Origin of the sequence: Parasphingomonas zepuensis (assembly GCF_036663735.1) — a bacterium.
In the GTDB taxonomy this organism is placed as follows: domain Bacteria; phylum Pseudomonadota; class Alphaproteobacteria; order Sphingomonadales; family Sphingomonadaceae; genus Sphingomonas.
Map to the genome: position 1 here is coordinate 850,371 of NZ_JAXOJO010000001.1, position 113,496 is coordinate 963,866.

Annotated in this window: 108 protein-coding genes and 4 tRNA genes (2 of these 112 running past the window's edge); 55 read left to right on the forward strand and 57 right to left on the reverse strand. The window is 66.5% G+C overall.

All coding sequences use genetic code 11. From position 1 onward, the window contains the following. Positions 1–89 carry the end of a maleylacetoacetate isomerase gene (gene maiA / locus U1769_RS04100; protein ID WP_332712316.1) on the forward strand. The gene continues 541 nt to the left of window position 1, outside the view, so the window shows 89 of its 630 coding nt (coding positions 542–630); its start codon lies beyond the left edge, outside the window; the stop codon is at positions 87–89. Here the strand turns inward: maiA and U1769_RS04105 are convergent. Further along, positions 86–1,177, reverse strand: coding sequence for a glycosyltransferase (locus tag U1769_RS04105; RefSeq protein ID WP_332712319.1), 1,092 nt, complete (start codon positions 1,175–1,177; stop codon positions 86–88). The genes maiA and U1769_RS04105 overlap by 4 nt on opposite strands. A gap of 201 nt (positions 1,178–1,378) precedes the next feature. Here U1769_RS04105 and U1769_RS04110 point away from each other — a divergent pair, with 201 nt between their 5' ends. Genes U1769_RS04110 through U1769_RS04120 form a run of 3 tightly spaced genes read left to right on the forward strand, consistent with a single transcriptional unit; the run spans position 1,379 to position 4,025 of the window. Next, entirely contained in the window at positions 1,379–2,284 is a 906-nt protein-coding gene (locus U1769_RS04110) for a hypothetical protein (RefSeq protein WP_332713651.1), read from the forward strand. Next, positions 2,271–2,810: a DUF2141 domain-containing protein gene (locus U1769_RS04115; protein ID WP_443030170.1), complete on the forward strand. Its 540-nt coding sequence runs from the start codon at positions 2,271–2,273 to the stop codon at positions 2,808–2,810. Before U1769_RS04110 ends, U1769_RS04115 begins: the two co-directional genes overlap by 14 nt. Before the next feature lie 6 nt (positions 2,811–2,816). After that, positions 2,817–4,025, forward strand: coding sequence for a glycosyltransferase (locus tag U1769_RS04120; protein ID WP_332712322.1), 1,209 nt, complete (start codon positions 2,817–2,819; stop codon positions 4,023–4,025). 35 nt (positions 4,026–4,060) lie between these two features. On the opposite strand, the gene U1769_RS04125 is transcribed toward U1769_RS04120, so the two are convergent. Then, positions 4,061–5,527, reverse strand: a complete 1,467-nt coding sequence (locus U1769_RS04125) for an ArnT family glycosyltransferase (RefSeq protein WP_332712324.1) — start codon at positions 5,525–5,527, stop codon at positions 4,061–4,063. Between the two features lie 93 nt (positions 5,528–5,620). Between U1769_RS04125 and U1769_RS04130 the strand changes: the two genes are divergently transcribed. Together U1769_RS04130 and U1769_RS04135 are read left to right on the forward strand one after the other, a co-directional pair. Then, positions 5,621–7,246 (forward strand): alkaline phosphatase D family protein, encoded by a 1,626-nt coding sequence (locus U1769_RS04130; protein ID WP_332712327.1) that lies wholly within the window; start codon positions 5,621–5,623, stop codon positions 7,244–7,246. Positions 7,247–7,292: 46 nt separating this feature from the next. Further along, positions 7,293–9,308 carry an acyltransferase family protein gene (locus tag U1769_RS04135; protein WP_332712330.1) on the forward strand — a complete coding sequence of 672 codons (2,016 nt, stop codon included), beginning with the start codon at positions 7,293–7,295 and terminating at the stop codon, positions 9,306–9,308. On the opposite strand, the gene U1769_RS04140 is transcribed toward U1769_RS04135, so the two are convergent. The 14 genes from U1769_RS04140 to U1769_RS04205 form a co-directional block, all read right to left on the reverse strand. Further along, positions 9,274–10,611 (reverse strand): HlyD family type I secretion periplasmic adaptor subunit, encoded by a 1,338-nt coding sequence (locus U1769_RS04140; RefSeq protein ID WP_332712334.1) that lies wholly within the window; start codon positions 10,609–10,611, stop codon positions 9,274–9,276. The two genes, U1769_RS04135 and U1769_RS04140, sit on opposite strands and share 35 nt — an antisense overlap. Next, entirely contained in the window at positions 10,608–12,284 is a 1,677-nt protein-coding gene (locus U1769_RS04145; protein WP_332712337.1) for a type I secretion system permease/ATPase, read from the reverse strand. The genes U1769_RS04140 and U1769_RS04145 overlap by 4 nt, the downstream gene beginning before the upstream one ends. Positions 12,285–12,426: 142 nt before the next feature. Then, positions 12,427–13,155 carry an SDR family oxidoreductase gene (locus U1769_RS04150; protein WP_332712340.1) on the reverse strand — a complete coding sequence of 243 codons (729 nt, stop codon included), beginning with the start codon at positions 13,153–13,155 and terminating at the stop codon, positions 12,427–12,429. Further along, the gene (locus U1769_RS04155; RefSeq protein ID WP_332712342.1) at positions 13,155–13,613 is read right to left on the reverse strand and encodes a nuclear transport factor 2 family protein; all 459 of its coding nucleotides are present in this window, start codon (positions 13,611–13,613) and stop codon (positions 13,155–13,157) included. The genes U1769_RS04150 and U1769_RS04155 overlap by 1 nt, the downstream gene beginning before the upstream one ends. Then, positions 13,610–14,926, reverse strand: a complete 1,317-nt coding sequence (locus U1769_RS04160) for an MFS transporter (RefSeq protein WP_332712344.1) — start codon at positions 14,924–14,926, stop codon at positions 13,610–13,612. The genes U1769_RS04155 and U1769_RS04160 overlap by 4 nt, the downstream gene beginning before the upstream one ends. Then, positions 14,926–16,083: an iron-containing alcohol dehydrogenase gene (locus U1769_RS04165; RefSeq protein ID WP_332712346.1), complete on the reverse strand. Its 1,158-nt coding sequence runs from the start codon at positions 16,081–16,083 to the stop codon at positions 14,926–14,928. Before U1769_RS04165 ends, U1769_RS04160 begins: the two co-directional genes overlap by 1 nt. After that, positions 16,070–19,090, reverse strand: a complete 3,021-nt coding sequence (locus U1769_RS04170; protein WP_332712349.1) for a TonB-dependent receptor plug domain-containing protein — start codon at positions 19,088–19,090, stop codon at positions 16,070–16,072. The genes U1769_RS04165 and U1769_RS04170 overlap by 14 nt, the downstream gene beginning before the upstream one ends. A 245-nt stretch (positions 19,091–19,335) precedes the next feature. Continuing rightward, complete coding sequence (locus U1769_RS04175) at positions 19,336–20,289, reverse strand: AraC-like ligand-binding domain-containing protein (RefSeq protein ID WP_332712351.1); 954 nt, start codon at positions 20,287–20,289, stop codon at positions 19,336–19,338. A gap of 115 nt (positions 20,290–20,404) precedes the next feature. Beyond that, complete coding sequence (locus tag U1769_RS04180) at positions 20,405–21,265, reverse strand: amidohydrolase family protein (protein ID WP_332712354.1); 861 nt, start codon at positions 21,263–21,265, stop codon at positions 20,405–20,407. Then, positions 21,258–22,178 (reverse strand): cupin domain-containing protein, encoded by a 921-nt coding sequence (locus U1769_RS04185; protein WP_332712356.1) that lies wholly within the window; start codon positions 22,176–22,178, stop codon positions 21,258–21,260. The genes U1769_RS04180 and U1769_RS04185 overlap by 8 nt, the downstream gene beginning before the upstream one ends. 18 nt (positions 22,179–22,196) lie before the next feature. Next, positions 22,197–24,071 carry a nuclear transport factor 2 family protein gene (locus tag U1769_RS04190; protein WP_332712358.1) on the reverse strand — a complete coding sequence of 625 codons (1,875 nt, stop codon included), beginning with the start codon at positions 24,069–24,071 and terminating at the stop codon, positions 22,197–22,199. Further along, entirely contained in the window at positions 24,068–25,072 is a 1,005-nt protein-coding gene (locus tag U1769_RS04195; protein ID WP_332712362.1) for an ABC transporter substrate-binding protein, read from the reverse strand. The genes U1769_RS04190 and U1769_RS04195 overlap by 4 nt, the downstream gene beginning before the upstream one ends. Positions 25,073–25,215: 143 nt before the next feature. Further along, positions 25,216–25,977, reverse strand: a complete 762-nt coding sequence (locus U1769_RS04200; RefSeq protein WP_332712365.1) for an HpcH/HpaI aldolase family protein — start codon at positions 25,975–25,977, stop codon at positions 25,216–25,218. 122 nt (positions 25,978–26,099) lie between these two features. Continuing rightward, positions 26,100–26,192 (reverse strand) — tRNA-Ser (locus tag U1769_RS04205). Positions 26,193–26,356: 164 nt separating this feature from the next. Between U1769_RS04205 and U1769_RS04210 the strand changes: the two genes are divergently transcribed. Further along, complete coding sequence (locus U1769_RS04210; RefSeq protein WP_332712367.1) at positions 26,357–27,178, forward strand: DUF1134 domain-containing protein; 822 nt, start codon at positions 26,357–26,359, stop codon at positions 27,176–27,178. A gap of 28 nt (positions 27,179–27,206) precedes the next feature. Here the strand turns inward: U1769_RS04210 and U1769_RS04215 are convergent, their stop codons facing one another. Then, on the reverse strand, positions 27,207–27,371 hold the full coding sequence (locus U1769_RS04215) for a hypothetical protein (protein WP_332712369.1): 165 nt from the start codon (positions 27,369–27,371) through the stop codon (positions 27,207–27,209). Between the two features lie 95 nt (positions 27,372–27,466). After that, positions 27,467–28,795, reverse strand: a complete 1,329-nt coding sequence (locus U1769_RS04220) for a dihydroorotase (RefSeq protein WP_332712372.1) — start codon at positions 28,793–28,795, stop codon at positions 27,467–27,469. Positions 28,796–28,845: 50 nt separating this feature from the next. On the opposite strand from U1769_RS04220, the gene ygfZ reads away from it, so the two are divergent. Then, positions 28,846–29,577 (forward strand): CAF17-like 4Fe-4S cluster assembly/insertion protein YgfZ, encoded by a 732-nt coding sequence (gene ygfZ, locus U1769_RS04225; RefSeq protein WP_332712375.1) that lies wholly within the window; start codon positions 28,846–28,848, stop codon positions 29,575–29,577. A gap of 28 nt (positions 29,578–29,605) precedes the next feature. Here the strand turns inward: ygfZ and U1769_RS04230 are convergent, their stop codons facing one another. The 7 genes from U1769_RS04230 to dapF form a co-directional block, all read right to left on the reverse strand. Then, positions 29,606–30,907, reverse strand: coding sequence for a UDP-glucose dehydrogenase family protein (locus U1769_RS04230; RefSeq protein WP_332712378.1), 1,302 nt, complete (start codon positions 30,905–30,907; stop codon positions 29,606–29,608). A 251-nt stretch (positions 30,908–31,158) separates the two neighbouring features. Beyond that, a complete protein-coding gene (locus tag U1769_RS04235; RefSeq protein ID WP_332712381.1) occupies positions 31,159–32,283 on the reverse strand; it encodes an OmpA family protein in 1,125 nt (374 codons plus the stop codon). Between the two features lie 331 nt (positions 32,284–32,614). Continuing rightward, the gene (locus U1769_RS04240; RefSeq protein ID WP_332712383.1) at positions 32,615–32,821 is read right to left on the reverse strand and encodes a cold-shock protein; all 207 of its coding nucleotides are present in this window, start codon (positions 32,819–32,821) and stop codon (positions 32,615–32,617) included. Positions 32,822–32,932: 111 nt separating this feature from the next. Continuing rightward, on the reverse strand, positions 32,933–33,601 hold the full coding sequence (locus U1769_RS04245) for a spermidine synthase (RefSeq protein ID WP_332712386.1): 669 nt from the start codon (positions 33,599–33,601) through the stop codon (positions 32,933–32,935). A 137-nt stretch (positions 33,602–33,738) separates the two neighbouring features. Then, entirely contained in the window at positions 33,739–34,287 is a 549-nt protein-coding gene (locus tag U1769_RS04250) for a glycine zipper 2TM domain-containing protein (RefSeq protein ID WP_332712389.1), read from the reverse strand. Between the two features lie 100 nt (positions 34,288–34,387). After that, a complete protein-coding gene (locus tag U1769_RS04255) occupies positions 34,388–34,696 on the reverse strand; it encodes a hypothetical protein (RefSeq protein ID WP_332712391.1) in 309 nt (102 codons plus the stop codon). 127 nt (positions 34,697–34,823) lie between these two features. Beyond that, positions 34,824–35,765: a diaminopimelate epimerase gene (gene dapF / locus U1769_RS04260; RefSeq protein ID WP_332712394.1), complete on the reverse strand. Its 942-nt coding sequence runs from the start codon at positions 35,763–35,765 to the stop codon at positions 34,824–34,826. Between the two features lie 162 nt (positions 35,766–35,927). Between dapF and U1769_RS04265 the strand changes: the two genes are divergently transcribed. Then, the gene (locus U1769_RS04265) at positions 35,928–38,810 is read left to right on the forward strand and encodes a DUF2339 domain-containing protein (protein WP_332712397.1); all 2,883 of its coding nucleotides are present in this window, start codon (positions 35,928–35,930) and stop codon (positions 38,808–38,810) included. Here the strand turns inward: U1769_RS04265 and U1769_RS04270 are convergent. Next, positions 38,792–39,883, reverse strand: a complete 1,092-nt coding sequence (locus U1769_RS04270; RefSeq protein WP_332712399.1) for a DUF2855 family protein — start codon at positions 39,881–39,883, stop codon at positions 38,792–38,794. The genes U1769_RS04265 and U1769_RS04270 overlap by 19 nt on opposite strands. 156 nt (positions 39,884–40,039) lie before the next feature. On the opposite strand from U1769_RS04270, the gene U1769_RS04275 reads away from it, so the two are divergent. Further along, positions 40,040–40,603: a helix-turn-helix domain-containing protein gene (locus tag U1769_RS04275; RefSeq protein WP_332712402.1), complete on the forward strand. Its 564-nt coding sequence runs from the start codon at positions 40,040–40,042 to the stop codon at positions 40,601–40,603. Between the two features lie 91 nt (positions 40,604–40,694). Here U1769_RS04275 and U1769_RS04280 read toward each other — a convergent pair whose 3' ends face one another. The 8 genes from U1769_RS04280 to U1769_RS04315 all read right to left on the reverse strand — a co-directional run bounded on the left by U1769_RS04280 (position 40,695) and on the right by U1769_RS04315 (position 46,881). Next, positions 40,695–41,936 carry a dicarboxylate/amino acid:cation symporter gene (locus U1769_RS04280; protein WP_332712405.1) on the reverse strand — a complete coding sequence of 414 codons (1,242 nt, stop codon included), beginning with the start codon at positions 41,934–41,936 and terminating at the stop codon, positions 40,695–40,697. A gap of 185 nt (positions 41,937–42,121) precedes the next feature. After that, positions 42,122–42,197, reverse strand: a tRNA-Val gene (locus U1769_RS04285). 95 nt (positions 42,198–42,292) lie between these two features. After that, the gene (locus tag U1769_RS04290) at positions 42,293–43,234 is read right to left on the reverse strand and encodes a hypothetical protein (RefSeq protein WP_332712407.1); all 942 of its coding nucleotides are present in this window, start codon (positions 43,232–43,234) and stop codon (positions 42,293–42,295) included. Between the two features lie 189 nt (positions 43,235–43,423). Then, positions 43,424–44,887 carry an NAD(P)(+) transhydrogenase (Re/Si-specific) subunit beta gene (locus tag U1769_RS04295; RefSeq protein ID WP_332712410.1) on the reverse strand — a complete coding sequence of 488 codons (1,464 nt, stop codon included), beginning with the start codon at positions 44,885–44,887 and terminating at the stop codon, positions 43,424–43,426. A gap of 26 nt (positions 44,888–44,913) precedes the next feature. Continuing rightward, positions 44,914–45,213, reverse strand: coding sequence for an NAD(P) transhydrogenase subunit alpha part 2 (locus U1769_RS04300; protein ID WP_332712413.1), 300 nt, complete (start codon positions 45,211–45,213; stop codon positions 44,914–44,916). 1 nt (position 45,214) lies between these two features. Beyond that, positions 45,215–45,628, reverse strand: coding sequence for a hypothetical protein (locus U1769_RS04305; RefSeq protein ID WP_332712415.1), 414 nt, complete (start codon positions 45,626–45,628; stop codon positions 45,215–45,217). After that, complete coding sequence (locus tag U1769_RS04310; protein WP_332712418.1) at positions 45,625–46,746, reverse strand: NAD(P) transhydrogenase subunit alpha; 1,122 nt, start codon at positions 46,744–46,746, stop codon at positions 45,625–45,627. Before U1769_RS04310 ends, U1769_RS04305 begins: the two co-directional genes overlap by 4 nt. A 9-nt stretch (positions 46,747–46,755) precedes the next feature. Then, positions 46,756–46,881: an aa3-type cytochrome c oxidase subunit IV gene (locus U1769_RS04315; RefSeq protein ID WP_332712420.1), complete on the reverse strand. Its 126-nt coding sequence runs from the start codon at positions 46,879–46,881 to the stop codon at positions 46,756–46,758. A gap of 143 nt (positions 46,882–47,024) precedes the next feature. Between U1769_RS04315 and U1769_RS04320 the strand changes: the two genes are divergently transcribed. Then, entirely contained in the window at positions 47,025–48,446 is a 1,422-nt protein-coding gene (locus U1769_RS04320; RefSeq protein ID WP_332712422.1) for a sigma-54-dependent transcriptional regulator, read from the forward strand. Between the two features lie 131 nt (positions 48,447–48,577). Further along, a complete protein-coding gene (locus tag U1769_RS04325) occupies positions 48,578–49,798 on the forward strand; it encodes a Gfo/Idh/MocA family protein (protein ID WP_332712425.1) in 1,221 nt (406 codons plus the stop codon). A gap of 7 nt (positions 49,799–49,805) precedes the next feature. Here U1769_RS04325 and folP read toward each other — a convergent pair whose 3' ends face one another. The 6 genes from folP to glmM form a co-directional block, all read right to left on the reverse strand. Next, positions 49,806–50,873: a dihydropteroate synthase gene (folP, locus tag U1769_RS04330; RefSeq protein ID WP_332712427.1), complete on the reverse strand. Its 1,068-nt coding sequence runs from the start codon at positions 50,871–50,873 to the stop codon at positions 49,806–49,808. Positions 50,874–50,910: 37 nt separating this feature from the next. Further along, complete coding sequence (locus tag U1769_RS04335) at positions 50,911–52,047, reverse strand: site-specific DNA-methyltransferase (RefSeq protein WP_332712430.1); 1,137 nt, start codon at positions 52,045–52,047, stop codon at positions 50,911–50,913. A gap of 283 nt (positions 52,048–52,330) precedes the next feature. Continuing rightward, entirely contained in the window at positions 52,331–52,975 is a 645-nt protein-coding gene (rnhB, locus tag U1769_RS04340) for a ribonuclease HII (protein WP_443030171.1), read from the reverse strand. Continuing rightward, positions 52,972–54,102, reverse strand: coding sequence for a bifunctional hydroxymethylpyrimidine kinase/phosphomethylpyrimidine kinase (gene thiD / locus U1769_RS04345; protein ID WP_332712436.1), 1,131 nt, complete (start codon positions 54,100–54,102; stop codon positions 52,972–52,974). Before thiD ends, rnhB begins: the two co-directional genes overlap by 4 nt. A gap of 31 nt (positions 54,103–54,133) precedes the next feature. Beyond that, a complete protein-coding gene (locus U1769_RS04350; protein WP_332712439.1) occupies positions 54,134–54,364 on the reverse strand; it encodes a DUF1272 domain-containing protein in 231 nt (76 codons plus the stop codon). 30 nt (positions 54,365–54,394) lie between these two features. Continuing rightward, positions 54,395–55,732, reverse strand: a complete 1,338-nt coding sequence (gene glmM, locus U1769_RS04355; protein ID WP_332712441.1) for a phosphoglucosamine mutase — start codon at positions 55,730–55,732, stop codon at positions 54,395–54,397. A 76-nt stretch (positions 55,733–55,808) separates the two neighbouring features. Between glmM and U1769_RS04360 the strand changes: the two genes are divergently transcribed. Beyond that, positions 55,809–57,083: a dicarboxylate/amino acid:cation symporter gene (locus tag U1769_RS04360; RefSeq protein WP_332712444.1), complete on the forward strand. Its 1,275-nt coding sequence runs from the start codon at positions 55,809–55,811 to the stop codon at positions 57,081–57,083. Positions 57,084–57,278: 195 nt separating this feature from the next. Here U1769_RS04360 and U1769_RS04365 read toward each other — a convergent pair whose 3' ends face one another. Then, entirely contained in the window at positions 57,279–57,491 is a 213-nt protein-coding gene (locus U1769_RS04365; protein ID WP_332712447.1) for a hypothetical protein, read from the reverse strand. Here U1769_RS04365 and U1769_RS04370 point away from each other — a divergent pair. The 4 genes from U1769_RS04370 to U1769_RS04385 are packed head-to-tail and all read left to right on the forward strand — an operon-like array spanning position 57,475 to position 61,404. Further along, positions 57,475–58,092: a hypothetical protein gene (locus tag U1769_RS04370; RefSeq protein ID WP_332712450.1), complete on the forward strand. Its 618-nt coding sequence runs from the start codon at positions 57,475–57,477 to the stop codon at positions 58,090–58,092. The genes U1769_RS04365 and U1769_RS04370 overlap by 17 nt on opposite strands. Further along, positions 58,089–59,336, forward strand: a complete 1,248-nt coding sequence (locus U1769_RS04375) for a hypothetical protein (RefSeq protein ID WP_332712453.1) — start codon at positions 58,089–58,091, stop codon at positions 59,334–59,336. Before U1769_RS04370 ends, U1769_RS04375 begins: the two co-directional genes overlap by 4 nt. Beyond that, positions 59,333–60,238 carry a glycosyltransferase family 2 protein gene (locus U1769_RS04380; RefSeq protein ID WP_332712456.1) on the forward strand — a complete coding sequence of 302 codons (906 nt, stop codon included), beginning with the start codon at positions 59,333–59,335 and terminating at the stop codon, positions 60,236–60,238. The genes U1769_RS04375 and U1769_RS04380 overlap by 4 nt, the downstream gene beginning before the upstream one ends. Beyond that, positions 60,235–61,404 (forward strand): phenylacetate--CoA ligase family protein, encoded by a 1,170-nt coding sequence (locus U1769_RS04385; RefSeq protein ID WP_332712459.1) that lies wholly within the window; start codon positions 60,235–60,237, stop codon positions 61,402–61,404. The genes U1769_RS04380 and U1769_RS04385 overlap by 4 nt, the downstream gene beginning before the upstream one ends. An 84-nt stretch (positions 61,405–61,488) precedes the next feature. Here U1769_RS04385 and U1769_RS04390 read toward each other — a convergent pair whose 3' ends face one another. The 5 genes from U1769_RS04390 to U1769_RS04410 all read right to left on the reverse strand — a co-directional run bounded on the left by U1769_RS04390 (position 61,489) and on the right by U1769_RS04410 (position 65,876). Next, the gene (locus U1769_RS04390) at positions 61,489–61,944 is read right to left on the reverse strand and encodes a hypothetical protein (RefSeq protein WP_332712461.1); all 456 of its coding nucleotides are present in this window, start codon (positions 61,942–61,944) and stop codon (positions 61,489–61,491) included. Between the two features lie 430 nt (positions 61,945–62,374). Beyond that, complete coding sequence (locus U1769_RS04395) at positions 62,375–63,028, reverse strand: class I SAM-dependent methyltransferase (protein WP_332712464.1); 654 nt, start codon at positions 63,026–63,028, stop codon at positions 62,375–62,377. A gap of 1 nt (position 63,029) precedes the next feature. Next, entirely contained in the window at positions 63,030–64,265 is a 1,236-nt protein-coding gene (locus U1769_RS04400; protein WP_332712467.1) for a BtaA family protein, read from the reverse strand. Between the two features lie 292 nt (positions 64,266–64,557). Then, complete coding sequence (locus U1769_RS04405; protein WP_332712470.1) at positions 64,558–65,298, reverse strand: anti-sigma factor; 741 nt, start codon at positions 65,296–65,298, stop codon at positions 64,558–64,560. Further along, positions 65,295–65,876, reverse strand: coding sequence for a sigma-70 family RNA polymerase sigma factor (locus U1769_RS04410; RefSeq protein ID WP_332712473.1), 582 nt, complete (start codon positions 65,874–65,876; stop codon positions 65,295–65,297). The genes U1769_RS04405 and U1769_RS04410 overlap by 4 nt, the downstream gene beginning before the upstream one ends. 160 nt (positions 65,877–66,036) lie before the next feature. Between U1769_RS04410 and rpiB the strand changes: the two genes are divergently transcribed. The 6 genes from rpiB (at position 66,037) to rpsD (ending at position 70,185) form a co-directional block, all read left to right on the forward strand. Beyond that, positions 66,037–66,489 (forward strand): ribose 5-phosphate isomerase B, encoded by a 453-nt coding sequence (rpiB, locus tag U1769_RS04415; protein ID WP_332712476.1) that lies wholly within the window; start codon positions 66,037–66,039, stop codon positions 66,487–66,489. After that, the gene (glyA, locus tag U1769_RS04420; RefSeq protein ID WP_332712479.1) at positions 66,486–67,802 is read left to right on the forward strand and encodes a serine hydroxymethyltransferase; all 1,317 of its coding nucleotides are present in this window, start codon (positions 66,486–66,488) and stop codon (positions 67,800–67,802) included. The genes rpiB and glyA overlap by 4 nt, the downstream gene beginning before the upstream one ends. Position 67,803: 1 nt before the next feature. Continuing rightward, positions 67,804–68,265 (forward strand): transcriptional regulator NrdR, encoded by a 462-nt coding sequence (gene nrdR, locus U1769_RS04425; RefSeq protein ID WP_332712482.1) that lies wholly within the window; start codon positions 67,804–67,806, stop codon positions 68,263–68,265. Continuing rightward, positions 68,262–69,020 (forward strand): RNA methyltransferase, encoded by a 759-nt coding sequence (locus U1769_RS04430; protein WP_332712485.1) that lies wholly within the window; start codon positions 68,262–68,264, stop codon positions 69,018–69,020. Before nrdR ends, U1769_RS04430 begins: the two co-directional genes overlap by 4 nt. 127 nt (positions 69,021–69,147) lie before the next feature. Then, positions 69,148–69,399 (forward strand): hypothetical protein, encoded by a 252-nt coding sequence (locus U1769_RS04435; RefSeq protein ID WP_332712488.1) that lies wholly within the window; start codon positions 69,148–69,150, stop codon positions 69,397–69,399. 171 nt (positions 69,400–69,570) lie between these two features. Beyond that, a complete protein-coding gene (gene rpsD / locus U1769_RS04440) occupies positions 69,571–70,185 on the forward strand; it encodes a 30S ribosomal protein S4 (protein ID WP_272623438.1) in 615 nt (204 codons plus the stop codon). Between the two features lie 57 nt (positions 70,186–70,242). Here the strand turns inward: rpsD and U1769_RS04445 are convergent, their stop codons facing one another. Next, positions 70,243–72,255, reverse strand: coding sequence for an alpha/beta hydrolase family protein (locus U1769_RS04445; RefSeq protein ID WP_332712503.1), 2,013 nt, complete (start codon positions 72,253–72,255; stop codon positions 70,243–70,245). Positions 72,256–72,381: 126 nt separating this feature from the next. On the opposite strand from U1769_RS04445, the gene U1769_RS04450 reads away from it, so the two are divergent. From U1769_RS04450 to U1769_RS04465, 4 genes are all read left to right on the forward strand, one after another. Next, the gene (locus U1769_RS04450) at positions 72,382–74,010 is read left to right on the forward strand and encodes a M28 family peptidase (RefSeq protein WP_443030172.1); all 1,629 of its coding nucleotides are present in this window, start codon (positions 72,382–72,384) and stop codon (positions 74,008–74,010) included. 1 nt (position 74,011) lies between these two features. Continuing rightward, complete coding sequence (locus tag U1769_RS04455) at positions 74,012–74,983, forward strand: agmatine deiminase family protein (RefSeq protein WP_332712505.1); 972 nt, start codon at positions 74,012–74,014, stop codon at positions 74,981–74,983. Between the two features lie 184 nt (positions 74,984–75,167). Then, positions 75,168–76,016, forward strand: a complete 849-nt coding sequence (aguB, locus tag U1769_RS04460; protein WP_332712508.1) for an N-carbamoylputrescine amidase — start codon at positions 75,168–75,170, stop codon at positions 76,014–76,016. A gap of 62 nt (positions 76,017–76,078) precedes the next feature. Continuing rightward, positions 76,079–76,351: a hypothetical protein gene (locus tag U1769_RS04465; protein WP_332712511.1), complete on the forward strand. Its 273-nt coding sequence runs from the start codon at positions 76,079–76,081 to the stop codon at positions 76,349–76,351. On the opposite strand, the gene U1769_RS04470 is transcribed toward U1769_RS04465, so the two are convergent. After that, entirely contained in the window at positions 76,348–77,004 is a 657-nt protein-coding gene (locus tag U1769_RS04470) for a uracil-DNA glycosylase (protein WP_332712513.1), read from the reverse strand. The genes U1769_RS04465 and U1769_RS04470 overlap by 4 nt on opposite strands. A 23-nt stretch (positions 77,005–77,027) precedes the next feature. Here U1769_RS04470 and folK point away from each other — a divergent pair, with 23 nt between their 5' ends. Together folK and U1769_RS04480 are read left to right on the forward strand one after the other, a co-directional pair. Continuing rightward, positions 77,028–77,513: a 2-amino-4-hydroxy-6-hydroxymethyldihydropteridine diphosphokinase gene (gene folK / locus U1769_RS04475; RefSeq protein WP_332712516.1), complete on the forward strand. Its 486-nt coding sequence runs from the start codon at positions 77,028–77,030 to the stop codon at positions 77,511–77,513. Positions 77,514–77,529: 16 nt separating this feature from the next. After that, positions 77,530–77,605, forward strand: a tRNA-Lys gene (locus tag U1769_RS04480). Positions 77,606–77,614: 9 nt separating this feature from the next. Here U1769_RS04480 and U1769_RS04485 read toward each other — a convergent pair. After that, positions 77,615–78,292, reverse strand: coding sequence for a LysR family substrate-binding domain-containing protein (locus tag U1769_RS04485; protein WP_332712519.1), 678 nt, complete (start codon positions 78,290–78,292; stop codon positions 77,615–77,617). Between the two features lie 162 nt (positions 78,293–78,454). Here U1769_RS04485 and U1769_RS04490 point away from each other — a divergent pair, with 162 nt between their 5' ends. The 6 genes from U1769_RS04490 to U1769_RS04515 all read left to right on the forward strand — a co-directional run bounded on the left by U1769_RS04490 (position 78,455) and on the right by U1769_RS04515 (position 87,723). Next, positions 78,455–82,477, forward strand: a complete 4,023-nt coding sequence (locus U1769_RS04490; protein WP_332712522.1) for a GAF domain-containing protein — start codon at positions 78,455–78,457, stop codon at positions 82,475–82,477. Then, complete coding sequence (locus tag U1769_RS04495; RefSeq protein ID WP_332712525.1) at positions 82,474–83,289, forward strand: response regulator; 816 nt, start codon at positions 82,474–82,476, stop codon at positions 83,287–83,289. Before U1769_RS04490 ends, U1769_RS04495 begins: the two co-directional genes overlap by 4 nt. Positions 83,290–83,706: 417 nt before the next feature. Continuing rightward, positions 83,707–84,309, forward strand: a complete 603-nt coding sequence (locus U1769_RS04500) for an outer membrane protein (protein ID WP_332712528.1) — start codon at positions 83,707–83,709, stop codon at positions 84,307–84,309. A gap of 317 nt (positions 84,310–84,626) precedes the next feature. Continuing rightward, positions 84,627–85,523: a sugar phosphate isomerase/epimerase family protein gene (locus U1769_RS04505; protein ID WP_332712531.1), complete on the forward strand. Its 897-nt coding sequence runs from the start codon at positions 84,627–84,629 to the stop codon at positions 85,521–85,523. After that, positions 85,523–86,674, forward strand: a complete 1,152-nt coding sequence (locus U1769_RS04510) for a Gfo/Idh/MocA family protein (protein ID WP_332712533.1) — start codon at positions 85,523–85,525, stop codon at positions 86,672–86,674. The genes U1769_RS04505 and U1769_RS04510 overlap by 1 nt, the downstream gene beginning before the upstream one ends. Then, positions 86,671–87,723: a sugar phosphate isomerase/epimerase family protein gene (locus tag U1769_RS04515; RefSeq protein ID WP_332712538.1), complete on the forward strand. Its 1,053-nt coding sequence runs from the start codon at positions 86,671–86,673 to the stop codon at positions 87,721–87,723. Before U1769_RS04510 ends, U1769_RS04515 begins: the two co-directional genes overlap by 4 nt. Positions 87,724–87,729: 6 nt before the next feature. Here the strand turns inward: U1769_RS04515 and U1769_RS04520 are convergent, their stop codons facing one another. After that, positions 87,730–88,476 carry a ThuA domain-containing protein gene (locus U1769_RS04520; RefSeq protein WP_332712541.1) on the reverse strand — a complete coding sequence of 249 codons (747 nt, stop codon included), beginning with the start codon at positions 88,474–88,476 and terminating at the stop codon, positions 87,730–87,732. A 142-nt stretch (positions 88,477–88,618) separates the two neighbouring features. Here U1769_RS04520 and U1769_RS04525 point away from each other — a divergent pair, with 142 nt between their 5' ends. Both U1769_RS04525 and U1769_RS04530 read left to right on the forward strand, forming a co-directional pair. Continuing rightward, positions 88,619–89,182: a gluconate 2-dehydrogenase subunit 3 family protein gene (locus U1769_RS04525; RefSeq protein WP_332712544.1), complete on the forward strand. Its 564-nt coding sequence runs from the start codon at positions 88,619–88,621 to the stop codon at positions 89,180–89,182. A gap of 16 nt (positions 89,183–89,198) precedes the next feature. Then, on the forward strand, positions 89,199–90,887 hold the full coding sequence (locus U1769_RS04530) for a GMC oxidoreductase (RefSeq protein ID WP_332712546.1): 1,689 nt from the start codon (positions 89,199–89,201) through the stop codon (positions 90,885–90,887). Positions 90,888–90,890: 3 nt separating this feature from the next. On the opposite strand, the gene mnmA is transcribed toward U1769_RS04530, so the two are convergent. Next, a complete protein-coding gene (gene mnmA, locus U1769_RS04535; protein ID WP_332712549.1) occupies positions 90,891–91,997 on the reverse strand; it encodes a tRNA 2-thiouridine(34) synthase MnmA in 1,107 nt (368 codons plus the stop codon). Between the two features lie 29 nt (positions 91,998–92,026). Here mnmA and U1769_RS04540 point away from each other — a divergent pair, with 29 nt between their 5' ends. The 3 genes from U1769_RS04540 (at position 92,027) to U1769_RS04550 (ending at position 93,216) form a co-directional block, all read left to right on the forward strand. Beyond that, complete coding sequence (locus U1769_RS04540) at positions 92,027–92,425, forward strand: hypothetical protein (protein WP_332712551.1); 399 nt, start codon at positions 92,027–92,029, stop codon at positions 92,423–92,425. 77 nt (positions 92,426–92,502) lie between these two features. Next, a complete protein-coding gene (gene sciP / locus U1769_RS04545) occupies positions 92,503–92,802 on the forward strand; it encodes a CtrA inhibitor SciP (RefSeq protein ID WP_299854972.1) in 300 nt (99 codons plus the stop codon). Between the two features lie 162 nt (positions 92,803–92,964). After that, a complete protein-coding gene (locus tag U1769_RS04550; RefSeq protein WP_332713659.1) occupies positions 92,965–93,216 on the forward strand; it encodes a GlsB/YeaQ/YmgE family stress response membrane protein in 252 nt (83 codons plus the stop codon). Positions 93,217–93,273: 57 nt separating this feature from the next. On the opposite strand, the gene U1769_RS04555 is transcribed toward U1769_RS04550, so the two are convergent. Together U1769_RS04555 and U1769_RS04560 are read right to left on the reverse strand one after the other, a co-directional pair. Next, positions 93,274–93,996, reverse strand: coding sequence for an SIMPL domain-containing protein (locus U1769_RS04555; RefSeq protein ID WP_332712560.1), 723 nt, complete (start codon positions 93,994–93,996; stop codon positions 93,274–93,276). A gap of 87 nt (positions 93,997–94,083) precedes the next feature. Then, positions 94,084–94,347, reverse strand: coding sequence for a GlsB/YeaQ/YmgE family stress response membrane protein (locus U1769_RS04560; RefSeq protein ID WP_332712563.1), 264 nt, complete (start codon positions 94,345–94,347; stop codon positions 94,084–94,086). Between the two features lie 236 nt (positions 94,348–94,583). Here U1769_RS04560 and U1769_RS04565 point away from each other — a divergent pair, with 236 nt between their 5' ends. Genes U1769_RS04565 through U1769_RS04575 form a run of 3 tightly spaced genes read left to right on the forward strand, consistent with a single transcriptional unit; the run spans position 94,584 to position 100,267 of the window. Continuing rightward, positions 94,584–95,771 (forward strand): efflux RND transporter periplasmic adaptor subunit, encoded by a 1,188-nt coding sequence (locus tag U1769_RS04565; protein ID WP_332713662.1) that lies wholly within the window; start codon positions 94,584–94,586, stop codon positions 95,769–95,771. A 5-nt stretch (positions 95,772–95,776) separates the two neighbouring features. Beyond that, entirely contained in the window at positions 95,777–98,947 is a 3,171-nt protein-coding gene (locus U1769_RS04570) for an efflux RND transporter permease subunit (RefSeq protein WP_332712565.1), read from the forward strand. A gap of 54 nt (positions 98,948–99,001) precedes the next feature. Then, positions 99,002–100,267: a DUF445 domain-containing protein gene (locus U1769_RS04575; protein WP_332712568.1), complete on the forward strand. Its 1,266-nt coding sequence runs from the start codon at positions 99,002–99,004 to the stop codon at positions 100,265–100,267. 4 nt (positions 100,268–100,271) lie between these two features. Here U1769_RS04575 and U1769_RS04580 read toward each other — a convergent pair whose 3' ends face one another. Then, positions 100,272–100,958: an HAD family hydrolase gene (locus U1769_RS04580; protein WP_332712570.1), complete on the reverse strand. Its 687-nt coding sequence runs from the start codon at positions 100,956–100,958 to the stop codon at positions 100,272–100,274. A gap of 62 nt (positions 100,959–101,020) precedes the next feature. Here U1769_RS04580 and U1769_RS04585 point away from each other — a divergent pair, with 62 nt between their 5' ends. From U1769_RS04585 to U1769_RS04600, 4 genes are read left to right on the forward strand one after another with little or no spacing between them, the layout of a single operon-like run. Beyond that, positions 101,021–102,127 (forward strand): ABC transporter permease, encoded by a 1,107-nt coding sequence (locus U1769_RS04585; protein ID WP_332712572.1) that lies wholly within the window; start codon positions 101,021–101,023, stop codon positions 102,125–102,127. Further along, positions 102,124–102,981, forward strand: a complete 858-nt coding sequence (locus U1769_RS04590) for an ABC transporter ATP-binding protein (protein ID WP_332712575.1) — start codon at positions 102,124–102,126, stop codon at positions 102,979–102,981. The genes U1769_RS04585 and U1769_RS04590 overlap by 4 nt, the downstream gene beginning before the upstream one ends. After that, positions 102,981–103,952, forward strand: coding sequence for an MlaD family protein (locus tag U1769_RS04595; protein WP_332712577.1), 972 nt, complete (start codon positions 102,981–102,983; stop codon positions 103,950–103,952). Before U1769_RS04590 ends, U1769_RS04595 begins: the two co-directional genes overlap by 1 nt. 8 nt (positions 103,953–103,960) lie before the next feature. Next, positions 103,961–104,557, forward strand: coding sequence for an ABC-type transport auxiliary lipoprotein family protein (locus U1769_RS04600; RefSeq protein ID WP_332712579.1), 597 nt, complete (start codon positions 103,961–103,963; stop codon positions 104,555–104,557). A 15-nt stretch (positions 104,558–104,572) separates the two neighbouring features. On the opposite strand, the gene U1769_RS04605 is transcribed toward U1769_RS04600, so the two are convergent. Further along, the gene (locus U1769_RS04605) at positions 104,573–105,436 is read right to left on the reverse strand and encodes a peptidylprolyl isomerase (protein ID WP_332712580.1); all 864 of its coding nucleotides are present in this window, start codon (positions 105,434–105,436) and stop codon (positions 104,573–104,575) included. A 99-nt stretch (positions 105,437–105,535) separates the two neighbouring features. On the opposite strand from U1769_RS04605, the gene U1769_RS04610 reads away from it, so the two are divergent. Further along, positions 105,536–105,626 (forward strand) — tRNA-Ser (locus U1769_RS04610). A 164-nt stretch (positions 105,627–105,790) separates the two neighbouring features. Then, positions 105,791–107,200: an acetamidase/formamidase family protein gene (locus tag U1769_RS04615; RefSeq protein ID WP_332712583.1), complete on the forward strand. Its 1,410-nt coding sequence runs from the start codon at positions 105,791–105,793 to the stop codon at positions 107,198–107,200. On the opposite strand, the gene U1769_RS04620 is transcribed toward U1769_RS04615, so the two are convergent. Continuing rightward, positions 107,187–107,999 (reverse strand): alpha/beta fold hydrolase, encoded by an 813-nt coding sequence (locus U1769_RS04620; RefSeq protein WP_332712585.1) that lies wholly within the window; start codon positions 107,997–107,999, stop codon positions 107,187–107,189. The two genes, U1769_RS04615 and U1769_RS04620, sit on opposite strands and share 14 nt — an antisense overlap. Positions 108,000–108,183: 184 nt before the next feature. Between U1769_RS04620 and U1769_RS04625 the strand changes: the two genes are divergently transcribed. The 3 genes from U1769_RS04625 to U1769_RS04635 all read left to right on the forward strand — a co-directional run bounded on the left by U1769_RS04625 (position 108,184) and on the right by U1769_RS04635 (position 110,880). Next, the gene (locus U1769_RS04625; protein WP_332712588.1) at positions 108,184–108,801 is read left to right on the forward strand and encodes a response regulator transcription factor; all 618 of its coding nucleotides are present in this window, start codon (positions 108,184–108,186) and stop codon (positions 108,799–108,801) included. Positions 108,802–108,907: 106 nt separating this feature from the next. After that, positions 108,908–109,276 carry a response regulator transcription factor gene (locus U1769_RS04630; RefSeq protein ID WP_332712590.1) on the forward strand — a complete coding sequence of 123 codons (369 nt, stop codon included), beginning with the start codon at positions 108,908–108,910 and terminating at the stop codon, positions 109,274–109,276. 50 nt (positions 109,277–109,326) lie between these two features. After that, the gene (locus U1769_RS04635) at positions 109,327–110,880 is read left to right on the forward strand and encodes a PAS domain-containing sensor histidine kinase (RefSeq protein WP_332712593.1); all 1,554 of its coding nucleotides are present in this window, start codon (positions 109,327–109,329) and stop codon (positions 110,878–110,880) included. A 60-nt stretch (positions 110,881–110,940) separates the two neighbouring features. On the opposite strand, the gene U1769_RS04640 is transcribed toward U1769_RS04635, so the two are convergent. Next, complete coding sequence (locus tag U1769_RS04640; protein ID WP_332712596.1) at positions 110,941–111,606, reverse strand: HAD-IA family hydrolase; 666 nt, start codon at positions 111,604–111,606, stop codon at positions 110,941–110,943. Between the two features lie 126 nt (positions 111,607–111,732). On the opposite strand from U1769_RS04640, the gene U1769_RS04645 reads away from it, so the two are divergent. The 3 genes in view from U1769_RS04645 to U1769_RS04655 are tightly spaced (each overlapping or abutting the next) and all read left to right on the forward strand, a layout consistent with a single transcriptional unit that may run on beyond the window. Next, entirely contained in the window at positions 111,733–112,857 is a 1,125-nt protein-coding gene (locus tag U1769_RS04645) for an 8-amino-7-oxononanoate synthase (RefSeq protein WP_332712599.1), read from the forward strand. After that, a complete protein-coding gene (bioD, locus tag U1769_RS04650; RefSeq protein ID WP_332712602.1) occupies positions 112,854–113,483 on the forward strand; it encodes a dethiobiotin synthase in 630 nt (209 codons plus the stop codon). The genes U1769_RS04645 and bioD overlap by 4 nt, the downstream gene beginning before the upstream one ends. After that, positions 113,480–113,496: the 5' portion of an adenosylmethionine--8-amino-7-oxononanoate transaminase gene (locus tag U1769_RS04655; protein WP_332712605.1), read on the forward strand. It continues 1,228 nt past the right edge of the window; 17 of the gene's 1,245 nt are visible here — the first part of the coding sequence; its start codon is at positions 113,480–113,482; the stop codon falls past the right edge of the window. Before bioD ends, U1769_RS04655 begins: the two co-directional genes overlap by 4 nt.

The following is a 113,496-nucleotide window of genomic DNA, read 5'->3' on the forward strand; positions in this document are numbered from 1 at the left end:
TTCCGAAACTGGTGGCGGCCGACGCAGCGGCGGCCGCAATCCCGGAGATCGCCGCCGCCCATCCCGACCGGGTGCGCCCGGCGCGCTAAGGCCGGCGGTGCGCCGCGACGACGGCGTCGAACAGGTCGAGATAGCGGCTCGCCGAATCGGCACCCGGCTCGGGCACTGCTGCGGGGCGAGCCCGACCGGGCGCGAGCCACTGATCGAGCGCGCTGACCAGCGCCCGCGAATCGTCGAGCGGCACCACGCTGCCTAGCGCCGGTGTCGAGACGATCTCGCTGACCGCAACGCTCGAATCGGTCGCCACCACCGGCGTGCCTTCGGCCAGCGCCTCGCGCAGCACGCCGGGTACCCCTTCGAAATCGGACGTGAGCACCACCACCGCCGCGCGGGCCAGCGCCGGGCCTGGATCGGCATGGTAGCCGGGCAGGTGGACTCGGCCCTGCAGGCCCAGCGCGGCGATCTGCCCCTCGAGTGCTGCGCGCTCGGCGCCCTCACCCAGGATCACGAGCTGCGTGTCGGGATGGGCCAGCCGGGGCAGCGCAGCGATCAGCCGGTCCCAGCGCTTCTGCGGCGCAAGCCGGCCGACGCCGAGCAGGAACCGCCCGTGTGGCAACCACGCCGGCGCGATGCCCGGCACCCTGACGGCCCGCGGGTTGGGAATGACGCTGACTCGCTCCGGCGCGATGCGCAGCGCGGCGATCGTCTCCTCACGCATCGCTGGCGTCATGGCGACGAGATGCTGAAGGAAATGCGGATGCCGGCTCAGCCAGGCGCGATAGCCGATGGCAACGGCGCGCCCCTGATCGGTCCGGGCGAGCCGGTTCGACACCTTCGCGACGATCGGCGGGCAATGGCGGCCGAGCCTGAGCCGGAGATAGGCAGCGACTCCGGTATAATGATTGCCGGGGCAGAAAATCACGTCCGGCCCGACCCTGCGCGCGATTCCGGCGACCGCGCGCATCGCCCGATAGGAAGAGTCGCCAAGGATGCGCAGGTCGGCGTTCGCGGGCACTTCGCCAGCCAGCGGGCCGCGCGCATCGCCGATCACCAGCGTGACGCGGCGCCCGTTTTCGCTCCAGCCGCGCGCGAGGCGCAACAGCGCCCGCTCGACACCGCCGCCGTCAAGTGTCTGGGCATAGGCCAGAATATGGGCAGCTGGCAGGGGAGTCGGCATCTGATTGAGCCCTATAGCCGATTGCAGCAAAATTTTCGCGACGCAGCACAAAACCGACATGTTCCCGGGCTATGGCGAAAATTGCGGCTTCAGGGCAATCGGACTAAAGGCGCAGCCCGGCGCAGACCGGTACGAGAATAACGGGTCGTAAACGTGTACGGATCGGGATCGAAAATTCCTATCATCGACAATGCCGCCCCCCTGGTGACCGTGCCTGACCTGGCCGGACTCGAACCGGTGAAGACGTTGAAGCGCCGCTGGCCGATGGTGCTCGGCGCGATCGTCACCATCGCCATGGTCGCCGGCCTGGCGCGCGAACTGCTCGGATCGGGCCTGGCGGGGCTGAGCCGTGCCGTGCCGCACAACCCACTTTTCTACCTGGCCTTCGCTTTGCTGTATCTCGCACCGCCCGTCGGGGATTTCGTCATCTTTCGCCGGTTGTGGGGCATTCCGTTGTCCGGGCTCGTCGCGCTGCTGAAGAAGCGCATCGCGAACGACGTGGTGCTCGGCTATTCGGGCGAGGCCTATTTCTACGCCTGGGCGCGGCAACGGTCGCACATGGTGGCGGCGCCGTTCGGTGCCGTGAAGGATGTCACCATTCTTTCGGCGATCGCCGGCAACACAGTGACGCTGGCGATGATCGCGATTGCGCTGCCGCTGGGTGCGGGACTGCTGACGCCCGCACAACTCTACACCGTGGAGACATCGGCGGCGATCATCTTCGCGATGTCGCTGCCGTTCCTGATCTTTTCGAGACGCGTCTTCGCGCTGCCCCGCCGGACCCTGTGGTGGGTCTTCATGGTCCACTGCATCCGGCTCGTCTCTGGCACGGTATTCCTCGCCTTTGCCTGGCATTTCGCGCTGCCGACGGTCTCGATCGGCATGTGGCTGATCTTGGGCGCTGCACGCCTGCTCGTTTCACGGCTCCCGCTGGTGCCGAACAAGGACCTGTTGTTCGCCAATTTCGCGATCATCCTGATCGGCCAGGATGCCGCTCTTTCGGAATTGATCGCAATGACCGCTGCCCTGGTGTTGCTGGTGCACATGATCCTGATCGGTTCCTTCAGTCTCCATGGCTTGCTGAAGGCGAGAAATGGCGTCGCCTAGAGTGCTGGCAGGCGTTGTGCTGGCCGGGGCGCTGATGGCGCCGCTCACGACGCAGGCTCAGGCCGGCGCGCTCGGCGGGGACGGCCCAGCGTGCAACGAGGGCGCCGGCCCCGCCATCCGCGTGAAGGTGTCGGGGCTGAAGGACCGAATCGGCGAGCTCAAGCTTGAGCTCTATCCGGCCACCGAAGCCGATTTCCTGAAAGACGACCGCGACCTCGCCAGGGAAGGGAAATTCTTCCGGCGGATCCGGGTGCCCACGCCACGATCGGGGCCGATCACCCTGTGCATCAAGGTGCCGGCGCCGGGCCGTTACGCGTTGCTGTTCACCCATAATCGCGACGGCCGGAACAAGTTCGATTTCTGGTCCGACGGTGCCGGCTTTCCGAGCAACGTGAAGCTGGGACGCACGCGGCCGCAGCTGGCCATGGCGGTAATCGATGTCGGCCCCGGCGTGACGACGACGGAAATCAGGGCACAATATCTGCGTGGGCTGGGGGGCTTCGGCCCGATCAAGAGCGAGGATTGATCGCCGATGCGAATCGTCGACGTCAACGAATTCTATTCGCCCACTGGCGGCGGCGTGCGCACCTATATCGATCGCAAGATGGGCATCATGGCCGAACTGGGCCATGAACTGATCGTCATCGCGCCCGGCCAGGAGGACAGGATCGAGGAACGCCCGGGCGGCGGCAGGATCATCTACGTCAAGGCATCGCGCCTCATCTTCGACCGGAATTACGGGCTGTTCTGGGATGCCGCGCCAGTCACCGATCTGCTCGATGCGCTTGATCCCGATCTGGTCGAGGCATCGTCGCCGTGGCGCCCGGCCTGGATCGTCGGGCAATGGCAGCCAAGGCGGGGGCAGCGGGATACTGCCAAGGTGTTCTTCATGCACAACGACAATGTCGCGGCCTATGCCATGCGCTGGTTCGAGGGCCTTGCCGCACCCGACCGGATCGAGCGCGCCTTCGCCTGGTACAGCCGCTACATGAGCCGCTTCCTCGACAATTACGATGCCGTGGTGACCAACGGCCCCGCACTGGAAAAGCGCCTCAAGGCGCGCGGCGTGCGGATCGACGCGGCGATGCCGCTGGGCATCGAGCGCGGCCATTTCTCACCCGGCCTGCGCGACGAGGCGCTGCGCGCCGCGTTGCTGGCGCAGTGCGATCTGCCGCCCGGCGGCCATCTTCTGCTCGGCCTGGGGCGCCATCATCCGGAGAAGCGTTGGCCGCTGGTGATCGACGCCGTCGAGCGCGCCGGCTCGTCGCTGCCGGTCGGCCTGATCCTGCTCGGCGCCGGCATCGACAGTCGGGCGATCGAACGACGGATCGCGGGCAGCCCGCATATCCGCATGTTCCGGCCAGTCTATCATCGCGAGCGCCTCGCCCGGATCGTGGCCAGCTGCGACGCGCTGATCCACGGATCGGAGGCCGAGCCCTTCGGCCTGGTCGCGTCCGAGGCGATGGCCGCGGGGCTCCCACTGATCGCCCCCGATACCGGCGGCTGCGCCGAGATCGCCGATCCGCTGTGTTCCGAACTCTATACCGCGCGCGATGCCCAGTCCGCTGCGCAGGCGATCCATCGTCTGTTTGCGCGCGATCCCGCGATCCTGCGCCGCGCCGCGAACGTTGCGGCGGGGAAGGTCCGCAGCGATCGCGAACACACGGTCGAGCTGATGGATTATTATGCCCGGCTGGTCGCGGCGCGGCGCGCACCCTATCCGAACAGTGCGGCCGCCTGACAGTCTTGCCCGGATGACGGCTTCGGCGCGCCACGCTAGCGCCGGGCGAAAATCTCGATGGCCTGGTTGCCCAGCGGTTTGACCGCCCGCAAGCGATAGGTCCGCCGCATTTCGTCCTGCACCAGCGCGCGCGCATCCGGGCGTTCGCCGCGATAGGCCGGGCGCACGACGACGATGGCCGGCTTCAGGGCGAGAATGCGCCTGATTTCTGTAAGCTGGTCGACGCCGGTCGCCCCCTCCTCGCGCATCCGGCCGAGATGGCTCGGGAAGATATGGCGGCTCAGCGCGCAACGGCCAGTGGCGGGATAGAGGCCGGTTTCGCCCGAATAGACATAAAGGCATCCCGCCCCGTGCCCGATCGTATCGGCGATCGCATAAAACTGCGCCGGTGTGCCGCGCTTGGCGCGCTTTGTCAGCAGCGTCGCCTGTCCACCCACAAGGGCGATCAGCAGCACCGGCAATGCCACGCGCCGACCGGTGCGATGATCGCCGAGGAAGCCCGCCGCGCAGGCTGTCAGCGGCACCATCAGCGGCAGCGCATAATGGTCGAACCAGGATCGGAACACGAGTACCCCCAGCGCAGCGGCGGCGGCCCAGGCAAACAGCCAGAGCCGCACCGCGCATGTCTCGGATGTCTTGATCCCGTCCGACCGTACCGCGAGCAGCGTCGCCGCGAGCAGCGGTGAGGTGATCAGCAGGATCTTCGCCAGATTGCCGAGCTGCTCGAGGAGCGGGTCGGGGTTCCGCGCGAGGATCGAGGTGAAATTGGCATAGAGCCACGCGTCGCCCGCCCCGATCGACACGAAGGCAAGCCATGCCAGGATCGTCGGCAACAGCGCGACCGCCGCCAGCCCGGCTGCATAGGGAAGGATCAGCCAGCGGCGCCCGGCGCGCCATTCGCTCCACATCAGCCACAGGCCGAAGAACATGCCCTCGAACACGACCGAATATTTGATCTGCAGCGCGCACCCGACCAGCGCCATCGCGGCAAACCCGGAGCGGCGGGAGACTTCCCGGCCGGCGCGTGGCACGATCAGGGTAGCTGCGCCCGCCATCAGCAGATTGTAGAAAATCGGCGCCTGCCCGCCCTGTCCGTCGACGAAATCGACCCACAGGACATAAGCGAGCGCGCCCGCCAGCGCGCCCCTCCCCCAGCCGGCACGGTCGGCGAGGCGTGCGATCAGCAGGGCCGTCCCGACCAGGCTCGCCAGCGCCAGCGCCTGATAGGCCCAGGTGCCGAGCGGCAGGCCAAGAGCCGCCGCCGGCACATAGATCAGGAACAGCCCGACCGGCTTCCTGTCCCACACATCGACATAAGGCAGCGCACCGTGAATCCAGGCGCGGGCCGCGACGAAATAGAATTCCTCGTCGACATGGACGATCGGGTTGCCGAAGGTGAGCGCCCGCGCCACGATCGCGACCAGCACGATGATCGTCAATCGTCGGGCGAAAGCCGACGGCTTGGTCAGCCGTTCGGCGGCCAGGGCATGGAAGGAAAGCATTGCGCCGCCCTTAGAAGGCACGACAACCACTGTCACGGACACGCCACGTAGCGGGTGCAGGGACGCGCGCACGAAGACTTGCGAGGAATAGCCATGAACCACCGGATCGATCGCCGCTCTCTGCTCCTCACCGGGTCGCTCGGCCTGGGGGCGTTCGCGATTCCCGGCTTTGCGCAGACCGTGGCGACTGCCCGGCCGAACGGCTTCACCCATTCGGTCGCGAGCGGCGAACCGTCGGTGGATTCGATTCTGTTGTGGACGCGCTACATCCCCGTCGATGGCGGCGCGGTCGAGCTGAAGGCCGAGCTGTCGGAAAGCGCGGATTTCGCGAAGATCGTCGCGGGCGGCGTGCAGGTCACCGGGCCATGGCGGGACCATACGGCGAAGATCACGGTCGGTGGCCTTGCGCCGGGCAGGACCTATCATTTCCGCTTCGTCGCGCCGGACGGCAGCTTTTCGCCGACCGGCCGCACGAAAACCCTGCCGGAGGGGCCGGTGGCGCGTTTCCGCGCCGCGATCTTCTCCTGCTCCAACCTGCCTTTCGGCTATTTCAACGCTTACGCCCATGCCGCCGCGCGCGACGACATCGATCTCGCCATCCATCTGGGCGACTATCTCTACGAATATGAGGTCGGCACCTATCCGTCGGCGCAGGAGACCGTGCCGGGTCGCCGGATCGAGCCGGCGAGCGAAATGATCCACCTCGCCGATTTCCGGCTGCGCTATGCCGGCTATCGCAGCGACCCCGATCTGCAGAAGCTGCACAGCCTGGTGCCGATGATCGTGCAATGGGACGATCACGAATCGGCCAATGACAGCTGGGAAGGCGGCGCGGAGAATCACCAAGCCGGCGAGGGCGACTGGAATGCCCGGCGGGCGGCGTCGATTCAGGTCTATCGCGAATGGATGCCGGTCTCGGACGAGCCGTGGAAAGCCTATGACATCGGCACGCTCGCCACATTGTTCCGCACCGAGACGCGGCTGCTCGGGCGCACGCTGCAACCCGATATCACGCCCCTGTTCAAGCAGGCCGATCCGCTCGCCGCGCTGAAACGGTTCCGAGACGGCGCCTGGGCCGATCCTGCCGCATCGATGATGGGCTCTCAGCAGGAAGACTGGCTGAACCACGCGATGCGCGCTTCGGTCAAAGCCGGGCAGCGCTGGCAGGTGGTCGGCTTCGGCACGATCATGGGCCAGACGGTGATGCCGGCCGCGGCCACCGGCTGGCTGGCCCCCGACGCGAGTGCGCGGACTCGCGGCTATATCTCCGCGGGGATCGCCGCGGCGCAGCTCGGCCTGCCGTTCAATTACGACAATTGGGGCGGCTATCCCGCTGCCCGCGCGCGCTTCCTGCGATCCGCGCAGACGCTCGGCGCGAACCTGGTCGTCATCTCCGGCGACAGCCACAATGCCTGGGCCTATGACCTTGCCCAGGACGGCCGCCCGGCCGGTGTCGAGTTCGCCGGCCACGGCGTCACGTCGCCCGGCTATGAGGCGGGGCTGAGCCTCGCCCCGAAGATCGTCGCGGCGGCGCTGGTCGGCGCCAACCCCGAGCTCAAATGGTGCGACACGAGCCGGCGCGGCTATATGGCGCTGACCCTGACGCCCGATCGGGTCGTCAACGACTGGATCATGGTCGACACGGTCAGGACGCCGTCGGCCAGGGCGAGCGTGGGCCACAGCGCGAGCATCGCCCGCGGCCGCAACGTCATGGCATAGGCGCCCGCCCCGCCGCTTGACTCGCCCGGCGGAATGCCGTGCTGGCATGGCGGAAAAGGGGAGCAGGCTGCTGATCGGGAAGGGCAGGCAAGACGCGGCGCCGCATCACGCCGCCTATCGGCGCGAGATCGACGGGCTGCGCGCGATCGCCGTGCTGGCGGTGGTGCTGTTCCACGCGCGCATCCGCGGTTTCCCCGGCGGATTCGTCGGCGTCGACGTCTTCCTGGTCATCTCCGGCTATCTCATCACGCAACTGATCCTGCGCGAGAGCGCCGAGGGCCGCTTCACGCTGATCGGCTTCTACGAGCGCCGCGTCCGGCGGATTCTGCCGGCCCTGCTGGCGATGCTCGCTGCTTCCGGGATTGCCGCCTGGATCCTGCTGCCCGCCGATTTCCGCGACTTCGGCGAGAGCCTCGCCGCGATCGCGCTGTTCGGCTCCAACCTGCTGTTCTGGGGCCAGGAAGGCTATTTCCGCCTCACCACCGAAGCGACGCCTTTGCTCCACACCTGGTCGCTGGCGGTCGAAGAGCAGTTCTACATCCTGTTCCCCGCTCTGCTCCTGCTGGTGCGGCGCTGGCCGGGGCGGCTGCGCCTGACGCTCTTCGCGACGGCCCTCGCCTCCTTCGCCTACAGCCTCTGGGCAGTGCAGGCCGATCCCGGCGCGGCCTTCTACTCCCCCCTCTCGCGTGCCTGGGAATTCCTGGCCGGCGCGCTGCTGGCGACCGAATGGCTGCCGCCGCCACGCCGCCGCGCCCTGGGCGACACGATCGCGCTCCTAGGCCTCGCCGCGATCGGCCACGCGATCTGGACCCTTTCCGAGCGCGCGATCTTCCCGGGCCTCAACGCGGTCGAACCCGTGCTGGGCGCCGCCGCGATCCTGTACGGCACGCAGGCGCCGGGATCGCGTATCGCCGGCCTGCTGAGCGCGCGGCCGCTGGTTGGGATCGGCCTGATCTCCTATTCGCTCTACCTCTGGCACTGGCCTCTGATCGTGTTCGGCAATTATTATCTGCTCGGCCCCTATCGCTATGTCCGGCTGGCAATGGTGCTGCTGGCCTTTCCGCTCGCCTGGCTCTCCTGGCGCTACATCGAGCGACCGTTCCGCGCGCCGCGCCTGTTGCTGTCGCGGCGACGCCTGTTCCTCTGCGCCGCCGCCGCGAGTGGCACGCTCGCACTCTACGGTCTCGCCATCGCGCTGGCCAACGGCGTGCCGGGCCGCTTCGACCCGGTCGTGCAGCGCCTCGGCGAACCGGGCGTGCAGCCCGATTACGCCTGTGCCGGCCAGCCGATCGCGACCGTGCGCACCCGCACGGACTGCCGGATCGGCGCTGCGGCACTGCGGCCGAGCTTCGTCCTTTGGGGCGATTCGCATGCGGCGGTCTATCTGCCGGCGCTAGACGCGTTGGCCCGGCGCCACGGCATCGCGGGCTATGATCTCACCTCGCTCGGTTGCCCGCCCTTCCTGCCGATCCGGGCGCGCGAGGAGAAGCCCAATCAATGGATGTTCCGCGCCGCCCGCAAGCGCGAATGCGCCAAGCGCAACGCGCAGGTCCTGCGCTTCCTCGCCGAGACGCGGCCGCGCGTGATCCTGCTCGCGGCGCATTGGAGCGTCTATGGCGGCGGGCTGCACCCGGACGCCGAAACGCCGGGCGGCGACCGTCGCGCCTTCGAAGCGGGCGTGGCGGCGCTCCGCGCGCTCGGCAGCCAGGTCCATGTCGTCCTCGACGTGCCCGACGCCCCCTTTGCCGAGCCGCGCCGGCTGGCCAAGGCGCAGCTGCTCGGCGTGATGCGCCGGATCGAGCCGCGCCGGGCCGAGTATCTCCGCCGCGACCATGATTTCCGCGCCATCGCCGCCGAGCTGGAGCAACGCGGCCTGATCGGCGTGATCGACCCCGCGCAAAAGCTCTGCGGCCCGCTGACCTGCCGCATCACCGACCAGGGCTATCCGCTCTATTTCGACGGCAACCATCTCAGTGGACACGGCGCCGCGCTGGTCGCGCCGCTGTTCGATCCGGCGCTGCGCCCGCCTATTCCCGCATCGCCTCGAACGTCACGCGATTGATCGGCTCGAGCAGATAGCCGAACAAGGTCCGCTCGCCGGTCCGCACCAGCACGGAAGCCGGCAGGCCCGGCTGGACCAGCGACGCTGGCACGCCCGCCCCCGGGCTGATCTCGACGATCATCGTGAAATAGCGCTCACCGCTCCGCTGGTCGGTCAGCGCGTCGGCCGAGATCGTGCGCACCACGCCCTCCACCACCGGCGCCGTGCGCGATCCGCCCGCCTCGAACCGCACGAACGATCGCTGCCCCGGCCGCACGTCATCGGCATGCGCCGGCGTCAGCTGCGCCTCGATCACCATCCGCGGCGAGGACGGCACGATGTCGAGCAGCGGCTCGCCCGGCCGCACCACGCCGCCCACGGTCGTCACCACCAGCCCCACCACCGTGCCGTCGACCGGCGCGACGATCCGCTTGCGCGCCAGGACTTCGCGGGCGTTGCCCAGCTTCTCGGTCACCTCGACCAGTTCGGACTGCACCGCCCGCAGCGCCTCGGCCGCCGTCACGCCGCCTTCGCGCCCGACCTGCCGGCGCGCGATATGCGCCTCGGCCATCTGCGCCCGCCCGCGCGCGGCCTGCGCATCCATCGCGCGCTGCTCGCCGCGCAGCTGCGCCGCCGCCCGCTGCAACGCCAGCAGCCGCGGCCGCGTCGCATAGCCCTTGTCGACCAGCGCGCTGGTATCCCGTATCTCCCGCTCGAGCAGCGCAAGCTGCTCGGCCCCGGCGGTCGACTGCGCGGAAGATCCCTGCACGTCCTGCCCGAACTGGACGAGCTTCTGGTCGATCTCGGTTTCCTGTCCGCCACGCCCGGCCTTGCGCGCCGCAAAGGCCGCGCGCTGAGTCGCGATCGCCGCCTGCACCGAAGGCTGGTCGGCCCGCGCGAGCAGGTCCGGCGGAAAGGCTATCGTTGAGCGCCCGGCCAGCTCGGCTTCGCGCACGGCCTGCTCCGCCAGCAGCGAATCGACGCGCGCCTGCAGCACCTGGACCTGCAACCCGGCATCGCCGTCGCTCAGCCGGATCAGCAACTGGCCGCGCTTCACGCGCGTGCCGTCGCGCACCGCGATTTCCTTGACGATCCCGCCGTCGAGATGCTGCACGGTCTTGCGCTTGCTCTCGACCGCGACCCGACCCTGCGCGACGACGCCGCTCATGATCGGCACCAGCGTGCCCCAGGCGATGATCACCACCATGATCACGCCCAGCCCGATCGCCAGCCGCCGGATCACCGGCGCGATCGACACCGTCAGCGTCTCTGCGAGCTGCTCGCGCTGCTCGGCGGTGCGCGGCACCGGGATCATCGCGCTCATGCCCGCGCCGCCGTGCCGACATTCGGCAACAGCTGGGGCAGCAATTCGCTGGCCGGGCCGAAGCGCGCCACCGTCCCGCCCTTGAGCACCAGGATCTTGTCCAGCCCATGCACCAGCGCCGGGCGATGCGCGATCACCGCGATCGTCGCGCCGCGCCGCCGGACCTCGACGATCGCCGCTTTCAGCGCGGCTTCGCCTTCCCCGTCCAGCCCGGTCTCCGGCTCGTCGAGCACGATCAGCATCGGATCGCCGTAGAGCGCCCGGGCAAGGCCGATGCGCTGGCGCTGCCCCCCGGACAGGCCGAAACCCGCCGCCGCCACCGGCGTGTCATAGCCCTTGGGCAGGCCGAGGATCATGTCATGCGCATTGGCCGCCCGCGCCGCCGCGACGATCGCCTGGTCGTCCCGCTCAGTCAGCCGCCCGATATTGTCGGCCACCGTGCCGGGCAGCAGCGTCACCTGCTGCGGCAGATAGCCGATATGCTGCCCCAGATCCTCGGGATCATATTGGCTCATATCCGCGCCATCGATCCGCACCGATCCGCGCGTGGCGGGCCAGGCGCCGACCATCAGCCGCGCAAGCGTCGACTTGCCGGAGCCGGACGGCCCGATGATCCCGACCGATTCGCCGGCCGCGAGCGCGAAGGACACCCCCTTCAGGATCGGCACGGTGCCGGCCGGTGCCGCCGCGATCACATTGTCGAAAACCACGACGCCCCTGGGCGCGGGCAGGCGCAGCGTCACCGGCGGTGCGGACTGGTCGCCAAGCTCGGTCAGCCGCGCCCAGGCGCTGCGCACGGTGAAAACCTGCCGCCACGATCCAAGGATCTGGTCGACCGGGCCGAGCGCCTTGGAGAAGATGATCGAACAGGCGATGATCGATCCCATGCTCACCGAGCCCTGGACCGCGAGCCAGGTCGCCAGCCCGAGGATCAGCGTCTGGCTGGCCGAACGGATGCCGCGCACGACCGAAGCAACGCCGCTGGTGGAAACGGTCGCGGCGATCTGCGCGGTCAGCGCCAGCCGGTTGAGCTCGGCCGCGCGACCTTCCGCCCGCCCGGCATAGCCCATCGCCGTCGCGCTCTCGGCCGAAGCGAGATGCGCTTCGAGTGCGTCCCCCGCCTCGCGCTGGCGGGCGACCATCTCGTCCGCGGTGCGCGCCATCGCGCGCCGGCTGGCCCAGGCGGCGATCATCAGCGCGACCGCGCAGGCGACGCTGAGCAGCCCGATCGTGACATGGACGATGAACAGCACGATCACAAACAGCGGCACGAACAACAGGTCGATCAGCGCAGCGGGAATCGGCCCGGTGACGAATCCGCGCACCTGTTCCAGGTCCTCGAACGCCCGCGCCCGCCGGCCCGGCGCGCCGGCCAGAGCGGCCTTGCGCGACACGGCGAGCACATCGGCCTCCATCTCGGCATAGAGCGCGGCGCCGGTACGGGCGAAGACCAGCCCGCGCAGCATTTCGAACAGCGCGCTCAGCACGACGGCGACCAGCGTGATCCCGGTGATCGCGATCAGCGTGATGCCGCTGCGCGACGGGATCACCCGGTCATAAAGCTGAGTCAGATAGAGCGGCGACGCCAGCGTCAGCAGGTTGATCGCGAGACTCGCGCCCAGCGCAGTCGTCAACGGCCGGCGAATATAGGGCAAGTCCAGAAAGCGCTTCATATCCCCCCGGATCGTCAAAAGCGCGGATTACGGCAAAGTCCCCCGATGAACGATTCCCGCCGTTCCGCCGTCCCTGGCTACCACGTAACGATAGCAGCCAAAAGGCTCTCGCAACGATACCGCGTGGCCGCCCGGCGCGGCGTCAGGCGCCGCCGGAGACGTCGAGGATCGCGCCGGTGGTGAAGGCGGATTTGTCCGAGGCTAGGAACAGGATCGCGGCGGCGACTTCCTCGGGCGTTCCCGCCCGGCCCATCAGCGATTTGCGGATGCCTTCCTCCAGCCGTCCGGGGCGGTGCATGTCGGTGGCGATCGGCCCCGGCGCGACCGCGTTGACGCGGATGCCCTCGCGCGCGACCTCGCGGGCAAGGCCGATGGTCAGGCTGTCGATCGCCCCCTTGGAGGCGGCATACCAGACGAACTCGCCCGCCGCGCCGTAGGCTGAGGCGCGCGAGGAAACGAACACGATCGATCCGCCCGCGCCGCCGCGCTCGGTCGACATGCGGCGGACGCTCGCCCGCGCGCAGATCAGCGCGCCGCGCACATTCACGTCGAGCACTTCGGCGAAGGTCTCGGTGGCGGCATCGGCCAGCGTCGAATGCGTGCCGGTGATGCCGGCATTATAGACCATCGCGCCGATCGGCCCGAACGCGTCGACCTCGGCGAACATCCGGTCGATCTCGGCCTCCACGCCCATGTCGGCACGGATCGTCAGCGCGCGGCGGCCCGCCGCGCGGACGTCGTCCGCCACGGCCTCGGCCGCCGCTTCATTGGACGCATAGCTCAGCGCCACGTCATAACCCGCCGCCGCGGCTTCGCGCGCGACGGCCGCGCCGATCCCGCGGCTGCCGCCGGTGACGAGCAACACGCTCATTATTCGTCGTCCAGATTGGGGTTGGTCGGCGGCGTGCCCCCCAGGAAGATCGATTCGAACTTGCGCGAGGAGCACAGCCATTCCCCGCTCGGCTGGCGCTCCATATGATCGGTCACCAGCGCGATGTTGATCGGCGGATGAGTCGGCAGCACGGGCACGCCGTCGGCGGCATAGAGCAGCATGAACCAGGTCGAGACCGCCCTGGTGTCGCTCTCGAAGCTGGTGCGGTAATTGGTGAAGGCGTGGACCGAGGCGCGGGGACCCCGCGCGACGCGCCAGGAATAGAATTGCTGGATCTTGGCGCGGCCGTGATAGATCGCCTCGCCGCCGTCGAACACGGCGTCCTCGGTATAATAGCGGCCGGCATCCTTGCCCCAGTTGGTGTCGACTTCGTGCCAGTAATCGGCAAGCTGCGATTCCAGCTTCACCTTTTCGAGCAGGATTTCAATCTCGGTCAATGTGCGCTCCCTTGTTGGTCGAGTTCGGCGAGATCGCGGCCGGCGGTCTCGGGCAATAACAATGTTGCCACCACGGTGCAGACGACGCCGACGAAACCCATCAGCATCATGCCGGTGCTGAGCGCCATCACGGTCGACAGCAACGCCACGCCCTGGATGAAAATGCCGCTGCTCGCGCGCCCGAAATTATAGGCGAAGGCCTGGCCGTTGGCGCGGATATCGGTGGGGAACAATTCGGTGAAATAGGGCCCGAACGACGCATAGATGCCGAACTGGAAGAACCCGTAGATCAGCCCCGCCGGCATCAGCGTGAACACCGAATTGCCGAGCGGCGCGTAGAGATAAAAGGCCGAGGTCACCACGAAGCCGAGCCCGAACAACCGGAAGATCGTCGCGCGGCCGAAGCGGTCGCCGAGATAGGCGTTGACCAGGAAGCCGAAGAATCCGCCGACGCTGTTGACCAGCACGAACAGCCCGGCGACCGAAGCGGTCAGCCCGCGCTCGGCGGTGAGGAAAGTGGTGAGATAATTGCTCACCGCGAAACCCGAGCCCTGCGCACCCACCGCCAGCAACGCGGCGAGCAGGGTGATCTTCAGGTAGCGCGGGCGGAAGATCGTCCAGGGCGAAACCGTGCGGCGCTCCAGCACGGCGCGGGCGCGCGCAGCGATGAACAGGTCGGAATCATCGTCGTTGCGGCGCAGGAAGAACACCAGGATCGCCGGCAGCAAGCCGACCCAGAAGACCACGCGCCAGCCATATTCGGGCGGGAACATCATCACCACCGGCCCGGCGAGCAAGGCAGCCAGCCCCGATCCGATCGCCGCGCCCGAATGCACGACGCCAAGCGCCTTGCCGCGATGTTTCGGCGCGATCATCTCGCCCAGCAGCACCGCGCCGACGGCCCATTCGGCGCCGAAGCCGAGCCCCTGCAGCACGCGGATCGCAAGCAGCTGTTCGTAATTCTGCGCAAAGCCGGAAAGGAAGGAAAAGAAGGAGAACCACAGGATCGTGAACTGCAGCACGCGCACCCGCCCGAAACGGTCGGCGAGCCACCCGCCGATCCAGCCGCCGATCGCGGAGGCGAAATAATTGGCGCTGGCGATCGATCCGGCCTGCGCCAGCGACATGCCGAACACCGCGATCAGGACGGGGATCAGATATTGATAGACCAGCGCGTCCATCGCATCGAGCGCCCAGGCGCCCGAGCAGGTCCAGAACACGCGGCGCACGCGCTTGTCCGACTGGCTGTACCAGGCAGCGATGCCATCCGGCTCGGCCGGCACGCCGGGTACGTCAATCGGCGCAGTCGACATCAATAAGCCTCTTCATAGATACGGCAGGCATCGTCCCAGGTGACGGGGCGCACATTGCGTTCGAGCAGCCTGGTGACGGTCATCGCGCCATCGGTCATGCGCGGGATCGCGTCCCGGGTCACGCCGTGGAGCGACAGGCGCAGCGGAATGCCGCAATCCTCGCTCAGAGTGCGGACATGGTCGAGCCCGCGCCGCGCCACGGCTTCGCGGCTGCCCGATCCGTCGCAGCTCAGCGCCTCGGCGACCCTGGCATAGCGCTCGGTCGCGGACGGCAGGTTGAAAGCAAGCACATGCGGCAGCAGCAGCGCGTTGGAAATGCCGTGGGCGATGTGGAACTCGCCCCCCAGCGGATAGGCCAGCGCATGGACCGCGGCCGTGTTGACCGGGCCAAGGCACAGGCCGCCATAGAGGCTGCCACGCGCCATGTCGGTGCGGGCGGCGAGATCGTCCCCCGTACGGACCGCGCGGAGCAGGCTGCCGGAGATCAGGCGGATGCCCTCCAGCGCGAAGGTATCGACCATCGGATGGGCGAAACGGTTGGCATAGGCCTCGATGCAATGAGTCAGCGCATCAAGCCCAGTCGCGGCGGTCACCGCCGCCGGCACGGTCAGGGTCAACTCGGGATCGACATAGGCCGCGTCGGGCACCAGGAACGGGCTGACCACGCCCTTTTTGAGCAGCGCGTCCTCGTCCAGCAGGATCGCGATCGGCGAAACCTCGCTGCCGGTGCCGGCCGTGGTGGGGATGCAGGCGAGCCAGGCCGATCGGCCCTTGAGCAGGCCCACCCCCTGCACCTCCATGATGTCCTGCCGGCCGTCGATCAGCGCCGCGACCAGCTTGGCCAGGTCCATCGCGCTGCCGCCGCCCAGGCCGATCACCGCATCGGCGCCGGCCTGTCGGGCGACCGCGAGCACTTTCTCGAAATCGGCCCGGCCCGGCTCCTGCAGGCAATCGTCCCACACCACCGCCCGGGCACCGTACCGCCTTATGTCGGCGGCGATCCGCTCGGCATGGCCCCGCGTCGGCGGGGTCGTGACGATGCAGACCGAACTCAGCCCAAGCCCCACCAGGTCGGCGGCCACCCGCGCGGCGACCCCCGGCCCGAAGGCGAGCTTGCCGACCTGGTCAAGCGAGACGGAGGGTTCAGTAACGGACACGTACACCCATCCTGTACCGCGCGCCGAACGTGTCGAAATAGACCGGGTTGGTCGGATAGTTCGATCCGCCGAGCCCGCCGCCGCCCGGTGCGACCGGCGGCTTGGTGTCGAAGATGTTCTCTGCCGTGCCGAATATCTCGACATTGCGGTCCTTGGTGCTGCCAAGCGGAATCTCGTACGACATGGCGAGACCGAAATAGGTCACGGCCTTCACCCGGTTGGTCGAGATGCTGTTGATCAGCTGCGGCGAATAACCGGGATCCTCCGGGCCGATCCGCTCGACGTTCAGGATGCCTTCGCCGACGCGCCGGACGCTGCCGGTCACGTTGAAGCCGGCATTGTCGTAGCTGAGGAAGCCGTTCCAGATCCATTTGGGCGACGGATTGAAATCGCCCGCATCGAGCACCGGACCCGACTGGCCGGCATAGTCGCGGCTCGGCACGGTCTGGTTGGGCTGGATGATGAAGTTGTACTGATGGTTGCCGAGCACCCGGAAACCAAGCCGCCCGCCCCAATCGGCCGAGATGGTCGACAGCGGCAGCCGGTAATCGGCCTCGATATCCAGGCCGCGCACGGTGAGCTTGCCCAGATTGACCTGCCGCGCATCGACGAAGGTGATGTCGGCCGGCGATGCGGTGGTGATCCGGTCGCAGAACAGGCTGAACTGGTCGCAGAAATCGACGATGCGCTGGCCGGTTAGGGTCGTCACCGCGTCCCTGATCTTGATCTGATACCAGTCGAGCGAGAGGCGCAGGCCGGGCACGAAAGTCGGCGAGAACACCGCGCCGAGCGTGGTGGTATCGGCCTTTTCAGGCGTCAGCGCGAAGCTGCCGCCCGACAGGATCGGGGTCCAGTCGTCGCCACCCGCCGGCGCGCCGGGGATCTTCGGATTGTCCACGATGCCCTGTGAAGAGCCGGCCTCGGTCGGCACGTTCTTGAGGAACAGCTCGCGGAAACCGGCGGCGCGGATATCGCGCGAGCGCGACGCCCGGGCGCGGAAGCCGCCGACGATGTCGTAGATGCCGCTGACTTTCCAGCTGGTCGCCTTCGACGTCTTCTCCTCGCCGCTGAGCGTGTCCTTCGCGTGGTTGCTGGTGTAGCGGAGCGCGCCGTTCAGCTCGAGCGATTCGCCCAGCGCGAAATCCTTGAACACCGGCACGTTCAGCTCGCTGAAGCCCTCGATCACCCGGATCTTGCCCGCATAATCCAGGCCGAAGGTGAAGGCATAGTCGGTGTAGTTCGGGATATCGCCGTGATAGACGTCGCCGCTCTCGCTGCGATAGTCGATGCCGGCGGCCACGCCGACCGGGCCAGCGCCCCAGCCCTGATGGAGATTGCCCTGGATCGATCCGGACAGCACGTGCTGCTTGTACCGGAAATCCTCCATCACCGGGCGATAGGCATAGGCCACCGCCGCCGGATCGAGATTGCCGATGCCGAACAGGTTCAGCGGCTTGCAGCCCTGGGCGAGCGGGTTGGGATTCGCGCTCAGCAATTCGCGGCAGACGATCTGGTTGTTCGCCGGATTGACCACGGCGTCCAGCGCATATTGGAACGGCGTGTTCACGCGCGAGCTGGTGCGCCGCTGCTTCCGGTCGTTGCTGCCATATTGATAATAGGCATCCCATTTCCAGCTGCCGCCGAGATCGCCGCTGAGCCCGACCAGCCCGCGGAACACGTTGGATTCGACCTGGTTGAAAGATTCGACCTGCCCGTCCAGATCCTTACCGAGGCTGAACTGGGTCCCGGCGAGCAGGGTCTTCAGCGAAGCCGGGATATAGGGATTGTCGGGCTTGATGAAGAAGGTCGAGCGCGGGCCGGCCGTGACGCCCGTGTTGCTCGCGCGGCGATTGGCATAGGTCAGCTCGGTCGACACCTTGATCGCATCGCTCAGCTCGAAATCGCCGTAGAGATAGCCGACCAGACGACGGACCGGAGTCTGGAGGTCGGAATCGGCATAGGTCGATTCACCGTCACCGCCCTGGCGCGCACCGGTCTGCGACGAACTGACATAATTGCCCGGGTCGAACTGGACGATGCCGGTGCCGGCATCGTTGAAGCGATAATTGCGCGCTGCCACTGCCGCCGGGGCACGATCGCGCACCACGCCGCGCGAATCGTTGAACGCCTGGCGCGATCCCGGGCCGACGATGAAGTTGGGCTTGCCATAACCGGGCGAGCCGGGAATGTTGTAGCCGGAGCTGGCGCCACCCGGCAGGATGTTGCTGGCATTGGTGTAGATGTCATAGCTCTCGGCGCACCAAAGGCGCACATCTGCGCAATCGCCGATCCCTTCGTTCTTCTGATACTCGCCGCCGAACACGACATGGCCGCGATCGCCCGCGAAGCCCGTGCCCCAGGTGAGCGACGCGTGATAGCTCTTGCCGTCGCCGCGCGCGGTCTGGCCGTAATCGGCCTGGACCTTGAGGCCCTTGAACTTCGTGTCGAGGATGATGTTGACCACGCCCGCGATCGCGTCGGAGCCATAAGCGGCGGAGGCGCCGCCCGTGACGGTCTCGACTCGCTGGATCATCGCCGAAGGGATGACGTTCAGATCGACCGCGCCGCCGTCCGAGGTCGGAACGAAACGGCGCGTATTGACCAGGGTCAGGGTGCGCGTGCCGAAGAACGGGTTGAGGCCGCGAAGGTTGGCGAAGGACGAACCCACGTTACCGCCTGCGGTGATGCCCGCCGACGCGTCCGACTGGAAATTCGAGTTTTGCGGGATCAGCTTCAGCGTATCGGCGACGTTGACCTGTCCGAGATTGGCGATGAGCTCGGCGTCCATCACGGTCACGGGCGTCGGCGCATTGAAGCCGTTGCGCACGATGCGCGATCCGGTGACGACGATGTCTTCCTCGTTCTGCGGCGCGGCGGTCTCGTCCTGCGGCGCGGCGGGCAGGCTATCCTGCGCCCATGCCGGCGTGACGATGCACAGGGCGAGTGCGCACAAGGCACTGCCGCCGGCAAGCCTGTTGGCCATCGCGCGCTGCTGAAACTGGATCATGAGTTCGAATCCTCCCCTCGTCTTTTTCTCGAGCCCGCGGGCGACACCCGCAGATCGGCATCCTGATGGCGCATGCAGCACGCGGCAGCTTGCTCTCAGGGGAAGGAAGCCATGCTATCACCGGCAACGCGCCCGGTAGCCGGCAGGCGCGTTAGAGCGTTTTGGAGCTGGCTGGAACAGCCGGCGGCTCACAGGAACGCGACAGCCAAAAATGCCTGAACACTTCGATCTTCGTCGAACGCGCTCTAGTGACGGCCCGCCTTGAGGCGCCGGAATTCCGTGGCGGTCATGTCGTAGCGCTGGCGGAAGGCGCGCGCGAAATAGGCGGAGCTGTTGAAGCCCCATTTGAACGCGATCTCGGTGATGGTGAGATGCTTCCAGCCCTCGCTCGCGATCTGGCTCGCGCATTCTTCCAGACGCCGGCGCAGGATATAGGCAGAGACGTTTTCCTGGTCGTCGGCGAAGAGCATGCGCAGATAGCGCGGCGAGATGCGCAGCCCCTGCGCGATCTCGACCGAGTTGAGTTCGGGATCCTGCAGCCGGCTTTCGATATATTGGCGCGCGCGCGCCTTGCGCAGCCCGACGATCGTCGAGTTGGTCATGCGGTGCCCGAGGCCGATCGAATAGGCAGTGCTCACCATGTCGAGCAGATGACCGGCGACCTTTTCCCGGTGGTTTTCGTCGAGCCCGCGCTCAAGCTGCCGCCAGATGCTTTGCGCCATGCCCGCCACGGTCGGCGTCAGGCCGGCCTGCGCCGGCAGTTTGAGCCCGCAGAGCTGCTCCGGACAGGGCAGATAATTGCCCAGCAGCGCCGGCGTCGTGCGCAGCAGCATGAAGCGCGAATCCGCGTCGAAATGAATGCGGTGGGGCGCCGCATTGTCGCACAGGGTGAAATCGCCCGGGCCAAGCCGCTCCTCATGGCCGTAATGCGAGAAGGTCGCCGCGCCGCGCACGAGCAGGATGAAGGAGAAGAGCCGGGATTTGGAGAGATTGATGTGGCTCGGCGTGCGCTCGATATCGGTGCAGCTGGTGCGGATGTCCGCCATGCCGAGCGAGCCGAGCGTTCCCATCTTCAGTTCGGCATCGAAATCGTCGCGCACCGGCACGAACGTCGCGTGCGCGAACTGGTCCGCATAGATGTCGTTCCAATGCGCCGTACGCCTCGGCCCGGGGTAATCGGCGCTCCGAAAATGCTGCATATGCTCTCTCTGTCCTGTTCGCCGCGTTCTGCGCGCGGCTTGGTCTCCCTTTGGTCAGGATAACGCGGGCTCCCGCATTCTCCCAATCATTTCCCCCCAAGCGGTCTCAGGGCCCTCACGCGAAGTAGAGCTTGAGCGCCGTACGCGAGATTTCGGCCCGCACGCGCGGATCCGGCACCCAGGCGTTCAGACGGTCCAGTGCATATTGATAGGTAATCCGGCCTTCATATCCCACAAAGGGACAGTCGCTGCCCCACAGCAGCCGCTGCGGGCCGACACGCCGCAGCAATTCGGCGGCGACTTCGGACGCGATCGCCTCGGCCTCGGCATCGCCCGCCGCGCCGCTCTCCCATGCGCTTGGCCCGAGCAGGCGGAAACCCGCCGACATCTTTACCCAGGTCCGCCCGAGATCTATCGATTCGAGCATCGCGCCGAACCCGTCGCAGTTGAGCGGATCGGCCGGATCCGGATGGCCGAAATGATCGATCACGATATCGACGCCGGTTTCGTTCAGCGCGTCGAGTACGGGGCGCAGCATCGGCCCCTCGATCGCGACATGCACATGCCAGCCGAGATCGCGCACGCGGCGAAACAGCAGCCGGTGATCGTCATCGCGCAGGTCCGGAAGCTGGGCCTGGCGCGCAAGCTGCAGGCGGATGCCGACCACGCCGTCGTCGCGCATCCGTTCCAGGATGTACCGCTCGGTGCCGGGTGCGACGATCGCGGTGCCGCGCAGCCGCGAATGGCGGCGCAGCTCGGAGATCATATAGTCGTTGTAATAGCCCGTGATGCTCAGCCCGGACATCACCCCGAAATGAACCCCGTGACGATCGAGCGTGTCGATGAAGTCCTGCGCCGTGAAGCCGTAATCGGTCTGCGTCCACGCATTCCGGCTCACCGGCATGTCGTGGAGGAAGATGTGCGCGTGGCAGTCGACGATCGGCGCGTCCGTGATGGAAATGGCTGGATCAGCCATTGTCGGCATGCTCGCCGGGCATCGGATAATCCGCTGCGTTCAGCACCCAGCCCGGCACCTTAGAGAAATCGAGCCGCGGCGGCGAGAAGATGTCGATCAGCAGGTTGATGCCCGGATCCATCGCGGCCGAGGTGTGGACGACGCGCGGCGGGATCACGCAAATCGAGGGCGTGCCGCACAGTTCGTGCTCGTCGTCGCGCCAGTCGGCCAGGTTTGCTGTCCAGGGCCAGCGCAGATGATGCGTGTAGCTGCCGCCCACGGCCAGCGAACATTGCTCGAAATCGTCATGATGGTGAGGCGACAGCTTGGCTGGATCGCGCGGCCCGATCTGGGGCGGGAAGACGTTGACCATGAAGTTGGTCGAGCGCCAGATCTTGCCGAAGCGGCCCTCTTCGTCGGGCACATCGAGGCTGTAGCTGCGGATGCGGAAGCCGTCCGGCGGCGTCGGCAATGCCTCGAGCGGCGGGATGTGCGGATGCGGCTCGGCATAGGCCGCGGCATTGGAAGCGAGTGCCGCGAGATCCGCCGAGAGAGTCGAGAACAACCGGATCACCCGGCCGCCCGTCGTCACCTCGATCGCGCTGTCGCCCGGCGGCACCATCGTGATGCTGAAGCCGTCGATCGCCTGGCGCTGTCCGCCGGCATTGATCGACACGCGCGTATCGGCGTCCGGCAGCAGCAGGACATATTCGTCCTGCTGGCCGGTGCGCTCGAAGCGCGCGCCCGGCGCCGTTTCCGAATAGGCCACGAGGAAGTTCTGCCCGCGCGCATACCAGGTCCGGTGCAGCGGATTGATTTCCTGCGGCTCGCCTTCGAACCGGGCATAGCTGGAGGCGGAATAGGCGCCGGTTCCGGTCGGGCGCGGTGCGCCAGCCGTGGCGAGGCGGGAGCGGGGATCGTCAGATTCGTACACGGGACATGCTCCTGAACATCATGATGAGGGCCGGCGCCCATCCGACCAGGCCAGTTGCAGCGCTGGTGCGCGGCCGCTGACCGGGTTGCGGAAATGGAAACCCATCGGCGCGATCGCCGGAAATGGGGCGAACACGACGCCGCGCAGCGGCGCATCGGGCGGATATTTGGCGACGGATTCGGCCGTGGGGGCGAAGCGCTTGCTCGATCCGGGCTCGATCGCTGCCCAGCCGCCGGTGTAATTGGCGAGCCAGACATAATCGAGATCCATGCCGTGCACGCGCCACACGCCGTCCTCGAGCTTCACCTGATTCTCGTAGATGCCCGCGATATAGGAACCGTCCGCCGTCTGCTGGCTGTTGAACTGGAACAGGCGCAGCCGGATATTGGCGCGCTGACCGTCATCGGAGACGGTCACATAGGGCTGGGTCTTCTGGTGAATCGCCATGAAGGCGGGCGACCGGCCGGCGCGGCCATAGCGGCTGAGCAGCGATCCGCGGACCCGCTCCCGCCCGATATAGGTGCCGATATAGGACAGCTCCTTCCAGCCATCCGTGGCGAACAGGTCCGCCGTCTCGTCCCAGCGGAACTCGTCGATATAATAGCCATAGGCGTTGGAGACGTTTTCGGCGCCGTCATGCGCCTCGGCCGCCAGGAGCTTACGGCCGATCGCGACGAGATCGGTGCCGCGCGATGGCTTTGGCGCCGGCGCGAGCCGCGCCGCGATCGCGGCATGCGGACCCCGCGCCTTGGGATAGGCCGCCGTGCCGGCGATCGCCGGCAGGTCTTGCGCCCAGCCGGTCGCATATGCCGCCCGCATCCGCGGCACGATCCGCATCGACTGGATCATCCAGCTGCCGTTCCGCTTCACGAAGCGATTGTCATAGACCGCGACGCTCCAGAAGGATGCGCCGCCATGCTGGCCCGTCTGCGCGATCTCTATGCCGCGCACGCTGGCCGAATGGCCATCGGCGGCGACGGTGACGACCGGGACGAGCTGTGGCCGGTCGTTGAGCTCGCCGGTGGCGAGGCCTGCGGCGCCGAGACTGTCGCGGATCGCCGCCCGGCCGCGGACGCGCGCGGCGCCCGTCTCCAATGTGGCATCGGGCGCGAACAGGTCGGCGACATCGTCCCACAGCTTGCGGTCGGTATAGAAGCCGTAAGCCGCCTGCAGATTCTGCACAGCGCTGGCGGCGAGCAGCAGGTCGGCCTCGGCATCCAGCAGCGCGACGCGCGCCGCCGTGCTGCCGGTCGCCGCCACCGGCGCGAGATCGCGCGGTATCGGGCTACCCGCACCGTCCGGTGTATAATGATAGGGCACCATCGGCACGATCGGCGCGACATGATGCCAGCCGGTCGCATAGGGGCCGGCATATTGCGCATGGTATCGCATCGCCGCGATCTTCCAGCCGCCGTCCTCGAGCACATAGTCGTTCTCGTGGATGCCGCCCGCCCAGGTCGCCTCATGGCCGAACCACCCGGTCATCGCGAGTTCGTGCCAGCGGCCCTTCGCCGTCCGGCCGTCGGGCCCGAGCGTGATCACCGGCGAGAGGAACAGCCTGACGTTGAGCCGGTCGGGCGCAAGTCCCTCCCGGCCCGCGCCCATCGTCTCGCGCAGATGGGCATGGACCGCGACACGGCCCGCAATGGAGACCGGCGGCGCGCTCAGCGTCCCGGCGCTGGCGAACAGCGCGGCCATGTCGCCCCACTGCCCTGCCTCGGCGAACTGCGCCCAGCTATGCTGGAGCCGCTTGATCTCGCGGATCGCGCGGATGCCCGCGGCCCGCGCCTCGAGCGTCGCGAGATCGGCATCGGGTGTCGCGCCCGCCAGCCGGGTCGTCCACCCGGCGACGAGCGAGGCGGCGCCGGCGAGGAGGAGCGAGCGGCGGTTCATTGCGCGAGCGCCTCCGCCAGAATAGTTGAATCGATCAGCCCGGCGAGCTGCTCGCGCGTCCGCGCCGGCCGCTTGTCGGCCTTGGCCAGCCACTTTTCCTCCTCGACCAGAACGTCGAGCAGGTCCGGCACCAGCAGCGCCGGATAGCTCTGGTGCGGCCAGCCCCGGCGGATCTGATCCGGCGTATACCCGCTCGAGGCGGCCATCAGCGCCTGCGCGTGCGTCGGGTCGGCCTCGATCGCCCTGGATGCGGCGATCACGCCGCGCACGAAGGCGACGATGCGCTTGCGCTTTTCCGGGTCGGCGAGATTGCTGGCCGAGGTGTTGAGCCCGAAGATCTCGCGATACACACCGGCACCGCCGAAGGTGATCGCGTCGGCGCCGATCGCCGCGGCGGCGTCCTCGCTCATCGGCTCCCAGATCGAGACGGCATCGACCCGCCCCTCGGCCAGCGCCTTGGGCATGTCGCTGAGCGGGGTGACCGAAACGAGCGTCACGTCCGCCTCGCTTAGCCCGGCCTCCTGCAGCATCCGGTGCAGGAAATAGCCCGACGAGGTCGGCGGAATGGCAGCGATGCGCTTGCCCCGCAGATCGGCGACCGTCGCAATCCCCGCCGAGCGCCGCGCCACGATCCGGTAATGGCCTTCGGCAACCGTCAGGATGATCCGAAGGTCCGGATTCTTCACTGAATAGCGCAGCGCCTGGGTCTCGGCATGAGTCGCCACGTCAGCGACACCGGGCGCCCCATATCCCGGAATCGGCGCCTCGCCGAACAGGTTGGGGATCCCCCCCATCTTCACGCTCGCCGGCCCCGGATAATGCCGGTCCGCCGCGAGCAGCACAGGCGCGATCTCCAGAACCTGTATGTTCCCGTGTACGGAAATCGGCGCCAGCCGCTCCACCGGCAAGGGGCGCGTCGCGCATCCGGCGGCCAGGCCACAGGCCAGCAGCAGCGCCGCATGTCGGCCCAACCCGCCGATAAATCTCAGACTGGGCAACATGATGACCTCCCCTGCGCGGGCATTTTTCCCCGCCATTCTGGTGTGCTGCGGGGCTAACCGGCACCGGCCAGCCCGGCAAATCAAATGCGGCCCCCTGCCTGGTTGATAAAACTTTGCTGCCGGTCCGATCAAAGACGCCGGGATCAGGCGCCCCGCATACCCTCGACCGCGGCGGCCGCCGCCTTGCCGAACAGCGTCGCATCATTGCTGACCATCACCAGCGAATAGCCCATGTCGAGATAACGCCGCCCCTCTTCGGGGCTCGATGCGGCGATGCCGGACAGCACCCCGTGCGCCGCCGCGGTGCGCGCGACATCCGCTGCCAGCGCCTGCACCTCCGGATCGCCGGCCGGACGGCCACTCGACAGGAACAGATCCCCCAATCCGACAAAGATGCCGTTTACGTGAGGCAGCGCGGCATAGTCCGCGGCCTGGTGGAGCGTGTCCCAATCCTCGAGCTGGACCATGCGCAGGCATTCGTCATTGCCGTGCCGGACATAGTCCTCGACCGGCACCATCCCCCAGCGTCCGGCCCGCGAGGTCGCGCCGAGTCCGCGCTCGCCCGCCGGGCTGAACACCATCGCCGCCGTAATCGCCCGCGCTTCGTCGAGGCTGGTCACCCGCGGGACGAGCAGCCCGTCACCGCCGCCGTCGAGTATGCGCTGGACGTCCGCGTCGCTGCGGCTCGGCAGGCGCACGAACGCCGCCATGCCCATCGCCTGCGCCGTGAAAATCAACCGATAGGCAAGTTCGTGCGAGTGCGGGGCATGCTCCATGTCGATGACCACGAAGTCGAACCCGGCATGGCCGAGCAGCTCGACCGATTCCATCGACGGAATCTTCGCCCAGGTGCCGATCAGGCCCCGTTTTGCCTGACCCCAGCGAGTCATGAAGCCCTGCATCATCATCCCGCCCCAGTACCGCGATCAAGCGCGATCCGATTGAACGAGGGGGAAGCAAATAGCCGCAAATCCAGCCCCTCGCGGGCAGGCGGCGGATCATTAGCTGTGGGGGCACTTGCCGGCCCTGGCGGAGACGGAGGGATTCGAACCCTCGGTACGAGTAAACCCCGTACGGCGGTTTAGCAAACCGCTGGTTTCAGCCACTCACCCACGTCTCCGGCTTGGCGGCGAAGCGCGGCTATAGCGAGGGGTTGCGCTGCGATCAACCGCGCTTACGCACCGCCATCCAACGCGAATTCGACTCGGGTCATCGCGCGGTTCATTGTGGGGCAAGCCGGGCTGGCGCAAGGCTGACAGATTGAGGCGCTGGGGGAGTGAAGCGATGCGCAAGGCCGTGTTGATTGTGGCGATGGTGGCAATGGCGCTCAGCGCCGGCCCTGCGCCGTCCCTCGCCCAAGTGCGGACGATCGATCCGAACGAGGCGGTCGACAGCGATCTGCAGCGTCCGCAGGCCCAGCCGCCATCGACGCCATCCGCGCCGGCGGATGGGTCATATGCCGATGGCCAGTATAATGATGCACCAGCGCCCGCCGGTACGCCGCAATATCCGCCTTACGATCCGTCGCAGCCCAATGTCCCGGCCGGTGGAACCCCGGCCACCGCGACGACGACCGGCGAAAGCTCGGCCCTGACCGCGGCCAATGCCGATGCGGCAACGGGCGACACATTCCAGCGCGAAGAGCTGCTGAACGCGGCCGAGAGCACGTTCGGCAAGGGCGCCGCCGGCCTGGCCGGTGTTCTCGAGCGCACCCTGAAAGAGCAGGGCCAGCCCAACGCCTATATTTCAGGGCGCGAGGCAGCCGGCGCGCTGGTCGTCGGCCTGCGCTACGGCAAGGGCACGATGTTCCACAAGATCGAGGGCGAGATGCCCGTCTACTGGACCGGTCCCTCGGTCGGGTTCGATCTCGGCGGCGATGCCACCAAGGTTTTCGTGCTGGTCTATAACCTGCACGATTCCGAGGAACTGTTCCGGCGTTTCCCGGCGGGCGAAGGCCGGCTCTATTTCGTCGGGGGCTTTGCGGCGACCTATCTCCGGCGCGGCAATATCGTCCTGATCCCGATCCGGCTCGGTGTCGGCTGGCGGCAGGGGGTGAACGTGGGCTATATGAAGTTCAGCCACACCTCGAAATGGATGCCATTCTGAGCGAGGCTGGCTCTACGGCAGGCGCTCTCTAACCGCCGCCGATCCCGCCGATCGCATTGCCGGTTCCGAGACATGCGGGACATTCGCGGCCACGCAATTCCCCGGTGCCGCCGCATTCCGGGCAGAGATTTTCCTGCGGCACCAGCGGGTCCTCGGGAGTCATATCCACCGGGCTGATCGGTTCATCGGGCACGGTCGTTCTCCTTGCGCGCGGAAATCCTGACGGCGAGCGCCATCAGCCACCTCAACGCAGGACAACCGTCCCCGGCTCCGCGGGCACGCGATGCGTCAGCCGAATTCGATCGCTTCGAACCGGATCGGCTCGCCCGCGGCCGTCTCAGCCAACGCCCCATCCCACATCACTCGTTTGCCGCGCACGATCGTACCGATCGGCCGGCCCGTCAGCGTCATGCCAGTGAACGGCGACCAGCCGCTGCGCGAGGCCAGCCAGCTTTCCTCGATCGTCCAGCGCGCCTTCAGGTCTACGATGCTGAAATCGGCGTCATAGCCGATCGCGATTCGGCCCTTGCCGATGATCCCGAACACGCGCTGCGGCCCGGCGCTGGTCAGATCGATGACGCGGGCAAGCGTCGTGCGTCCTTCAGCGACATGATTGAGCATCAGCGGCAGCATGGTCTGCACGCCGGGCATCCCGCTGGGGGAATCGGGATAGGGCTTGGCCTTTTCCTCGAGCGTATGCGGCGCATGGTCCGAACCAAGGATGTCGGGCACACCCTGCTGCAGCCAGTGCCACAGACCATCGCGATGCGCGCCCGAACGAATCGGCGGGTTCATCTGCGCCAGCGTACCAAGCCGCGGATAGGCATCTTCCCCCGCGAGCGTGAGGTGCTGCGGCGTTACTTCGCACGTCGCGATATCCTTGTGCTGGCCGAGCAGTTCCAGTTCGGCCGGCGTGGTCACATGCAGCACATGGATTCGCCGCCCTGCCGCCCGAGCCAGCTTCAGGATGCGCCGCGTCGCCAGCAATGCGCTTTCATCGTCGCGCCACACCGGGTGCGAGGCGGCATCGCCCGGCACCCGCTCGCCGGCGCGCACGTTCATCCGCGCCTCGTCTTCGGCATGGATTGCAACCCGCCGATGGCCCGAAGCAAGCACCTCGGCAAGCGAGGAATCCTCCGCGACGAGCAGGTCGCCGGTCGAGGCGCCCATGAAGATCTTGACGCCCGCCGTGCCCGGCAAGCGCTCGAGTTCAGCCAGCGCCGCGGCGTTGTGATTGGTCGCGCCGACGTAGAAAGCATGATCGCACCACATGCGATGATGCGCCCGGGCAAGCTTGTCCTGAATCGCCTCGGCGCTGTCGGTGTTGGGCTTGGTGTTCGGCATCTCGAACACCGCGGTCACCCCGCCGAGCACCGCCGCGCGGCTGCCGCTTTCGAGATCTTCCTTGTGGACAAGCCCGGGCTCGCGGAAATGGACCTGCGTGTCGATGACGCCAGGCAGGATATCCAGCCCGGTACAGTCGATCGTCTCGCCCGCGTCCCCGGTCGCGCCGATCGCGACGATCCTTCCGTCGCGAATACCGATATCCGCGCGAACCGGTCCTGCCGGCGTATGGACCGTCCCACCGGTCAATTTCAGGTCATATGCCGCTGCCACGATCGTCTCCGGCTCTTCCGCTTGTTCGGCCGACCTCCTACCTGTTCGTCATGAGCGAAACCACCCCGCATGCCTCGATGCTCGCCGATCGCGCGCTGATCCGTATCGCCGGCGAGGATGTGCGGGGCTTCCTGCAGGGCCTGGTGACCCAGGACGTGGCCACGCTCGACGCCTCGGCGCCGCGCTGGTCCGGCCTGCTCACGCCGCAAGGCAAGGCGCTGTTCGATTTCCTGCTCTGGGCGGATGGCGATGCGATTCTGCTCGATTGCGAGGCGGAAGCGGCCGACGCGCTGGCCCGTCGCCTGGCCATCTATCGGCTGCGCCGCCCGATCACGATCGAGCGGATCGAGGGCGCAGTCCATTGGTCCCGGCAGGGTGGCCGCGGTGTACCGGATCCGCGCCTGCCAGAACTCGGTCACCGCTGGCTTGGCCCGGCGGGCGAGGCTGCAACCGGCTGGCTGGAGCATCGTCTTTCCCTCGGCATTACTGAAGGACTGGCCGAGCTTGGCTCCGACAAGACCCTCTGGCTGGAGGCCAATGCGCGCGAGCTGAACGGCGTGAGCTTCACCAAGGGCTGTTATGTCGGGCAGGAAAATACGGCGCGGATGCACCACCGCGCCAAGGTCAACCGGCGGCTGGTCGTCGCGCCGATCGCCGAGCTGGGCGATCGCACACGCGCGACCTATCCCGATCTCGGCCTGATTGTGGAGCTGCGTCGGATCGAGGCACTGGGCGACGCGATCACGCCGCCCTGGCTGCAGGTCGCGCTGGCAGCGGCCTGACACTCTTGCGGGCGCGTCGCCGGAAGTATCAGCGCCCGATTGAGCTATAAGCGAAACCGGCCTTCTCGACATCGCCGGCGCGATAGACGTTGCGCAAATCAACCATCACCGGACCGTTCATCGTCTTGGCGAGACGACCGAGATCGAGCGCACGGTAAATATCCCATTCGGTCACGATCACCACGGCGTCGGCACCCTGGGCCGCCTCATAGGCGTCCCCGCAATAGGTGACCTTCGGCATCATCGTCTTCGCGATCTCCATGCCCTCGGGATCGTGCGCGCGCACCGCCGCGCCGGCATCGAGCAGGCTCTGCACCACTGCCAGGCTCGGCGCATCGCGCATGTCGTCGGTATTGGGCTTGAAGGTCAGCCCAAGGACCGCGACAGTCTTGCCCTTGGCATCGCCGCCGAGCGCATGGATTACCTTGCGGCCCATCGCGCGCTTGCGGGTATCATTGACCTGCACGACCGCCTCGACGATCCGCACCGGCGTCTCGTAGTCCTCGGCGGTCTTCAGCAGCGCCAGCGTGTCCTTGGGGAAGCAGGATCCGCCATAGCCTGGCCCTGCATGCAGGAATTTCGGCCCGATGCGGTTGTCGAGCCCGATGCCCCGCGACACGTCCTGCACGTTCGCGCCGACTGCCTCGCAAAGATCGGCGATCTCGTTGATGAAAGTGATCTTGGTCGCGAGGAACGCATTCGCCGCATATTTGATCAGTTCCGAGGTGCGCCGTCCGGTGAACAGGATCGGGCTCTCGTTCAGGTAAAGCGGGCGATAAATGTCACGCATCACGCCCTGCGCGCGCGGATCGTCAGTACCGACCACGATGCGATCCGGGCGCTTGAAGTCGCCGATCGCGGCGCCTTCGCGCAGGAATTCGGGGTTGGAGACGACCGCGACTTCATGATCGCCGGCGAGTTCCCGCATGATCTCCTCGACCTTGTCACCCGTCCCTACGGGAACGGTCGACTTGGTGACGATCACGATCGGACCGTCGATCGCGGCGGCGATCTCGCGCGAAGCCTCGAACACATAGGTAAGGTCGGCATGGCCATCGCCGCGCCGCGAGGGCGTGCCGACGGCAATGAAGACCGCGTCTGCGCCCGACACCGCTGCTTTCAGATCGGTGGTGAAGCTCAGTCGCCCGGCCGCGACATTGGTTGCTACCAGCGTGTCGAGCCCGGGCTCGAAGATCGGCATCTTGCCTGCCTCGAGCGCCGCGATCTTGCCCGCATCCTTGTCGACGCAAATCACGTCATGCCCGAAATCCGAAAAGCAGGCGCCAGACACCAGGCCGACATAGCCCGAACCGATCATCGTTATCCGCATGCCCGATACCCCGCTTTGAACCTAGACGACGAATCTGCCTCTAGCGTACCGGCGCGCAATTGCCAGCCCTGGTTAACACCGGAGACAGTAGAAAATCCGAGCGTGCCAAGAAATGCCAGGCTGTCCCAGAAAAGGGATGAGGGAATCGAACCTATTGAACATGTGAGCGCAGTATCAACCACTGCCCCACAAACGAAAAGGGAGACCGGCATCGCCGATCTCCCTCTCGATTACTTCGAACTGATTTAGGCTTAGTTGCCCGAACCAGGTCCGTAGGTAACTTCCACGCGACGGTTCTGAACCTCGCGGACACCGTCGGCAGTCTCGACGCGCGGGCGGCTTTCGCCGAACGCTTCGGTCGAGATCACACCCTCGGGGATCGCGTGCGCGGACAGATAGGCTTTCACCGAATCCGCACGACGCTGCGAAAGGCCAACGTTGTACGCTGGCGAACCCGAACGATCGGCGTGACCAGCCAGCATGACCTGCGCATTGCCGCAGTTCTGATACTGGGTGACGGCGTTGTCGAGGATCGACGACGCATCCGGCGTGATGTCCGACTTGTCCCATTCGAAGAACACGATGAACGGACCAGGCGAGCAGACCGGCGCTGCCACAACCGGAACCGGCTCCGGGGGAGGCGGCGGAGGAGGCGGCGGCGGAGGAGGCGGAGGAGGCGGTGCTGCCGGCTCGCCGAAGTTGTAGGTCAGGCCACCCAGGATGCTGTGCGAACGGTAGCGACCGTCGAACGCGCGACCCGAGACGTCGACCAGCTTCAGATTGTCAGCGTTGAAGAAACGATACTTCAGCGTCGCATCGAGATGGCTGGTCAGTGGCGCACGGATACCGGCAAGAGCCTGCCAGGCGAACACCGTGTCCGAATCGTCGAGGAAGTTGCTGAAGGTGTTCAGCGCGAGCTTCGTCTTGACCCGGGCAACACCGACACCGCCGCCGACGAAGCCCTGAATGCCGTCATCGTCACCGAAGTCGAGCAAGCCGTTCAGCATGAAGCTGAGCGCCGTCGTGCGACCACCAGCATAGTCAAACGTACCAGCCGGCTGATTGAACGGCAGGTTGGCAGCGTTGCGGATTGGAGTCGTGGTCGTCGATTGATAGGAATCAACCGTCGAGTTCTTGTAGCCGACTTCGGTTTCGAGGCGGAAAGCCCCGAAATCATAGCCGATCACGCCGTCAACGTCGTACCCATATTTATGGTCGACCTGACCGGCATCGGAAAGCGCGCCGATATCATACTTCATATCTTCGACGAGCAGTGCACCACCTTCGACGCCCACATACCACGAATTATCGCGGGCGAGGGCGGGCGTGGCGAGAGCAGTGGAGGCAAGCGCCATAGCAACGGCAAGCTTCCGCATAAAAATCCCCTTTCTTCGTTGTCACTCGGACAGCGCAAACTCCCTACCCAAAGGATGGTTTCCGCGCAAGCGAACAAATTCTGCAGGCTGTTGCTCAAGCGCAACAGCTTTGGTTGCTTTTTTCCCGAAATCGGGTGGGTCGGCATCACGGCGCGGCCCTTCGACGAGCCGGCCACACCGGTCCGTCGCGAGACTCAAATGTGTTTGTTGCCGCCCCCTCTCAGGATGCGCGACGCTGCGTGATGCCGCTTATCGTGACGGAAATGCCGCAGGTGCGAACGGAATCGAACGAGCATAGGCGACCATTATGCCGCCCTGATGCCCAAGCAGATTAGTCGGCGGCCTGGATGTTCGCAGCCTGCTTGCCCTTTGGCCCGTCGATCACCTCGAACGAGACGCGCTGACCTTCGGCGAGGGTCTTGAAGCCGGGCATGTTGATCCCGGAAAAATGCGCGAACAGGTCCTCACCGCCGTCGTCCGGCGTCAGAAAACCGAACCCCTTTGCATCGTTGAACCATTTTACCGTTCCGGTCGCCATGGTTGCGTCTCCTCTCGACGCGAACCTATGCCAGGCAAGCCCCCCTTCCAAGTCAATTATGTTTCGGGTTGGTAACGGTAGCTGTGGCGGCACTGCCGGGAGCCGTGCCGGTCAGAGCCGGGTCGCCAGCCAGATGACGTGACGCGCTCCGCGCCCGCCTCGCGCCTTCGCGATCACCTCATCAACGCCAAACCCAGCAGTCTCCAGACGCCGCACGAACTTCGCGTCCGGTGCCGCCGACCAGATCGCCAGCACGCCGCCGGGCCTGAGCGCCGATCGCGCGCTATCGAGGCCGGCGGCTTGATAGAGTCGATCGTTGCCACGGCGCGTCAGGCCATCGGGGCCATTGTCGACGTCGAGCAGGATGGCATCCCAGGCGGCCCGCTGGCCGGCAATGAGCGCGGCGACGTCCTGTTCCGCGATGCGTACACGCGGATCGTCCAGGCAATTGTCGAAGACCGGTGCCATCGGTCCGCGTGCCCAGGCCACCACCGCCGGCACCAGTTCGGCGACCGTCACCGCCGCATCAGCCCCGAGCCGCTCCAGCGCCGCGCGGAGCGTGAAGCCCATGCCGAGGCCACCGATCAGCAACCGCACCGCCGCACGACCGGCCAGGCGATCGCAGGTGAGCGTCGCCAGCGCCTCTTCCGATCCGGACAGGCGGCTGTTCATCAGTTCGTTTGCGCCGAGCATGATGGAAAATTCGTCACCACGACGGAACAACCGCAGCGCGTCCCCGCCCGGCACTTCGGCCGTGTCGATCAAAATCCGGGGAACCATGGCTACTCTTCAGACGCGGGGACGCGGTGCAAAAACACGACCGCGAGGGTGCAGATCGATAGCAGGAGCCGATTCGGTTCGCATTCGTAAAAAAAAAAAGCGCCGCGCGGCAGACCGCGCGGCGCCACTTCATTCGCTTAACGGCAGCGGATCTGCTGGTTGTTGCGATCGATCGACTGGCCGGCGACGCCGCCCACGATCGCACCGAGGATCGTGCCGACGCCGCGCGAATGGCCACCGTCGATCACATTGCCCAGGACGCCGCCGCCGATCGCGCCGACGATCAGGCCGGTCGTCCCGTCGTTGCGCTTGCAATAATAACGGCCGTCGGTGCCGCGATAGACGCGCTCGTCGGACGCCAGCACGCGTTCGCGATAATTCGGTCCCTCGCGATAGTAGCGCGACGGCTCATAATCGCTCTCGATCCGGTCGTCCTCATAATAGCCGCCGGGGCCCCCAGGGCCACCATTGTTGTAACCGCCACCCGGGCCGCCATAGCCGCCACGACGGCGCGAGACCTGCTGATAGCGGTCGAATTCCTGCTGGAACGTGCGCAGTTCGTTCTGCAGCCGCTGCTGCGCCTGTTGGAAACGGGCGTCGTCCTGCGCCGTCTGCGCGACGCCGGGAGTGGCGATCGCCAGGCAGCTGGTGGCCAGGATGACGGCGATGTTGGTAAAACGACTCATGATAGCCTCCGATGGTTACGCGTGCAGAACGAATAATGGGGCGGAACGTTGCATCAGCGCGAGGCAAAGTCTGGGCCGCAGCCTGCCCCGCCCCAGACGTTCAACGGCAGATACGCACGCGATGATGGTAGCGCCATTCGGTCCGGCAATGGACCCGGTGATGGCGATTCCAGCGCCGATCGCGATCCCAGCCATAGTGACGACTTCGGCTGTAGCGGCGATCCCGGTCTCGATATCCGTCGCGGCCCCGATAATCGTCGCGGTCGCGATACCCGTCGCGACCCCGGTAATTGCCCCCGTCACGGTAGACGTCGCGATCTCCGCTCCAGCTCTGCGCGGTGGCGCTGGTGCTCACGCCGAGCGATGCCACGCCGAGGCCGGCGACCGCGAGCATAGTGATGATTTTCATGACTAACTCCTCTCTTGCCCATACAACGGGCGATGAGGAGAGGTACGCCCCATTTCGGACATGGTTGCTGAACGGAGTTGTTGGCTACGGTACAGGTTCAGACGGGGAGGTGCCGCCAAACGACCGACTATATGATTCCTTCGATTACCGCGGCCCAGGCCGCAATTTCCGCATCGAAATGCCGTGCGACGATCAAGTCACCGGCCAGCCCGCGTTCCCAGTCGACATCGGCCGAGCCCTCCCATTCGAAGGTGGCGTTGCCGGACAAGCGGACCATGCCGTCGCTTTCGGCCTGGGCGCGGACCAGCCCCCCGCGATTGAACACGGTCAACTCGGTGCCGAACTCCGCGCGCCCCGTCAGGCAGGCAGCAAAGGTGGAGGCGGCCATGGCGCTGCCGCAACTGTCGGTAAGGCCTACGCCGCGCTCGAAAGTGCGCACGAACAGCCCGCGAGGCCGGGTTTCGACATAGGAAACGTTGGCGCGGTTGGGCAGCCAGTCGGGCGCCGATTCGCACACCTCCCCTACCGCAACCAGCTCGGTCTCGTCGACCGTATCGACAAAGCTCACCAGATGCGGATTGGGCATCGCCACTGCGGTGAAGCTCCGGTCAGTCGGCAGCAGGGCGATGGGCTGCTGGACGATTTGGTGCGCCTCGATCCCGAGCGGCCATCGCGTCACGTCGAGATCGGCCGGTCCGGCGGTTTCGCGGATCGTGATCACGCCGGGTGCGATGGCGGCGTCACGCGCAGCCTCGGCCACACTGGTCCTGAGATGAACCAGCGCGCGATCGATCCCCTGGCGTTCGAACCCCAGCCGCGCGACGCAGCGCAGGCCGTTCAAACACGTCTCTGCCTCGCTGCCGTCCGAATTGAACATGCGCATGCCGAAGGCGTGAATCTTGTCGCCCGGGGTGAGCAGCAGCATGCCGTCGCCGCCGACCGGCCCGCGCCGATCCGCCAGCGCGCGCGCCACCCCGGCCCACACGGCATCGTCCAGCACGATCTCTCGCGCGTCGATCAGCGGAAAATCATTTCCCGAACCATGGCATTTGATGAAGTCGAACCGCATGACGGCGTCTCTAGCCGAAATCCCGGCACCGCTCCACCGCTGAGGCGGATCGCCCCTGCGGTCGGCATCAAGTACAGCCAGGCGAGAAGATTTCCTAATGGGTTGGGCAAGACAGGGGCAGGGCGCTGTGGCAGACCCGCCGCGCCACCGGGGGAATTGCGCGTGACCGTCATCCTGTTCATCGCACTGGTCGCGCTGGCCATATTGCTGGAACGCGTGTTCAGCCGCCTCCGCCGGCTCGAAGACCATGTTTCCAACCTGCGGGACCGACTGATCGGGCTCGATCCCGGCCTCACCGCCGAGCAGCGCGTGCGGCACGCGGATGAGCGCGATCGGGCGCGCGGCCCGGCTGAGGAGCGGAGGCAGCCCGCTATGGTCGTGCGAGAGCAGTCCCTGGCCGTGCCACCACCTCCCGCGATCGCGTTGCCCGTCGAATCTCCGCCTGAACCGGCGGCACCGGAACCAGTGATCGCGCCAGCGGCTGAACCGAGCGCCGTGCGTGGCCAGATCCGTCCCGGCTTCGAGAGCATTGTCGGTGGCAAGCTGCCGATCTGGATCGGTGGCGCCGCGCTGGTGCTCTCCGCCTTTTTCCTGGTGCGCTATTCGATCGACAACGCGCTGCTCGGGCCCACCTCGCGGACGATCATCGCCGGATTGTTCGGGCTGCTGCTGGTCGCCGCCAGCGAGGCTGCGCGGCGCCTGCCCGCCACCCGCGACGATGTGCGGATCGGCCAGGCGCTGGCCGGGGCAGGGATCGCGAGCCTCTACGGCACGCTCTACATCGCGGCGGAGATCTATCGTCTGGTCGGCGCGGCCCCGTCCTTCGCGATCATGGTCATGGTGACGCTCGCTGGCCTTGGCCTTGCGCTTCGCCATGGCCCCCCGACAGCCATCATGGCGCTGATCGGCGGCTTCGCGGCGCCGCTCATATCGAGCTTCGATCCACAGAATGTCGGGCCGCTGCTCGTCTATCTCGGGCTGCTCGTTGCCGCGCTGTTCGGGCTCGCGATCCGGCGAGGCTGGGTCTGGCTGGCACTGGCCGCGTGCGGCGGCGGCTTCGCCTGGGTCAACATCCTGGTTGCGGCGGTTTCCGGCGACGAACTGGCCGGAATCGGCGGCTTTGTCGTGCTGCTGGCGATCGGCGCGACGCTAGCCCTGCCGCGCATCGGCACGGCCCGGCCGCTGTTGCGCATGCTGCCGCTGGTCGCTGGATTGATCCAGCTGCTCGTCCTGGCGCCAGCGCTTGATTTCGGCCCGCTCGCCTGGGGCCTGTATTTGGTGCTGAGCGCCGCCGCCCTGTGGCTCGCCTGGCGTGATGAGACGCTGGCACCTGGTGCCGCCGCCGCACTGGTGCTGGTGCTTGCTCTGCTCGGCATTGCGCTCGGCACCGATGAGCTGGTCTTCGCCCCGCTCGCGGTCATCGCGATCGCGTTGTTGTTCGGCCTTCCTGGCCATCTCCTCGCCCGGCGCTCGGCGCTTTGGATGGGGATGGCGCTTGGCGCGACGGCTGGCCCGATTCTGTTGGCACTCACGCTGGCGCATGGCCTGCTGCCTGCCGCCGCCTGGTCGGGGCTGCTGGTTCTTGCCGCAATCGCGGCAGCATCGTTGAGCTGGCGCGACCGCGACGGAGCGAACGAGACCCTGCCGCCAGCAGTTGGCCTGGCCGGCGGCGCGGCCGTCGCGGCGCTGCTGCTCGGTCTGGCAGAAACCGAACTGCTGGGAGTACCGTGGCGCTGGCCGGCCTGGCTCGCGATCGGTGTCGCGCTCGCGGCCTGGTCGCGGCGGAGTCGCGATCTGGCTGTCGGCCATCTCGCTATACTGCCGCTCGGCGTCACCGCCGTGGCAGTCATCCTCGACGGTGAGGCGACCGCTTATGCCCGGAGCATCGTCTTCGCCGAGCCCATGCCGGCGATCGCCGATCTCGTCGCGATCGGCCTCCTCCCCGCCTGCCTGGTTGCGGCGACCGCCGGGCTGACCATGCCCGGCACCATACGGACGGGGCTTTGCTGGGTCGGGTTGGGCCTGGTGCTCGCCTTCATCCCGGCGCTGCTTCCGGCGCCGTGGCACACGCCCGGCCTGGCCGGCGCAACGGCTGCATTGATCCTCTACCGCCCGGTACCGTCGCGATGGGCCGTGGCGGCGGGAACGGTCACCCTGGTCTTCGCCGTTCCGCTTCTCGGCCATATGGTCGTCATGATGGCCGAATCGTTGATGGGCGGGACGACCCCCTATCGGAGCCTGCCCCCGCTACTCACGATCCTGCGCGAGCTGACCCTGTCGGGTGCGCTGATCGGCGGCGCTTTGCTGCGCGGAGCAGCCTTGCCCGATGCGTGGCGCTCCCGCGCCATCGCTGTGCTAGCGATCATCGCAGCCATTACCGTCTACGCCCTCGCCAAGGCGCCGCTAGCCATCGCCGACGCGGCGCGCTTCGAGGCTTTCGGCTTCCTTGAGCGGATCGCGATCACCCAGTTCTTCTTTGCCGCCGCCTGGGGCACCGCGCGATATCGACCCGACGTTGCCCGCGTCCTGCTGGCCGTCGCGCTCGGCCGCTTCGTCTGGTTCGACCTCGTGCTGCTCAATCCGGCGCTCGTGCCGCAATCGGTCGGCGCGATCCCGCTGCTCAACCTCGCGACGATCGATGCGGCGCTTGTCGCCGCCTGGCTTTGGGCACGTCGCGCCGACCGCTACTGGCACGGCGCAATGCTCGCCGCCGTCCTCGTCGCGGTCGCGGCAACCGTGCGCCAGGCAGTGCACGGCGATATCCTGACCGGCGGTATCGGGCGGACCGAGAACTGGCTCTACTCCGCCGCCTTCCTCGGCCTCGCGCTGGTGTGGCTGGCCCATGGTATCCGCAAGGGACTCGGCGACCTGCGAATCGTCGGGCTTGGCCTGTTATTCGTGGTGACGCTCAAAGTGTTCCTGATCGATGCCGCCGTGCTCGAAGGGATATTGCGTATCCTCTCCTTCCTCGGCCTTGGCGTCGCGCTGATCGCGATCGGCTGGGCCTATGGCCGCTTCGTGGCGGTTCAGAGCCGGAGTACATAGCCCATGCCGGGCGAGGCCCGTCCGGCAAGCTGATCGCGCCACACCCGTTGCAGCGCTTCAGCGCCCACGCCCCGCTCGACCGTCGTCCAGCGCCCGGCCTCAGCGACGAACCCCGCCCAGCGCTCGGCCAGCGCCGCATCGAATGCTGCTGGCCCGATCGCGCCGATCAATGCCGTCGCGGCATCGGGCGCGAAGAACCAGACTGGGGCGGGCCCTGCCAGATCGCCGGTGTCGCGAGGCTCGTCATGGTGCGTCACCCCGACGCGCAGGGTATGCGCGATCTGGCCCGGCAGGAGCCCGTGGATATCCCGCAGCAGATCGCCGTTGCCGGCGAAATCGACCAACACCGCGCTGCCCTCGATCGCGAGGCCGTTCTGCTCGTCGGCGATCCCGTCATACGCGATCACCTCGTCATACAGGCCGGTCGCCTCGACAAAGGCGATATTGGCCATGCCGGTCAGCCCGATCCGGCGTATCCCCGTACTGTCGGCGCGCGCGACATAGGCGGCCGCCAGCGCCGTCTTGCTCGACGCGCTGGTCAGGATCACCGTGTCCGCACCATACCAATCCTGCCGGTTGAGTTGGTCCCCGATCAGAAAGCTGGTGGTGAACAGCGGCGCGAACAGCATGCGCGCATCCTCGCGCTGCGGATCATGAGCGGGATCGGCGGCCAGGCGGCGATACTGGTTGTAGATCACGCTCATCGGCTGACGATGCGCCGCCATGTCGCAAAAGCCATCCGCCGCGACCTTGCCCGGCTGCACTATCAGGTGCGACGCCATTGGGAGATATCCATAGACGCGTTCGCCGACCGCGATATCCGAGTGGCGCGAGGCGATGACCCGCGCATGGCCCCAGACCGGCACGGTGCCCCAGCTTTCGGGTGCCGGAAAGAAATTCCAATACCCCAGCTGATCGCCGACCACAGCATAGGTGACATTGTTCGCCGTGACCGCGAAGGCCTCGACCTCGAGCAGGACTTCTCCCTCACGTGGCTCGGAGACCAGGGTCTCATTGATCGCGGTCTGCGTCAGATCGGTGCGCCGCACCATCATCTCGCGTTTTACGGGCATGGCCGTCTCCCCGGCGCTCCCCGCGCCGAACTGCATCATGATCGGCCGGGCGGACGGATGCCAGCCCCAATGCGCGTGTTCGTGCCGAAAGATCGCTCGCTTGCCATAATGGCGTGTTTCAAGGATAATTAAGAACCATTCTGGTTAGGAGGCGTCATGATCACCGCGATCCGCGAGGTGCGCCGCGCCAAGGGACTGACTCTGCACGACGTCGCACGACGCTGCGTGCCGCCGACGACCGCGCAGACGATCGGCCGGCTCGAAACCGGCATGCGCACCGTGTCGGTCGGCTGGCTCAATCGCATCGCCGAAGCTCTCGGCGTAAGCGCGGCTGACCTCGTCAGCTTACCGGGGCGGGCGGAGATCGCCGTCGCGGCGGTGCTCGACGCGAGCGGCGCGCGCGCACCGAAGCGTCCGGCGACGGTCGCTCCACCGCTTCCCGCACCGGGCCTGATCGCGATCGCCATCGCCGCCGGCATCGGAGATTACCGCGCGGGCGACGAACTCTGGTGCGAAACGCTGCAACCGCACGATTATGTCGGCGCGCTCAACCGCGACGTGCTGGTGCCGCGGCCGGCCGGGCGTTTCCTGTTCGGGCGATTGATCGGCCGAGAGGAGGGACGGCTTCAGATCCTTCCGCTCGGCGCCGGCGCACGCCAGCAGATCGTCGCCGACCCTGCCTGGATCGCGCGCGCGCTTCGTCTGATCAGGGCGCTGTAACGTTTGGCAGACAATGGAATTGTGCTGCCCGAGTAAAATAACTTCCGCTCAAGTCCCGCATATGAGCGCTGCCGACCCCTACGGCTCCGAACTAGGGATCGCTTCGGTCATCAGCGCCCTTTTTCCCCCCGAGCGCCGCGACCACGGCCGTCACGGCCAGGTTCGCGCTCGCGCTTGATACAGTCCGGGTCATGTCGAGCAACCGGTCGAACGGCAGGATAAGGCCCACGATCAGCGCGGTCTGCTCGGCAGTAACGCCAGCCGCGGCGAGCACCGCGGCGAGCATGAACAGCGAAGCGGAAGGGATAGGTGCGGTACCCAGCGCGGCCAGCACGGCGGTAAACAGCACGATCCCGAGCGTGGCGGGATCGATCGGCACGCCGAACAGCTGGAGCCCGAACATGCTGAGCAGCCCCACATACATGGCGGTGCCATCCTTGCCGATGCTGGCACCCAGCGGCAGCACCATCGACGCGACCGGGCGGGCGATGCCCAGATTGTCCTGCGCGACGCGCATCGCCACCGGCAACGTCGCCGAGCTCGACGCGGTCGAGAAGGCGACGATCAGCGCGCCTGCAATGCCGCGAAAGAACAGGGATACCGGTATATGCGCGACCAGCCGAACCAGCAGGCTATGAACCAGCAGCATCTGAACCAGTGATCCAATAACGACGCAGAGTGCCAGGATACCGATGCTGGCAAAGATCGCGACGCCATTCGCAGCAACTGCGGCCGCGACCAGCGCGAACACGCCGAAGGGCGTGAATTCCATCGCGAACCGCACGATATGGAGCAGCACGTTGGACGCCGAATCCAGCAGTGCCGCGAGTGGCGCGCCTGCCTCCCCCGCCGCCACCGTGCCGGCGCCGAGCAGCACAGCAACGAAAAGGATCGCGAGCATATCGCCCCTCCCCAATGCGTCGAAGATGTTGAGAGGGACGATCCCCATCATGGTATCATAAGCCGTTTTGGCGGGCCCCAAGGCGTGCGGCGTTGCGCTGGCAAGGCTGACATTGGCACCGGGCTGAAAGATCAGGCCGACGACGATCCCCAGCGACACCGCGATTACCGTGGTTGCAAGGAACAACAGCACCGCCCGGCCCCCGATCGACCCGAGCCGTCGGAAATCGGAGAGCGAAGCGATCCCCGCCGCCACCGTTACCAACACGATCGGCACCACCAGCATGCGGATCAGGCGGACGAAGATCTCGCCAAGGAAGCTGACCCACGGCACCGCGGCGGGTGCCGCCAGCCCGAGTGCCACGCCGAGCGCCAGCCCCGCCATTACGCGCTGCCACAGCGCAACCCCGAACCACCCGCGTAACAGCGTCATCCGCGCACGCCTCCCCACAAGCGGGCTCGGGAGGAGCCAGCAACCCGTCGATACGCATATGCGCGCCCAACAGCTTTGGCGACACAGCCTCGGGGAGGCTGAACCCAAAAAGTCTCGGATCAAGGGGTTTTGACAAGGACCGCGCGTCTGGGACCGCGCGTCTGGCACGCCCTGAAATCAGGGAATGGTGGGCGATGACGGGCTCGAACCGCCGACATTCTCGGTGTAAACGAGACGCTCTACCAACTGAGCTAATCGCCCTCCCAGGCAATTCCCGGCCGGGTAAGCCCGGCGAATCGGAAATCCCGTTTCGGAGTGGCGCTTCCGTTGCCACCGGTTGGCCGGATCGGCAAGCCTCAAGCGAACGGACCGCCTCGCTTCAGCGCCATGAAATAGTCCCGCATGCCATGCCGCGCACCGGGTGACAGGGCCATGAAGGCGCGGCGTTTGTCGAACGGGTCGGCCTGGCGGACAAAAACGCCGGCCTCGGTCATCTTGGCGATCCACCGCAGCGCGGTGGTCGGCGCGACGGCGGCGGCGATGCACAGGCTCGATACCGAGACCCGCGTCTCCTCCAGCTCGGCCGCGAACAGATCGAGCAGCATGTCCCATGCGGGATCCTCGAACAGCCCACGCTGGAAATACTGGTCGCGCAGCCGCCGGGCACGGATCACGTCCCGCACCTCGCGTGCCGAGACCGGCATCGAATCGCCGTCCGGCAAGGCTGCGTGATGGCCCGGACGGCTCTTCAGCCCGGCCGACCGCAGGGTGGAGTCACCCTCCTCCTCGCGCGTCAGCCGCGCGAGGACCTCGGCGATCCGCGCGACCTCCTTGTTCAGGCGGCGCAAACGGCTCGATTCGGCGTCGCTCCGGGAATCATGCAGCTGGGTTCCGCGCGGCATCAATGCCATCGCGAGCGCCGCGACACGGTCGGCTAGCGTGGGTGCGCACAGCAGCTCGACATGGCTGCCGAACAGATGGGCCGCGACCAGATCGATCTGGCCATCGGCCAGCGCGACCACGACGCGCGCCTCGGTGTCGAGCGCCAACGCTGCGATCCGCGGCAACGCCACTGCGAGCTTCTCGTCGGGCACATCCTCCGCCTCGACCACGATCAGCCCCAGCGCACCCGCTTGCCCGGCGTCCGCCGCGACACCCTGCCAATCGATCCGGCCAAGCATACGAGCCCCGACCAGCGCGACCGCTTCTTCGGCAAGCGAACCGGGCGCTCCTTCCTCCGCCACGATCAGCGCCGGGACGATCAGGGTGTAGCTCGCTTCCATCGCCGAATGCTTCATAGCCTCACCATCGCGCGATCCGGTCGCCGCATCGGCCCGGGGAGTCGCAAAATACCCGCTGGGAGGAAATCGGTTAGCCACAGGCATATCCGGAATGGATGTAATCCGCTGGAAACTGCTCAAAAGCCTGTGATGGCGACGGGACAATTTCAACCGAAACGGATGCAACAGACCCCGCCTAGCAATGGATCAGTCCAGCGACTTCACGATTTCCTCGACCATCTTCTTGGCGTCGGCGAGCAACATCATCGTGTTGTCCATGTAGAAGACGTCATTATCGACGCCGGCATAGCCCACGCCGCCCATGCTGCGCTTCACGAACAGCACGGTCTTGGCCTTCTCCACGTCAAGCACCGGCATGCCATAGATCGGCGACGACTTGTCGGTCTTCGCCGCCGGATTGGTCACGTCGTTCGCCCCGATGACGAACGCGACGTCGGTCTGGGCGAATTCGGAGTTGATGTCTTCGAGCTCGAACACTTCGTCATAGGGCACGTTGGCCTCGGCGAGCAGCACGTTCATATGCCCCGGCATGCGGCCTGCCACCGGGTGAATCGCATATTTCACGCGGACGCCGTGCGCCTTCAGCTTGTCGCCCATCTCGCGCAGGACATGCTGCGCCTGGGCGACCGCCATGCCGTAGCCTGGCACGATGATGACCTGTTCGGCCTGCTGCATCAGGAAGGCCGCATCCTCGGCCGAGCCGCGCTTCCACGGCCGGCCGGTCGCTGCCGCCGCGCCGCCGCCCGCACTGTCGCCACCGAAGCCGCCGGCGATCACGCTGATGAAGCTGCGGTTCATCGCGCGGCACATGATGTAGCTGAGGATCGCGCCTGAGGAGCCGACCAGCGCGCCGGTGATGATCATCGCGGTATTGTGCAGCGTGAAACCCATCGCCGCCGCCGCCCAGCCCGAATAGCTGTTGAGCATCGATACCACGACCGGCATGTCCGCGCCGCCGATCGGGATAATCAGCAGGAAGCCGATCGCAAAGCTGAGCGCGGTCACGGTCCAGAAGATCCACGGGCTCTGATCCTGGGTAAAGTATGCGATCAGCCCGAGAATGCCGGCCAGCACGCCGAGATTGATGACGTGGCGGCCGGGCAGCATGATCGGCTTGCCGCCCATATTGCCGTTCAATTTGAGGAAGGCGATGACCGAGCCCGAGAAGGTGATCGCACCGATCGCAACGCCGAGGCCTAGCTCGATCCGGCTGACCGTCAATATCTCGCCATCGGCGCCGACGATCCCGAGCGCATCGGGGTTGAGAAACGCCGCCACGCCGACCAGCACCGCCGCCATGCCGACCAGCGAGTGGAAGGCCGCCACGAGCTGCGGCATGTCCGTCATCGCGATTTTCCGCGCGGTGACGACGCCGATGACGGCGCCGATCGCAATTGCGATCAGTATCTCGATCATCGTCGTCGTGTCGATCAAAGAGACCCAAACGCCGTCAACGCCCTCGGCATGCAACTCCGGCATGTGCGTAATCAGGGTGGTCACGACCGCCAGCGCCATGCCGATAATGCCATAGCGGTTGCCGCGCTGCGACGTGGCGGGTGACGACAGGCCTCGCAAAGCAAGGATGAAGCACACGCCCGCAATCAGGTATGCCAACGCGACCCATGGATTGACCGGTGCTGCTTCGTGCATGTGTTAGTCCCCTAGCCCGACACCGCTCACTTGGCGGCGGGCTTTTCTTTCTTCTTGTACATGGCGAGCATCCGCGCGGTGACTGCGAACCCGCCGAAGATGTTCACGCTGGCGAACACCACCGCAAGCAGCCCGAGCCATTTCGACGAAGCCGATCCGCCGGCCGCCGCCGAACTCGCGATCAGCGCGCCGACGATGATGACGGAGGAGATGGCATTGGTTACCGCCATCAGCGGCGTGTGCAAGGCGGGCGTGACCGACCACACGACGTAATACCCCACGAAACAGGCCATGACGAAGATCGACAGGATCGAGATGAAGTCCATGCTATTTGCCGCCTTCTTTCTTGATCAAACTTTCTGCACGACGGAGATGCCACTCCGCCTTTGCGATGCTCGGATAAAATTTGTTCGGCCGGAAATACCCACAGGAGTTCACGAATGGGTATATGATCACGTCGCGCCCCAGAACCACCTTCGCCGCCTTGTTCAGGCGCCAGAATTTTTGATCCAAACGCTCATAGGTGGTTCGCGCCGATGCGGGCGCCTTGGAACAGGAATAAGAAGATGCAGTGACGAGTACTTCGTAAGCATCGTTTAGCTCGGAATCGATGCTTGTGGGAAGACCGTCGTCAACCAGTTCAACCGGTGCATTTCCGCCCGGCACATCGGACCCGGCCACTTGCAGCGTGAGCGCGATCGCAGCGGCAGCGATCGACGACAAGCCGGTCGGCAGGATCACCCGAGCAACCGGGAATTGACGACGGCACCATCCCTGGTCAGCCGGATCGCGTCGCCGATCTCCTCGTCGAGCACTGGCTTGCCCGCTTCCTTGTCCCAGAAGGCGCTGAGGAAGTTGAACAGGTTGCGCGAGAACAGCGCCGATGTGTCCGCCGCAAGGCGGCTCGGCACGTTGCGGTGCCCGACGATCTTCACGCCCGAGACGGTCACGATTTCGCCCGCGACCGCGCCCTCGACATTGCCGCCCTGCTCGACCGCCAGATCGACGATCACGCTGCCCGGCCGCATGCTCGCGACCTGCGCGGCCGAGATCAGCCGCGGCGCCGGGCGCCCCGGGATCAGTGCGGTGGTGATGACGATGTCCTGCTTGGCGATATGGCCCGAGACAAGCTCGGCCTGCGCCGCCTGATATTCGGGGCTCATCTCACCGGCATAGCCGCCCGAGCCTTCGCCTTCGATGCCGGCGACATTCTCGACGAAGATCGGCTTGGCGCCGAGCGACTGAATCTGTTCCTTGGTCGCCGACCGCACGTCCGTGGCCGAGACCTGCGCGCCGAGCCGCCGCGCGGTCGCGATCGCCTGCAGGCCGGCAACGCCAACGCCCATCACAAACACGCGCGCGGCGGATACCGTGCCCGCCGCCGTCATCATCATCGGAAAGGCGCGGCCATATTCGGCCGCCGCATCGAGCACTGCCTTGTAACCGGACAGGTTCGACTGGGAGGACAGGATGTCCATCGACTGGGCGCGCGTGATGCGCGGCATGAATTCCATCGCCAGCGCCTCGAGCCCGGCGGCGGCATAGGCATCCACCCGGGCACGCTCGCCGAACGGATTGAGGCTGGCGACCAGCCAGGCCCCGGGCGCCGCGCCGCTCAGGCTGGCGGGATCGGGGCCCTGCACGCCGAGGATGATGTCAGCGCCCTGCAACGCGTCGGCACGCGTGCCGACGCTCGCGCCGGCCGCCGCATAATCGCTATCGGCACAGGATGCCGTCTCACCCGCCCCCGCCTCGACCGCCATGTCGGCACCGAGCGCGATGAACTTCTTGACGGTTTCCGGGGTCGCGGCGACGCGGCGTTCGCCTGTCGCCAGCTCCTTGAGGACGGCGATCTTCACCCGCGCCGCTTAACCGGCAATCAGCCAGATCACCAGAAAGGCGATCAGGAAGCATCCGACTGCGCCCCATTTCAGCAGCCCGATCACCTTGTGATAGGTGACTTCGTGAACCTTGATCTCGCCGTCTCCGGCCATCGCCTGAATCCCTGTGCCGCCCGTGGTGACGCTGCTTAGCCGGCACCGCGCTGTCCCTCAAGTCCCAGCGTGGGACGTTTAAGGGCGCTTTTACCCCTACTCCCTATGGTTACCGGCTGGATCGGGATGATTGGACGCGCGGGATGACGCATAACGGGCAGCGGCTGTTGCTGCTGATCGACGATGAACCGGCGCAGCGGCGCCTGGTCACGGCGCTTGCCGCGCGACACGGCTGGCGTGCGGTGTTCGCCAATGATGGGGAAGCGGCAATCGCGCTGCTCGGTACGCAGGACGGTATCCACATCGCCGCAGTCCTGATCGATCACTGGTCGGCCGACGCCGACACCACCGCGCTGATCGCGGAAATCCACCGGCGGCGTCCGGATTTGCCGCTGCTGATGCTGATCGCCAACGGCGCCGTCGCGCATGCCGTCGCGGCGATGCGCGCCGGAGCCCGCGATTTTCTGGTCAAGCCCGTTGCGCCGCAGCGCCTGCTCGGCGCGCTCGATGCCGCTATCTCCGGCACCGCCGCGAATGAGTTGCGCCCGCTGAGCGAGAAGATCCCGGCGCAGCTGACCTTTGACGAGATCGTCGGCGCTGCACCCGATTTCCGCGCCGCCCTCGCCATCGCCGCCAAGGCGGCGCGAGCGCGTGTACCGGTGCTGATCGAAGGGGAAAGCGGCGTCGGCAAGGAAATGGTCGCAGCGGCACTCCATGCTGCCTCCCCGCGCGGGGAGAAGCCGCTGGTCGTGGTCAATTGCGCGGCGATCCCCGCCAATCTCCTCGAATCCGAGCTGTTCGGCCACGAAAAGGGCGCCTTCACCGGCGCCTTCGACCACAAGATCGGCCAATTCGAGAAAGCCGATGGCGGCACGCTGTATCTCGACAAGATCGGGGCGATGCCATCGGAGGCGCAGATCTCCTTGCTACGCGTGCTGCAATTCGGCGAGATCCAGCCGGTAGGCGCACGGCACACCCGCACCATCGATGTCCGCGTGATAGCGGCGACCGACGACAGCCTGATCGCCGAGATCGAGGCAGGGCGTTTCCGCGAGGACGTTTATTACCGGCTGAACGCAGTGCCGGTGAGCATCCCGCCCTTGCGCGAGCGCGCCGCCGACATTCCCGCCCTCGCCCACCATCTTCTGGCCCGGATCGCCGGCCAGCCCGGGCAGCGCCAGATCGGCATCACCGACGACGCGCTGGCCCTGCTCGCCCAATATGCGTGGCCCGGCAATGTCCGCCAGCTCCAGAACGCACTCTTCCGGGCGGCAATATTGTGTGAAGGCGACGCGCTGACCAGCACCGATTTCCCCGGGATCGCGGCACTCGGCAATCAACGTCACACGCTCCCCGGACCGGTGCTGACCGCGGCCTGCACCGGCATCACCCTGTTCCACCCGGACGGCAATCTGCGCGCGCTCGAGGAGATCGAGGCCGATGTGATCCGCCTTGCGATCGGCCATTATCGCGGCCGCATGAGCGAGGTCGCGCGGCGGCTCGGGATCGGGCGCTCGACATTGTATCGCAAGCTCGGCGAACTGGGGATCGACAAAGCAGCGTGAGCCGCGACACCGCCCTCTCCGGTCACCTCGACAACCGAGTCCGGAGGCTATCGTCTCGTCACGCCTCAGCTGAAATGCTATAGGATCGTCACGGCCCGCGGCTGCTCCGCGCGAAGCCGGAGGAGACCAGCATGCCGAACGCCATCTCGCGCCGCACCCTGATCGAACTCGGCCTCGCCGGTGCATCCGCCGCCATCGCAGGCACCGCGATCGCCAGCCCCGGCGGCGATGCCATTGCCGAACCTCAGGCCCGGCCGACGCTGCCCGACAAGGACAAGATCGGCTTTGCCGTCGTCGGGCTGGGCAAGCTGGCGCTCAACCAGATCATCCCCGGTCTGAAGACCGCGAAAAGCGCGAAGCTCGTGGCCGTGGTCAGCGGCGATCCCGCCAAAGCGCGCCGCGTGGCGGCGGAGAACGGCCTGCCCGCGGACGCGATCTACAATTACACCGATTACGACCGGATGGCGAAGGACCCGCGCATCCAGGTGGTCTACATTGTACTGCCCAATGCGATGCACGCGGAGTTCACGATCCGCGCGCTGAAGGCTGGCAAGCACGTGCTGTGCGAAAAGCCCATGGCCACCAGCGTCGCCGATGCCGAGGCGATGATCACCGCCGCGAAAGCCGCCAATCGCAAGCTGATGATCGCCTATCGCTGCCATTACGAGCCGTTGAACCTCGCGGCGATGCGCCGCCTGCGATCGGGCTCGCTCGGCAAGCCACGTATCGTCACTACTGACATGGGGCGGCAATCGACCTTGTCGGACCCATCCGATGTGTGGCGGCTCGACATGAAGATGTCGGGCGGCGGCGCACTGGCCGACATGGGCGTCTATGGCATTAACGCATCGCGCTATCTGCTCGACGAGGAGCCGGTCGAGGTGCGGGCCTGGGCCAGGACCGACCGGACCGATCCGCGCTTCAGGAATGTGGAAGACGTCATCTCCTGGCAGTTCCGCTTTCCCTCGGGGACGATCGCCAACGGCACCACTTCCTTCTCCGTTGCCGGCACCATGGCCTATCAGGTGTTCTGCGAGAATGGGCGGCTGGTGGCCGACCCCGGCTGTTTCTACGGCGGCAACAAGCTCAGTTTGATCGGCGTGCCGGCCGCTCAGGCCGCGCCGAAAATAACCGAGATCGACCAGTTCGAGCGCGAGATGGACTGGATGGCGGAAGTCGTGCGCGGCACCGTGCCGCTCGTCACCCCGGGAGAGGAAGGCCTGCAGGACGTGAGGCTGATCGCCGCCATCCTGGAGTCGGTCGCCAGGGGCGGCGCGACGGTGAAGACCGACTGGGGGTATCGGCGCGTCTATGATCCCGCAGCGGTGGTCGACCTGCCCAGGCCGACCTGAAACGCGGTCAGCCGGGACGGCTGACCAGCGCCGCATCCTTCAAACCACGCCACACGCGCAGCGCCTGCACCGTTTCGGCGACGTCATGGACGCGCAGCAACTGCATGCCCGCCTCGATTCCCTTCAGCGCCAGCGCGATCGAACCGCCCAGCCGCTCGGTCGCGGGCGCCTCGTTGGAAAGGGCGCCGATCATGCGCTTGCGGCTCGCGCCGAGCATGACCGGACAGCCGAAGCCGTGAAACAGCGCCAGCCCGTTCATCAGCGCAAGATTGTCCTGGAGCGATTTGCCGAAGCCGATGCCGGGATCGACGATGATGTTCGCCGGCGCGACGCCAGCCGCGATGACAGCCGCGACCCGGGCCTCGAGCCAGTCATAGACTTCGGTCAGCACGTCGCCATAGCGTCCGTCGCCATGCGGGCCTTTCGCCGGATCGGGCGAGTGCATCAGGATCACGGGGCAACCGGCGCGGACGACGACCTCCAGCGCGCGATCGTCCCATAGCAGGGCCGCCACGTCGTTGACGATCGCGGCGCCCGCGGCGAGCGCTGCCTCCATCACGACGGCCTTGCGGGTATCGATCGAGATCAGCGTGCCGCTCTTCGCCAGTTGCTCGATCACGGGCACGACGCGCTTCACCTCGTCGCCTTCCCACACCAGCGGCGCGCCCGGCCGGGTGGATTCGCCCCCCACATCGATCAGCGCGGCGCCTTTGACGGCGAGATCGAACCCAACCTCGGCCGCCGCGCCATCGCTGTTCCTGCCGCCGTCCGAAAAGCTGTCTGGCGTCACGTTGAGGATGCCGGCGACCGCGGGCTGATCGAAGCGGAGCACACGATCGCCGAGCGTCAGCGCCGGGCGCGGGCTGGTGATGCGGGCGTGGAGTTGGGCGGCGCGTTCGTCACCTGCGGCAAGCGCCTCGAATTCAGCGATCGGGACGGTGCGGCGACGCCCGTCCTCGATCACTTCATAGGCAGCGAACCAGGACAGGCCGCCGGCCAGCCGCGCCACCTCGCCATCGCGCCCTACTGGCGTGTCGACGAACTGGACGGGGCGAAGGTGGAGCGAGCTTGTCATCGGACTCTTTCGTCATGCCCGGCCGGCGCGTGCGCGACTATGGCTGGGTGGCGAGGAGGTAGTTCTGCCGCAGCACGTCGATCGGCTTCAGGCCGTCCGGCGTCTCATAATGCCAGAAGGTCCAGCCATTGCACGCCGGCGCGCCTTGCAGCGTCGCGCCGAGCTTGTGGATCGAGCCCGTCACGTCGCCGCTCATCACGGAACCGTCGGCCCGCACCGTCACCCTGTAGCGGCGCTTCGCATCGGTCAGCACCGCGCCCGCGACCAGCATTCCGTTCTCGACGATCGTGCCGAAGGCGACGCGCGGCGCCGCTTTGGGCGACTGCATCGTCACCAGCGCGGATTCGTCGAGGGGCAACGCCGCCTCGATCCGCTCGATCGCGGCAGCACAATAGCCCGCCTCGCGCTCGATCCCGATCCAGCGCCGGCCGAGGCGCTTGGCGACGGCGCCGGTCGTGCCGGTGCCGAAGAACGGATCGAGCACGACGTCGCCCGGCTTGGTGCAGGCGAGCAGGATGCGGTAGATCAACGCCTCGGGCTTCTGCGTCGGATGGACCTTTACGCCATCCCGCTTCAGCCGCTCCTGTCCGCCGCAGATCGGGAATTCCCAGTCGCTGCGCATCTGGAGTTCGTCGTTGAGCGTCTTCATGCTGCGATAGTTGAAGGTGTAGCGCGCTTTCTCGCCCATCGACGCCCAGATCAGCGTTTCATGCGCATTGGTGAAGCGCGTGCCCTTGAAATTTGGCATCGGATTGGCCTTGCGCCACACGATATCGTTGAGGATCCAATAGCCGAGATCCTGGATCGCGCTGCCGACCTTGAAGATGTTGTGATAGCTGCCGATCACCCAGATCGCGCCATTATCCTTCAGGATGCGCTTCGCCTCGGCCAGCCAGGCGCGGGTGAACTTGTCGTAGATGGCGAGCGAATCGAACTTGTCCCAATCGTCGGTCACCGCATCGACATGGCTGCCGTCCGGCCGGCTGAGATCGCCGCCGAGCTGGAGATTATAGGGCGGATCGGCAAAGATCAGGTCGACCGACTTGGCCGGCAAAGCCCGCATCGCGGTGATGCAATCCTGCATGATGATGCTGTCGAGCGGCAATTCGGCGTTCGGCAGCCCGTCCGCCACTGGTGTCGTGGCCCGCGCCCTGACCTTGTCGATAACGCCCATGTTCTACTGTCCCCGTTCAAGAGCGCGCATCCCTGCGGATGTCCGGACTCGGGTCAAGCAGAGTTTAGTTAACGGATTCAGCCGCCAAATCGTTAGCGGAGCGGAACATTTTAGGAAGCCACCCAGATATTGAGTCGAGTTATCCACAGGGACTCAACCCATGGGGTGTGGCCCAAAAGACTCAGTCGCCGGCGCTTCGGTCGTTTTTCCGCCGATCCCAATCCGCACGGCGCCGATCGCGCCAGTATTCCGAATCGCGACGTCGATCAGCCGAACACGCGCGCTACCGCGCTTCGGCGATCGTCTGCTCGACCTGCGGCGCCGGGCCGAAATCGAAATAGGCCTGCGCCACCGGCGCGAAGCTGCGCCGGTGCAGCGGCGAGGGCCCGTGGATGCGCAACGCATCGAGATGCGCGCGGCAGCCATAGCCCTTGTTCGAGTGCCAGCCATAATGCGGGTGCGATTCGGCATGAGCGATCATGATCGCGTCGCGGGTATGCTTGGCGATGATCGACGCCGCAGCGATCGAGAGCGAGATCGCGTCGCCGGACACGATCGCGGTTGCCTGATGCGTCCAGCGCGGCAGGCGGTTGCCGTCGACCAGCACATGCGCAGGCAACTGGCCGAGCGCCTCGACCGCCAGCGTCATCGCCTTCATCGTCGCCCAATAGATGTTGAGCCGGTCGATCTCGTCCGCCTCGACGATGCCGACCCCGACAATCGCGCAGTCCCGCAATCGCTCATGCAGCCGGGCCCGCTCGGCGGCACTGAGCTTCTTCGAATCATCGATGCCGCGGGGCACGCCTTTGGCCGGCAGGATCACGGCTGCCGCCACCACCGGCCCCGCCAGCGGCCCGCGGCCAGCTTCGTCGACGCCCGCGACGGGCGCCAGGCAGAGCTTTTCATGTTTCAGCGAAGGCCGGGTCACGTCAGCCGCCATGGCGGAAAGCGGCGGTTCTCGCCAGCCTGATAGAGACGGATCGCATTGCCGGCGGGATCGGCGAGCCGGGCTTCGCGCCAACCCCAGTCTTCCAGCACCGAATCGGAAACGGCGACGCCCGCCTCGCGCAACCGCTGGACCAGCGCATCCAGATCGCCGCATTCGAGGAAGACGACCGGCTTGCCCGCAATCTCGTCCGCCGTCTCGATCGACAGGGTCGCCCCGCCCGCGCTTTCGAACCGGGCATAGCGCGGCGCCGATTCGACGATCTGGCGAAGGCCGAGCAGGCGGTAAAAGGCGGTACTGGCCGCGTAATCGGCCAGTGGCAGCGTTACCTGGTTGAGGACCGGGCCGCAGAGATCGCTGTCGAGCCGGACGGCCTGGTGCCCCATCGGACCATGGCCGCCGCCGAAGCCGGGCGCCTCGCGCAACGCCACCCTGACGAAGGTCCGCGCCCGCGCGACCGCGTCCGCCAGCGTCATGCCCTGCCCGAGCCCGGTCGCGATGGCGCTCGCCAAGGTGCAGCCGGTGCCATGGCTATGGACCGTGTCTATACGGGGATCGGACCAGCGTATTTCGCCGCCATCGGCGAGGATCAGCCGGTCGACCAATGTATCGCCCTCGGCGTGACCGCCCTTGATCAGCAGCGCCGCACCCTGTTCGCACACAACATTCTCGCCCCCTAGCGCCGTCAGTTCCGGCAGGTTCGGGGTAACGACAGCGGCGACCCGGATCAGGCGGGCGAAAGCGGCAATGGTCGCGTCATCGGCCAGCACGGAGCCGCTCGTCGCGACCATGACCGGATCGAACACGACCGGAACGCCGGGCATCGCCTCCAGTCGATCCGCCACGGCAATGGCCGTCTCTGCCGAGCCGATCATCCCGATCTTCACTGCATCGACACCGATATCGGAGGCGACCGAATTGATCTGCGCGATGACCATCTCGGTCGGCACCAGATGCACGGCCTGCACGCCCAGGGTGTTTTGCGCCGTGATCGCCGTGATCGCGGTCATCGCATGGCCACCGAGCATGGTGACGGTCTTGATATCGGCCTGGATCCCCGCGCCACCGCCTGAATCCGAGCCGGCGATGATCAGGATGCGGGGAGTCATCGTGGTCGGACCCGGGAAGATCTCTGTGAGGTCACGCCCGGCCCTTGAACTTGCGTTCGGTCGATGCGGGATGGCGTTCCAGCGCGTCATCGACCCGCGCCGGGCGGTCCATCAGCTCGCCGCCGCAATTGGGGCAGCGATCGTCGAGCGCCTCGGCACAGGCAGCACAGAAAGTGCATTCGAACGAGCAGATGAATGCGCCGGCATCGTCGGCGGGAAGGTCCGTGCCGCAGCGTTCGCAATCGGGGCGCATCTCAAGCATTGGAACTCCTTTCGTAAGCTCGGCTCGCGATCACGCCGCTGCCCGCACCGCGTCGCATATCCGGTCAACCACGCGCTCGACCTGTGCCGGGTCGTCGCCCTCGGCCATCACCCGGATTACCGGCTCGGTGCCCGACGGGCGGATCACCAGCCGGCCCTTGCCGTCCAGCTCCGCCTCGGCTTCGGCGATCACTGCCTTCACCGACGCCGCTTCAAGCGGCTTGCCGCCAGCGAAGCGCACATTCTTCAGCAGCTGCGGCAGAGGCTCGAAACGGTGGAGCAGCTGGCTCGCCGGCAAGCGGCTCTCGACCAGCTCGGCCAGCACCTGCAACGCTGCCACGAGCCCGTCACCGGTCGTCGCATAGTCCGACAGGATGATGTGGCCCGATTGCTCGCCACCGACATTATAGCCCTGCGCCCGCATCGCCTCCAGGACGTGGCGATCGCCCACCTTGGTGCGGATAAGCTTGATGCCCTGAGTCGCGAGATGTCGTTCGAGCCCGAGGTTGGACATCACCGTCGCGACCAGCCCGCCATTGGCGAGCCGCCCCGCCCGTGCCCAGCCGCTCGCGATCGTCGCCATCAGCTGGTCGCCATCGACGACATGGCCGAGCTCGTCCACCACGATCAGCCGATCGGCATCGCCGTCCAGCGCAATGCCGAGCGCGGCGCCCGACGCCACGACGGTCTCGCACAACAGCTGTGGCGCGGTGGAGCCAACGCCGTCATTGATGTTCTTGCCGTTGGGCGCGGTGCCGATGGCAATCACTTCCGCCCCCAACTCCCACAGCGCGGCCGGCGCGACCTGATAGGCAGCGCCGTTCGCGCAATCGACCACGATCTTGAGCCCGTCGAGGCGGAGGTGCCCCGGAAAGGTCGATTTGGCGAAATGGATATAACGACCCCGCGCATCCTCGACGCGCCGCGCCCGCCCGATGTCAGCCGAGGCGGCCAGCGGCACCTCGCCGTCGATCAGCGCCTCGATCGCCAGCTCGTCGGCGTCGGACAGCTTGTAGCCGTCAGGCCCGAACAGCTTGATCCCGTTATCGGCATAGGGGTTGTGGCTGGCCGAGATCATCACGCCGAGATCGGCCCGCATCGACTGAGTCAGCATCGCGACAGCGGGCGTCGGCATCGGACCGACCAGCACCACGTCCATGCCGACGCTGGTGAAGCCCGCCACCATCGCGTTTTCGAGCATATAGCCCGACAGCCGCGTGTCCTTGCCGATCACCACGCGGTGCTTGTGATCGCCGCGCACGAAATGCGCGCCGGCCGCCATACCGACCTTCATCGCCATCGCCGCCGTCATCGGCGAGAGGTTGGTCGCCCCGCGAATGCCATCGGTGCCGAAATATTTTCTTGCCATGTCAGCGCGTCCGTTCAGCTATGCAGCTCAATTCAATCAAGCGGCGTGATAGCGCCGGATAGGTCGAAGGGCGAGCATGTCGCAAGCAACCCGCATTCTCCTGGCCCTTGTGCTGGGTCTGGCCATCGGCATCGGCCTCGCGACCTGGGCGCCGACCGCCGCCGCGGACGGGCTCGTCGTCGCGCAGCCGATCGGCACTGCCTGGCTCAATGCACTGCAGATGACCATCGTCCCGCTCGTCGTATCCCTGCTCATCACCGGCGTCGCGGCGACCGCTGAGGCAGCCCGGGCCGGCCAGGTCGCGGGCCGCGCGCTCGCGCTGTTCATCGGGCTGCTGTGGTTCTTCTCCGCCTTCGCCGCGATCGCCACCCCCCTGCTGCTCGGCTGGTTCCCGCTGCCGACCGAGGCAGCCGCAGCCCTGCGGACCGCGCTCGGCGCGACGGCGCCGGTCGGTCCGGTGCCGCCCTTTGTCGATTTCATCGTCTCGATCGTGCCGACCAACCCCGTCACCGCCGCCGCCACCAACGCCTTCCTGCCGCTGATCGTCTTCACCATGGTGTTCGCCTTCGCGCTCACCCGGCTTCCGCCCGAACCGCGCCAGCTACTGACGAAATTCTTCCAGGCCATCGCCGATGTGATGCTGATCGTGATCGGCTGGATCCTGTGGCTCGCCCCGCTCGGCGTGCTGGCTCTGGCCTATGTCGTTGGTGCGAAGGCCGGCACGGCGGCGTTCGGCGCGCTACTTCATTACGTCCTGGTCATCTCCTCGATCGGCATCCTGGTATGGATCGCGGCTTACCCGATCGGCACGATCGGCGGGCGCATCGGCCTGGCCCGCTTCGCCCGCGCGACCGGCCCGGCCCAGGCAGTTGCGATCAGCACGCAATCCTCGCTCGCCTCGCTGCCCGCCATGCTGCGCGGCGCCGAAGGGCTTGGCGTGCCCGTCGCGACCTCCGGCGTCACGCTGCCGCTCGCGGTCGCGATCTTCCGGGTGACGGGGCCGCCCATGAACCTCGCCGTCGCGATCTATGTCGCTTACTGGTTCGGCGTACCGCTCGGCCCGGCGCAGCTTGCGGCCGGCGTCGCCGTCGCGGCGATCACCACCATGGGCGCGGTCAGCTTGCCGGGGCAGATCAGCTTCGTCACCTCGATCGCGCCGATCTGCATCGCGATGGGCGTGCCGGTCGCACCGCTCGGCCTGCTGGTTGCGGTCGAGACCATTCCCGACATCTTCCGCACGCTCGGCAATGTGACGATGGATCTGGCGACGACCGTCACCGTATCGAAACGCAGCGGCAACGCGGTGCTATTCACGGATGCGGACACGCTGCTGCGCGACAGCCAGGCCTGAGGCCGGCCGCCTGATGCACCCGGCGCAGCGGCTCGCGGAAATAGAACCAAAACGCCGATAAATGCTGTCTGCCCCGCTTGACGGAGGAACACCGGCCGGGCAGTGAATCCGCCTGTTCAAATCATCGTTAGCGTATACTTAAATTCGCCGGACATCTTTAAAGATTGTCGAAGGATCGCTAGCCTTGACGCATCTTCATGACATCATCATGCCTGTTCTTGAATCTGTTCCGGACTCGCATTTGAAGCATGAGTTGATCGGCTCATTTTCGCGCCACAGGAAAAATTTCGACAGGATCGAAACCGGATTCCAGTCGCTGACCGCACGGCGCCAGAGTCCGGATACGCTGCGCCATTTCTTCCAAAGCTGGTCGCAGACCAATAACAGCGCAATGACGACGGCCGGCATCGGCAACCGACTCACTCTGCTCCTGCATCGCAACAAGGACATCGCCGACAAGACGGCGTTGCTGCGCGCGATGACCAGCCTCGACCGGATCATCGACGAAGATCTCGCGGTCACCCACAAGACCCTGCATTCGGAGATGTTCTACAAGATGGCCACTGACATCGTCGGTGACGACCATTGGCTGTCGCAACACTATCTCCACCCGTCCGCCAAGGACTTCAAGGCGTGGAAGGACCATGCGGCGTTGCGCAGCCCGGACCTGCTCGTGTCGCTGCTGGCCACGCTCGCGCACGAAATTTACACGCATGGCGAGGTCGAGTTCATCCTCCCGCTCTTCACGCGCTGGTTGCGCGAGGATTACGGAATCGCGCAATCGGAGTGCCGCCGCACGCTCGGCTGGATCAGCGTGCATTGCGGGCCGACCGAGAAGAACCATTTTTTCCACGCGCTCGACGCGATCCGGCATTATTGCGATGCGATGGATGCCGACATCAGCGCCTATTCGCTCGACGATATCGTCGGCACCTATCTCGATAAAAAGGCAGCCGTGCTCGATCATGTCTGCCCGGGCGCCATGGCTGAACTCGAGCCCGTGCATTGACGTCGCGCGCGCGCGACGCCGACGCGCCGATGTTGTGGATTGCGGACTGCGACTTCACCCCTGATCCGCGGCCGGCGCTTGCCGCATCGCTTGGCGACCCGCCGGTGGTCGCCGTCGCGCAACTGGCCGCTGTTCCGGTGGTGGTCGCGGCGGCGTATCTCGACCGCCTGCGCGACCTGAACCGCGTGCTCGAACGCGCCTTGCGCGCAATCGTGACGCGCTATGCCGACAATCCGCGCATTCGCGCGCATTATGCCCTGCCGGAAACGCTCGAGGCGATCCTGCGCCTGGCAAGCGCCCAGCCATATCGGATCGGCTTTTACCGTCCCGATTTCGTCTACGACCTGGACGGGCAACCGCGGCTTTGCGAGATCGGCGCGCGCTATCCGCTCAATGGCTGGATGCTCAGCCTGCGCGCCGGGGAAAGCTATGCGCCGCACGTCGCGCAGGCGGGGCTGGCGGTTCAGGCCGGGCAGGGCCGGTTCCTCGACGATCTCTGCGCCCGCTACCGCCCGGGCGAGACCGTCGCGATGGTGCATGCGCGCGAGGCAGGCACCGAGATCTTCCTGCTCGCCCAGGCGCTGCAGGATCGCGGCATCGCTTTCGTCCAGGCCCATCCAGCCACGCTGGCTATCCGGGACGGCCGGCTCCTCGCCGGCGGCACACCGGTCGACCACTGCATCCTGGAAATGGATCGCAGCGAATTGCCGCTGATCCCGATCGAGGCGCTGCAGCACCTGATCGATACAGGCGCCTATTTCAACGATGTGCGCACGTTGATCCTGGTCCATGACAAGCGCACGCTCGCCGTGCTGTGGGACGATGCGATCATGCGCGACCTGCTGTCGCCGCAAGACAATGCGATGCTTCGGGCCTTCCTCATCCCGTCCTGGACGATCGCCGATCGCTCCGGCTGCGAAGCGCTGCTCGCCCGCGACGAGGACATGATCGCCAAGCGCAGCAGCGGCGGTCGTGGCATCGACGCGCTGGTCCGGAGCGATTGCGGCGATGCGGCGTGGCGCGACCGGGTGATCGCCGAATGGGCCGAGGACATGTACCAGCTCTATCTGCCGCAGCAGCCGTTCGAGGCACCCGGCGAGGTCGGCCCGATCCATCTGGTCGGCATGCAATTGTGCCGGGACGATGTCAGCTATGGCGCGGGCGTCTTCCGCGGCTCCGACGAGAAGATCATCAACGTCCATGGGCGGCGCGGCCACATCTATGTCCCGCTGCTTGCGCCATGACCACGCTCTGCGTCATCATTCCGCTGTTCGACAAGCGCGCCTTCATCGGGGATGCGATCGCATCGCTGGCGCTGCAGGACATGCCGCCCGACCAGCTGATCGTGGTCGATGACGCCAGCACCGATGGCAGCGCCGAAGCCGCGGAACGGGCGCTGGCCGAACATGCCGGCGCGCTGCGCTCGACCCGCGTCGAATTGCTCCGGCGCCCGGGCAATGGCGGCCCCGGCGCCGCCCGCAACACCGGCCTCGACCGCGCGGATGCCGATCTCATCCTCTGCCTGGATGCGGACGACGCCCTGGGCCCCGATGCGCTGCGCCGGATAGGCGAGGCAATGGACATGCACGCGCTGGCGATGATGGTCCTCGGCTATGCCAGCGACCCCCCGGGCGAGATCTTTCCGGAGCTGCCCGCCCTGGCCGACGAGCTCACCCCTCTCGCGGGCGATGTGCTGCTGCTCGCCGACCCGTTGCGCGCCGCCGCACATCCGGACTTCTTCATGGGTCGGGCGAGCAATGTCGTCGTGCGCCGCGAGTGGATCGCGGAGCATCGCTACCATGCGGACGCCCGGCTGAACGAAGGGATCGACCTGTGGTACCGCGTCGCCCGGTCGATCGTGGCGGGCGGTGGCCGGGTCGGACTGTTCGCCGCGCCGCTGATCCGGTTCCGCGTTACCAGCGAGAGCCTGTCGCATCGCCCCCACCGGGACTGGCGCACGCTCGAAGTGCCGCCCACGGTGCGACGGTACCAGGACAGCAGTGATCCGTACGACCGGGCAGTGGCGCGGATGCTGACCGATCGCTGGGTGGACCATGCGCTGTCGATCCTGCCGGACGACCAGAAGGCTCTGTTCCTGGCGCATCATCAGGCCTTGCTCCTGCAGATGAGCGTTATCGCGGCATGACATCGTCCGGCGATGAGGCGCTGCTGCGCGACTGTTTCCTCCGGGCAAGGGACCATGTCTTCTACCGCGAGCAGTTCGCCGGCATTGCCGACTGGCGGGACGCACCCGCAACCGACAAGAATGTGCTGCTGGAGCGCCTGAGCGATTTCGCCCCGGGGGACGAGCCGCGCGGCGTCTATCTGGTGCGATCCGGCGGCAGCACGCAGAAGCCGCTGATCTTCCGTGTCGATATCGTCGAGAATCTTGCCCAGCGACAGGCGCTGTCGGCATGCCTGCGGACTGACGGCGTGTTCGACCCCCAGACCGTCGCGCTCAATATCTTCGGCTATTCCGACCTGTACCGCACCGCCGCCATTCTCGACGACCTGCTCGAACGCTGCGAAGCGACGACCCTGCCGATGAGCGCGCATGCCCGGTACGAGGACATGCTTTCGATCGCGCGCCGCTTCGGCCCGACGCATCTGATGGGCACGCCCTCGAAGCTCATCCTGTTCGCGCGCTTCCTGATCGATTGCGGCGAGACGTTGCGGATCCCGCAGCTTCTCTATGCCGGCGAGCCGCTGCGCGACACGATTCTCACCCTGTTGCGCGAGACCTTCGGCACGGAGCAGGTCTGGTCGCTGTATGGCGGTGCCGAGACCGGCATCTGGGCCTGGTGCGATGCCAGCCGCCATCCCGGCCTGTTCAGGATCTTGCCGGGCCTGGTCGTGGAGGTCATGGCGCCGGACGAGGACGGTTTCGGCCCGCTTGCCATCACCAATGCCTTCCGCGCTCGCTTCCCGGTCTTCCGCTACCGCGTCGGCGATGTCGGCCGGCTGATCGACCGGGACGGCACACATTTCCTCGAACTGCGCGGGCGCGACAGCCGATCCTTCCAGTTCGCCGAAATGACCTTCGACCTCGACCTGCTCACGCCGCTGGTGAGCGGCGCGGACAGTTTTCAAGTGCAGTTGCGGTTCGACGCGCAAGGTCGCGACACGCTGCAATTGCTGGTGGTCGATGACGAGGGCAAATGCTCGACCGGGGCCATCGCCGCGCAATTGGCCAAGCTGCTGAACTGCACCGGCACGCCCGGCGCCTGCGACGTCCGCCGCGAACCGCGCGCCGTGCTGTACCAGGACCCCGCGACGACAAAGACGCCGGCCATCGTCGATTTCCGGCGCTGACCTGCCGGAGCTACTCGGTACGAACAGGCGGATGGGGGCCGATGGCAGGTGACGCGCAGCTCCGCGAATAGCGTTGGCTGTCTTTTACCGGACGGGTGTCACTGTCTCCATGCTGGCCCGTATGTCGACCGACCTGGCCCGACTGAAACGGACGTCCACGAAGGTCAGTTCGCGCGCGGCCAGTGCCAGCGGTAGCGGGAGACCGGCAGGCCCGACGGGCGTCAAAGGTCGGGTGACCCGCTCATACACATGGACCTGATCCCGCGGGTATCGCGTAAAATCGGTCCAGTCGAATACGAACACACCTCGCCAGGCGAGCGCAAGAAAGGTCTGAGTCCGGTGATTGATGACCTGAGTCATGCGGGCGTTCGAAGACCTGGGCATCGCCCTTACGAGCGCTTCGATATTTTCGATCAGCGGTTCTTCACGATCAAGCGCCACAACCGGAACAGGCCCCTCGCCGGCGGTCAAGAAAATGGCAATATAGCCATCCTGATCCGTGGCCAACCAGGCGCTTTCGCCGTCGGGATATTTCCTCATTCTACGTCCTCTACCCCGTCTGCGATCTTACGGGAAACCTACCGTCCGCACCGGCCGCTTTCGCGTCCGACAATGGCGTGGGTAACGACAGGTGAAAGTGTGTCCAATCCGGGCAATCGGCGCGCCGCTTCCAACAAACTGCGCCGATTTACCCTGGTCTTCCCACGGAATTTTTTACCGCTGTTATGTTGGATTTTTCCCCGTATTTCCGCTGCCCTTCCAATGGTTTGCAGGCGCTTTCCCTGTTATCGAATAACAGGGGAAACAGGGGCGAGAATTGCGCGTTCTCGCCCCTGCTACCGCCGGAAACGGCACGCGTGATTTTCCTAAAATCTTCAGGCTGAGAAAGAGCGGGGCGGTGCCGGCACTGCGCCCCGCCCGATCCGGCGCTGCCATGGTCCGATGCGACTTTGAATCGATCGGCTGAAGATCAACCGGAGGCCCGGCTCAGCGCCGCGGACCAGGCATAGCCGCGGTATAGCGGCTGGAAGGTGGCGTTCAGCCCCTGCGCGGCAGCGGCGGTCTGGACCGCCGATCGCATTTCCGCGCGCGGCGACACATCGAATTTCGCCAGCCAGGCGAGCAGCAACGTACGGAACGCCCGGGGGAGCCCCTCCTGCTGGCCGAAATCGACGATGTCGAGCCGCCCGCCCGGCGCGAGCTTGGCCGCGCCTTCGCGGAGCGCGCCCTGCCAGTCCGGGATCATCGACAAGGTATAGCTCTGGAACACCCGGTCGAACTGCGCCGTGCCGAACAACGCCTGCGCATCGAAAGCCGTCGCATCGCCCTGCGCGAAGACGATCTTGTCGGCCAGCCCCGCCCTGGCCACGTTCTTGCGCGCCGTCTCCAGCATCGCCTCCGAGATATCGATCCCGTAGAAGCGCGCCTTCGGCCAGGCTTTCGCCGCGACGATCAGATTACGCCCGGTGCCGCAGCCGATTTCTAGCACGCTGCCGCCCGGCGGGGGCGCCAGCCCGCGGATCAGCCGATCGCGGCCGAGCAGATAATATTTGCGGGTCAGGTCGTAGAAATGGCGCTGCGTCCGGTAGATCGCGTCCATATGCCCCGCATGGCCGGCATCCATGTCAGGCGATGTCGCTCAACACGTAGAGATGCACCCCGCCATAGATCGAGGAACGATCCCGCTTCGTATAATCCAGCGAGTCCTCGGCCCGGTAATCCCAGCGCCCGAGCACCGCGTCCGGCACCCGGCCCGGCAGGATCGTCGCCGTGCCCGCGGTGCGGAACAGCACGCGCGCGCCGGGCTTCGCCGTCCGCGTGATCTCGGTCCACAGATCGGTCAGCTGCTCGTCGGTCATCCAGTCCTGCGCGTCGAGCAGGATATAACGGTCGAGCGAGGCATCTTCGCGGCTGCGCACATAATCGGTGAAGTTGATGTGGCGCACCTCGATCCGGTCGACGCGCTCGACGATCTCTTCATGATGCTTGCGCTGGAGATAGGGCGGCAGCGGCGCCGACGGGCCCTCGCCATAGCCGCGGTTGAACGCCTGCCAGGCGAAATAATTGTCCTTCAGGTCGAAATCGCAGGCCAGCTTCTCGAGCCGCTCGCGCAGCACCGTCGCCATCTTCTCGTCGCCCGCCAGCGCCTCATATTGCGCGGGCGGAATGCCGAGGCCGAACAGCGAGGCCGGCTGATCGGTCAGCCAGCGGATGAACCCCTTGTCGAACATCGGCGCGAATTCGCGGTCGAAGATCTCGCGCTGTTCCTCGATCGAATTGGCCTTGAGCAGCACCTTCGGATTAAGCCCGTTCAGCCGGGCGAGGATATGGGCGACGCTGATGAAATTGCCGAGCAGCCCACGCTTGTACACGCCGTGCGCGAAGCCGCCGATGCGGCGGCGGCCGATCATGTCGCGCCCCTCCCAGTAACGCCGCGTCGTCTCGTCGAGATGCGGGCGCACATAGGTGCGATAGGCAGCGATGTTGGTCCGGCTGCTGGCGTTGCCGAAGAAGCGGTGGAACGCCTCATATCCGGGCAGGCGCCGTGCCGCGACCAGCTTGAGCTTGTTGAGCGCGATATGCGCTGTGTTGAGATCGACCGCGGTGATCGCGCGCGGATCGGCCGTCAGATAGGACAGCACGTTGCACCCGCCCGAGGCGATGGTGACGACATGGCTGTCGGGCGTGATCGCCAGCGCTTCCATGTCGACCGCCGGATCCTCCCAGATCTGCGCATAGACCAGGCCGCGAAAGGCGAAGGTGAAGGCGCGTTCCAGCAGCCCCTGTTTCGACAGCTGCTCATGCCGATGCACGGCGGCCTGCACCGCACGGTTCCTGGACGATCGCTCGACGGTGGCCATGGACATGCTCCCCTGCGGACCTGCGACAGGCGAGGCCAATGCCCCGCTAGGACAATCCGATGACGCTTCCATGACGGGCTAACGTCAAAATGAAAAGGACCTGCCGGCGAAAGGGGGCCGGCAGGTCCGGATACGCGCGGCGCGGCACGGGAGGGGTGTGCCGGCGCCTGAGTCACTCGCCTTTTCGGTGGGGACGGAAAAGACAGGGGCAATACGCGCGCCGCCCTCGAACGGACGCACGCGCGGCAAAATATTTTGGACGAACCCGTCGCCGGGCACGCGCCGGCCGGCATCAGACTCGCGAGAGCGGCCCCGTCGCCACTACCGGGCCGGTCGGCAGGCCCGTCGGCGAACCGCCGATCGGCTCCAGCGACACGGCGAGTATCGCGCCTGCAGCAAGCCGGGCGCGATTGGCCGAGTCGACCACGAAGGACGATGGCTGCGCCGGCCGCAGCAACCCGAGCGAATGCGGCACGCCCGCGCCGTCGATCACCCATAGTTCCGCACTGCGGCCGGCATCGGCCAGCGCCGCGGCCGTCAGCCGCAGAGCACCCGTGGCCGGATCGTAGACCGCAGTGACCGGCGCGCCCCTGGCGCCCGGATCGATCGAGGCGACCAGCATCGTCGCCGGCGCGGCGGCGATCGGGCCCGACGCGCCGGGCCGGGCCGGGCCCGGCGTGTAATCGATCGGCCGCAGGACGATGAACAGCAGCAACGCCGCCGCCGCGACGCTCGAAACACCCGCCATGGCCGGCCAGAACCAGCGCCGTTGCGGCGGCATGGCGACGGGCATGGCGGCGGGCCCGTCGATCGACCATTCGACCCGGTCCAGCACGCCCGGCGGCGCCGGCATGGCGGGCCAGAGATCGAACAGCTGCGCGAGATAGCCGCGCCACCGATCGGCCTCCTGCGCGAAGCCGGGTTCGGCCAGCACGCGGCGCAACGCGCGCGCGCGATCCTCGCCTTCGAGCAACCACAGCGCGAGCTCGGCCGCGGCCATGTCCGGCGCGTCGTCGGGCGTGTCGTCGCTCATCGCTCGAGGCACTCTTTCAGCTTGGCGAGGCCGCGGCGCACCCAGCTCTTCATCGTGCCCAGCGGCACCGCCTCCCGCTCGGCGAGTTCGGCATAGGTCACGCCATCGAAAAAGGCGGTGCGGATCGCGGCGCGCTGACGGACTTCGAGCCCTTCCAGACAGCCATGGAGCTGGTGCGCGGTTTCGTCGGCCACCATCGTCTCGCTGACCAGCGGGGCCTCGTCGAGAAGCGGCGGCGCATCCTCGATCGGCGTCGAGCGGCGCACGCTTTGCGCGCGGCGCCAGTCGATCGCCCGGTTGCGCGCGATCGTGGCGAGCCAGGTGATCGGGCTGGCGCGGTGCGGCTCATAGGCGCCAGCGCGCTTCCAGATCGTCAGATACACGTCGTGCAAGACATCCTCCGCGGCCTGCCGTTCGCCGCAGATACGGTAACAGATGCCGAACAGCTTAGCGGAGGTGAGCGCATAGAGATCGCGGAACGCCGAACGATCCTCATGCCCCGTGCGGACCAGCGCCTCGACGAGCCGCGAGCGCGCATCGAGCGCTGACTGATGCAGGGCGTCGGTCGGATTGGTCACGGTGGCAAGGCTAGCCCGGTGCGGGGTAAGCGGCAATCCCGCGCGCGCCCGCGGAATGGTTCCGGTTCGGCGATAAAGCAGCGCCAACCGGGTAGCGTTTGTGCCAGGCTTTGCGTAAAGGCCGCCACATCCGCTTTCGCCGAACAAGGAGCGCGCCCAAATGCGCATCGCCATCGCATCCGATCATGCGGCCTTCGCGCTGAAGGAAATGCTGGTCGCGTGGCTTGGCGACGAGGGTCACGACGTCGCCGATCTCGGCCCCCATTCGGACGCGCGGGTCGACTATCCGGACTATGGCTACGCCCTGGCCGAGCACATCGCGGCGGGCAAGGCCGAGCGCGGCATTGCGCTGTGCGGCTCGGGCATCGGCATCTCGATTGCCGTCAACCGCCACCCCGCCGCGCGCTGCGCGCTGGTCGGCGAACCGCTGTCGGCGGCGCTGTGCCGCGAGCACAATGACGCAAACATCCTCGCCATGGGCGCCCGCCTGACCGGCGAGGACATGGCCAAAGCCTGTGTTTCCGCTTTCCTGACCACCGATTTCGCCGGTGGCCGCCACACCCCGCGCGTCGAGATGCTCGGCGCCCCCAGCTTCGCGAAGGAACCCGCATGAGCTCCAATCCCCGCACCCTCAACGACGTCCAGCCAGACGGTTTCTTCACCCGCGGCCTCGCCGAGGCGGATCCGGCGGTGTTCGGCGGCGTCGGCCATGAGCTGAAGCGCGAGCAGACCCAGATCGAACTGATCGCGTCCGAGAACATCGTTTCGAAAGCGGTGCTGCAGGCGCAGGGATCTGTCTTCACCAACAAATATGCCGAGGGCTATCCGGGCAAGCGCTATTATCAGGGCTGCGAGCCGTCCGACGAAGTCGAGACGCTGGCGATCGAGCGCGCAAAGCAGCTGTTCGACTGTGGCTTCGTCAACGTCCAGCCGCATTCCGGCGCTCAGGCGAACGGTGCGGTGATGCTGGCGCTGGTCAAGCCCGGCGAAACGATCATGGGGCTCAGCCTCGATGCCGGCGGCCATCTGACGCACGGCGCCAAGGCAGCGATGTCGGGCAAATGGTTCAACGCGGTGGCGTACGGCGTCGATCCGGTGACGCATCTGATCGATTTCGACGAGGTGGAGCGCCTTGCCCGCGAGCACAAGCCGAAGCTGATCATCGCCGGCGGATCTGCCTATCCACGCCAGATCGATTTCGCGAAGTTCCGCGCGATCGCTGACGAGGTCGGCGCGATCTTCATGGTCGATATGGCGCATTTCGCCGGCATCGTGGCAGGCGGCCTGCACCCGTCGCCGCTGCCCCACGCGCATGTCGTGACGACGACCACGCACAAGACGCTGCGCGGTCCGCGCGGCGGCATGATCCTGACCAATGACGAGGCGATCGCCAAGAAGATCAACTCGGCGGTGTTCCCGGGGCTGCAGGGCGGCCCGCTGATGCATGTCATCGCCGCCAAGGCAGTGGCGTTCGGCGAGGCGCTGCAGCCCGGATACAAGAGCTACATCGCCGCGGTCGTCGAGAATGCCAAGATCCTTGCCGCGACGCTCAAGGAGCGCGGTGCCGAGGTCGTCTCGGGCGGCACCGACACGCATCTCGCGCTGATCGATCTCTCCCCGCTGGGCGTGACCGGCAAGGACGCCGACGAAGCGCTCGAGCGGGCCGGCATCACCTGCAACAAGAACGGCATCCCCAACGATCCGCTGCCGCCGACCAAGACCAGCGGCATCCGCGTCGGATCGCCCGCCGGCACGACGCGCGGCTTCGGGCCGGCCGAGTTCCGCGAGATCGGCAACATGGTGGCCGACGTGCTCGACGGCCTGCGCAAGAATGGCGAGCAGGGCGACGCCCAGGTGGAAGCGGCGGTGCGCGAGCGTGTACTGGCGCTGTGCGCGCGCTTCCCGATCTATCCGGAAGGCGTGTGATTTGAGGTGTCCGTTCTGCGGCCATGAAGACAGCCAGGTAAAGGACAGCCGCCCGACCGAAGACGGCGCGGCGATCCGGCGCCGGCGGCAGTGCGAGGGGTGCGCGGCGCGTTTCACGACGTTCGAGCGCATCCAGCTGCGCGAGCTCTATGTGCTGAAGAGCGAGGACAAGCGCGAGCCGTTCGATCGCGAGAAGCTGCTCCGTTCGGTCTCGATCGCGGCGCGCAAACGGCCGATCGACGCGGTACGGATCGAAAAGCTCGTCTCGGGCATCCAGCGCCAGCTGGAAACGCAGGGCGAGAATGAAATACCCTCGAAGCGCATCGGCGAAATGGTGATGGACGGGCTCAAGGTCCTCGATTCGGTCGCGTACATCCGCTTCGCGAGCGTCTACAAGGATTTCCGCGAGGCCAAGGATTTCGAGGAATTCGCCGGCAATGTGAACGAGGTGGCCAAGGGGTGACCGCCGCCGCTCCCTTTTCCGTCGCACCCCTTCCCGTCATCGTCCTGGTCCGCCCGCAACTCGGCGAGAATATCGGCAAGGCGGCGCGGGCGATGCTCAATTTCGGCCTGACCGAACTGCGCCTCGTGACGCCGCGCGACGGCTGGCCCAATCCCTCGGCGGGGCCAGCGGCCTCGGGCGCCGATATCGTGCTCGAACAGGCACAGGTGTTCGACAGCGTCGCCGCGGCCGTGGCCGATTGTCCGCACGTCTATGCGACGACGGTGCGCAAACGCGGGGTGACCAAGCCGGTCGTGACCCCCGACGAAGCCGCGACGGCGATCCATGCGTCGGCGGGGCGCACCGCGATCCTGTTCGGCCCGGAACGCTCCGGGCTCGAATCCGACGATGTCGCCCTCGCGCGCACCATCATCACCGTGCCGATCAATGCCGAGTTCGGCTCGCTCAACCTGGCCCAGGCAGTGATTCTGGTCGCCTATGAATGGTCGAAGCGCCTCGCGCTCGCCTCGCCGCCGGAAACCGAGCTCCCCGAACCGGCGCCGCACGAGGAACTGGAAGGCATGATCCTGCAGCTCGACGCGATGCTCGAGGCGGCGCATTTCTTCTACCCGCCCGACCGGACCCCGGTGACCAAGCGGACGCTGCGCACGCTGCTGACCAAACCGGGCTGGTCGAGCCAGGAAGTCAGGACGATGCGCGGCGTGCTGTCGGCGCTGGCCGGCGCGAAGCGATCGAAGACGCCGCGCGGATCCTGACGCCGCCGGACCGGCGATCCGGTTTCGATCGGAAACCCGTTCCATATGCTCTTGCGAGCATCCGGGCACGGCGATAGTTTCGTCCGCTGAAAAGGTTGAAACCTTTCGAATATCGAGGGAAAAAATCATGCGGGCCATTGCTGCGCTGGCGCTCACCTGTTTCATGCTGTCGTCCGTTCCGGCCCTGGCGAAGGATGACGACTCGGCCGATCCGGACAAGAAGATCTGCCGTCGAGCCAAAACCACCGGAACGCGTATGGCCACCAAACCGGAATGCCATACCAAGGCGGAGTGGAAGGCCATCGACGACGCCAACCAGGCATCGGCGCGCTGGTATGCCGATCGGCGCGCGGGCCGGGCAGCCACCAGCGATCAATAGCAGGTTGACCGCGGTGGTGCTTTCTGCAAGAGGGCGCCCCTTCGCAAAGGTCCCGCACTCCGGTGAAGCGGCGACCCTGCCCGATCTGAGGATCACGGCAGAGCGATGACCGGATATCGATCGGCGCCCCTGGCGCCGGTCTTGTTGTTGGCACTTGCAAAGGTAATTTACATGTCGAAGCGCTCCAGCGCCAAGTACAAGCTCGATCGCCGTATGGGCGAGAACATCTGGGGTCGGCCGAAGTCCCCGGTGAACAAGCGCGAATACGGCCCCGGCCAGCATGGCCAGCGCCGCAAGGGCAAGGTTTCCGATTTCGGCATCCAGCTGCGCGCCAAGCAGAAGCTCAAGGGCTATTATGGCGACGTGACCGAGAAGCAGTTCCGGGCATGCTATCATGAAGCCGCGCGGATGAAGGGCGATACCGGCCAGAACCTGATCGGCCTGCTCGAGCAGCGGCTCGACATGATCGTGTATCGCGCCAAGTTCGCGCCGACCGTGTTCGCTGCGCGCCAGCTCGTTTCGCACGGCCACATCAAGGTCAACGGCGTGAAGTGCAACATCGCGTCGCGCCGCGTGTTCCCGGGCATGGAGATCACGCTCGGTTCCAAGGCGCAGGAAATGGCGCTGGTGATGGAGGCGCAGAGCCTCGCCGAGCGCGACATCCCCGATTACGTCGCGCCGGACGGCAGCGCGAAGGTGACCTTCACCCGCGTGCCGACTCTGGACGAAGTGCCCTATCCGGTGAAGATGGAGCCGAATCTGGTCGTCGAGTTCTACTCGCGCTGATCGATCGGTTTTCGGACAGAAAATAAGGGCGGTCCCGCGAGGGGCCGCCCTTTTTCGTTACATCCGCATCGATGTGCGCAGGAACGCATCCATCTTGTCGAGCATGCCAGCGCGTACACTGCTGTCTTCGAGAGAATGGTCGAGATCGTGGAACTCGACCAGTTCGACCTGCTTGCCCGCCGATTTCAGCCGCGACGCCATCATCCGCGATTCGCCGATGCCGACATTCTGGTCGCGGTCGCCGTGAAACATCAGCACCGGCGCCGTGATGCGATCGACATTCTGCGCCGGCGATCCCTGGCGGACGTGCGGACCGTGCCCGATAAAGGCGTCGACGATCTTGTAGTTGCTGAAGTTCAGCGATTCCGTCCGCAGCGTCTCCAGGTCCGTCACCGGCGCAACCGCGACGATCGCCTTGAACAGGTTGGGATCGAGCACTGCCGATTGCAGCGCCGCATAGCCGCCATAAGACCAGCCAACGATCCCGAGCCTGCCCGGATTGGCAATGCCCTGCTGAACCAGCCAGCGCCCGCCGTCATTGACGTCGCCGATCGCGGTTCGCCAGGATTTGAAGCCGTTCTCCTGAAACCAGGTGGCACCATAGCCGGTCGATCCCCGGAAATTGGGCTGGAGCACGGCATAACCGCGATTGGCGAAATATTGCGACAGCCAGTCAAAGCCCCATTCGTCGCGGGAGCCGGGTCCGCCGTGCGGCATGACGATCGACGGAAGATTCTTGCCGTCACTCCCCGGAGGCAGCGTCAGATACCCTGGAATCTGCGTTCCGTCCGCGGCGGGGAAGGTAACCGGCTTGACCGTCGCCAGCGTGACGCCGGCGAGTTGCGGCCGCACGGGGAGAAGCTCGCCCAGATTCCGCGTCGCCTTGTCGAACAGATAATAGCGCCCTGGATCCACATCGCTGCCGGCGAACATCAGCAACTTGCTCTCGTCGGCGCTCGCGTCGAGAAAGCTGACAAGCGGCAGACCCGGGATCGCTTTGGACAGCGATGCGGAGAGTTTCTTGAGTGCTGGATCAAAGAACTCGACCTCACGCCGCTCGGTGGCATAGCTGGCGCCGACGACCCGCTGCTGCCGGCCGATCCTCACCAGATCGTCTATGTCGGTGCCAGGTTTCGCCAACACCCGTTCGCGCTTCAGGCTGCCATCGAGCGCGATCGAGAACAGCGCGACATGGCCGCCATTGTCGTCGAAGCCAAACACGACATTGCGATCGCGATCCACCGCAAGGGGATTGAAGCCGGACTCCAGCCCCCCGCTGCCCGTCACCGTGCTGAGCGGCAACCACTCGCGGCTGTCCGCCTTGCGGTAATAATAGGTGATCTTGTCCCGATCATAGCCAGCGCTCGTTTTCGTCCGCGTTCCCATGATCCGGACCGTACCATGACCGTCGGCAATATATTCGACCGCGCCCAGCTTGGGATTCTCAACCGTGCTGCGCTTCAGGCTAACCGTGTCGACGCTATCCACGCCGAAGCCATCGCGCGTGCTGGCCACATGAGTGCCGGTCGTCCGTTCCGGGACATAAACGCGCGTCATCAGCACGGTGCCCTCGGAACCCGTGCCGGTCCAATCGATCACGCTGCCGCCGTAATTGGTGAATCCCACAGCGTTGACTGAATCGCGGGCACTGACGACCTTGAGGTTCTTGCCGTCGGCGTCGATCCCGACGAGCCGGGTAAAGCCCAGGTCCTCGGTGCCGGTGGGGAGAATCATGTAGATGCCGCATACCAGCCGGCTGTTGGTCGACCACCGGCAATAGCTCAGCCGATCGGGGTCGCCCGATGAGGTGAGGATCAGCTTCGACGCGCCGGTCGCGATATTGACGACAAACAGCGCCGCACCGCGCTCCTTGGCCGGCTGGATGATGGCAATGCTGTTGCCGTCGGGCGAGAGGCTGATCTGCCGAACACCCTCGCGCGCGCCGAATTCGTGGCGGCCTCGTTGGGCGCGGCCATCGCCGGTACCGGTAAGCTCGCCACGCTCAACGCCGCGGCTATTCTCCAGATTCTCACCAGCTTCACCCCCCGAATTCAAGCTCTTGCGCCGCATCCTACCGGCGAATCGGGGGCGGGCAACCGGATTATCTGCTCCATTTCGGTTGTTGTTGGGCGGTGCTTGCGCCACTCACCCCACGCTGTCAGAACGCGCGCCATAGCGAAATGCCGAGGAGCCATGATGCGCGCCCTGTTCCTGTTGTCCGCCGCGATGGTTCTTGTCGCCGCTTCACCCGATCCGTCCGATATCCCGCTCCAGACGCTCAAGGACGTGACGAAGACGCTCTCTTCCGACGCGTTCGAAGGCCGTGCGCCAGCAACACCGGCCGAAGACAAGACCACTGCCTATATCGTCGAGCGCTTCAAGGCGGCCGGCCTGAAGCCCGGCAACAACGGCAGCTGGTTCCAGGAGGTGCCGCTGGTCGAGATCACCGGCCAGAACGTCTCGCCGCTTACCTTCACCGGGGGCAAGACGCCGCTCAGCCTGGCCTATCGCACCGACATGGTGATCGCGACCTATCAGGTCGTGCCGAAGGCGGAGATCAAGGACAGCGACGTCGTCTTCGTCGGCTACGGCGTCAATGCGCCGGAGCGCGGCTGGAACGACTATGCCGGGATCGACGTGAAGGGGAAGACGGTCGTCATCCTGATCAACGATCCCGACTGGCAGACCATGGCGCTCGACGGCGATTTCGGCGGCCGCGCCATGACCTATTATGGCCGCTGGACCTATAAATATGAGGAAGCCGCCCGGCAGGGCGCGGCGGCGGCGATCATCGTCCACGATACCGAGCCCGCCGCCTATGGCTGGGGCGTGGTGCAGTCGAGCTGGACGGGCCCGCAGCTTCAGCAGGACACGCCCGGCGATCATATGGACCAATCGAAGGCGATCGGATGGATTCAGAAGCCGGCGGCCGAAGCCCTGTTCGCCAGCGCAGGCAAGGATTTCGCGGCACTTTCCGCGGCGGCGAAGGTCAAGGGCTTCAAGGCAGTGCCGCTCGGTGTGAAGGCGAATGTCGGCTGGACCAACACGATCCGCCGCCAGGCCTCGAAGAACGTGATCGGCGTGTTGCCCGGCACCGAGCGGCCTGACGAGGTCGTCCTCTATTCGGCGCATTGGGATCATCTCGGCCGTTGCGACGCGATCGACGGCGACGATATCTGCAACGGCGCAGTCGACAATGCCTCGGGTGTCGCCGCGCTGGTCGCCCTTGCCGAAGCCAATGCGAAGAAGGGCGCGGCACGGCGCTCGCAGGTGTTCCTTGCCGTCACGGCGGAGGAATCGGGCTTGCTCGGTTCCAAATTCTACGCCGAGAACCCGGTCTATCCGCTCGGCAAGACGGTCGGCGGGGTCAATATGGACGCACTGAAGATTTATCCGAAGACCCGCGATTTCGTGATCGCCGGGGCCGGCAAGTCCGAGCTCGAGGACATGGTCAAGCCGATGGTCGCAGCGCAGGGCCGCCGCATCGCGCCCGAGCCTTCGCCCGAGCGCGGCTATTATTACCGGTCGGACCATTTCAGCTTCGCCAAGCTCGGCGTACCGATGTTCGACGGCAGCGCCGGCGAGGATCTCGTGGTCGGCGGCCCGGCTGCCGGCAAGGCGGCGGCGGACGACTACAACACCAATCGCTATCATCGGCCGCAGGACGAATATGATCCTGCCTGGGATTGGGGCGCCGCGCTGCAGGACGTGTCGCTCTATTACACCATGGGCCGCACCCTTGCGGACGGCAATTCCTGGCCTAACTGGTATCCGACCGCCGAATTTCGCGCGGTCCGCGACAAGAGTCGCGCGGAGACCAAGTAACATGACCAGGATTACCCCGCCCGCCGAATGGGCGCCGCACCAGGCCGTCTGGATCGGCTTTCCCAGCCATCCCGAACTCTGGGAGGACGATCTCGAGCCGGCGCGCGAGGAAGTTGCCGCCTTTGCGCGCGCCGTCCACGCCGACGGCAAGGGCGAGCTTGTTCTGCTCGTCGCTGCCAATGAGGAATCCGCCGAGGCCGCCAGGGCGCTTGCCGGGGATACCGCGCAGGTGGTGATCGAGCCGTTCGGCGACATCTGGCTGCGCGATACCGCGGCGATCGTCACCGGCGACGGCCATGCGCGCGATTTCCGCTTCAACGGGTGGGGCGGGAAATATGATCTGCCCGGCGACGACGATATCGGCCTGCGCCTCGCCGGACGCCGGGACATCGGGACGGAAAGCTGCGACTGGATCCTCGAGGGCGGCGCGATCGACGGCGACGGCACCGGGCTGGTCGTCACCACCGAACAATGCCTGCTCAACCCCAATCGCAACCCGGCCCTGTCGCGCGCCGATATCGAGGCGCGGCTGGCGGAGGATCTCGGCTATTCCGAAGTGATCTGGCTCGGGAACGGCCTGATGCACGATCATACCGATGGCCATGTCGATAATCTCGCCCGCTTCGTCGCGCCGGGAAAGCTCGCCATCCCCGAGCCTGCCGACGACGATCCCAACCGGCCGGTCTATCAGGGCGCCGCGCGCGAGGCGTCGCGCTATGCGGTCGAGATCGTCCGCCTCCCCTCGCCCGGCCGCGTGCTGCGCGACGGAGAGATCATCCCGGCAAGCTATATGAACTTCTATATCGGCAACGCCGCCGTGGTCGTGCCGCAATATGGCGCGGCGAACGACGCAGCGGCGGTGGCGGCGATCCAGGCGCTGTTTCCCGACCGGCAGGTCGTCGGTCTGCACGCGGATGCGATCCTGACCGGCGGCGGCAGCTTCCACTGCATCAGCCAGCAGATTCCGGCCTAAACTTGCCACGCGAAACGCGCTAGAGCCGACCTCGGCTCGCTGGAATCATCCCTCCCCGTTCGGGCTGAGCTTGTCGAAGCCTTGCTCTTCTCTTCCACAGAAGAAAGAACAGCCCTTCGACAAGCTCAGGGCGAACGGAGAGGGTGGATCAAACCCATTCGAAAAATGCTCTAAAGGCTCCCGCATGACCGAAATCACCGTCGCCGCGCTTCAGCTCGCCTTTTCGAGCGATATCGACGCAAACATCGCCCATGTTTCCGAGCTGGTCCGCGAGGCCGCGTCGAAAGGCGCGCAGGTGATCCTGCCGCCCGAATTGTTCGAGGGCGAATATTTCTGCCGGGTCGAAGACGAAGGCCTGTTCGCCAATGCGAAGCCCGTCGGCGAACACAAGGCGGTGCTGGCGATGCAGAAGCTCGCGGCCGAGCTCGGCGTGACCATCCCGACCAGCTTCTTCGAGGCCGACGGCCCACATCACTACAACAGCCTGGCGATGATCGGTCCCGATGGCGGCGTGATGGGTGTCTATCGCAAGAGCCACATTCCCGACGGTCCGGGCTATGAAGAGAAATTCTATTTCCGCCCCGGCAATACCGGCTTCAAGGTCTGGCCGGGGCCATCGGCGACGCTCGGGGTCGGCGTATGCTGGGATCAATGGTATCCCGAGACGGCACGCGCGATGATGCTGATGGGCGCGGAAATATTATTCTATCCGACCGCGATCGGCAGCGAGCCGCATGACGCGGATCTCGACACCAGCCGGCTATGGCGCCGGGCGATGGTCGGCCATGCGGTATCGAACGTCGTGCCGGTGGTCGCCGCCAACCGCATCGGCACCGAGCATGGCCAGCATTTCTACGGCCACAGCTTCATCACCGACGAGCGCGGCGATCTGATCGCCGAGTTCGGCGCCGACGAAACCGGCGTGCTGGTGGCGACGCTGGATCTCGACCGGGTGAAGCGCCACCGTGCCGCCTTCGGCTTCTTCCGTGATCGCCGACCCGAGCTTTACGGGCGGCTGACTCAGGACATTTGAAGGCGCGGCGCTCCCCCAACGCGTTTCGCCTGAGTTCAGCTTGGCGCGCGCAGGGGGGCGCGATGCAGAAGACCACGCACATCCTCAACGCCGCGTCGAACCTGCTCGGTATCACCCTGCTGATCATCGCCGGCCTGCACATCACCAACCAGGCGCAGAAATCGGTCGCTGACGAAGTGGCCTGGCTCAGCGCGGTCTGCTTCAGCGTGAGTTGCGGTCTTTCCTACCTGTCGATCCGCTCCCCCGAAACCGATCGCTGGGAAGACTGGGCAGACCGCATCTTCCTGACCGGCATCGTCTCGCTGGTGATCGCTGTCCTCGTGCTGGCCCTTTAGACGAGCTTCAGTTCCAGCGCGCGGGCGATCACCGCGTCGAACATCTTGTCGGTCAGTCGCCCCGTATTCTGGTTATAGCGCGAGCAGTGGTAGCTATCGATCAGCATGCGCCCATCGGGCACGCGGTGCTCCGCAAGATGCGCGAATCGGCATTTCGGCAACCGCCCGCCCAGGATCTTCACCGCCGACTGATGCGCGACCTGACCCAGCGCGACGAACACGCGCGCGTTGGGCAGCGCCGCCACCTGGCGTTCCAGGAATCCGCGGCACGTGCGTATCTCCTCCGGCACTGGCTTGTTGTGCGGCGGCAGGCATTTCACCGCGTTGAGGATCATCGCGCCGTGCAGGGCCAGCGAATCGTCGCTGCGGCCTTCATAAGCTCCACTTGCGAGACCGTAATTGCCCAGGGTCCGGAACAGCAAGGCACCCGAACCATCGCCGGTAAAGGGCCGCCCGGTGCGGTTGGCCCCGTTGCGGCCCGGCGCCAGTCCGAGGATCACCAGCCACGCGCCGGGATCGCCCCAGGCCGGCACCGGCGCGTTCCACCAGTCCGGTTGCTCCGCCCGCATGAGTTCGCGATGGGCGACAAGGCGCGGGCAGAGCGGGCAATCGCGCGACGGCTCCGTTTCGGGGATCGGGCTTGGGAAGAACATCGCGGGACGCTAGGCACGTCCGGGTGCCCATAACAAGATACGCCATCGCAATCGGATCGAACCGGCCTGGCCGCCATGGACCGCCCGAGGCGGAGCTGCGCGCGGTGATTGCGGCGCTCGAACCGGTCCTCGCGGTATCGCCCATTTTCTCCACCGTACCGATCGGCCCCTCCACGCGCCGCTTCGCCAATGCAGCGCTGATCCTCGATTCGGCAGAAACGCCGCCCGAACTGCTTGCGCGCCTCAAAGCCGTAGAGCGTGCGTTCGGTCGCCGATCCGGCCGGCGCTGGGGTGCACGCGTCGTTGATCTCGACATCATCCTGTGGTCAGGCGGCATGTGGAGCGACGCCACGCTCAGCGTGCCGCACCGGGCGTTCCGCTCCCGCCGTTTCGTGCTCGATCCATTGGTGAGGCTGGTGCCGGAGTGGCGCGATCCGGTGACCGGCCTGACCGTGCGTCAGCTCGCCATCCGTCTGCGTGCGGTTGACCGCCGCCCGCGCCGCTCGTAACGCGCGTCCCTGGTCGGGGCCCGTAGCTCAGTTGGTAGAGCAACGGACTTTTAATCTGTAGGTCTCGGGTTCGAATCCCGACGGGCCCACCACCAGCTACCCTAATCGAACGGCGTGGATCGTTGCTCGAGGCTGCTGATCAGCCCGGCGAGTGGCTCGCCCGGCGCATCCTCCGTCCAATAAGCTCGCACCGGGAACAGCGCGCCCGGCGCATCCACCGGCCGCACCACGATCGAATCCTGCACAAGATCCTCGTGGCTGCCACTGATCAGGGCGATGCCGTCGCCCTGCGCGACACGATCCAGGATATGCGGCGGGCCGAGATCGAAGATCGTCGCGTTCAGGGCCGGGCCCAGCGGCAGGATGCGCTGCGCCAGGAAACGATGCATGTCGGCGCCGAATTGCTGCTGCGACGTCAGGAAAATCTCGTCGCGCAGCTCGGACGGCCTGATGACGGGCCGATCCGCGAGGCGATGCCCGGCCGCCATCGCGACCAGCACCCGATCGTGCCAGAGGCCGATCGAATGCGTGCCCGGCTCCGCCTTGCCTGGTAGCACCGCCAGCGCCAGATGGCCGGTACGCAGCGCCGGCAACAGGGCACCGCGCTGCATCTCGTGCACGCCGATGTCGACATCGGGGCAGGCGCGCGAAAAGACCAGCAGGTCGTCCGCCAGCCGATCGCGGCAAATCGACGCAAAGCATCCCACCGCGAGGTTTCGGGACCAGGCATCCGCGCCTTTGCGTTCGTTCATGCCGGTTTCGGCGGATACGCGTTCCATGGCTTAATCCTGCGCGATCCAGCAGCTTAGCGGCCATGACTTGCGACGAATGCGACGAAGCTGCGACGAAGCCGACGACGGCCGCGACCAGCCTGCACCCCCGCCCCTTCTGCAAAAGCCCGAAGTGGCGCTAGAATGCGGCACAGAGGGGTAAGGCAAGGCATGCAGGATCGGACCGGCTTAGACATCATTCCCGAATATGATTCGGTCGACAGGGCGATATCGGGGGCGACATCAGACGCCTCAGGGCATTTGCACGCCATCGCCGCATTGCGCGAGAGCGAAGAGCAATTCCGCATGCTCGCGGAAAACCTGCCCGGCCTGTGCTGGATCGGCGACGAATTCGGCGTGCTGCGCTGGGCCAACCGCCAGTGGCGGGAGTTGTTCGGCGGCACCAGCGCCGAACGCGGCGACCCGAGCGAGATCTGCCACCCCGAGGATCTGCCGCTGGCCCTGGCATCCTGGAAAAAGGCGTGGGACGAAGGCGAGACCTCCACCATCGTGCTGCGCATGCGACAGCCGGACGGCAGCTATCGTCCGTTCCTGAGCAAGGCAGTGCCGATCCGCGACGCGAGCGGCCGGGTGGTGCGCTGGTGCGGCGTTCAGATCGATTTCAGCGACAAACAGGCGCATGATCGCCGGCAGACGGTGCTGCGAAGCTTTCACGACCAGTCGCGCGACCTGACCTCGCGCGTCGAGATCCTGGCTGCCCTGTCGCGCATCCTCGCTGAACATCTCGGCATTCCGCACATGCTCTATGGCGAAACCGCCAATGGCAGTGCGGAAATGCTCGACGTGTTCCATGCCGCCGACGGCCTGCCGCAGGCCGGTTCGGCCGCGCGTTACGGGCTTAACCATGCCTTCGCCAGCCTCGCCGAACGCTATGCCTGGGACGAGAGCCTGATCATCGAGGACAATCACGCGCTGACCGGAAATCCCAATATTCCGGAGCGGCGCGCCGCCAATCTGATGGGCGTACGCGCGAGCATCAACGTACCGATCGTCAAGGAAGGCAGGCCGGTCGCCATGCTCGCCGTGCTCGATACCGCGCCGCGACAATGGAGCAGCGACGAGATCGAGCTGTGCGAGGAACTGGCCGAACGTCTCTGGGCCAATCTTTCGCGCGCCCGTGCCGAGGCCGAACTCCAGGAGCGCGAGCGCAACCAGGCGTTCCTGCTCGCCTGGAGCGATCTGGTGCGCGGGCAGGCCTCGCCCGACGCCATCATGGCGACAACGCTCGAAGCACTGGGCCGCCATCTCGGCGTCACCCGTGCGACTTTTTCGGAAACCGACGACGAAGGCCGCGTCTTCGCGATCCTCGGCGAGTGGTGCCACGACGTGGTCAGCATCGCCGGCACGAGCTTCTCGCTCGACGATGTCGGCGAGACCGTCGAACGCGAATGGGAAGCGGGCACGATCATCCGCTATGACGACATCACCGCCGATCCGCGCATCGAACAGGAACGCGTGCCGGCCTATGCCGACGTCCAGATCCAGGCCTTTGTCAGCATCCCGCTGATCGAGAACGACAAGGTCCGGTCAGCGTTGTCGGTGCAGAGTCGTGTCGCGCGCCGGTGGCGCGACAGCGAGATCCAGCTGGTCCGCGATGTCGCCGAGCGCGTCTGGGTGATGCTGGAGCGCGCCCGGGCGGAAGCCGAATTGCTCGAACGGGAGCAGCATCAGGCGTTCCTGATCGACTGGAGCGACGCAGTGCGGGGCGAGACCTCGCCCGACGCGATCATGGCGACGACGCTCGAATGGCTCGGCCGCCACCTCGCGGCCGCGCGCACCACTTATGCCGAATGCGATCCGACCGGCCGGATGTTCACCGTGACGGGCGAGTGGCGCAATGGCGTTTCCTCGATCCGCGGCAACAACTTCCTGCTCGAAAGCGTCGGTGCCGCGGTCGATCGCGACTGGACCGCCGGCGAAATCATTCGCTACGAGGATGTCGCCATGGATCCCCGCCTCGAACCCGCGGTGATCGAGCGCTATCGGAAAGCCGAGATTCACGCCTTTGTCAGCGTTCCGCTGGTCCAGGGCGGCCTGATGCGCTCGGCCCTGTCGGTGCAGCACAATGCGCCCCGCCGGTGGCGCGACGGCGAAATCCAGCTGATGCGCGACATCGCCGAACGGACCTGGGTGGCGCTCGAACGCGCCTATGCCCAGGCGGCCCTGCAGGAACGCGAGCGCAACCAGGCGTTCCTGCTCGCCTGGAACGACCGGATCCGCCAGCAGACCAGCGCCCGCGATATCCTGGCGCACACGCTGGCGGCCCTCGGGGAACATCTCGGCGCGATGCGCACCAACTTCGCCGAGACCGACGATGACGGGACCACGCTCTGCGTGCTGCAGGAATGGACCACCGGCCTGCCAAGCATCGTCAACCAGCGCTACCCTTCGGCCGCGCTCGGCACGCGGCTGGCAGCGGCGCACATGAGCGGCGCGCCGGTGCGGGTGAACGACGTGGCGACCGATCCGCGCTTCGACGAGAAGAACCGTCCGTTGTTCGAATCGCTCGGTATCGCCGCGGTGCTGACCCTGCCGATGATGCGCGCGGGCGCGATCGTCGCGGTGCTGTCCGTGCAGCAGGGCGCGCCCAGGCTGTGGACCGACAGCGAAGTGGACCTGGTGCGCGATCTGGCGGATCGTACGCTGGCGGTGCTGGAACGCGCCCATTCGGAGGAGCGCCTCGCCGAAAGCGAAGCGCAGCTTTCCGCCTTTCTGGAGAATGCGCCGGTCGCGATGCACCTCAAAAATGGCGAGGCGCGCTACGTCCGGGTCAATCCCGAATTCGCCAAGGCGCTGGGCCGCAGCCCGGAGGAACTGCACGGGATGCATTCGGACGAGATCTACCCGCCCGCCATCGCGCAGGAGCTCGACCGGCTCGAGCGGCTCGGACAGGCCGGGCAGGTCGCCAGCGCCGAGATCGCGCTCGATGGAATGCGCGAGGACGCCCATGTCCTGTCCATGGTGTTCCCGATCACCGGTGCGGGCGTCGCGCGAACCGGGGGTTTCACGCTCGACCTTACCGAACGCAAGCGCGCCGAGGCGGCCCTCGCCCGATCGCGCGAGGCGCTCTACCAGACCGAGAAGCTGTCGGCGCTCGGCTCGCTGCTCGCCGGGGTCAGCCATGAACTCAACAACCCCTTGTCGATCGTCGTCGCCCAGGCGGTGATGATGGAACGCCAGTCGCGCGGCGGCGAGCTGGCCGAGCGCGCGCAGAAGATCCGCCGCGCGGCCGATCGTTGCGCGCGGATCGTGCAGACCTTCCTGGCGATGGCGCGGCAGAAGCGCCCGGAGCGCGAGCCGGTCGATCTCAATGCCGTCGCCAACGCCGCCTATGACCTGGCCGAATATGGCCTGCGGAACGACGGCATCGCCGCCGCCCGCGATCTTGCGCCCGCGCTGCCGAACATCTCGGCGGATTCGGACCAGCTCCACCAGATCATCATCAACCTGATCGTCAACGCCCAGCAGGCGCTGGTCGAGGCGGGCGTACCCGATCGCGCGCTGATCGTGCGTACCGCGATCGGCAGCGATCCCGGCACCGTCATCCTCGACGTCGCCGACAATGGACCGGGCATTCCCGAGGAAGCACGGCGCCGGATCTTCGAGCCGTTCTTCACCACCAAGCCGCAGGGCCAGGGCACCGGCGTCGGCCTGTCCTTCTCCCAAGGCCTGGCCGAGGCGCATGGCGGGAAGCTCGAACTCGTCCCCACCCCGCGCGGCGCCTGCTTCCGCCTGACGCTGCCGATCGATGCCGAACCCGCGCTTCCCGCGGCTGAAATCGAGCCCACCATCATCGTCGAGGCGCCGGCCCGCAAGGCGCTGGTCGTCGATGACGAGCAGGAGATCGCCGAATCGCTCGCCGACTTTCTGTCGATCGAGGGTTTCGACTGCGACATCGCGGTCGGCGGAGCGGCGGCCCAGGCGCGGCTGGTCCAGGGCCATTACGACCTGGTCATCAGCGATCTGCGCATGCCGGGCATGGACGGCCCGCAGCTCTATGCCTGGATCGCGGCCGAACGCCCCGACCTCGTCGACCGCGTCGCCTTCGCCACCGGCGACACACTTGGCGTCGCCGCCGCGCGCTTCCTCGAGGACGTGAAGCGCCCGGTGCTCGAAAAGCCTTTCATGCCCGATGCGGTGCACCGCTTCCTCAAGCAGATGGATCTCGCATGACCTCCCTCGCCACGCTCCCATCCTCGGCTCCGCAACTCGTCCCGCGCATCGTCGTGGTGGATGACGAGGAAGACCTGCGCGAGCCGGTCGCCGCCTATCTGCGCGAGCAGGGCATGGAGGTCGAGGAAGCCGGCGGCGGCGCGGATCTCGACGTCATCCTCGCGCGCGGCCTACCGACGCTGGTGGTGCTCGACGTGACCATGCCCGACGAGGACGGGTTCAGCATCGCGCGCCGGCTGCGGGCGATGAACGCCCATATCGGCATCGTCATGCTCACCGCGCGGCGTGACGTGATCGACCGCGTCGTCGGGCTCGAGCTCGGTGCCGACGATTACATCATGAAGCCGTTCGAGCCGCGCGAGCTGCTCGCGCGCATCCGCTCGGTGCTGCGCCGGCTCGGCGCCGCTCAGGCGGAAGCGGCCGCCGAGCCAGCCGATGCGGCCCAGGAAGAGGTGGTAGAGCAGGACGCTGCTGCGCCGCGCGGCTATCAGGAGGAATTCTGGATCCCCACCTCGCGCGGCGAGATCCGCGTGCCGGTCGACACGATCGAGTGGATCGAGGCAGCCAAGGATTACGCCTTGCTCCACACGCCCGAACGCAGCCACATGATCCGCATCACCATGGGCGCGCTCGAACAGGGGCTTGATCCGGCACAGATGATCCGGGTCCATCGCTCCGCCTTTGTCCGCCCCGGATCGGTCCTGCGGATCAGCGCGATCGGGCGGCATATGGTGCTCGAGCTGCGATCCGGTGCGGTGGTGCGCGTCGGTCCCCGTCACTGGGGCGAGGTGCGGCACCGCCTGAAGGCCTGAGGCCGCCCGCCGATGTAGCGTTTTTGTGCATCGCGGCATGTTCGTCGCACGTCCGTCGCACCGTGACGGACAATCCGTGGCGAATCGGGCAGAAGGACTGCGTGTCGTCCCGCCATCCCCCCCGGCGACGGTGGCACACCTCGCCCGTCTTTGCCCCTCACTGGCGGCGCAGCATCGGTCATCCGGACTCTGGTCCGGGTGGCCGATTTGCTTTGTGGGCCATGCACCCCGATCCCGCAATGTCCACTCTCAGCGACTTCGTCGGATCTTTTCGCGGCTCCGGCGCAGCTTCGTCGCGCCGGTCGCGAGGCGGGTTCATTTCGCCGCCGTTCCCGTTAGCGGCGCTCTCCCGGTGGCCAATCACGGCCCGGAATGCCCCGGCGAGACGACCGGGCCCACGTTCAAGGAATGACTATAATGCGTGCTACCTTCTTCCTTCTCGCTTCCGCCGCAGTGTTCGTGGCCAATCCTGCCCATGCGCAGGACGATTCGCGCAGCTTCACCGGTGCGCGTGTGGAAGCGACTTTCGGTTACGATTCGACTCACGCCGATGACGGCATCGCCGCGACCCCCAACAAGGTGGACGGCCTTCGGGTCGGCGGTGCGATCGGCTATGATCTGCCGCTCGGCCCGACCATCACGATCGGCGCCGAAGCGGGTATCGGCTGGCAGGTGTCGGGCAGCGCCGAGGCGCAGATCGGTACGACGAGCTTCAGGCTGACCACCGGCCGCGACATCGACATCTCGCTCCGTCTCGGCGCCAAGGTCGCGCCGAGCACCCTGCTGTACGTCAAGGCCGGCTATGCCAATAGCGAGTTCCGCCTGCGGACCACCCTTGGCGGCACCACTGGCAACACCGTCAGCCATCTGCGCGACGAAGAAGAGGGCTATCGCCTCGGCGCCGGCGTCGAGCAGATGCTGGGCGACCATCTCTACGCCAAGGCCGAGTACCGCTTCACCGGTTACGACAGCGACGTGTCGCGCCACCAGCTGCTGGTCGGCGCAGGTTACCGGTTCTGAGCCCCTCCATCCATCCACGAAGGGGCGGCGCCGTCACCCGGCGCTGCCCCGAGCCCACAGGAGAATATCCGTGAAACAGATTCTTCCGCTCCTTCTGGCCAGCTTTCCCCTCATCGTCATGATCGGGGTGTGGAACGTGACCGTCTGAAGGCATTCCCCGGCGCATGCGTGGGTCGGATGGGTTATCCGTCATGCGCGCTTGCATCGGCGCCGCTCCCGGGCAATCATATAGGATGGGAGCGCCCAACATGAGGCGAAAGCGGCGCTAGTCCGCGGCTCCCGTGCTGGAGGGACCGATGCTCGATCGTCGCACTTTTATGGCCGTCGCCGGCGCTGCCACCGCCACGGCCCTGCTGCCCGTCCGCGGCATCGCCCAGCAGCGCTCGTCGCCGCTCGCCCTGCCGCCCGGCCTTCAGCTATGGGCGGTCAAGGAAGAGCTGGCGAAGGATTTTGCCGGCACGCTGAGGGCAGTCAGAGCGATCGGCTATCAGCGCGTCGAAGCGGCCGGGTGGGCTGGCCTGTCGCCAGCCGATTTCCGCAAGGGCATCACCACCGCGGGCCTCGATTGTTTTGCCTGCCATTATTCGATGCGCGACCTGATGGACGAATTCGAGACCAAGCTCTCCGCCGCGCGGGATGCGGGCGTCCGCTATTTCGTCGCGTCGTCTCCTGCCTCGACCAGGCCGCTCGATCCGAACCGCCCCTGGGTGCGCGCCGTCGCCGAGGCGATGACGCTCGACGACTGGCACCGCAACGCCGCGCGCATGAACCAGGTCGGCGCGCGTGCCAGGGCGCTGGGCATGCGCTTCGCCTATCACAATCACCCGGCCGAATTCGTCGCTTATGACGGCAAACTGGCGTTCCACGAGCTGCTCGACAAGACCGACCCGGCGCTCGTGGCGTTCGAGCTCGATCTCGGCTGGGTCGCGGCGGCCGGCTATGACCCCGCGCATGTCCTGAAGGAACATGGCGCGCGCATCGAGCTGCTGCACGTGAAGGACATCGCGACCAGGGAACGTGCCGTCGGCAGGATCGCCGAGGATCTGACCACGGTTCCGGTCGGCAAGGGCAGCATTGACTGGCCGGCGGTCTTCGCCGCCGCCAGGGCCGCGCCGATCAAGAGCTGGTTCGTCGAGCAGGAGCCGCCCTGGGTCCAGCCGCCGCTCGAAGCGATCGCCGAAAGCCTTGCCTATCTCCACACGGTGACCGTCTGATGGGGGAACCGGTTCGTTATGCGATGATCGGGGGCGGCGAAGGCGCGTTCATCGGCCCGGTCCACCGCACGGCGGCGGCCATTGCGGGCAATTGCCGGCTGGTCGCCGGCGCGCTGAGCAGCGACCCGGATCGCGCCAGGCGCTCCGGTCTGGCGGCGGGCCTAGGGCCCGACCGCAGCTATGCCAGCTACCGTGCGCTCCTCGAGGGCGAGCTCGCGTTACCGCCGGCCGACCGCATCGAGTTCGTCGCGATCGTCACGCCCAACCATGTCCATGCGCCGGCCGCCATCGCCGCGCTCGAGGCAGGCTTCCCCGTCCTCACCGACAAGCCGCTGACCGACACGCTCGAAGCAGCGCTCGCCTTCCAGGCCGCGGCCGACCGCACCGGCGGGCTGGTCGGCGTCACGCACACCTATCTCGGTTATCCGATGGTGCGCCAGGCGCGTGCTCTTGTCGCTGCCGGTGATCTCGGCGCGGTCCGGCGGGTCGCGGTGCGCTATACGCAGGGCTGGTTGGCCGACGCCGGCGATGCCGTCGGCAAGCAGGCCGAATGGCGGATCGATCCGGCGCGCTCGGGCCTCGCCGGCGCGTTCGGCGATATCGGCACTCATGCCTTCAACCTTGTCGAATATATCACCGGCGAACGGATGAGCCGCCTTTCGGCCGAGCTGCGGGCCGCGGTGCCCGGACGCCTGCTCGACGATGACGGCGCGGCGATGTTCCATCTCAGCGGCGGCGGACGCGGCACGCTGGTCGCCAGCCAGATCTGCGCCGGCGATGCCAATGGCCTGGAAATCTCGGTCTGGTGCGAAAATGCCGGCATCCACTGGCACCAGGAGCATCCCAACCATCTCCGTGTCGCGCGGCGTGCCGGGCCGGAGGAGATCTGGACCCCCGGCGCCGATCGCTCCTATCTGGGCGAGGCGGCAATGCGCGTCACGCGCATCCCGTCAGGACATCCCGAGGGCTATCTGGAGGCCTTCGCCAACATCTATCGCGATTTCGCGGCGGCCGTGCGCGGCGACGCGCCCGCCGCACCCTGCTACGCCAGTCTCGCCGACGGCGTGGCTGGCATGCGCTTCATCCAGGCCGCGCACGACAGCAGCGCGGGCGGCGGCACCTGGACCGATCTGCAAGGAGACGATTCATGAAGGGGCCCGCCATCTTCCTGGCGCAGTTCGCCGGCGACGCGGCACCGTTCAACAGCCTCGCCTCGATCGCGAAATGGGCCGCCGATCTCGGCTATGTCGGGGTGCAGATTCCGACCTGGGATGCCAGGCTGATCGACCTGAAGCGCGCCGCCGAAAGCCAGGATTATTGCGACGAGATCGCCGGCACCTGTGCCGAGGCCGGTGTCGCGATCACCGAGCTGTCGACTCATCTTCAGGGCCAGCTCGTCGCGGTCCACCCCGCTTATGACGAGCTGTTCGACGCCTTCGCGCCGCCCGAGGTTCACGGCAAGCCGGCCGATCGGACCGAATGGGCCAAGGAACAGGTCCGCATGGCCGCCCGCGCGAGCCGACGGCTCGGGCTGAACGCGCACGCCACCTTCTCCGGCGCACTGCTGTGGCACACCCTGTATCCCTGGCCGCAACGCCCCGCCGGGCTGGTCGAAGAGGGATTCAAGGAGCTGGCGAAGCGCTGGCTGCCGCTGCTCGATGTGTTCGAAGAGAATGGCGTCGATGCCTGTTACGAAATCCATCCGGGCGAGGACCTGCATGACGGGATCAGCTGGGAACGGTTCCTGGCGGCGGTGGGCAATCATTCCCGCGCCAACATCCTCTACGATCCCAGTCATTTCGTGCTGCAGCAGCTCGACTATGTCGACTTCATCGACCTGTATCACGACCGCATCCGCATGTTCCATGTGAAGGATGCCGAGTTCCGCCCGAACGGACGCGCCGGCGTCTATGGCGGTTATGCCGACTGGGCCGATCGACCGGGTCGCTTCCGCTCGCTGGGCGATGGCCAGATCGATTTCGGCGCGATCTTCTCCGCCTTCACCAAATATGATTATGCCGGCTGGGCAGTGCTCGAATGGGAATGCTGCTTCAAGCACCCCGAACAGGGCGCGGCGGAAGGCGCACCGTTCATCGCCGCGCACATGATTCGCAAGGCCGACCGCGCCTTCGACGATTTCGCCGGCACCGCACCGGATGCCGCGCGCAACCGGCGGATTCTGGGGCTGGAACGCGGCTAAAGGCTCCTACCGCTTCATCACCCAATTCAGCCCGTTCTCCAGCTGCTTGAGGAACCACGGGTCGCGATAGGATTCGTCGGTGTGTCCCATCGCGGTGTAGAATACCCGTCCGCCTTCGAATTCGTGGCTCCACGCCGCCGGATTGGGGTTCACGTCAGCTTCGCCGATCGACGCCGGATCGACCGTTGCGAGGATATGCAGCCGCGGATCGTAATCGTCGTAATAATACCATTCGTCGACGTGCCGGGTGACGGGCGCGAGCCCCTTCATGGCGGGATGTTTCGGATCGACCACCGTGACGGTCCCTTCGGGCGTGCCCTTGGGATGGCGCTGGAACCGCCCGCCGATCATCCGGCCATACCAGGGCCAGTTATAGTGCGAATCCGCCGCGGCGTGGATGCCGACGATGCCGCCGCCGCGATGGACGAACGCCTCGAACGCGTCGCGCCGCGTTCCGGTGAACCATTCGGTCGCCGGGTCCTTCCCGCTGGTGTTGCTGAGCAGTATGATCGCATCCACGCCCTTCAGCCCGTCGGTGCTGAAGATGTCCGCATCTTCGCTCGCGATCATGGTCATGCCGGCGCGAGCGCCCAGCGCCTTCAGCGCCACCACGCCCGCCTCGATCGAGCCATGGCGATAGCCGGTCGACTTGGAAAAGATCAGCACGCGCGGCTTTTCTCCCGCCCAGGCAGCGCTGCCCGCGAGCGTCGCGGCTCCGGCCAGGATCAACATCAGGCGCAGCAGATAACTCATCGTCCATCCTCCCCATCGACCCACGCCTTTTTTGCATGGTACCGCTAACGCTAAAAGCTGGACAAGGCCCGCCTCGCCCGGCAGTCTGGCCCGCAACGAGGAAGCGCACAAGCGCTCTCATGCAAGACGGGAGGATGACGGGATGGCCAATGAGCCTCTGTTCGACGGGACGCTCGATCGGCGGGCGCTCATGGCGCGCGCGATCCTGCTGGTCGGCGGAGTCGTTTCCGGCCTTCCCGAGCTTGCGTTTGCGAGCGCTCCCACCAAAAACTTCTTCACCCCGCCGGAACGGGCCGTGCTCGACGCCGTCTGTGCAGGACTGATCCCGCGCACCGATACGCCGGGCGCGTTGGAGGTCGGCGTGCCGGCGTTCATCGACGCGATGATGACCAATTGGGCCAAGCCGGCGACGGCCGGCGCCTTTCGCGGCGTGCTGAAGACAATCGACGGCGCGGCGCAGGCTGCCGCCGGACGCGGTTTTGCCAGCCTCCCGGCCGACCAGCGCGCCGCGTTGCTCCAGGCCCATGATGCGGCGGCCTTTGCCGCCAGGGACAAGGTCTGGCGGCGGTTCAAGACGCTCGCGCTGACGGCATATTATCTGTCGGAGCCCGGCGCGACGCAGGAGCTCCGCTACGAGCTGTCGCCAGGAATCTGGGAACCGTCGGTCAAGATGGGGCCAGACACGCGGGCATGGTCGGGCTGGTGATGATCGGGAGGGAAATATGAGCTTCGACGCGATCGTTATCGGATCGGGCATGAGCGGCGGCTGGGCCGCGAAGGAACTGACCGAACGCGGCCTCAAGACGCTGGTGATCGAGCGCGGCCGGCATATCGAGCACGGCACCGATTATACCGATTCCCTCTCGCCCTGGGAGATCGACAATTACGGCCTCGTCTCCGAGCAGGAGGTCGACGCCGACTATCCCGTCCAGAGCAAATGCTATGCTTTCTCGAGCGCGAACAAGCATCTGTGGACCAAGGACAGCGACCACCCCTACACCACGCCGGCCAACAAGCCCTTCTACTGGATTCGCGGCTATCACCTGGGCGGGCGCTCGCTGATGTGGGCGCGGCAGTCCTATCGCCTGAGCGAGATGGATTTCGAATCCAACGCGAAGGACGGCCATGGCGTCGACTGGCCGATCCGCTACGCCGACATGGCGCCGTGGTACGATCATGTGGAGACCTTCGCCGGCATTTCGGGCTCTACCGAAGGGCTCGCCCAGCTGCCCGACGGCAAGTTCCTGCCGCCGATGGCGCTGACTCCGGTCGAGGAGGAATTCGGCCGCAAGATGCACGCCGCCTTCCCGACCAGGCGCCTGATCACCGGCCGCTGCGCGCATCTGACCGCGCCGACCCCCGAGCATGAGGCGCTTGGCCGCGGCGCGTGCCAATATCGCTCGCTGTGCGAACGCGGCTGTTCCTATGGCGCCTATTTCTCGAGCCTGAGCGCGACGCTGCCGGCGGCAACGAACACCGGCAACCTGACCATCGTCACGGACGCGATCGCGCACAGCATCGTCCACGATCCGGTGACCGGCAAGGCGACCGGCGTGCGCGTGATCGACCAGCGGACCAAAGCTGCCACGACCTATGAGGCGAAACTGGTGTTCCTCTGCGCCTCGACCATCGGAACCGCGCAGATCCTGCTGACCTCGATCTCGGAAGCCTTTCCCAACGGCCTCGCCAACCGATCCGACATGGTCGGGCGCAACCTGACCGATCATATCAGCGGCATGGGCGCCACCGGCACCTATCCCGGTTTCGATGACATCTATCATCACGGCCGCCGCCCCAACGGCTTCTATGTCCCGCGCTACCGCAACGTGACGGAGCCCGGCGACGGCTATACGCGCGGCTTCGGCTTTCAGGGGCGGGGGCTGCGCACGAGCTGGTCGCGCGGCGCCACCGAGCCCGGAACGGGTGCGGCGCTGAAGGCGAAGCTGCGCAAGCCCGGACCCTGGTCGCTGAACCTGAGCGGCTTCGGAGAGATGCTGCCGCGTCCGGAAAACCGCGTCACGCTGCACAAGACGCGCACCGACAAATGGGGGATACCGATCCCGCATATCGACGTCTCGCTCGGTGCCGAAGACAAGAAGATGATCGATCAGGCCAATGCCGATGCGCGTGCCATGCTCGAACTGGTCGGCTGTACCGATATCGTCCAGCCCGAACATTATGGCGGCCTCGGCCTCGGCATCCATGAGATGGGCTCGGCGCGCATGGGCCGTGATCCGAAGACCTCAGTGCTCAACCAGTATAATCAGGCGCACGATGTGCCCAACCTGTTCATCACGGACGGGTCGTGCATGGCCTCGTCGGGCTGCCAGAACCCGTCGCTGACCTATATGGCAATGTCGGCGCGGGGCGCACACCACGCAGTCGAGTTCCTCCGCGCCGGCAAGGCCTGAGTTTCAGGCAGCAAGCAAAGCGCGCTCGGTTTCCTCGATCCAGCCGCCGCCGAGCACGCGATCCCCGGCATAGAGCACCGCCGCCTGGCCCGGCGCGACGCCATATTCCGGCGCGTCGAACGCCACGCGGTCGCCCACCAGCTGCGCCGCGACCGGCTTGGCCAGCGAGCGCACCTTGGCGGTCAACGGTCCCTGATGGTCGCCGCCGATCCAGTTGATTCCCGACAGCCGCGCCGCCTCGACCGCCAGCGCAGCCTTCGGGCCGACGACGATGCGGCGCGTTTCGGGTTCGAGCCGCACCACATACAGCGGCTCGGCCGTCCCGCCGATCTCCAGCCCGCGCCGCTGCCCTACGGTGAAATGGATCAGGCCGCGGTGCCGACCGAGGGTCCGGCCGTCCTCATCGACGATATCGCCGCTCGTATCCGCTTCCGGCCGCAGCTTCTTGACCAAGGCGGCATAGTCACCGTCCGGCACAAAGCAGATGTCCTGGCTATCGGGCTTTGCCGCCACGCCAAGCCCGAGCTCGGCTGCCAGTTCGCGCACCCGCGTCTTGGGCAGCCCGCCCAGCGGAAAGCGCAGATAATCGAGCTGGCCCTGCGTGGTCGCGAATAGGAAATAGCTCTGGTCGCGCGCCGGATCGACGGCGCGGTGCAGTTCAGCACCACCCGCACCCTCGACGCGGCGGACATAATGGCCGGTCGCCAGGCAGTCGGCGCCGAGATCGCGCGCCACGCCGAACAGATCCGTGAATTTCGGCCCCATATTGCACCGGACGCATGGGATCGGCGTCCGCCCGCGCAGATATTCGTCGGCGAATCCGTCGATCACCTGCTCGCGAAAGCTCGATTCATGATCGACAACATAATGCGCGATGCCCAGCCGGACGCACACCGCACGCGCGTCGCGGATGTCGCGGCCGGCGCAGCAGCTGCCGGCACGTCCGACCGCCTCGCCATGATCGTAGAGCTGCAGCGTCACGCCGATGGTTTCGGCACCGCTGCGCGCGGCCAGCGCCGCGACCACGGAACTGTCCACGCCGCCCGACATCGCGACGACGATGCGCTTGCCGCGCAGGTCAGGCCCCAGCTGGAAATCACCCTCGATCATGGGGGCCAGATAGGCCGCCGGGGCCCGCGATGCAAAGCGCGCGCGTTGAGCATGCCAAGTACGATCTTCTCCATTCTTCTTTTCCGCAGATTCTTCGGGAGCTTTACCGGTCCTTTAGACCCTGCCCCCTAGATCGGTCGTTCATCGAGTCTCCGCCGCCGGAAAAGGATGCCATGGATCTCAGTTTTTCCCGTTTCGAGGCGGACGCCAGCGTTACGGTCCTGCCGCCCGATCTGGCCGTATTGATGGTGGGCATCGCTGCGCGCCAGGCCGCGAGCCCGACGGCGCTGCTCCATACGCATCTCGTGCCGGCGTTCAGCCAGGCTAGCTGGTTCGCGCCCGACCACGGCGCGTTCAACCTCCTGGTCGCCGCGATGCTGACACACGAAGCGGAAGGTGTGAATCCACCGTTTACCGCGCCGCTTTAACCCATGTTCAAGTCCGCGAGCCTAGGATGGCGATCAGTGAGAAATGGGGCCCGCCGGCCCCGATCGAGGTTGAAAGAATGATCGAAAACCAGAAGATTCGCCCGGCCAAGGTGATCGGCCCGCTCGGCGAACCGCTGACCCTGGATACCCTGCCACCGCCGGAGACGACGCGGTGGGTGGTGCGCCGCAAGGCCGAGGTAGTGGCAGCCGTCAATGGCGGCCTGCTCTCGGTCGACGAGGTGTGCGACCGCTACAGCCTGACCGTCGAGGAATTCGCCGGCTGGCAGCGCGCGATCGATCGTTCCGGCATGCCCGGGCTGCGCGTCACCCGGATCCAGCATTATCGTTCCCTCTACGAGCGCCAGCAGAAATACTGAGTATCCGGCAAACTTCAGCTGATCGTCTGCGCCCCCGTATCCGGAACGATGGATGCGGGGGCGTCGTTTTTGACCGAGCGAAACGCCAGCGGAACAAATCGAAGCAGTCGTGAGTCTTTCCTGTCCGAGCCCGGGCAATGCCGGGAGCAACGGAGGGAAGAGATGAATATCATTATTTGGCTCGTGGTCGGCGGCGTAGTCGGGTGGCTTGCAAGCATGCTTATGCGCACGGATGGCCAGCAGGGTATCATCCTGAACGTCGTCGTCGGGATTATCGGTTCGGTGATCGCTTCCTTCCTGTTTGGAGGCGGCATCAACCAGGTCATCACCATTCCGACGTTCATCTATTCGCTGATCGGCGCGGTGATTCTGCTTGCGATCGTCAATCTGATCCGCCGCGGCAGCGTCCGCTAACATCGGAACAGCGTCAAACACGGGCCGCCCGGGCAACCGGGCGGCCCGTTTTGATTCCTACTTCAGCAGGAACCGCACGCTCAGGGTTACCGTCACATCGGTCTCGCCCGCCACGACCTTCGTGGCGGAATCGGCGGCGGCGAGTCCAGCCCGTGCATAGAGGATCGGTGGCGGCGTGCTGCCGTCATTCTGGCCATTCTCGGTGATCGAGACAATGCGCGACACGGTGAGGCCAGCAGCGCGGGCATAGAGCTCCGCCCGCGCCCGGGCGCGCTTGACCGCATCGGTACGGGCCTCGTCCAGCGCCGCATCCGGCTGGTCGATCGACAGGCTGGGTCCGTCGATCTGGTTCGCGCCCTGCTTCACCAGCGCATCCAGGATCGTGCCCGATTTTGCGATGTCGCGAAACCGGATCGAGACATTGTTGTTCGCTTGATAGCCGATGATCACCGGCGGCTGGTTCTCGGCATAGCGATATTGGGGGCTGAGACTGACATTCGCGGTCCGGATATCGCGCTGCGCCACACCGGCGCGCTTCAGGGCGTCGAGCACCGCCGCCATGCGCGTGCCATTCTCGGCGAGCGCTGCCGCGGCGGTGGCGCCCTGGGTCACCACGCCTGCGCGAATCGTGGCTACGTCAGGCACGCGGGTCGTCTGTCCTTCCGCTGTAACGTCCAGAGTCGTCCCGTCGGCAATGACGGGAGAGCCCGTCTGCGCCAGGGCAGGCGATTGAGTGAGCGGCAGGGCGGCGAGCGCCACGGCGGTCGCAAGATAACGCATCAGTTTACTCCCGTATCGAACCGGACCGAATGGCCCGCCCATTTCCTTTGCAGGTGCGCGGGCAACCTCAGCTGAACGCGATCCGCCTCAACGCACCCGGCGTGTCATCACCAGCCGGTACAGTGCCAGCAATATGATCGCGCCGACCGTGGCAGCGGCATAGCTCTGCCACCAGACCGCAGTGACGTTCAGACCGAGCGCCGGCGAGAGATAGCCGGCGAGCAGCGCGCCGGCGATGCCGATCAGTATCGTCACGACGAACCCGCCCGGATCCTTGCCCGGCATGAGCATCTTGCCAAGGACACCGGCAACCAGGCCGATGAGAATCCAGCCCAAAAAGGAATTCGGCATCGATCACTCCCCTCGATTGCGGCACGCTGTCCGCGCATCCGGGGCGACGCTCGCGCCCATGACCGCGATATGCAAGCGTTTCTTCTCGGCAACGTTGTGTAACACTTGCGAAAACAGTCCGGAACGGCCATTGCCAGCGGCCGTAAAACGGCCTCTTGAGGTCGGTGACTTATTTCTATAATACAGTCGGACGATAACGACGGCGCCGATGGGGGCGGGACGGGAAAGTGACGCACATGAATTATGGGCAGCCGGGCTTCGGGACGGACGATCACCTGGCACTGCCGGGGGAGGAAGGTCGCTCGAATCACCGCTGGTGGATCATCGGTGCGGCCGTCCTCGCGATCCTTCTCGTCGTGGCCGCCGTCTACGCCATGTCGGGCGGCAAGAAGCCGGCAGGCGCAGCCGCTCAGGGCGGTGCGAGCGATCAGCTGCCGACCGTGTCGGTGGCCGTTCCCGGGCGCCATGCGGCGGCCCGAATCATCTCGGCCACCGGCACGCTCGCCGCGCGCCGCGAAATGCCGGTCGGCGTCGCCGGCGAAGGCGGCATGATCACGCGCGTCCTGGTCGAGCCCGGCCAGTGGGTCGGCGCGGGCCAGGTGCTCGCCACGGTCGACCGCGCGGTGCAGATCCAGACCGGGGCCTCGCTCGCCGCGCAGGTGAACGTGGCACGGTCCGATGCGGCGATCGCACAGGCGGAGCTCGAGCGGGCACAGCAGCTCGTCAACCGCGGTTTCATCTCCAAGGCCGATCTCGAGCGCAAAGCGGCGACCCGCGACGCCGCCGTGGCACGGGTGCGCGTGGCCCAGGCCCAGCTTGGCGAGCAGAATGCCCGGACGGGCCGATTGGATATCCGCGCGCCGGCAGCCGGCCTGGTTCTCACCCGTAGCGTGGAACCGGGCCAGATCGTCAGTTCGGGTTCGGGCACGCTCTTCCGCATGGCGAAAGGCGGCGAGATGGAGATGCGCGCGCAGCTGAGTGAGGCCGATCTGGTCGGCCTGCCCGTCGGTGTTTCGGCCAATGTAACGCCCGTTGGTGGCGATACGGCCTTCACCGGCCAGGTATGGCAGGTATCCCCGGTCATCGATCCGCAGACGCGGCAGGGCATCGCCCGCATCGCGCTCAGCTATAACCCAGCGCTCAAGCCGGGCGGCTTCGCGTCGGCAACGATCCGGCGCGGATCGAGCGACATGCCGCAGCTGCCGAACTCGGCGATCCAGAGCGACGATCGCGGCAATTTCGTGTATATCGTCGGCGCTGGCGACAAGGTCGAGCGCCGTTCGGTCAAGCTCGGCGAGGTTTCCGACACGGGCGTATCGATCGTCGACGGGCTAAAAGGCACTGAACGCGTCGTGCTCTCGGCCGGCGCGTTCCTGAACGCCGGGCAGAAGATCAAGCCGATCCTCCAGAAAACGCAAGGCTGAACGCCATGAGCTTTCGCAACATCTCCGCCTGGTCGATCCGGAATCCAATTCCGTCGATCGTGCTGTTCTTCATGCTGACGGTGGCCGGGCTGGTCAGTTTCAGCACGATGGAGGTGAACAACGACCCGGATATCGATTTCCCGGTGGTGATCGTCCAGATCAGCCAGCCCGGCGCGGCACCGACCGAGCTCGAGACCCAGATCACCCAGAAAGTCGAGGCCGCCGTCCGCAGCCTCCAGGGTATCGACGAAATCAATTCCACCGTGACCGAGGGCAGCTCGGTCACGATCGTCCAGCTCAACATCGGCACGCCGATCGATCGTGCGGTCGAGGACGTCCGCAGCGCGGTTCAGCAGATCCGTTCCGACCTGCCTGACGGCATCCTCGAGCCGCAGGTGTCCCGCGCCAACACGTCGGGCAACGATCTCGCCAGCTACGCCGCCGTCAGCACCGACATGACGATCGAGCAGCTGAGCTGGTACATCGACAACAATGTCGCCAAGGAGCTGCTGGCGGTTCCCGGCATGGCGACGGTCAGCCGCAATGGCGGCGTCGATCGCGAAATCCGCGTGATCCTCGATCCCGCCAAGCTCCAGTCGCAGGGACTGACCGCAAGCCAGGTCAACCAGCAGCTGCGCCAGGTGAACCTCAACGCGGCGGGTGGTCGCGCGGAGATCGCCGGTTCGGAACAGTCGGTCCGCGTGCTCGGCAACGCCAAGAACGCCTATGACCTCGGCCAGACCCAGATCGCGGTCGGCGGCGGCCGGACGGTCAAGCTGTCGGACATCGCCCAGGTCCGCGATCTCTACGCCGAGCAGCGCTCCGCGTCCGAGATGAACGGCCGGCAGGTGCTGAGCTTCGACTTCCAGCGCTCCAAAGGCGCGTCCGACGTGTCGGTATATCACGGCGCCAAGGAAAAGCTGGAAGCACTCGAAAAGCGCAATCCGAAGGTCCATTTCCAGCTGATCTTCAACGAAGTGAAATATGCCGAGATGCAATATCACTCGGCAATGGAGGCAATGGTCGAGGGTGCCGTGCTCGCGGTGCTCGTCGTCTTCCTGTTCCTGCGCGACTGGCGCTCGACGATCATCTCGGCGCTGGCCATCCCGCTTTCGGCGATCCCGACCTTCTGGTTCATGGACCTGCTCGGGTTCAACCTGAACCAGATGACCCTGCTGGCGCTGAGCCTGGTGGCCGGCGTGCTTGTCGATGATGCGATCGTCGAGATCGAGAATATCGTCAGACACATGCGCATGGGCAAAACCGCCTATCAGGCGTCGATCGACGCCGCCGACGAGATCGGCCTTGCCGTGCTCGCAACGACCATGTCGATTGTCGCCGTGTTCCTGCCGGTCGGCCTGATGCCGGGGATTTCGGGCCAGTTCTTCAAGAATTTCGGCCTGACCGTCGTCGTCTCGGTGCTGATGAGCCTTGCCGTGGCGCGGCTCGTCACCCCGATGATCGCCGCCTATTTCCTCAAGGCGAAGGGCCATGCCTCGCACGGCGAGGGGCGGATCATGGACATCTACATCGCGACGCTCAAATGGACGCTGAACCATCGCTGGTCGGCGGTCGTCGGCGGCGTCGTCTCCTTCGCGCTGACCATCGTGCTGTTCATGACCCTGCCGATGACGTTCCAGCCGGATCAGGATCAGGACGCGAGCACCGCGAATATCGAGATGGTGCCGGGCACCACGCTCGCCGAGACCAAGCTGGTGGTGCGCCGCGTGGCAGACTTCCTGCAAAAGCAGCCCGACGTGGAATCGGTCTATTCGCGCGCCTTTGTCGGCAACGGCCGCGTCACCGCGATCTTCAAGCCCGAAAAAACGATGAAGAGCACCGATTTCGAGCGGTCGCTCGCACCGGAGCTAGCCAGGATCGCCGACGCCCGAGTTTCCTTCCGCTCAAGCAATGGCTGGGGCGGCAGCGGTCGCGACCTGACCATCACACTGGGCGGCGACGATCCCAAGCAGTTGCGCGACACCGCAATCAAGATCGTCGAGCAGATGCAGAAGCTGCCGGCGATCGTCGCGCCGCGCATCAACGGAGACCTGCAGCGTCCCGAGATCGTCATATCGCCGCGCATGGATCTGGCTGCCAATCTCGGTGTGACGACCCAGGCCCTGTCCTCGGCGATCCGCATCGCGACGCTTGGCGATATCGATCAGAACAGCGCGAAATTCTCGCTGTCCGACCGCCAGATCCCGATCCGCGTCGCGCTTGACCAGAATGCGCGACAGCGGCTGTCGACGATCCAGAACCTGCCGGTACAGACCGCAAGCGGCGGTTCGGTGCCGCTGAGCCTCGTCGCCGAGATCGGTTTCGGCGCCGGACCGACCAAGATCGAGCGCGTCGCGCAGCAGCGCCAGCTCACGATCGGCGCCGACCGCGGCTCCGGCAAGGACGGCAAGCAGATCGTCTCGAGCGTCGCGATGAAGCAGATTGACGATCTGCCGGCGATGAAGAACCTGCCCGTCGGCATCAGCAAGCTGACGCTCGGCCAGGCCAAGTGGCAGGCCGAAATGGTCAACAATTTCATCGTGGCCGTTGTCGCCGGCATCTTCCTGGTGTTCGCGGTGCTGGTCCTGCTCTATCGCCGCCTCCTGCCCCCGTTCGTCAACATGCTGTCGCTCCTCGTCGCACCGCTGGGCGGGCTGATCGGGCTGATCATCACCAGCAACCCCGTTTCCATGCCAGTGTTCATCGGTATCCTGATGCTGCTCGGCATCGTCGCCAAGAACTCCATCCTGCTGATCGATTTCGCGCTGGAGGAGATGAGCAAGGGCGTCGACACGGTGGTCGCGATCGTCGATTCCGGCCACAAGCGCGCCCAGCCAATCGTGATGACCACGGTCGCCATGGTCGCTGGCATGGTGCCGACCGCCTTGTCGCTTGGCGGGGACGGATCCTGGCGCGCGCCGATGGGCATCGTCGTGATCGGCGGGCTGATCCTCTCCACCGTGCTGACGCTGGTGATCGTTCCGGCGAGCTTCAGCCTCGCGGTCGGGATCGAGCGCTGGATCGGGCCGAAGCTGGGCCGACGCCTCCTGACCTATCGTCCGGGCGACGACGGCCGGCCGGTGATCGATCATGATCCGACCCCGCCCAAGATCGGCCGGGGCCCGGCGACGATCGTGCATCGCGCCGGTGACGACGAGCCGCAGCCAGCCGAATGACGCTAAATCGACTTCGCACTTGAACAATCCCCGGTTTCGGGGATTGTTTCGGGCATGAAGCTGCTTGCCCGCGCACCGCGCAACGGAGAATCCATTCCGCCGGGCCTGCGCCGGATGCGCTGGATCGCAACAGGGCTGCTGGTCGTGATGGCGGCGACCTTCCTCACGGCCCGCGCGCTTGACCATGTGCATCCGGCGATAGGCTTCGTTCGCGCCTTTGCCGAGGCAGCGATGGTCGGCGGGCTGGCCGACTGGTTCGCTGTCACCGCCCTGTTCCGCCATCCGCTGGGCTTGCCGATTCCCCACACGGCGATCATCCCGCGCAATAAGGATCGCATCGGCGAGACGCTCGCTTCGTTCCTCCGCGACAATTTCCTCATCCCCGGCGTCGTCGCGCGGCGGATGCGCCAACTCGACGTGGCCGGCGCAGCGGGCCGCTGGCTGGCCAGCCCGGCCGGCACTCAGGGCCGGCTGCGCAAAGGCGCGTCCCGGCTCGCCGCCGACATGCTCGATGCGTTCGATCAGCAGCGCCTCGGCGGCATGGTCAAGACGACGATCGGTCAGCGGCTGCGTGCGCTCGACGTCTCGCCTCTACTGGGTCAGGCCCTGACCGCGGCCATCGCCGAAGGCCGCCACGCGCCGCTGCTCGACGGAATCGTCCGCTGGGCCGCGAAGATCCTTGCCGCGAACGAGCACATGATCCGGGCGATAGTCCATGAACGCGCCGGATCGGTGATGCGCTGGACCGGGCTCGACGAAACCCTTGCCAACAAGATCATCGACGGGCTGAACACCCTTCTTCACGACATGGCGGAAGATCCCGGCCACCCCCTGCGCGCCAAGGCCGAGGAAGGGCTGGTCGCGCTTGCTTACGATCTCCAGCATGACGAGAAGATGCGCGGGCGCGTCGAAGCATTGAAGGCGGAGATCATCGACAATCCGGCGATGCAGCGATGGCTCGACGGGATCTGGGAGCAGGCGCGCGCCGCCATGCTGCGCATCGCGCGCGATCCCGACGCCGCGCTGACCGGCCAGCTCGGCGAGGCCCTGCGCCAACTGGGCGACACGCTGCAGCACGATCTCCTGCTGCGCGCGACGATCAACCGATTCGTGCGTCGTACCGCCGTGGGCATGGCGGCGGATTATGGCGACGGAATCGTGCGCCTGGTTTCCGAGACGGTCCGCGGCTGGGACGCGCGCACGATTACCCGCCGGCTCGAAAACGCGGTTGGCCGCGATCTGCAATATATCCGGGTGAACGGCACGCTCGTGGGCGGCCTGGTTGGCCTGATCATCCACAGCGTGGACGTGCTTCTGTGAGCCGCTATCGCTCCCAGTCGACGATCGGCCAGCCTTTGGTACGAGCGAGGGTGCGGAGCGGTCCATGCGCGTTGACGGCAAAGGCCTCGTCCGCCCAATCTAGCACCGGCGCGTCCGAAACGTGATCGGAATAGAATCGGATCGCCGTATCGGCCCGATCGATGCCGTTGGCCGCCATCCAGGCCTGGATCATCCGCAGCTTGGCGGGGCCGTAGCAATTCTCCCCCGAAATCTGCGCGCGCAGACGATCGTCGATCCGTTCGACTTCAGTACCGATCACGGCGTCGAAGCCGAGCCTTTCCGCGATCTCACCCGCGTAGAAGCGGTACGATGCCGTCGCCATGACCAGCCGGTACCCCGCCGCGCGGTCGGCCGCGATCTGCGCCCGCGCGCCGGCGAAGACGCCGGAGGCAATGACCCGGTCGGCAAAGTGTGCCGCGGCACGACGGGCATCAGCGTCACGCATCGCGTGGCCGAGCATCAAGCGCTGCGTGATCTGCTTCAGCCGGCCGCGATCGATTACCTTCGCCGCATAGGCCGCGGCGGCGACGACCGCGACCGGCACCAGCGCCAGCCGCCACGGCGCCTGCCGTCGTGCGGTCTCGATCAGGAACGACGTCCAGGTCGGCGCATGCGTGACTGTCCTGTCCATGTCGTAAATGGCAAGCTTGTGCTGAATCGGGGTATGCATCCTCTCACCCTATGCACGGCGCGGCTTGCCGATCCAGCGCGATTGCACCAATGGTGCGCGATATGAACGGGATGGCCGCCTTTTCGCACGACAGCGCCGGTGACGGCGATGTTCTGCGATTCTCCGGTAATCTTTCGCTGGCCCAGATCGGCGATCTGCCGGAGCGGCTGCGCAGCTATGATGGCGCGGTCGCCGTGATCGATCTCAGCGGGATCGACCGGATCGATACGATCGGCGCCTGGCTGGTCCACCGCTTCGCGGCTCAGCACGGCGCCCGGATCGAAGGGCTGAACCCGGACAGCACGCATCTCCTCCAGCAGGTCGAGGCCGCTGACCAGCCCGTCGCGATGCGGCCTGCCGCCGCGATCGGCTTCGTTCGTGTGGTTGGCGAGGTCGGCGACGCCGTCGTCATGAGTCTGAAGACCCTGTACGGCCTGCTCGGCTTCCTGGGCGCGACGGTTCTAGCGTTCGGCAGCGTCGTCCGCCATCGACGCTTCCGGTTCAACGCCACGGTCCAGCGCTTCGAGGTGGTCGGCGTGACCGCGCTGGGCATCATCGGCCTGATGAGCTTCCTGATCGGCATCGTCATCGGCCAGCAGGGCGCGGTCCAGCTCCGTCAGTTCGGTGCCGAAGTCTTCACGATCAACCTGATCGGCCGAATCACGCTGCGCGAGCTCGGCGTGCTGATGACCGCGATCATGGTCGCGGGCCGTTCCGGATCAGCCTTCGCCGCCCAGCTGGGCACGATGAAGCTGACCGAAGAGATCGACGCGATGCGCACGATCGGCGTGTCGCCGATGGAGGCGCTGGTGCTGCCCCGGGTGATCGCGGCGGTGGTGATGATGCCGCTGCTCGGCTTCTACGCTTCGCTGATCTCGATCATCGGCGGCGGCCTGTTCTGCTGGATTTCGCTTGGCATCCCACCGATCACTTTCATCCAGCGTATCCGGGAGGTCGTGCCGATCACCGATCTGTGGGTCGGGCTGGTCAAGGCGCCGGTATTCGGCGCGATCATTGCCATCGCCGGCTGCTTTCAGGGCATGCAGGTCGAGGCCGATGCCGAACAGGTCGGCATGCGCACCACGGCCGCTGTCGTCCAGGCGATCTTTCTGGTGATCGTGCTCGACGCGGTGTTCGCGGTGTTCTTCACTTGGGTCGGATGGATATGAGCCCGGGCGATAGCGGCGAGTCGGTGATCTGCGTACGCGGGCTGAAGAACAGCTTTGGCGAACAGGTCGTCCATGACGGCCTTGACCTCGACGTGAAGCGCGGCGAGATTTTCGGCGTTGTCGGCGGCTCGGGCACCGGCAAATCGGTGTTGATGCGATCGATCATCGGCCTGCAGGTGCCCGATGAGGGCGAGATCACCGTGTTCGGCGAGCAGACGATCGACCGCGACGAAACCGAGGCAGTCGACCTGCGCAAGCGCTGGGGCGTGCTGTTCCAGGGCGGTGCGCTGTTCTCGACGCTGACGGTCGCCGAGAACACCCAGGTGCCGCTGCGCGAATTCTATCCCGACCTCGATCAGGCGCTCCTCGACGAGATCGCGGGCTACAAGGTGGTGATGACGGGCCTGTCGCCGGATGCAGGGCCGAAATTCCCCGCCGAGCTATCGGGCGGCATGCGCAAGCGCGCCGGGCTGGCGCGCGCGCTCGCGCTCGACCCCGAACTCCTGTTCCTCGACGAGCCGACCGCGGGACTCGACCCGATCGGCGCGGCAGCGTTCGACGAGCTGATTGCCTCGCTGCAGAAGACGATGGGGCTGACCGTGTTCCTGATCACCCATGATCTGGATACGCTCTATGCGATCTGCGACCGGGTCGCGGTGCTGGCCGACCAGAAGGTGATCGCTGTCGGCACCATCGACGAGCTTCTCGCGTTGGATCACCCGTGGATCCAGGAATATTTCAAGGGCCCGCGCGGCCGGGCGGCCACGGCGACGCTCGAACGCGCCCGCCAGGCGGAGCAGACCGCCGCACCGGCCGGCGCTAGGGTCGACGAAAAGACAGGGGCTGACGACTGATGGAAACCCGCTCGAACCACGTCCTTGTCGGTGCCGTCGTGCTGATCCTGCTGGCGGTGCTCGCGATCTTCACCGTATGGATTGCCCGCCTCAGCGGCAGCTCGGAGAAGGAATATGACATCTTCTTCAAGCAGTCGGTCGATGGCCTGAACAAGGGCTCGGCAGTCGCCTTTTCGGGTGTGCCGTCTGGCCAGGTCAAGGAAATCGCGCTGTGGAAGCCGGATCCGCAGTTCGTCCGCGTCCGCATCAGCGTCAACGATCAGACGCCGGTGCTTCAGGGAACCACGGCGACGATCCAGGGCGTCGGCTTTACCGGCGTCAGCCAGATCCAGCTCGACGGCGCGGTCAAGGGCGCCCCGCCGATCAGCTGCCCGGAGGTCCGTCCCGAGGTCGATTGTCCGTTCGGCGTGCCGGTCATCCCGCCCAAGCAGGGCGGCCTCGGCGCCTTGCTCAATTCTGCGCCGAAACTGCTCGAGCGGATTTCGACGCTGACGGAGCGGCTGACCGAAATGCTGTCCGACAAGAATCAGGCTTCGATCAGCGGCATCCTCGCCAATACCAACCGCCTGACCGGCGCTTTGGCCGATCGCGGGCCGGAGATCGCGGCTACCATCGCGGAGACGCGGGGGGCGATCCAGAAGGCGGGCGACGCGGCGCAGCAGATCGGTCAGCTCGCCAGCACCACCAACAGCGTGATGGCCGAGGATGTGCGGCCGGCGATGCAGAATCTCAACAAGGCGGTCGCCGCCGCGCAGCACAGCATGGTGTCGCTCGATTCTGCCATCGGCGAGGCGCGGCCCGGCATCCAGTCCTTCTCCAAGCAGACCATGCCCGAGATCGGACAGCTGGTGCGCGATCTGCGCGTCATGTCGGCGGCGCTGACCTCGGTCGCCGAGAAGATCGACCAGGGCGGGGCAGGCTCGCTCGTCGGCGGACCCAAGCTCCCGGACTATAAGGGCAAGAAGAAATGAGGCTCCCGATGCGCACTCGCCCCTTCAGTTCCGCACTGATGCTGCTGGCGCTGGCGCCGCTTGCCGGCTGTATCAGCTTCGGCGCGAAGCCGCCGCCGTCGCTGCTGACGATCACGTCGGCGGCTGCAGTCCCGCCCGGCCAGACCCAGTCGACCGCGAGCGCGCCGACGATCACGATCCTCGTGCCGGCGGTCTCGCAGGCGCTCGCCACGCAACGCGTGCCGGTGCAGACCAGCGATACCGACCTTGCCTATATCGCCGACGCGGTGTGGGTCGAGCCGCCTGCCCGTCTGTTCGCCCGGCTGCTGTCGGACACCATCGGCGCGAAGACCGGCCGCGTCGTGCTCGGCGGCGCGCAGTCGCTGGGCGATCCCGGCGCACGGCTGTCCGGCGAGCTCCGCGCGTTCGGCGTGGAGGCCGGGACGTCTCAGGCAGTGGTGATCTATGACGCGGCGCTGGTGCGCAAGGAAGGCAATGTGATCGAGAAGCGTCGGTTCGAGGCGCGGGTGCCGGTTGCAGCGATCGAGGCCGGCCCGGCCGGGATCGGGATCAACCAGGCCGCCAATCAGGTCGCCGCGGCGGTCGCCGATTGGGTCGGCCGCTGAAGCACATTTGGATCGCTATTGCGTGCCGACCCGGCGCGCCGCGAGCGGCAGGTCACAAATGTCGATGCCGCCGAGCCCGACCGTCGGCGGTGCCGGGTTCTCGCGCAGCCTGATAAAGGCAGCGAAGCGCGCATTGTCGGTCGATCGGTATTCGAACCTGGGCCGCGCCGCTTCGGGCAACTCGCTGGCGAGCCGCACCGAAACGATGGCGGTGCGCTCCGGCGCGGTGGCATAGACGCCCATCGCGGCGTCGCTGCGCGGTAACGCCGACAGATATTTCATGCCTTCGATGATCCGCCCGACGATCGTGTAGTTGCGATCCAGCCGCCGCGCCGCGCCGCTGATCGGGGTGAACAGCTCCGATCCGCTGCCGGTGTTCGGCAACGCGTCCCGCGCCACGCCGACCGTGCCGTAGCAATGCGGCATCCACGCGGCCCTGCCATCGGTCGCGATCGGCCAGCCATCGGCAGTGACGCCCGAGGCAGTCGAATAGGCATCCGGCCGGGTCAGGCGCTGCGCGGCATCGAACGCGGGAATGTCGAATTCCGCCGCCGGTGACGGAACGACGGTGTCGGGAAGCGGCTTCTTCTCGGTTTCGTCGCCCCATTGCGTGACCCAATTCTCCTGCACGCGATAAACGCTCGTCCGATCCCACCAATGGGTCAGGGCGAGCCGACGGACATTGGCGACATGGGCCGGCGCGAAGCGCGGGGCGAGCCGGATCACGACCACGCGGTTGCCGCTCAGGGTGACGATCATCAGTTCGTCGTCCGGAATCGCCCGCCAGTCGGCCGCGATCGCATCGGACGGAAGGAGCGGCGCCGGCGGCACCGGAGCGGCCTGGTCGCCGGCAAGCAGCGCAAGGAGCGGGATCAGCATCGCGCATCTGTGCCACGAAGGCCGCGGCCCACGCAATCGCCGCGCCGCTTGCGCGCGCGGGCGCCAGCCTCTAGGGGGCACGCTCCTGCCAGGGAATGCGGAGCGGTGGCCGAGTGGTCGAAGGCGCTCGCCTGGAAAGTGAGTATACGCCAAAAGCGTATCGAGGGTTCGAATCCCTCCCGCTCCGCCAATCCCCGCACCGGGCACCTGATCAAACGACATGATGGTGAACGAGCCTCATCTGAACCATGGATGTCCCCATGACCACGCGCGGCTGGGGCGCAATACGCTATAATTTGCCTCTCGCCATAAGAACGACTACAAATGTAGTCGTTGCTTGTCGGAGACGGTATCATGCGGTGGCTGTTCGCTTTCCTGTGGCTGAGTGCGCTCTCGACACCCAGCTGGGCCGCTTCGCCGGCCGAAACATGGGTCATCGTACAGGACATGTGGGGCAATCCGGCTTACTCGACTCTCACCCTGGTGCGGGATCGCGGAAGCTTGTCCGGGGACCTCGACGGGGATGCCCTTACCGGCGCCGTCAGCGGTGACGCGATCCGCTTCGAGGCGAAGGATCGCAGGGACAGGATCTACCGTTTTGCCGGAACGGCCCGCGGCGGCGCGATGGCCGGCAGCGCCGATTTTCCGGACAATAATTTTCCCGATCGCCGCGCCGTCCACGCGTTCACGGCCCGGCGCATTGCCGACCGGCCGGCCGGGCCGCCACGCACTTATCATTTCCAGCCCGCCGATTATGCCAACAGCTTCGATCCCCACCGGTTGCCGGTGCTGACGATCTGGCCAGGCGACAGCGTGGCGACGACCACGATCGATTCCGGCGGCGTCGACGCAGAAGGGGTGACGCGCGCGCTGTTCGGGAATCCGCAGACGGGGCCGTTCTTCGTGGCGGGCGCCGCTCAGGGCGACGTGCTGGCGATCCACATCAAGCGGTTGCGGCCGAACCGCGATTATGCCGACAGCCTCGACTCGATCGTTGGCCGCGCCATGGGCCTGAGCCTCGCTGCGAAGGCGGGGGAGCTCGGAAAACCGGTGCGCTGGCGTCTAGATCGGGCGGCGGGGCTGGCGCGACCGGAGAACGCGACCGGCGCGCTGGCCGGGTTTTCCGTGGCGTTGAAGCCGATGCTGGGTGGCCTCGCGCTCGCGCCGGGATTCGGCTCCGCTCCGCTGTCGACCGGCGATACGGGTCCTTCGGGTGGCAATATGGACTTCAATGAGGTGGTCGAGGGGAACACTATCTATCTGCCGGTGCAGCAACCCGGCGCGCTGCTCTATCTGGGCGATGCCCATGCCCTTCAGGGGGATGGCGAGACATCGCAATATGCGCTCGAGACGTCGATGGACGTCGAGTTCTCCGTAGATCTGATCAAGGGCAAGCGGATCGGTGCCCCGCGGGTAGAATCGCCCCGTGAAATCATGGTGCTTGGCCAGGCAGGCTCGCTCGACGAAGCGATCAAAATGGCCAGCACGGGCATGATCCAGTGGCTCCAGCAGGATTATGGCCTGACGCTGTCCCAGGCCGCCCAGATATCCGGTGCCGCCATGCGCTATTCAGTGCCCAATCTCGCCGGGCGCAGCGTCGGGGTTGCGGCCCGACTGGACAAGCAATCCTGCCGCCGAGAACGAGCGTCATCCCGGCCGTCCCATCCGGGACGCCCGGGACGACGCCCTGAGCACAGGTGCCAGCGTCCACCAGACCGTGCCGGGCAGGCGCTGCCCGCCCGGCGAGACCTCATTGCGCGGTAGCCGTAGCCGCTTCCTCGATCATCGCGGCGACCTGATCCGGATGAGAGATCATCACGACGTGCGAGGCGCCTTTCACTTCGACGATCCGGCGAGCGCCCGCGCGCTTCGCCATGAACGCATGGGCCGCAGCCGGGATATTGAGATCGGCGCTGCCATAGATCGCCCAGGACGGTATCGTCCGCCACGCGGGTTCGCCGGACGGCTCGCCCAGCGCGGCCTGCGTGATCGGGCGTTGCGTAGCTGCCATCAGGACGGCTTCGGCGGCTGGGACATCGGCCGCGAATTGCGCGCGGAACCGGTCCGGCCGGATATAGAGATCCTGATTGCCGTCCGACAGCACGACCGGCGCCGCGAGGGCTCCGCCGAGCGTCGAGCCGGGAAACTTGCCGCTGAGGCCCAGGCTGGTCTCGCCGGCTTCGGGCAGGAAGGCAGCGACGTAGACCAGCGCCTTGACGTTGTCGTGACCGACCGCCGCAGCGCTGATCACTGCGCCACCGTAAGAGTGGCCGACCAGCACGACCGGGCCCTTGATGCTGCTGAGGATCGCCGCGACGAAAGCCGCATCGCCCTTGACGCTGCGCAACGGATTGGCGGCGGCCACGACCGGATAACCGTCCCGCGCCAACCGCGCGACCACGCCGTTCCAGCTGGCGGATTCAGCGAAGGCGCCGTGGACGAGCACGACGGTTGGCCTGGTCGCCGGTGCAGCGGCGGATTGCGCCCGAGCATTGGCGGCCAGGCCGAGCAGACCCAGCGTGCCGAGCAGAAGCGCGGCTGAAACCTTGAAGCGCTTGAACATGGTCATATCCTTTCCCGAGAGATCGCTCCGCACATGCAGTCGATGGCCGCAGGGAAGCGGGCACTTCTCAGCAGCAAGGAGAAGCCCGGGCTATTGAACCATAGTATGGTCGGCACGGACCAAGGTATCGGCGCCGAGCGGTTGTGTTCTTGCCGCTCAGCCGGGGCCACGGTATCGCACGGCCATGGGGGAAACGGCCGTTATCCATATCGTCGACGATGACGATTCGCTGCGGAGCGCGCTCGAGAGCCTGTTCCGCTCGGTCGGTATCGTCGCGCGCGGGCATGCCTCGGTCGCCGGCTTCCTGGAGGCGCCGCGTGAGGATGCGCCGGGGTGCCTGGTGCTCGACGTGCGCCTGCCCGGTATTTCGGGCCTGGATTTCCAGGATCGGCTCGACGAACTGGGCATCGGCCTGCCGGCGGTGCTGATGAGCGGGCATGGCGATATCCCGATGTCGGTTCGCGCGATGAAGGCAGGCGCGATCGACTTTCTGGTCAAGCCGTTCCGCGACCAGGACCTGCTCGACGCCGTCGCGATCGCGATCGAGCGCGACCGGGCACGCCGGACCGAACAGAGCGACGATGCTGGACTGAAGACGCGCCATGCGACGCTGTCGCCGCGCGAACAGCAGGTGATGGCGCTGGTCACTGCCGGGCGAATGAACAAGCAGGCGGCCTATGAGCTCGGCCTGAGCGAGGTGACGGTGAAGATTCACCGCGGCGCGGCGATGCGCAAAATGGGCGCGCGCACCCTGCCCGATCTGGTGCGCATGGCGGAAAAGCTGGGCGTGAAGGCTCCGTAAAAGCGCGTAATACGATCGGATAATTCCCCTCGGCGCCGGCTTCTGGCAGAGCCCGGGACCGGGACGGCATCGATCAACGCTTACCCGGTGGAAGGAAAGCGTCGCGTTGCCCAAGCCCCTGATCGCCATCGTCGAAGACGACGAATCGCTGCGCCATGCCCTTGTCGGGCTGATGCGGTCGCTCGGTTACGATGGTGCCGGCTTCGTCTCGGCTGAGGAATTCCTGACGGACCCCGCGCTCGATCGTGCCGATTGCCTGGTCACCGATCTCCAGCTCCCCGGCATCAGCGGCTTCGATCTCGCCGCACAGTTGGGCGAGGCGCGTGCGCGTCCGCTGCCCGTGATCCTCGTCACCGCGCGCACCGAGCGCTCGATCGACGAGCGCGGCGAGGCCGCCGGCCTGTTCTGCCTTTTGCGCAAGCCGTTCGAGGCCGATGCGCTGGTCGCTTGTATCCAGCGCGCGCTGGACTCCTGAACCGCCGCGCGGTCGCTGGACTATTCCGTCGGCTTTCTCGACAAGGCGCTGTGGGGTCCCAAGCCGATATTCTCGATCTGATCCATGAAAGCGTCGTCACCCGCGATGCCGCGGGTCGCGTGCTGTCGTGGAATGTCGCGTCCGAGGAGCTCTATGGCTGGTCCCGCGCGGAAGCGCTCGGCCGCAACCTGCACGCCCTGCTTGGATCACGTCACGCGTTTCCGCTCGACGCGCTGGAGGCGCAGCTGTTCGCGGAGGGATGCTGGGAGGGCGAGCTCGTACGCGTGACCGCGGCGGGCGATGAACGCGTGCTCGACCTGCGCTGGACGGTAGAGCGAGACACTGCGGGGGCGCTGGTCCGGATCATCGAAACGGCGCGCGACATCACCCGGCGCAAGGCGACCGAGGATGCGCTCCGTATCAGCGAATATCGCTACCGCAACATGTTCGAGGCGATGGCGGTCGCCTTCTGGGAAGTCGATTTCACCGGAGTCGGCGCGATGCTGCTGCCCCTGCGCGATCAGGGGGTCACCGATCTGCGTGCATGGCTCCATGCCAATCGCGATTTCGTGCGTGCGACGATGGAACGGGCGACCGTCAGCGACGTCAACGCCAAGGCGCTGGACCTGTTCGGCGCCGCCGATGCCCCCCAGATGATCGGGCAGAGCATCGCTCGTTTCTGGCCGCGCGACAGCGAGCCGGTCTATATCGACGCGCTCGTGGCGACGATGATGCGCGAGCCGCATCTCGTCACCGAAACCAGGCTGATCCGGGTCGATGGCCAGGAAATCGACGTGCTGTTCACCGTCTCGCTCTCGCAGGAGAATCGCAAGCGCGGCGTGATGCTGATCGGCGTGGTCGATGTTTCGGCCCGCAAACAGGCCGAGGCAGCGCTGCAGCGGCTGCAGGCCGAGTTCGCCCATGCTGCACGCGTCTCGATGTTGGGCGAGCTGACCGCGTCGATCGCACATGAGGTCAACCAGCCGCTCGCCGCGATCGCCACCAGCGGCGAAGCGAGCCTGCGCTGGCTCGCCGCGGCCGAGCCCGATCTGGAGGAAGTGCGCGGGCTGGCCGGGCGGATGGTGGCGGACGCGCGGCGCGCGGCGGCGATCATCGCACGGGTGCGGGCGATGGCGGAACGACGTGAGCCGGAGCGCATCGCCTTGTCGCTGAACGCACTGGTCGAGGATATGCGTGTATTTCTGGGCCATGAGCTTCAGGCGCAATCGGTCGGGATCGATCTGCGCCTGACGCCCAATCTCGGCGCTGTGCTCGGCGATCGGACGCAGCTGCAACAGGTGATCGTCAACCTCGCGGTCAACGCCGTGCAGGCGATGGTAGAGGCAGGCACGCCCGCCCGGACCTTGCGGCTGATCACCGCCCCTGCCCCCGACGGCCGCGTGACGCTGACGGTCGAGGACAGTGGACCCGGCCTGCCGCCCGATCCGGGCAGGCTGTTCGACAGCTTCTACACGACCAAGGCGAACGGCATGGGCATGGGCTTGCCGATCTGCCGCACCATCGTCGAGGCGCATGGCGGAACGATCGCAGCGGAGAATGGCGCAGACGGCGCACGGTTCGTGGTGAGGTTGCCGACGTCCTGATTCTCCGATCACGTGATCCCGGCCCCGCCGGCCCGATCGCCCAGAAGCCTACGCGATCGTTCAGGCCCGACCGGCGATTTCCAGCAATCCCGCCGGGCTCATCGCCACGGCCAGGACATCGTAGCCGGCCACGCCGAAATGTGGGGTGGCCAGCGGATGCGTGTGGGTGGCGGTGATAACCACCACCGCAGCCCCGGCGGCCTCCGCTGCGGCAATGCCGGCCGCCGTATCCTCGAACACCAGGCATTCCCGGGCCGGCACGCCGAGTCGGTCCGCCGCGAGCAGGAAGCAATCCGGCGCCGGCTTGCCCTGTTCGACATCCTCGGCGGCGATCATCACCAACGGGGTGGGCAGGCCAGCCGCCGCGAGCCGCCGAACCGCCAGTTCGCGCGGGGCCGAGGTGACGATCGCCCAGCGATCGACGGGCAGCGCCGCCAGGAACGCGGCGGCGCCGGCGATTGCCTCGATACCCTCGACATCCTCGATCTCGGCTTGCGTGATCGCCGCTGCCTCGGCCTCCGGATCGACGCCCGGAAGCGCAAGCCGGCGGACCGTCTCCACGCTGCGCACGCCGTGGATCGTCGGCAGGAAGGCCTCGACATCGAGACCGTGGCCCAGCGCCCATGCGGCCCAGACGCGTTCGGCGGCGACGATGGAGGTGAGGATCGTGCCGTCCATGTCGAACAGGAAGGCGGCGAAACCGCGGTCGGGAAAGGGCTGAGTCATCGATCGGCCCTGCCCCCGGCGGCGCCCATGTGCAAGGCGCTGGATGCGCCCATCGCCAACGGACTCCACGGAACGGAGCCGCATAGTGGATCGTCACGGCGGTACGATGCCGCTAGAGGGCGCCTCATGCCGGTGCTCACCCCCTATCGGGCCGATCTCGCTCAGCTTGCCGCGCAGGATCGCCTGCGCACGCTGGTGCCGCGACGCGGCATCGATGTCGCGTCGAACGACTATCTCGCATTGGCAGCAGCGCCACGGCTTGCCGCGGCCGTGGCCACTGCGGCCGCTCGCGGCGTGCCGGTCGGGTCGGGCGGATCACGACTGCTGCGCGGCAACCATGCGGAGCATGAGGCGCTCGAAGCCGAGGCGGCATTGTTCTTCGGGGCGGAAGCCGCGCTGTTCTTTTCGAGCGGCTATGCGGCGAACGCTACCTTGTTTGCGACCCTGCCACAGCGCGGCGACCTGATCGTCCACGACGCGCTGATCCATGCCAGCGCGCATGAGGGCATGCGGCTCGGCCGGGCCGAGCGGCTTTCCGTGGCCCATAACGATGCCGACGCCTTCGCGAACGCGATCGCACAGTGGCGGCAACAGGGGGGCGCCGGCCGGGCGTGGATCGCGGTGGAAAGCCTGTACAGCATGGACGGCGACCAGGCGCCGCTCGACGCGCTCGCCGACATCGCCGACCGGCACGACGCGATGCTGCTGATCGACGAAGCCCATGCGACCGGCGTGTTCGGTGAGGCTGGGCGCGGCCTCGCCCAGCAGCTCGATGGGCGGGAGAACGTCGTCACGCTGCGGACCTGCGGCAAGGCGATGGGCTGCGAGGGCGCGCTGGTCTGCGCGCCGGCCACGTTGCGCGATTTCCTGGTCAATCGCGGGCGCGGCTTCATCTTCTCTACTGCGCCGTCGCCGCTGATGGCCAGCGCAGTGCGCGAGAGCCTGCGCATCCTGGCCGACGAACCCGATCGCCGCGCGACTCTCTGGACGCTGATCGCAGCGGCCGAGCGGGCGCTGGCGCGGTGCGGCGTGGCCCCGACCGGATCGCAGATCCTGCCGCTGGTGCTGGGCGACGATGCGCTGACGATGCGAGTCGCTGCCGCCGTGCAGGCGGCCGGGTTCGACGTGCGCGGCATCCGGCCGCCAACGGTGCCGCAAGGCACGTCCCGACTGCGCATTTCGCTGACGCTCAACCTGACGCTGGGCGATGTCGACGCGCTGGCCGACGCGATCGTGGATGCGCTGCCGTGAGCGTCCGGACGATCGTCATCACCGGGACCGATACTGATGTCGGCAAGACGGTGTTCGCAGCTGCGCTCGCCGGGGCGCTCGGCGCGACCTATTGGAAGCCGGTCCAGGCGGGGCTCGAGGATGGCGGTGACGCCGCGACGGTGGCGCGGCTTGGCGGCGTGCCGCCCGGGCGTGTGCTGCCCGAAGCGTACCGCCTGACCACGCCCTGCTCGCCAGACCGGGCGGCGGAACTCGACGGCATCGCCATCGACCCGAATCGCCTCGTCCCGCCGACATTGGACGGACCATTGGTGATCGAGGGGGCCGGCGGCGTGCTGGTGCCGGTGACGGACGACCTGCTATTCGCCGACCTGTTCGCGCGTTGGCAGGCTCCAGTGGTGCTGGTCGCCCGGACAACGCTCGGCACGATCAGCCACAGCCTGTTGTCGATCGAAGCGCTGAGGGCGCGCGGCGTGCCGATCCTCGGCATCGCTTTCACCGGCGATCCAGTCGAGCATAGCGAGGCGACGATCGCGAGAATCGGCGGAGTGCGGCGGCTGGGCCGGCTGCCGCGGTTGGCGCCGCTCGATGCAGCGAGCCTGAGCACGGCCTTCGCCGCGCATTTCGACCTGGCGGATTTCCAATGACGTCGCCCGTCTG

Bases quoted from the DNA above. Each gene is read 5' to 3' on its own strand.
- U1769_RS04175 (WP_332712351.1), bottom strand. From the start codon at position 20,289: ATGCAGCATTTTCGGAGCGCCGATTACCCCGGGCCGAGGCGTACGGCG.
- U1769_RS04190 (WP_332712358.1), bottom strand. From the start codon at position 24,071: ATGAACCGCCGCTCGCTCCTCCTCGCCGGCGCCGCCTCGCTCGTCGCC.
- U1769_RS04640 (WP_332712596.1), bottom strand. From the start codon at position 111,606: ATGACTCAGCCCTTTCCCGACCGCGGTTTCGCCGCCTTCCTGTTCGAC.
- U1769_RS04145 (WP_332712337.1), bottom strand. From the start codon at position 12,284: ATGAAGCGCTTTCTGGACTTGCCCTATATTCGCCGGCCGTTGACGACT.
- ygfZ (WP_332712375.1), top strand. From the start codon at position 28,846: ATGAGCGAAACCACCCCGCATGCCTCGATGCTCGCCGATCGCGCGCTG.
- U1769_RS04250 (WP_332712389.1), bottom strand. From the start codon at position 34,287: ATGAGTCGTTTTACCAACATCGCCGTCATCCTGGCCACCAGCTGCCTG.
- U1769_RS04540 (WP_332712551.1), top strand. From the start codon at position 92,027: ATGCAAAGCGCGCGCGTTGAGCATGCCAAGTACGATCTTCTCCATTCT.
- U1769_RS04270 (WP_332712399.1), bottom strand. From the start codon at position 39,883: ATGCCCGTAAAACGCGAGATGATGGTGCGGCGCACCGATCTGACGCAG.
- U1769_RS04605 (WP_332712580.1), bottom strand. From the start codon at position 105,436: ATGCTGATCCCGCTCCTTGCGCTGCTTGCCGGCGACCAGGCCGCTCCG.
- U1769_RS04195 (WP_332712362.1), bottom strand. From the start codon at position 25,072: ATGTTGCCCAGTCTGAGATTTATCGGCGGGTTGGGCCGACATGCGGCG.
- U1769_RS04620 (WP_332712585.1), bottom strand. From the start codon at position 107,999: ATGTTCAAGCGCTTCAAGGTTTCAGCCGCGCTTCTGCTCGGCACGCTG.
- U1769_RS04435 (WP_332712488.1), top strand. From the start codon at position 69,148: ATGCGGGCCATTGCTGCGCTGGCGCTCACCTGTTTCATGCTGTCGTCC.
- U1769_RS04625 (WP_332712588.1), top strand. From the start codon at position 108,184: ATGGGGGAAACGGCCGTTATCCATATCGTCGACGATGACGATTCGCTG.
- U1769_RS04320 (WP_332712422.1), top strand. From the start codon at position 47,025: ATGACGCATAACGGGCAGCGGCTGTTGCTGCTGATCGACGATGAACCG.
- U1769_RS04240 (WP_332712383.1), bottom strand. From the start codon at position 32,821: ATGGCGACCGGAACGGTAAAATGGTTCAACGATGCAAAGGGGTTCGGT.
- U1769_RS04530 (WP_332712546.1), top strand. From the start codon at position 89,199: ATGAGCTTCGACGCGATCGTTATCGGATCGGGCATGAGCGGCGGCTGG.
- U1769_RS04575 (WP_332712568.1), top strand. From the start codon at position 99,002: ATGAAGCTGCTTGCCCGCGCACCGCGCAACGGAGAATCCATTCCGCCG.
- U1769_RS04315 (WP_332712420.1), bottom strand. From the start codon at position 46,881: ATGGCCGGAGACGGCGAGATCAAGGTTCACGAAGTCACCTATCACAAG.
- U1769_RS04495 (WP_332712525.1), top strand. From the start codon at position 82,474: ATGACCTCCCTCGCCACGCTCCCATCCTCGGCTCCGCAACTCGTCCCG.
- U1769_RS04335 (WP_332712430.1), bottom strand. From the start codon at position 52,047: ATGGGCGTTATCGACAAGGTCAGGGCGCGGGCCACGACACCAGTGGCG.
- dapF (WP_332712394.1), bottom strand. From the start codon at position 35,765: ATGCGGTTCGACTTCATCAAATGCCATGGTTCGGGAAATGATTTTCCG.
- U1769_RS04465 (WP_332712511.1), top strand. From the start codon at position 76,079: ATGCAGAAGACCACGCACATCCTCAACGCCGCGTCGAACCTGCTCGGT.
- U1769_RS04370 (WP_332712450.1), top strand. From the start codon at position 57,475: ATGACGACGGCCGGCATCGGCAACCGACTCACTCTGCTCCTGCATCGC.
- U1769_RS04560 (WP_332712563.1), bottom strand. From the start codon at position 94,347: ATGCCGAATTCCTTTTTGGGCTGGATTCTCATCGGCCTGGTTGCCGGT.
- U1769_RS04590 (WP_332712575.1), top strand. From the start codon at position 102,124: ATGAGCCCGGGCGATAGCGGCGAGTCGGTGATCTGCGTACGCGGGCTG.
- U1769_RS04565 (WP_332713662.1), top strand. From the start codon at position 94,584: ATGAATTATGGGCAGCCGGGCTTCGGGACGGACGATCACCTGGCACTG.
- U1769_RS04130 (WP_332712327.1), top strand. From the start codon at position 5,621: ATGAACCACCGGATCGATCGCCGCTCTCTGCTCCTCACCGGGTCGCTC.
- U1769_RS04295 (WP_332712410.1), bottom strand. From the start codon at position 44,887: ATGCACGAAGCAGCACCGGTCAATCCATGGGTCGCGTTGGCATACCTG.
- glmM (WP_332712441.1), bottom strand. From the start codon at position 55,732: ATGGCAAGAAAATATTTCGGCACCGATGGCATTCGCGGGGCGACCAAC.
- U1769_RS04115 (WP_443030170.1), top strand. From the start codon at position 2,271: ATGGCGTCGCCTAGAGTGCTGGCAGGCGTTGTGCTGGCCGGGGCGCTG.
- U1769_RS04210 (WP_332712367.1), top strand. From the start codon at position 26,357: ATGCGCAAGGCCGTGTTGATTGTGGCGATGGTGGCAATGGCGCTCAGC.
- U1769_RS04140 (WP_332712334.1), bottom strand. From the start codon at position 10,611: ATGAGCGCGATGATCCCGGTGCCGCGCACCGCCGAGCAGCGCGAGCAG.
- U1769_RS04160 (WP_332712344.1), bottom strand. From the start codon at position 14,926: ATGTCGACTGCGCCGATTGACGTACCCGGCGTGCCGGCCGAGCCGGAT.
- U1769_RS04120 (WP_332712322.1), top strand. From the start codon at position 2,817: ATGCGAATCGTCGACGTCAACGAATTCTATTCGCCCACTGGCGGCGGC.
- U1769_RS04255 (WP_332712391.1), bottom strand. From the start codon at position 34,696: ATGAAAATCATCACTATGCTCGCGGTCGCCGGCCTCGGCGTGGCATCG.
- rpsD (WP_272623438.1), top strand. From the start codon at position 69,571: ATGTCGAAGCGCTCCAGCGCCAAGTACAAGCTCGATCGCCGTATGGGC.
- U1769_RS04580 (WP_332712570.1), bottom strand. From the start codon at position 100,958: ATGCATACCCCGATTCAGCACAAGCTTGCCATTTACGACATGGACAGG.
- rpiB (WP_332712476.1), top strand. From the start codon at position 66,037: ATGCGCATCGCCATCGCATCCGATCATGCGGCCTTCGCGCTGAAGGAA.
- U1769_RS04510 (WP_332712533.1), top strand. From the start codon at position 85,523: ATGGGGGAACCGGTTCGTTATGCGATGATCGGGGGCGGCGAAGGCGCG.
- U1769_RS04230 (WP_332712378.1), bottom strand. From the start codon at position 30,907: ATGCGGATAACGATGATCGGTTCGGGCTATGTCGGCCTGGTGTCTGGC.
- U1769_RS04550 (WP_332713659.1), top strand. From the start codon at position 92,965: ATGAATATCATTATTTGGCTCGTGGTCGGCGGCGTAGTCGGGTGGCTT.
- U1769_RS04555 (WP_332712560.1), bottom strand. From the start codon at position 93,996: ATGCGTTATCTTGCGACCGCCGTGGCGCTCGCCGCCCTGCCGCTCACT.
- U1769_RS04170 (WP_332712349.1), bottom strand. From the start codon at position 19,090: ATGATCCAGTTTCAGCAGCGCGCGATGGCCAACAGGCTTGCCGGCGGC.
- mnmA (WP_332712549.1), bottom strand. From the start codon at position 91,997: ATGATCGAGGGTGATTTCCAGCTGGGGCCTGACCTGCGCGGCAAGCGC.
- aguB (WP_332712508.1), top strand. From the start codon at position 75,168: ATGACCGAAATCACCGTCGCCGCGCTTCAGCTCGCCTTTTCGAGCGAT.
- U1769_RS04290 (WP_332712407.1), bottom strand. From the start codon at position 43,234: ATGAAGCATTCGGCGATGGAAGCGAGCTACACCCTGATCGTCCCGGCG.
- U1769_RS04235 (WP_332712381.1), bottom strand. From the start codon at position 32,283: ATGCGGAAGCTTGCCGTTGCTATGGCGCTTGCCTCCACTGCTCTCGCC.
- U1769_RS04645 (WP_332712599.1), top strand. From the start codon at position 111,733: ATGCCGGTGCTCACCCCCTATCGGGCCGATCTCGCTCAGCTTGCCGCG.
- U1769_RS04570 (WP_332712565.1), top strand. From the start codon at position 95,777: ATGAGCTTTCGCAACATCTCCGCCTGGTCGATCCGGAATCCAATTCCG.
- U1769_RS04300 (WP_332712413.1), bottom strand. From the start codon at position 45,213: ATGGACTTCATCTCGATCCTGTCGATCTTCGTCATGGCCTGTTTCGTG.
- U1769_RS04470 (WP_332712513.1), bottom strand. From the start codon at position 77,004: ATGTTCTTCCCAAGCCCGATCCCCGAAACGGAGCCGTCGCGCGATTGC.
- U1769_RS04515 (WP_332712538.1), top strand. From the start codon at position 86,671: ATGAAGGGGCCCGCCATCTTCCTGGCGCAGTTCGCCGGCGACGCGGCA.
- U1769_RS04360 (WP_332712444.1), top strand. From the start codon at position 55,809: ATGTCGCAAGCAACCCGCATTCTCCTGGCCCTTGTGCTGGGTCTGGCC.
- glyA (WP_332712479.1), top strand. From the start codon at position 66,486: ATGAGCTCCAATCCCCGCACCCTCAACGACGTCCAGCCAGACGGTTTC.
- U1769_RS04395 (WP_332712464.1), bottom strand. From the start codon at position 63,028: ATGGATGCCGGCCATGCGGGGCATATGGACGCGATCTACCGGACGCAG.
- U1769_RS04105 (WP_332712319.1), bottom strand. From the start codon at position 1,177: ATGCCGACTCCCCTGCCAGCTGCCCATATTCTGGCCTATGCCCAGACA.
- U1769_RS04245 (WP_332712386.1), bottom strand. From the start codon at position 33,601: ATGGTTCCCCGGATTTTGATCGACACGGCCGAAGTGCCGGGCGGGGAC.
- U1769_RS04445 (WP_332712503.1), bottom strand. From the start codon at position 72,255: ATGCGGCGCAAGAGCTTGAATTCGGGGGGTGAAGCTGGTGAGAATCTG.
- U1769_RS04525 (WP_332712544.1), top strand. From the start codon at position 88,619: ATGGCCAATGAGCCTCTGTTCGACGGGACGCTCGATCGGCGGGCGCTC.
- U1769_RS04485 (WP_332712519.1), bottom strand. From the start codon at position 78,292: ATGGAACGCGTATCCGCCGAAACCGGCATGAACGAACGCAAAGGCGCG.
- U1769_RS04455 (WP_332712505.1), top strand. From the start codon at position 74,012: ATGACCAGGATTACCCCGCCCGCCGAATGGGCGCCGCACCAGGCCGTC.
- U1769_RS04325 (WP_332712425.1), top strand. From the start codon at position 48,578: ATGCCGAACGCCATCTCGCGCCGCACCCTGATCGAACTCGGCCTCGCC.
- U1769_RS04180 (WP_332712354.1), bottom strand. From the start codon at position 21,265: ATGGCTGATCCAGCCATTTCCATCACGGACGCGCCGATCGTCGACTGC.
- U1769_RS04390 (WP_332712461.1), bottom strand. From the start codon at position 61,944: ATGAGGAAATATCCCGACGGCGAAAGCGCCTGGTTGGCCACGGATCAG.
- U1769_RS04520 (WP_332712541.1), bottom strand. From the start codon at position 88,476: ATGAGTTATCTGCTGCGCCTGATGTTGATCCTGGCCGGAGCCGCGACG.
- U1769_RS04275 (WP_332712402.1), top strand. From the start codon at position 40,040: ATGATCACCGCGATCCGCGAGGTGCGCCGCGCCAAGGGACTGACTCTG.
- U1769_RS04380 (WP_332712456.1), top strand. From the start codon at position 59,333: ATGACCACGCTCTGCGTCATCATTCCGCTGTTCGACAAGCGCGCCTTC.
- U1769_RS04280 (WP_332712405.1), bottom strand. From the start codon at position 41,936: ATGACGCTGTTACGCGGGTGGTTCGGGGTTGCGCTGTGGCAGCGCGTA.
- U1769_RS04500 (WP_332712528.1), top strand. From the start codon at position 83,707: ATGCGTGCTACCTTCTTCCTTCTCGCTTCCGCCGCAGTGTTCGTGGCC.
- folP (WP_332712427.1), bottom strand. From the start codon at position 50,873: ATGACAAGCTCGCTCCACCTTCGCCCCGTCCAGTTCGTCGACACGCCA.
- U1769_RS04405 (WP_332712470.1), bottom strand. From the start codon at position 65,298: ATGAGCGACGACACGCCCGACGACGCGCCGGACATGGCCGCGGCCGAG.
- U1769_RS04385 (WP_332712459.1), top strand. From the start codon at position 60,235: ATGACATCGTCCGGCGATGAGGCGCTGCTGCGCGACTGTTTCCTCCGG.
- sciP (WP_299854972.1), top strand. From the start codon at position 92,503: ATGATCGAAAACCAGAAGATTCGCCCGGCCAAGGTGATCGGCCCGCTC.
- thiD (WP_332712436.1), bottom strand. From the start codon at position 54,102: ATGACTCCCCGCATCCTGATCATCGCCGGCTCGGATTCAGGCGGTGGC.
- U1769_RS04490 (WP_332712522.1), top strand. From the start codon at position 78,455: ATGCAGGATCGGACCGGCTTAGACATCATTCCCGAATATGATTCGGTC.
- U1769_RS04615 (WP_332712583.1), top strand. From the start codon at position 105,791: ATGCGGTGGCTGTTCGCTTTCCTGTGGCTGAGTGCGCTCTCGACACCC.
- U1769_RS04505 (WP_332712531.1), top strand. From the start codon at position 84,627: ATGGCCGTCGCCGGCGCTGCCACCGCCACGGCCCTGCTGCCCGTCCGC.
- U1769_RS04400 (WP_332712467.1), bottom strand. From the start codon at position 64,265: ATGGCCACCGTCGAGCGATCGTCCAGGAACCGTGCGGTGCAGGCCGCC.
- U1769_RS04200 (WP_332712365.1), bottom strand. From the start codon at position 25,977: ATGATGCAGGGCTTCATGACTCGCTGGGGTCAGGCAAAACGGGGCCTG.
- U1769_RS04595 (WP_332712577.1), top strand. From the start codon at position 102,981: ATGGAAACCCGCTCGAACCACGTCCTTGTCGGTGCCGTCGTGCTGATC.
- U1769_RS04365 (WP_332712447.1), bottom strand. From the start codon at position 57,491: ATGCCGGCCGTCGTCATTGCGCTGTTATTGGTCTGCGACCAGCTTTGG.
- U1769_RS04600 (WP_332712579.1), top strand. From the start codon at position 103,961: ATGCGCACTCGCCCCTTCAGTTCCGCACTGATGCTGCTGGCGCTGGCG.
- U1769_RS04450 (WP_443030172.1), top strand. From the start codon at position 72,382: ATGCGCGCCCTGTTCCTGTTGTCCGCCGCGATGGTTCTTGTCGCCGCT.
- U1769_RS04125 (WP_332712324.1), bottom strand. From the start codon at position 5,527: ATGCTTTCCTTCCATGCCCTGGCCGCCGAACGGCTGACCAAGCCGTCG.
- U1769_RS04135 (WP_332712330.1), top strand. From the start codon at position 7,293: ATGGCGGAAAAGGGGAGCAGGCTGCTGATCGGGAAGGGCAGGCAAGAC.
- U1769_RS04350 (WP_332712439.1), bottom strand. From the start codon at position 54,364: ATGCTTGAGATGCGCCCCGATTGCGAACGCTGCGGCACGGACCTTCCC.
- U1769_RS04150 (WP_332712340.1), bottom strand. From the start codon at position 13,155: ATGAGCGTGTTGCTCGTCACCGGCGGCAGCCGCGGGATCGGCGCGGCC.
- U1769_RS04585 (WP_332712572.1), top strand. From the start codon at position 101,021: ATGAACGGGATGGCCGCCTTTTCGCACGACAGCGCCGGTGACGGCGAT.